Origin of the sequence: Ramlibacter lithotrophicus (assembly GCF_012184415.1) — a bacterium.
In the GTDB taxonomy this organism is placed as follows: Bacteria; Pseudomonadota; Gammaproteobacteria; order Burkholderiales; family Burkholderiaceae_C; genus Ramlibacter; species Ramlibacter lithotrophicus.
Genome location: NZ_VTOX01000002.1, coordinates 331,069 through 440,434, shown reverse-complemented (window position 1 = coordinate 440,434; position 109,366 = coordinate 331,069). Strand labels below are relative to the sequence as shown.

Sequence of the window (109,366 nt, the reverse complement as noted above, 5' to 3'; positions counted from 1 at the left end):
CAGCGCTGCTCGTGCGCCTTGTCCCTGAGCTTGGCTTCCTGGCGCAGGTACTTGTCCAGCCAGGGAGTGCGCACCGCGCGCGCCGGCAGGCCGGCCACGCTGGTGAACTCGACGATGTCCTGCGGCGTCGCGCCGGCCAGGATGCGCTTGAATTCCGGGTGGGCGTCGCATTCCTTCGTCACCGCGAAGGCCGTGCCGAGCTGCACCGCGGCGGCGCCGAGCGCCTGCAGGCGCTGGATGTCCTGCAGGCAGGAAATGCCGCCGGCCGGAATCAGCGGGACGCGGCCCTCGAGGCCGGCCGAGCGCAGGAACGCGGTCGCTTCCGGCAGCACCACGTCGAAGTCGAACCGGCGATCGCCCAGGTCGGCGATCTTCGAGGCGCCCAGGTGGCCGCCGGCCAGCCGGGGGTGCTCGATCACGATGGCGTCCGGCAGCCGGCCCTTCTTCTCCCACTTGCGCACCAGCAGTTGCACGCCGCGGGCGTCGGACAGGATGGGGATCAGCGCCGCCTTGGGGTAATCGCGGGCGAGCTCGGGCAGGTCCAGCGGCAGCCCGGCGCCCACCACCACGGCGTCGATGCCGCAGGCCAGCGAATGGCGCACGTAGTGTTCGTACTCCATCACGGCCTTCATGACGTTGATCGCGAGCAGGCCGCGCCCGCCGGCCAGCTTGCGGGCCCGCGCGATCTCGCGCCCGAGCGCCTCCAGGTTGGCGGCGTCCACCCGCGCCTTGGCGTCGGGCTGGCGGGCCACGTCGGCCGTCCGTGCCATCAGGTCCGGGTGGTGCCGGCGCAGGTCGACCGACGAAATCGTGCCTACCCCGCCCAGTCCCGCCACCGTGCCGGCGAGGCCGCCGGCCGAAACGCCCACCCCCATGCCGCCTTGCACGATGGGCAGCAGGCTCCTGCCCCCGACCTGCCACGGCCGAAGCCCCGAGGTCGCCGCGATCGCCTGCAGTTCCGCGGCTGCCACCGCTCCGATGCAGGGATTGGCCCCGGGGTCATCGGTCAACTCTTTTTCCACTCGTGCTCCAGATATTCGAAGATGGACCAGCTCCACCGGTGGAGGCTATCGGAGCCCGCAGGCGGTTTTCTTGCTATGCGTCAAAGACAGGGATTTCTGGTTCCCGCTACACAGGCAGGTTCCCCATCGGGCGGCCGGTGGACAGGGCTATGCCGCGCAGGGGCATTGGCGCTGCCATTCGCCCCTGCGACCGCCGGCGGCTGGCCTATTGCACCAGCGGCGAGTCGGCGGCGGCGAGTTCCACGCCGAGGACCGTGGCCCGGCCGGCGAGCAACTGCATGTATTGGTGCAGCGCGCGGGCGCGCGACTGCTGCGACAGTTCCACGGCGATGCGGTCGCGGACCTCGTCGAACGAGGCCTGCCGGCCCTGCCGCCGTCCCAGCACCTCGACGATGTGAAAGCCGTATCGGCTGTGCACCAGCCTGGGGCGCAGCCCGATCCCGCGCAAGGGGTTCTTCTGGTGGAAGAACTCGTTCGCGAGCTCGTCCGCGCACTCGTGCGGTCCGAACCAGCCGAGGTCGCCGCCCTGCGCGCCGGTCGGGCAGTTCGACAGTTCGCGCGCCAGTTCGGCAAAGCGGCTGGCGGGCACGTCCTTGCCGCTCAAGTCCAGCAGGGCCTGCTCGGCGCGGACCACCAGCTTGTGCACGTCCACGGCCGGCGTGACGGCAAAGAGGATGTGCCTGGCGTGAACCTGCGCACCCTGGACGTACCGGGACTGGTGCGAGTCGTAGTAACGCCGGCACTCCTCGTCGGTGGGCGGCGGCACCGGCACCAGCCGTTCGAGCATGGCCTGGATCACCTGCTGGTCGCCGGCGGACAGGACGGGCGCTTCGTCGTCGCCGTGCGGTGGCAGCAGCCCCTGGCGTGCCGCCTCTTGGCGCAGCAGTTCGCTCCAGGCGCGCTCGCGCAAGGCGTCTTCGGCCAGGCGCTCGCCCTCGGCCAGCAGGTTGATGCCGTTGACCGAAGCCGGGGCGGCCGGCGCCGCGTGGCCGCCGCAGCCGCAACCGCCGCTGCCGCATCCGTCGTGACCCGCGCTCATGCCGTCTTCCCGGGTTCGAGCACCAGTTCCGGCAGCGCCGGGGCTTCCGGCGCGCGAGACGGTGCCGCGGCGGCGGCGGGGGCGCGCTTGAGCAGCCGGCGTGTGCGCACCACCTGGTACGGACGCACGAAGTAGGCGAGGGTGCCGAAGCCGCTCCAGACGTGGACCAGCCGCGTGAACGGAAACACCAGGAACAGCGTCATGCCGAGGAACATGTGCGCCTTGAACACCCAGCCGGCGTCGGCCAGCAGGTCGGCGGCGCCGCCGCGGAAGGTGACGATGCGCTGGGCCCATTCGGCCAGCTTCATCATCATGCTGCCATCCATGTGCTGCGCGGACAGCGGGATCGTCAGCAGGCCCAGGGCGAACTGCACCCACAGCAGCCCGAGCAGCATGATGTCGCTGGCCCGCGAGGTGGCGCGGATCCGCGGGTCGGTCAGCCGCCGGTTCAGCAGGATCGTCACGCCGATGAAACCGAGCACGCCGAACAGGCCGCCGGAGACCATCGCCATCAGCTGCTTGTTGCCGGCGGAAATGAAGGGCTCGTACAGGAAGTGCGGCGTCAGCAGGCCGGCGCCGTGCCCCGCGAGCAGGAACAGGATGCCGACGTGGAACAGGTTGCTGCCCCAGCGCAGCTGGCCATGGCGCAGCAACTGCGACGAGTCGCTCTTCCAGGTGTACTGGTCGCGGTCGAAGCGGACCAGGCTGCCCAGCAGGAAGATCGTCAGGCAGATGTACGGGTAGACCCCGAACAGGAACTGATTGAGGTAGGTCATGCGCGTGCTCCCTGCGCCGGCGTGTTCTTGCGGACGATGTGGATGGGTTGCGGCTGGCCCGGCGCGGCCTGGCCCTTGCTGTCGCAGCCGCCGAAGGCCTCGGGCTCGGCCCAGCTCTCGTCGATCGGCGCGTCGTCGACGACCGGCACCGCCTCCGCCTTCTGGCCCGCGAGCTCCAGCACCGCGGCCAGCACGCTGGCATAGCGGCTGTCGCGCTTGCGCAGCGCGCTGAAGATCGAGTTGAGGATGTGCGCCATCTCGCCGAGGAACTCGCGCGCGACGGCCGGTGGCTGCGTGGACGCGAACTCGAGCACCACGCACAGGTGGTCCGGCAACTCGTGCGGACCCAGGAACAGGCCGGCCTTCTCGTAGGTCTGCGTGAGGTCGATCATGGCCGGCCCGCGATCGCGCGAGTCGCCGTGCACGTGTTCGAACAGGTGCAGCGACGTCGCCCGGCCGCGGTCGAACAGTTCGACATAGCGCGATTCCAGGTCGATGGGGTCGATGCGCTGCATCTCGGCGGCGAAGGCGCGCAGCTCGGCCCGGCGCGCTTTCGGCAGCGCGGCCTCGGCATCGATCGCGTCGGACAGTTGCGGCAGCACTTCGCGCAGCCGCGCGTCGGGATAGCCCAGCAGCAAGGCCAGGGCGCGCAAGGTGTGGCGGTTCTTCTTCATGGCGGCCTCTACACGACGGACTTGATCGGAATGGTGCGGGGCTTCTTGCCGCCGAACAGGCTGGTCTCCGACTGCCCCTCGGAGCAGCCGTTGCCGAACGAGAAGCCGCAGCCGCCCTTCATGTCGAAGGTGTTCTCGGCGTACTCGCGGTGCGTGCTCGGGATGACGAACCGGTCTTCGTAGTTGGCGATCGCCATCACCTGGTACATCTCCTCGACCTGCGCCTGCGTAAGACCGACCTGGTCGAGCACGGCCGCGTTCTCCACGCCGTCCACGTGCTTGCCGCGCTGGAAGGCGCGCATGGCCAGCATCCGCTCGAGCGACCGGACCACCGGCCCGGTCTCGCCGGCGGTGAGCAGGTTGGCCAGGTACTGCACCGGGATGCGCATCTGCTGCACGTCCGGGATCTCGCCGTTGGCGCCGAGGTGGCCGGCATGCGCCGCCGACGCGATCGGCGACAGCGGCGGCACGTACCACACCATCGGCAGCGTGCGGTACTCCGGGTGCAGCGGCAGGGCGACCTTCCAGTCGATCGCCATCTTGTATACGGGGCTGGTGCGCGCGGCTTCCATCCAGGCGTCCGGGATGCCGTCGATGCGTGCCTGCTCGATGACCTTCGGATCGTTCGGGTCGAGGAAGATGTCGAGCTGGGCCTGGTAGAGGTCCTTCTCGTTCTCGACGCTCGCCGCCTGCTCGATGCGGTCGGCGTCATACAGCACGACGCCGAGGTAGCGGATGCGGCCGACGCAGGTTTCGGAGCAGACGGTCGGCTGGCCGGCCTCGATGCGCGGGTAGCAGAAGATGCATTTCTCGGCCTTGCCCGACTGCCAGTTGTAGTAGATCTTCTTGTAGGGGCAGCCCGAGACGCACATGCGCCAGCCGCGGCACTTGTCCTGGTCGATCAGGACGATGCCGTCCTCCTCGCGCTTGTAGATCGAGCCGGACGGGCACGATGCGACGCAGGCCGGATTCAGGCAGTGCTCGCACAACCGCGGCAGGTACATCATGAAGGTGTTCTCGAACTGGCCCACCATCTCCTTTTGCACCTTGTCGAAATCCGCCAGGTTGGCGTCCTTGCCGCGCTTGGCGAATTCGCCGCCCAGGATCTCCTCCCAGTTGGGACCCCACTCGATCTTCTCCATGCGCTGGCCGGTGATCAGGCTGCGGGGACGTGCCGTGGGCGCCGCCTTCATCTCCGGCGCCGTCTGCAGGTGCTCGTAGTCGTACGTGAACGGCTCGTAGTAGTCGTCGATCTGCGGCAGGTTGGGGTTGCTGAAGATCTTCATCAGCAGCTGCCACTTGTTGCCCTGGCGCGGCTGGATCGAACCGTCGGCGTTGCGCACCCAGCCGCCGTTCCACTTGCCCTGGTTTTCCCACTCCTTGGGGTAGCCGATGCCCGGCTTGCTCTCGACGTTGTTGAACCAGGCGTATTCCATGCCGGGGCGGCTGGTCCAGACGTTCTTGCAGGTGACCGAGCAGGTATGGCAGCCGATGCACTTGTCCAGGTTGAGGACCATGCCGATCTGTGCGCGGACTTTCATGCGTGTTCTCCCGTCGTGGCAGGGGCGGCGACCTCGTCGAGCCAGTCCACCTTGTTCATCTTGCGCACCACCACGAATTCGTCGCGGTTGGTGCCGATCGTCCCGTAGTAGTTGAAGCCGTAGCTGAACTGCGCGTAGCCGCCGATCATGTGCGTGGGCTTGAGCACGATCCGGGTGACCGAGTTGTGGATGCCGCCGCGCTGGCCGGTGATCTCGGAGCCGGGGGTGTTGATGATCTTCTCCTGGGCGTGGTACATCAGCACCATGCCCGGGTTGACCCGCTGGCTGACCACCGCGCGGGCGGCGATCGCGCCGTTGACGTTGAACAGCTCGACCCAGTCGTTGTCGGCGATGCCGGCCCGCTTGGCGTCCTCCTCCGACAGCCAGATCACCGGGCCGCCCCGGTTGAGGGTGAGCATCAGCAGGTTGTCGCTGTAGGTCGAGTGGATGCCCCACTTCTGGTGCGGCGTGATGAAGTTCAGCAGGATCTCGGTGTTGCCGTTGCCCTTGATCTTCTCGATCGAGCCCGTGGTCTTCAGGTCCACCGGCGGCCGGTAGCTGGAGAACTGCTCGCCGAACGCCGCCATCCACGGGTGGTCCAGGAAGAACTGCTGGCGTCCCGTCAAGGTGCGCCATGGGATCAACTCGTGCACGTTGGTGTAGCCGGCGTTGTACGAGACCTTCTCGCTTTCCAGCCCGCTCCAGGTCGGCGACGAGATGATCTTGCGCGGCTGCGCCTGCACGTCGCGGAAGCGGATCTTCTCGTCCTCGCGGTGCAGCGCGAGGTGCGCGTGGTCGATGCCCGTCTGCTTGCCCAGCGCCTCCCAGGCCTTCACGGCCACATGCCCGTTGGTCTCGGGGGCCAGCTGCAGGATCACCTCGCAGGCGTCGATGTCGGTGTCTATGGACGGCCGGCCCTTGGTCGGGCCCCTGTCCTTGACGGTGCCGTTCAACTGGCCCAGCTGCTCGACCTCGGTCTGCGTGTTCCAGGCGATGCCCTTGCCGCCGTTGCCTGCCTTGTCCATCAGCGGGCCGAGCGCCGTGAAGCGCTTGTACACGTTGGGGTAGTCGCGCTCGACCACCGCGATGTTCGGCGCCGTCTTGCCGGGAATCAAGTCGCAGTCGCCGCGCTTCCAGTCGGCGACGCCGAAGGGCTGCGCCAGCTCGGCCGGCGTGTCGTGCATCAGCGGCGAGAGCACCACTTCCTTCTCCACGCCGAGGTGCCCGGGGCACAGCTCGCTGAACTTCTTCGCGAAGCCCTTGTAGATCTCCCAGTCGCTCCTGGCCTGCCAGGCCGGGTCCACCGCCGTCGAGAGCGGGTGGATGAAGGGATGCATGTCGCTGGTGTTGAGGTCGTTCTTCTCGTACCAGGTCGCGGTGGGCAGCACGATGTCCGAGTAGAGGCAGGTGGTGCTCATGCGGAAGTCGAGCGTGACCACCAGGTCCAATTTGCCTTCCGGCGCCTTGTCGTGCCACACCACTTCCTGCGGCTTCGCTTCGTCGGCGCCGAGGTCCTTGCCTTGCACGCCGTGGCTGGTGCCCAGCAGGTGCTTGAGGAAGTACTCGTGGCCCTTGCCCGAAGAGCCCAGGATGTTGGAGCGCCACACGAACAGGTTGCGCGGCCAGTTCGCCGGATGATCCGGGTCTTCGCACGACATCTTCAAGGTGCCGTCCTTCAGCGCCTTGACGACATAGTCCTTGCCTTCCATGCCGGCCGCCTGCGCGTCGCGCACCACCTGCATCGGATTGGTCTGCAGTTGCGGCGCGGAGGGCAGCCAGCCCATGCGCTCGGCGCGCACGTTGTAGTCGATCATGCTGCCGGCGAAAGCCTTCCTGTCGGCCAGCGGCGACAGCACTTCCTCGACGCCCAGCTTTTCGTAGCGCCACTGGTCGGTGTGGGCGTAGAAGAAGCTGGTGGAATTCATCTGCCTGGGCGGGCGGATCCAGTCGAGCGCGAAGGCCAGCGCCGTCCAGCCGGTCTGCGGCCGCAGCTTCTCCTGGCCGACGTAATGCGCCCAGCCGCCTCCGCTCTGGCCGATGCAGCCGCACATCATCAGCATGTTGATGACGCCGCGGTAGTTCATGTCGCTGTGGTACCAGTGGTTCATCGCCGCGCCGATGATCACCATCGACTTGCCGCGCGTCTTGTCCGCGTTGTCGGCGAACTGGCGGGCGACGGTGACGATCTGTTCGCGCGGCACGCCGGTGATCTTCTCCTGCCAGGCGGGCGTGTAGGGGGTGTCGTCGTCGTAGCCCTTCGCGCCGAGTTCCCCCTCCAGGCCGCGGGCCACGCCGTAGTTCGCCACCTGCAGGTCGAACACCGTGGCGACCTGCGCGCGGCGCTCCTCGCCGGCCTTGCCCAGCGAGATCGTCTGCACCGGCACCGTGCGCACCAGGACGTCGCCGCCCTGCGCGTTGTTGGCGAAGTGGGGCGTCTTCGCGCCGCCGAAGTAGGGGAACGCGACCCGAGCCGTCTCGGTGCTGGCCGCGCCGCCTTCGAGCACCGACAGCTTCAGCTTCACCTGTTCGCCATGGCGGGCTTCCTTGTCCTCCAGGTTCCACTGGCCCTGGTCCGGGCGGCCGTCCGGGCCCCAGCGGAAGCCGATGGCGCCCTTGGGCAGGACGACCTTGCCGGCGTCGTCGAACGCCACCGTCTTCCACTCCGGGTTGTTCGACTGGCCGAGCTTGCCGTTGAAGTCGGAAGCGCGCACGTAGCGGTCCGGCACCATCACGGTTTCGCCGGAAGGCAGCCGGTGCTCCTTGAGCATCACCAGCATCGGCAGGTCGGTGTAGCGGCGCGCGTAGTCGTCGAAATACGCCGACCGCTTCTCGAAATAGAACTCCTTGAGGATCACGTGGCCCATGGCCATCGCGACGGCGGCGTCGGTGCCCTGCTTGGGATGCATCCACAGGTCCGACAGCTTGGCGACCTCGGAGTAGTCGGGCGTGATCGCCACCGTCTTGGCGCCCTTGTAGCGCACCTCGGTGAAGAAGTGGGCGTCCGGCGTGCGCGTCTGCGGCACGTTGGAACCCCAGGCGATGATGAAGCTGGAGTTGTACCAGTCGGCCGACTCAGGGACGTCCGTCTGCTCGCCCCAGATCTGCGGGCTGGCCGGGGGCAGGTCGCAGTACCAGTCGTAGAAGCTCATGCACACGCCGCCGAGCAGGCTCAGGTAGCGGCTGCCCGCGGCATAGCTCACCATCGACATCGCCGGGATCGGGGAGAAGCCGATCACGCGGTCGGCGCCATGCTGGCGAATGGTGTGGATGTTCGCCGCAGCGATGATCTCGTTGACCTCGTCCCAGCTGGAACGGGCGAAGCCGCCCATGCCGCGCACCTGCTGCCAGCTCTTGCGCCTGGCGTCGTCGCCGACGATGGTGGCCCAGGCCAGCACCGGCGCCATGGTGCGCCGCGCCTCGCGCCAGGCCTTGAGCAGCCGGCCGCGCACCATCGGGTACTTGACCCGGTTGGCGCTGTACAGGTACCAGCTGTAGCTGGCGCCGCGGGCGCAGCCGCGCGGCTCGTGGTTGGGCATGTCCCAGCGGGTGCGCGGATAGTCGGTCTGCTGGGTCTCCCAGGTGACGATGCCGCCCTTGACGTAGATCTTCCAGGAACAGGACCCGGTGCAGTTCACGCCGTGCGTGCTGCGCACGATCTTGTCGTGGGCCCAGCGGTCGCGGTAGGCGTCCTCCCAGGTGCGGTCTTCGCCGGTGGTCTGGCCGTGGTTGCCGGAGAACGGCTCGCGGGCCTGCGAGAAATACGTGAGGCGGTCGAGGAAGTGGCTCATGATTCGTTGTGTCCTTCTGATGCGGCCATGCCGGGCAGGGCCCGGCATGAATACGGTGTCAGCACGGCATCGGCGCGTTGCGGCGGGCGTAGTACCACCAGGTGATGGCGATGCACAGGAGATAGAAGGTGATGAACACGTACAGCGCGGCTTCAGGCCCGCCGGTCAGCGTGATCGAGGTCCCGTAGCTCTTGGGAATGAAGAAGCCGCCGTACGCCGCCATCGCGGCCGTGAAGCCCAGCGTCGCCGCGCCTTCGGTGTTGCCTTCCTTGACGGCCGCGGCCCTGGCGTCCGCCGTGGGCTGCGTGACGCGCGCCAGCGCTTCGTTCAGGAAGATCACGGGAATCATCCGGAAGGTCGAGCCGTTTCCGATGCCGGTCGTGAAGAACAGCACCAGGAACATCAGGAAGAAGCCGGTGAAGCTGCCGCCCGACGGCCCGCTGGGCAGGAAGTAGAGGACGCCGACCACGGCGCCGGCCATCACGACGAAGTTCCAGAATGTCACCCGCGCGCCGCCCAGCTTGTCCGAGAGCCAGCCGCCGAACGGGCGGATCAGCGCACCGACCAGGGGGCCCAGCCAGGCATAGGCCAGCGGATTGACGCTCGGGAACTGGTTCTTGATCAGGAGCGGGAAGCCGGCCGCGTAACCGATGAACGAGCCGAAAGTGCCGAGATACAGGACGCACATCAGCCAGTTGTGCTTGCGCCGGAAGATGGTGGCCTGGGTCGCGAACGAGGCCTTCACGTCGGCGATGTCGTTCATCCCGAACCAGGCCGCCAGCGAGGCGAGCACGATCCACGGCACCCAGATGAAGGCGGCGTTCTGGGTCCACACCTGCACGGTCTGGCCGTTCTTGATGATGGTCTGCGCGTCGCCGCCGAAGATGCCGAACACGCCGGCCGTGACAACCAGGGGGCTCAGGAACTGCACCACGGAGACGCCCAGATTCCCCAGGCCCGCGTTGACGCCCAGCGCCGAGCCCTTGCGCTCCTTCGGGAAGAAGAAGCTGATGTTGGCCATGCTGGAGCTGAAGTTGCCGCCGCCCAGGCCGCACAGGAGTGCCAGCATCAGCATCGTCGGGTAGCTGGTCGTGTTGTCCTGCACCGCCAGCCCGATGCCGACCGCGGGGATCAGCAGGCTGGCCGTGGAGATCGCCGTCCAGCGGCGGCCGCCGACGACCGGCACGATGAACGAATAGAAGATGCGCAAGGTGGCGCCCGAGAGCGCCGGCGCCGCGGCCAGCCAGAACAGCTGGTTGGTGGAGTACCTGAAGCCCAGCGCCGGCAGTCCCACGGCGACCACGCTCCACACCTGCCACACGGCGAATGCCAGGAACAGCGCGGGCACGCTGATCCACAGGTTGATCTTGGCGACGGCCTCGCCCTCGCGCTCCCAGAACGCCTTGTCCTCCGGCGTCCAGATCGACAGCACGCGGCCGCGCCGGGCCGGTAAGGTGGTGGTGCTCATGATCAGGCCTTCTGCAGGTTGGGGGTGAGGGCGGCCTGCGCGTCGGGCGACAGCGACGGCAGGTGCAGTTGCGGGAACGACGGGCCCTCGGGGGCGTGCGAGCCCATGACTTCGGTGCGGCGCACCTCGGTGAAGTACATCCAGATCAGGGAGACCCAGACCACGCCGTACATCAGCATGAAGGCGCTTGAGCGCAGGCCGGTGAGGTCCATCAGCGCGCCGAACATGATCGGCAGGACGAAGCCGCCCAGTCCGCCGGCCAGGCCGACGATGCCGGAGATGGTTCCGATGTTGTGCGGGTAGTCGTCGCTGATGTACTTGAACACGCTCGCCTTGCCGAAGGCCCACGCGATGCCCAGGATGAACATCAGCGCCGTGAAGGCGTACACGTTCAGGCCGAGGCTGAAGCTCCTGGGGCCGTTGACGGTGATGAAGGTCACGTCGAACTGCGGGTAGGACAGCATGAACAGGCAGATCCAGCTGACCCACATCACCCACCAGGTCATGGTGTGGGCGCCGTACCTGTCGGACAGCCAGCCACCGATCGCGCGCAGCACGCCGCCGGGCAGCGAGAAGCAGGCGGCCAGCAGGGCGGCGACGCGGATGTCGAGCCCGAATTCGCCGACGTAGTACTGCACCATCCACAGCGACAGGGCGACATAGCCGCCGAACACGATGCTGTAGTACTGGCAGTAGCGCAGCACCTTGGGGTCCTTCAGCGCCTTCAGCTGGTCGACGAACTTCACGTTGCTGGGCACCAGGTGGCCGGGGTCGCTGTAGCTGAAGAACCAGAACAGGACCAGCGTACCGAGCATCACGGCGGCGTAGACCTGCGGCACCAGGGTCCAGCCGAAGGCGACGAGCAGCGCCGGCGCCAGGAACTTGTTGACCGCGGCGCCGGAGTTGCCTGCGCCGTAGACGCCCATCGCCATCCCCTGGCGCTGCTTCGGGAACCAGCGCGCCACGTAAGGCGTGCCGACCGAGAACGAGCCGCCCGCCAGGCCGACGAACAGGCCGATGACGAGGAAGTGCCAGTAGGCGGTGGCGTACGCCATCAGCCAGATCGCCGGTACCGTGGCGGCCATCAGCACGGCCATCACGATGCGGCCGCCGAAGCGGTCGGTCCAGATGCCGAGCGGCACGCGGATGAGCGAGCCGGTGAGCACCGGCATGGCGGTGAGCAGGCCGAATTCGGTCGCGTTGAGGTTCAGCGCCTTCTTGATCGGGATGCCGATGACGCCGAACATCATCCAGACCATGAAGCAGACCGTGAACGCCAGGGTGCTCACGGCCAGGACCGACCACGACTGGCGGGTCACCACGACATGCGGATGATGGGTCTTCTGGTGCATAGAGGTTCGCTCCACTGGGGCTTTCTTGCCTGGAGCGAACTATGGTCGCGGGGGCCCGCGAGGAACATCCTCCGGTGGTGCAGCGGCGGCTGGCCGGAAGGAGGAGGGCGGGGCGGCCCGCCATCGTTCTTTCGAACTATGGCGGGGCGCTGGCGCGGTCGGGCGGCTGCCGGTTCAGGGACGCGGCTCGCCCGCGTTCCTGACGAGGCCGGCGGCGAACACCGCCGCCTGCACGCGCGACGTGAGGTCCAGCTTGCGCAGGATGTGCTGCACGTGGATCTTCACCGTGGTCTCGGCGATCTGCAGCGTCCGCGCGATTTCCTTGTTGCTCGCGCCGAGGGCGATCTGCTCGAGCACCTGCTGCTCCCGGGTGGACAGTTGCGCCAGCGGATCGCGAGCGGGAGCGGCGGCCGCCGGCACCGCCGAGGAGGTCTGGAACGCCGAGACCAGCTTGCCGGTCAACTCCTGGCTGACCACGGCTTCGCCGCGCATGGCACGATGGATCGCCTGGGCGAGCAGGTCGCCCTCGATCGTCTTGAGCAGGTAGCCGTGCGCGCCGCCGCGCAGCGCGGCCTGCAGGTCCTGCTCGTCCTCGCTCACCGTCAGCAGGATGATGCGCGCCCGGGGCGCGGCTTCCTTCAAGCCCGGCAGCGCCTGGATGCCGGTGGCGCCGGGCAGGTGGTTGTCCAGCAGGATCACGTCCGGCTGCAGCGCCGCCGCCTGGCGCACGGCCTCGCCCGCGTCAGACGCCTCGCCGGCGACGGCGAGGCTGCGGTCGCCCGCGAGCAGCGCCACCAGCCCGCGCCGGAACAAGGTGTGGTCGTCCACCACCAGCAGGCGCACCGGCGCCGTCGCGGATCCGTTCATGCCAAGGCTCCCAGCGCCGGCGCGGCCGGCTCGAGCGCGGCGGCGGCCGGCAGGTCCAGCGTCACGGCGCAGCCGCGGCCCGGGCTCGAGTCGACCCGCACCACGGCGGCTATGCGCTGCGCGCGTTCCTGCATGATGCGCAGGCCCACATGGGTCTCGTCCGCGTGGCCAACGGCGGCGTCGAAGCCGAGACCGTCGTCGCGCACCTCGAAGCGCCAGTGCGGCGTGCGCGACACCCGCAACACCACCTCGCGCGCCCCCGCGTGCTTGCGCACGTTCGACAGCGCCTCCTGGATGATGTGCAGCACCTGCACCTGCACGTCGGGCGCCAGCGGCACGCCGTGGCCCTCGATCTCCAGGCGCACCTTCATGCCGGTCTGGTGCTCGAACTTGGACAAGGTCGTGCGCAGGGCCGGCTCGATGTCTTCCTCGTTGGTGCGGGTGCGGAAGTGCACCAGCAGTTCGCGCACGTCGGCATAGCTCTCGCGCACGCCGGCCTCGAGCTCGCCGATGATGCCGTTCATGGCGGCGGCGTCTTCGCGGCGCATCGCGTCGCGCAGCAGCTGCACCTGGATCTTGAGGAAGGCAAGCGACTGCGCGATCGAATCGTGCAGCTCCTGCGCCAGCAGGGCGCGCTCCTGCGCGACCGCCGTCTCGCGCTCCAGTGCCGCCGCGCGCAGGCTCTCCATGGCGCTGGCCAGGTGGGTGGCCAGCGTGTCGAGCAGGTCGCGGTCCTCGTCGTCGAGGGCCACCGGCTCACGGAAGAACAGGTCGACCTCGCCGAGGACGCGGTCGTGCAGCTTGACCGGCACGGAGATCAGCGTGCGGAAGCCGGCGCGCTGGCAGTTTCCCATGGAGACCGCCGGGTCCGGAACGATCGGTATGGTGCGGATCGAGGCCTCGGCCCGGCGCTGCCCGCACAGGCACATGCCGGTGTCCAGGCAGGCTTCGGACTGCAGCAGCGCCGCCGGCAGGCCGTCCGCGGCGAGCAGGAGGTAGCGCTGGTTGCCCTCGTCGGACCAGCGCACCGCGGCGGCGTCCGCCTTCGCGATGCGGCGGACCTGGACGGCGAAGCCGCGGGCCAGCGCGTCGAGGCTGGGCGCCTTCGCCAGGAACGCGCTGGCCTCGTACAGGTCCGCCAGCCGCTGGCGCTTGACCTCCAGCCGCGCGGTCTTCTCGCGCACCTTGTCTTCCAGGCTGCCGTAGAGGGACTGCAGCGTCTGCGCCATCTCGTTGAAGCCGGCCGAGAGCTGCCCGAACTCGTCCAGCGTGTCGACCTCGACCCGCGTGGAAAGGTCGCCGCGCTGCACCGATGTCAGCCCGCGCTTGAGGCGCGCGAGCGGGTTGAGCACGAACAGGTAACCGGCATACAGCATGGCCACCACCCCGGCGATCGCCAGGCCCATCATCGCCAGCTGCACGCCTTGCAGCAGGGTGGTCGAGCGCGACATCTGCGCTTCGATGGCCGCGACAAAGCCGTCGATCAGCGCGACGAAACGGCCCGCGTCGCGGGCCGCGTCCTGCGCCGTGGGACGGTCGGCCGTCCACTGGGCCCGCAGCTGCCGCCAGGTCTCGGCGATCTGCCGGAAGCGCTGGCGCGAATCCTCCGACCAGGGCACGAACAGCGGCCGCGACGGGTCGCCCGAACGCAGCAGCGCGACGCTGGCGTCGAAACTGCGGATCAGGGCCAGCGTCTCGCCGCTGGGGCCGCTGGTGGAAGCGGCCAGGGCCAGCCGGTAGGTCTGCATCCTCATCCGGCCGGCCTCGTTGACGGCGGCGGCGCCGCCTTCGAGGTTCCACGTCACCCACAGCGTGGTGCCGATGGACGTGAGCGCCAGCACCAGGAACGTGAGTCCGCTGACGTAGAGCTTGGCGGTGAGCGTCCAGCTTTTCATCGGGCCACGCTCGCGTGCGGCGGCGGCGCCTTACTTGACGAGCAGCACCGGGATGTCGGCGTCGGCGACCACCTTCTGGGCCACGCTGCCCATGAGCGCCCGGCTGATCAGCCCGTGCCCGTGGGTGCCCATCACGATCATGTGCGCCTTTTCGCGCCTGGCGGCCTTGAGGATCTCGTCGGACGGCGCGCCGACGACCCACCTGGTGCGATACGGCGCCGGGTGCCGCTTGAGGAAGCGGGTGATCGGATCCAGCACCTTCGCCGATTCGTCCTTGTAATAGTCGTTGACGGTGCTGGCCCCCACCATGGTCTTCACCCGAGGCGGGACGGGCGGCTGCACGTGCAGCACGACCACCTCGTCCCCGGGGCCGGCGAGGTTCTCGTGGGTGGCGAGGAACGCCAGGGCTTTCTTCGTGAACTTGCTGCCGTCGGCGGCAAAGAGGATTTTCATGTCGGAAACTCTTTCCGGTTGTCGCTGGGAGCCGCGCCTTCAGCGCAGGACGAGGACGGGCACCGTGCTCTGCGTGAGCACGTGCTGGGTTTCGCTGCCCAGCAGGATGCGCTTGATCCCCTTGCGGCCGTGCGAGGCCATCACGATCAGGTCGCAGCGGTGCTTCTTCGCCGCCGCGAGGATGGATTCGGCCACCAGGTCCGAGCGGGCGACGACGGCCTTGGCCTTGATGCCGGCGGACTGCGCCGCGCCGGCGACGGCGTCGACCACGTCCTGGCCCTTGTCGGTCCACTGCTTTTCGATCCGCGCGACTTCCTGCGGCGACACGCTGATGCCGCCCTCGAAGTAGCTCACCGGATAACGCGGCACCACGTACAGCGCGACCAGTTCGGCGCCGATGGCGCCGGCCAGGTCGATGGCGCTTTTCACGGCCTTCTTCGACAGGGGCGACCCGTCGGTCGCCACGAGGAGTTTTCGGTACATTCTTGTGCTCCCGCGGCCGAGATATTGAGCGCCGCGCCTTGAGCTTAGAGCCCATCGGCCCTTGGCCCTTGATCAATGTCAACGGGGTCGCCCCAGCCGGGCCCTAGCCTTGCCGCATGCAACCTGACGTCCTTGCTCCCGACACCGGCCGCGTGCAGGCTGCGCCGGCCGGTGGCTGGCACGCCGTCGACGACCCGCTGGAATGGGCCGCGTTCAGCCGGCCGCTGCGCGACCACGAAGGCTGGCAGGAGTCGTACCTCGCGATCCAGGGGATGCACTGTGCGTCGTGCGCGCTCACCGTGGAACAGGCGCTGGCGCAAGTCCCCGGCGTGCAGGCGGTGCAGGTCAACGGCGCCAGTGCCACTGCCCGCGTGACCTGGTCGCCGGAGACGAGCCGGCCTTCGCAATGGCTCGCCGCGCTGCAGCGCGCCGGTTACGGCGCGGTGCCCGCCGGCGATCTGCTCGATGCCGCCGCCCGCACCAGGGAGCAGCGCCTGCTGCTCTGGCGCTGGCTGGTGGCGGGCTTCTGCATGATGCAGGTGATGATGTACGCATGGCCCGCCTATGTCGCCGCGCCGGGCGAGATCACCCCGGACATCGCGTCGCTGCTGCGCTGGGCGTCGTGGGTGCTCACGCTGCCGGTGGTGCTTTTTTCCTGCTGGCCGTTCCTGGCCGCCGCGCTGCGCGACCTGCGCCGCCGGACAGTGGGCATGGACGTGCCGGTGGCGGCGGGGATCGCGATCGCCTTCGGCGCCAGCACCGCCGCCACCTTCGATCCGTCCGGCATCCTGGGCAGCGAGGTCTGGTTCGACTCGGTGACCATGTTCGTCTTCTTCCTGCTGTCGGGCCGGCTCCTGGAGCAGCGGCTGCGCGACCGGACGGCCGGTTCGCTCGAGGCCCTGATGCGGCGACTGCCGCAGGCGATCGAGCGGCAGCGCCCGGACGGCGGCTTCGAGCGCGTCGCCGCACGCCGCCTCGCGGCGCGTGATGTGATCAGGGTGCTGCCGGGCGAGGTGTTCCCGGCCGACGGCGTCGTGCTGGAGGGCCGGACCCGGGTCGATGAGTCGCTGCTGACGGGTGAATCCCGGCCGCTGGCGCGTGCGGCGGGCGAGCCGGTGATCGCCGGCAGCCAGAACCTGAGCGGCGTGGTGCTGGTGCGGGTGGAGCGCACCGGCGGCGAGACCCGCTACGCCGGCATCGTCGCGTTGATGGAGCAGGCCGCGGTCGAAAAGCCGCGGCTGGCGCGCATCGCGGACCGCATCGCGAGCCCCTTCCTGCTGGCCGTGCTGGCCGCGGCCGCGGGTTCGGCGGCGTGGTGGTGGGCGGTGGATCCGGCGCAGGCGCTCGGCGTGGCGGTGGCCGTGCTGATCGTCACCTGCCCCTGCGCCCTGTCCCTGGCCACGCCGGCGGCGACGCTGGCCGCGGCTGGCGCCCTCGCCCGGCAAGGCATCCTGGTGCGGCGCCTGCAGGGGCTGGAGTCCTGCGCCGGCATCGACACCGTGGTGTTCGACAAGACCGGGACCTTGACGCTCGACCGCATGGGAGTCTGCGCCACGCGCACGCGCCCCGGCGTGGACGCCGGCGAGGCGGTGGCGCTGGCGGCTTCGCTGGCGCGCCACTCGCTGCACCCGGCATCGCGGGCGATCGTGGCGGCGGCCGGCAGCGAGACCTGGCCGGCGAGCGAGGTGGCGGAACAGGCGGGTCGCGGCGTGGAGGGCCGGCTGACCGTGCCGGGCGCGCCGGCCCGGCAACTGCGGCTCGGGTCCGCCGCCTTCTGCGGCGCACCGGCCGGGGCGGCGCCAGCCGGACAATCGATGGTCCACCTCGCCGACGACGCTGGGTGGCTGGCCCGTTTCGAACTCGACGAGACGATCCGCACCGATGCGGCGGCCGCCGTCGCGGTGCTGAGGCGCGAGGGCCTGCAGGTGCAGTTGCTCTCGGGCGACGCCGCCCCCGCCGTGCAGCGGCTGGCGCGGCGCGCCGGCATCGCGGAGGCGCACGGCGACTGCTCGCCCGAGGACAAGCTCGACCGGGTGCGCCGGGCGCAGGCGGCGGGCCGGCGCGTGGCAATGGTCGGCGATGGTGTGAACGACGGCCCGGTGCTGGCCCGTGCGGACGTCTCGATCGCCATGGGCGACGCCGTGCCGCTGGCACAGGCGAGATCGGATTTCATCGTGCTCGGCGGGCAGTTGCTGGCCGTCGGCACGCTGGTGGCCCAGGCCCGGCGGACGCAGCGCATCGTCCGCCAGAACCTCGCCTGGGCCGCCGGCTACAACGCCGTGTGCGTGCCGCTCGCGGTCGTCGGCTGGATGCCGCCATGGCTGGCCGGCCTGGGCATGGCGGCGAGTTCGCTGCTGGTGGTGGCGAACGCCGCGCGGCTGGCGCGGATCTCAGGCCCGGCCGGGGAGGGCGAGGCAACCGCCGCGCCCGTGCCGCTCGCGGGCCAGTCCGCCTGAATCCGGGCGGCGCCATATATCAACGTCAGCGAATGAATCCGCCATCCCCCAGCTACCCATTCCCGGGAGTACTCCCATAGCCCTCGCCGGGTATGGACGCCCATCCCGAATCAATTTATATTAGTCATCATGGATATTCTCTTCATCCTCATCCCGCTGTCGGTCGCGCTCGCGCTGCTGATTCTGGGGGCGCTCGGCTGGGCCGTCTGGCGCGGCCAGTTCGAGTCGGTGGATGCCGAGGGAGAGCGCATCCTGCGCTCCGATTGATCAACCGAAAGTTTGATCTCGATCAACCTTTTCCGGCGAGTTTGATCTGCGTCAACAGTTCCTCGCCGCAGCGCAGCAACACTCCGGCGGTCACGAAAAACGGGTAGAGCACCATGGATAAACAGGGAGCCGGGACGGCGCTGTACAACGACACCGTTGTGCGCCAGTTCTCGCTGGCGGCAGTGGTCTGGGGGGTCGTGGGGATGCTGGTGGGGGTGTTCATCGCCGCCCAGCTCGCCTGGCCCGAATTGAATTTCGGCATCCCCTGGCTGAGTTACGGCCGGCTGCGGCCGCTGCACACCAACGCGGTGATCTTCGCCTTCGGGGGCTGCGCGCTCTTCGCCACCAGCTACTACGTGGTGCAGCGCACCTGCCATGTGCGCCTGTTCGGCGACAAGCTCGCCGCCTTCACCTTCTGGGGCTGGCAGGCCGTGATCGTCGCCGCGGCGATCAGCCTGCCCCTCGGTTACACGTCAAGCAAGGAGTATGCCGAGCTCGAGTGGCCGATCGACATCCTGATCACGCTGGTCTGGGTCTCCTATGCGATCGTCTTCTTCGGCACCATCGGCATCCGCAAGGTGCGCCACATCTACGTGGCGAACTGGTTCTACGGCGCCTTCATCCTGGCGGTCGCGATCCTGCACCTGGTCAACAGCGCCGCGATCCCCGCCGGCTGGATGAAGTCCTACTCGGCCTACGCCGGCGTGCAGGACGCGATGATCCAGTGGTGGTACGGCCATAACGCGGTTGGCTTCTTCCTCACCGCCGGCTTCCTGGGAATGATGTACTACTTCATCCCGAAGCAGGCCGAGCGGCCCGTCTACAGCTACCGCCTGTCGATCGTCCACTTCTGGGCCCTGATCTTCACCTACATGTGGGCCGGCCCGCACCACCTGCACTACACGGCGCTGCCGGACTGGACCCAGTCGGTCGGCATGGTGTTCTCGCTGATCCTGCTGGCCCCGAGCTGGGGCGGGATGATCAACGGGATGATGACGCTGTCGGGCGCGTGGCACAAATTGCGCGACGACCCGGTGCTGCGTTTCCTGATCGTGTCGCTGTCGTTCTACGGCATGAGCACGTTCGAGGGCCCGATGATGTCGATCAAGACCGTCAACGCGCTCTCGCACTACACCGACTGGACCGTCGGCCACGTGCACTCCGGGGCGCTGGGCTGGGTCGGCCTGATCACCATGGGCTCGCTGTACTACCTGGTGCCGCGCCTGTACGGCCAGAAGAAGATGTATTCGGTGCCGGCCATCGAGCTGCACTTCTGGATCGCCACCATCGGCATCGTGCTGTACATCGCCGCGATGTGGATCGCCGGCGTGATGCAGGGCCTGATGTGGCGCGCCGTCAACGCCGACGGCACGCTGACCTACACCTTCGTCGAATCGGTCAAGGCGACCTATCCCTTCTACGTGATCCGCGCCCTGGGCGGCCTGCTGTACCTCGCCGGCATGTGCGTGATGGCCTGGAACACCTGGATGACGGTGGCGCGCGGCCGGTCGGTGCGCGTCCCGGTGGCCGTCCCCGCCGCCGCCTGACGGAGCACACGACACCATGAGCAATACCAACCAATCCACCGGTTTCACCCACGAGAAGGTCGAGACCAGCAACTTCCTGATGATCGTGCTGATCCTGCTGGTCGTCGCCATCGGCGGCCTGGTCGAGATCGTGCCGCTGTTCTTCCAGAAGTCCACCACCGAGCCGATCGCCGGCCTCAAGCCCTACACCGCGCTGCAGCTGGCCGGCCGCGACGTCTACCAGCGCGAAGGCTGCTACAACTGCCACTCGCAGATGATCCGGCCGTTCCGCGCCGAGACCATGCGCTACGGGCACTACTCGGTCGCCGGCGAGTTCGTCTACGACCGCCCGTTCCAGTGGGGCAGCAAGCGCACCGGCCCCGACCTGCACCGTGTCGGCGGCAAGTACAGCGACGAGTGGCACCGCATCCACCTCGTGAATCCGCGCGACGTGGTGCCCGAGTCCAACATGCCGGCCTATCCGTGGCTGGAGAAGAACACCGTGGACGCAGCCGCCATGCCCAGGCACATGAAGGCCCTGCGCACCGTCGGCGTGCCGTACACCGATGCCGAGATCGCCGGCGCCGCCGAGGCGGTGAAGGGCAAGACCGAAATGGAAGCGCTCATCGCCTACCTGCAGGGCATGGGCCGCACGCTGAAATAGGAAACAGGGAGCACCAATGGACATCACCTTCCTGCGCATAGCCTCCACGCTGGCCAGCCTGGTCGCCTTCCTGGCCATCGTCTGGTGGGCGTACGACCGCCGCAACCGCGAGCACTTCCAGGAAGCGGGCCAGATCCCGTTCGACCACGACCAGTAAGCCGGGGACCCCATGAGCGATTTCAATACCGAATTCTGGTCGGTGTACGTGGCCGGACTCACCGTGGTGAGCATCGTCGCGTGCCTGCTGCTGCTGTGGATCACGGCCCGCGGCAAGACGCCTTCAGCCACCGCCGACAACACGACCGGCCACGTCTGGGACGACGACCTGCGCGAGATGAACAACCCGATGCCGCGCTGGTGGATGTGGCTGTTCGTCATCACCATCGTGTTCTCGCTGCTGTACCTGGTGGCCTACCCGGGCCTGGGCAGTTACCAGGGCGAGCTGCGCTGGACCACGCGCGGCGAGTACGACGCCGAGGTGCAGCAGGCCAACAAGGAGCTGGCGCCGCTGTATGCGCAGTTCACCGCCAGGAAGACCGAGGACCTCGCCGGCGACGCGAACGCGATGGCGATCGGCGAGCGGCTGTTCATGAACAACTGCGCGCAGTGCCACGGCTCGGATGCGCGCGGCAGCAAGAGCTTCCCGAACCTCGCGGATGCCGACTGGCTTTACGGCGGCAGCCCCGACAAGATCAGGGAGACGATCACGCAGGGGCGCAAGGGCCTGATGCCGCCGATGGCGGCGGCCGTGGGCACGCCCGAGGACGTGAGGAACGTCGCGCACTACGTGCTGAGCCTGTCGAACGGCCCGCACGACTCGGTCCGCGCGCAGCTGGGCAAGACGAAGTTCACCGCGTGCGCCGCCTGCCACGGCATGGACGGCAAGGGCAACCAGGCGATGGGCGCGCCCAACCTCACCGACGACGTATGGCTGCACGGCTGGGGCGAGCAGGCGATCGTCAACATGATCACCGCCGGCAAGGCCAACGAAATGCCGGCGCAGGCCGGCAAGCTGACCGACGCGCAGATCCACGTGCTCGCTACCTACGTCTGGAGCCTCGGCAACAAGCCGGCGCCGGCGAAGCCTTGAGGGGGGCCGGTGCAGCAGCAGGCCACGCGCAAGGTGATCCCGATCGCCTCGGTCCCGGTTGACGCGGGCGGCGGCGGCTCCCTCTACGAAGCGCAGAAGAAGATCTATCCGCGCGAGGCCAAGGGCCTCTTCGCGCGCTGGCGCTGGGCGTTCGTCTGGCTCACGCAGATCATCTTCTACGGGCTGCCCTGGCTCGAATGGGGCCAGCGCCAGGCGGTCCTGTTCGACCTCGGCGCGCGCCGCTTCTACATCTTCGGGTACGTGCTGTACCCGCAGGACTTCATCTACCTCACCGCGCTGCTGGTGATCAGCGCGCTGTCGCTGTTCCTGTTCACCGCCGTGGCGGGGCGGCTGTGGTGCGGCTTCTCGTGCCCGCAGACCGTCTACACGGAGATCTTCCTGTGGATCGAGCGCCAGGTCGAGGGCAGCCGGGTCGCCCGGATGCGGCTGGACGCCGGTCCCATGTCGCCGGCCAAGCTCGCCCGCAAGGGTGTCAAGCACTTCATCTGGATCGCCGTCGCGTTCTGGACCGGCTTTACCTTCGTCGGCTATTTCTCGTCGATCCGCCAGCTCGGCGCAGACCTCATGGGCCTGCAACTGAGCTCGTGGGAGGTGTTCTGGGTGTTCTTCTACGGCTTCGCCACCTACGGCAATGCCGGCTTCCTGCGCGAGCAGGTGTGCAAGTACATGTGCCCGTACGCGCGCTTCCAGAGCGCGATGTTCGACCCCGACACGCTGATCGTGAGCTACGACGCCGGCCGCGGCGAGCCGCGCGGCTCGCGCTCGCGCAAGGCCGACCCGGCGGCGCTCTCGCTCGGCTCCTGCGTCGACTGCAGCCTGTGCGTGCAGGTGTGCCCGACCGGCATCGACATCCGCAACGGGCTGCAGTACGAGTGCATCGGCTGCGCGGCCTGCGTCGACGTGTGCGACACGGTGATGGAGAAGATGAACTACCCCAAGGGGCTGATCCGCTTCACCACGCAGAACGCGCTCGCCAAGGGCTGGGACAAGCCGCAGATGTGGCGCCGCGTCCTGCGGCCGCGGGTGCTGGTCTACGGCGCGGTGCTGGCCGCGCTGGCCCTGGTGCTGGTGGCGAGCCTCGTGGCGCGCACGCCGCTGAAGGTCGACGTGGTGCGCGACCGCGCGGCGCTGTCGCGCATCGTCCCCGGCGGCAAGCTGGAGAACGTGTATCGCCTGCAGGTCATGAACGCGACGGAGGAGTCCCAGACCTATCGCATCGCCGCCGAAGGCCTGCCGGGGCTGGTCGTGGCCTCGGAAGCGCAGGTGCAGGTCGGCGCGGCGGAAGCCCGCTGGGTGGCCGTGCGGCTGCAGATTCCCTACGGGTCCGCGCCCCCAGGCTCGCACCCGATCCACTTCAACATCGGCACGGCCGCGGGCGACGCTCACGTGAGCGAGAAGTCCGTGTTCCTCGTGCCTCGCTAAGGATTCCCGCCATGAGCATTCCCACCGATCGCAGCGCCCCCTGGTGGTCGCACGGCTACGTGTGGCTGGTGATCGCCGGGCCGGCCGCGGTGATCGTCGCCGGCTTCGTCACTGTGTGGCTGGCCGTGCGCACGCCCGATCCGGTCGTCGACGCCGACTATTACCGCCGCGGTATCGAGATCAACAAGACGCTGGCCCGCGAGAAGGCGCTGCTGCCGGCGCTGCAGGGCCGCAACCACGCGGCGACGCCACCGGCCGATCCGCAGTAAAGTCCGCCCTTTCCAACCGAGGAGGCGAACGATGACCAACCTCAACGTGATGCGGGTGGTCTGGCCCGCTTTTTTGGCCGCGTGCCTGCTGGAACTGGTGGTGTTCGCGGTGGTGGATCCGGCCGCGCTCGCCTCGTCCGACCGGCCGCTGGGACTTTCGGCGCAGGGCGTCTACACGCTGGCGTTCTTCGCGTTCTGGGCGATCAGCGCCGCTGCGTGCGCGCTCACCATGCTGCTGTTGAAGACAGCCGCCGAAGTGAACGGATGTCCGTTCAAGCCGCAGGAGCGGCCGCAGGGCTGTCCCCATCCCGCCGGCAAAGCGTGAGAGGCTGTGAACGAATTCCTCACGCCCGCGCGAGCCTTGTTCGTGACCCGAATCTCGTTGCCTGTGTGAGGCGCCCCGTCGCGGGCGCGATCAATTCATTCACAGCCTCTGAGCGGGCGCGCTCAGGTTTTCGCCGCTTCCCCGGCATCGGCCCGCGGCGACCGGATCACCAGCACCGGCACCGGCGCCATGCGCACGATCTGCTCCGCGCCGCTGCCCATCAGGATCCGGCCGACGCCGCGCCGGCCGTGGGTGCCGACGACGATCAGATCGGCGTTCCAGCGGCGCGCCTCGTCGGCCACCACCTCCGGCAACCGTTCGCCGAGATTGTCGTACAGCACTTCCTCGGCTTCGACGCCCGCCTCGCGCGCGGTGGCGACGCCGCTCGCCAGGATGCCGGCACCGGTCTCGCGCATGATCTTCTGCAGGTCGCCGGCATAGCCGCCGAACTGGTCGTACCCCGTGAGGTAGGCCATTTCCTCCACGACGTGGACCAGCCGCACGCGGCCGCCGCTTTCCCGGGCGAGTCCCAGCGCCGTGGCGAGCGCCTGGTTCGAGGTCTGGCTTCCGTCGACGGGAACGATGATGCGCTGGTACATGGCTGGCCTCCTTGCCCTTCGCATTATCGGCGCGCTGCGAGCCAGCGCGCGGCCAGCGGGAGGAGGCCGCCGGCGACCGCGGAGCCCAGCGCGAGCAGCCGCGCCCAACGGCTGCGCCGCAGCAGCCGGCCGGCGACCAGGGCGACGCCGGCCAGTGCCAGCTGCGTGCGCAACTGGGCAAGCAGTGCCGCCGAGCGATCGCGCTGGAGGGCGATCTCGCGCACCAGCGCCGCGCGGCGCCGCACGATGGCCTGCAGGCGGGTGTTCATGGCTGTTCGCCGAGCCGTTGCGCGTCCTGGTCGAGTTCGGCGAGGGTCGCGGCGAGGAACGCCGGCTTGTCGCGCAGCGCCGCCGCCAGCCGCCAGCCGGTGAGGACGGCGGCCAGCGCGAAGAAGCCGGTGACGCCGACCGCCGCGGCCAGCCGGGCCTCGTCCCAGAAGTAGATGATCACGGTCGCGCCGGCGCCGAACAGGGCCAGCGTGAGCAGCAGCGCGGTGACCATCGCCCGTGCCAGCAGCAGGCCCAGGCGCAGGACTTCCTCCTCGAGTTCCAGCGAGGCCAGTTCGAGGCGCTGGCGCAGCAGCAGCACCGAGCCGGCTGCCAAGCGCGCGAAAGTGCGCCCCAGCGCCACCGGCTACCTGCGGCCGATCAGGAGGCCCACCAGTACGCCGATGCCGGCGCCGACGGCGATCGATTCCCATGGGTGGTCGCGGACGTACCCGTCGGTGGCGCGGCCGGCGCGGCGCGCGCCGTCGATCATCTGGTCCTCGAACGTGTCGAGTTCCTGGCGCGCCGCTTTCAGGCTCGCCTCCAGGCGTTCGCGTGCCTCGGCATAGCCTTCGCCTGCCTGGTTCGCGGCCGCCCGCAGCAGTTGCTCGGCGTCGCTCACGACAGCGCGGAAGTCGTCCGCCAGTCGGTTGGTTCCTTCCTTGAGGGGATGCATCGCCTGGTCCATGCTGTCGCTCCGAAGTCCGTATCCAGTCTAGGTCCCGCCCCCCCGGATTCGTTGACCGCGATCAAACGCTCCGGCGCGCCCCGCCGGTCGAGCGTCGCGGGGCGGAGCGCGGCCTTTGGCCACGGTTGGGCGGGCGCGTTGACGTGCATCAACGGTGCCGGCCCGCGGGTGCAATAACGTGCACGTTCGCACCGTCCCACCTCCATGATCCCTTCGTTCACCGACCGCGCCGCCGCGGGCAAGGCCCTTGCGCAACGGCTGCAGGTCTATGCCGGGCGTGGTGACGTCGTCGTGATGGCCCTCGTGCGCGGCGGCGTTCCGGTCGCCGCCGAAGTGGCAAGGGCGCTGCGCGCGCCGCTGGAGCTGCTGATCGTGCGCAAGCTGCCGATGCCCGGGCGACCGGAGGTGGCGCTGGGCGCGATCGCCGGCGGCGGCGCGATGTACGTGGATCCGCAACTGGCCGCCGAGTGCGGCGTCACGCCGGCGCAGCTGGAAACCATCGTCGCCGCCGAAAGCGTGGAACTGATCCGGCGGCACGCGATGTACTCGGCGCGGCCGACGATGGCGCCCGAAGGGCGCACGGTGATCGTGGTCGACGACTGCCTCGTGACGGGCGCGTCGATGTGCGCGGCACTGAAGACGCTGCGCAGCGCCAAGCCCGCCTGGGTGGTGGCCGCGGTGCCGGTCGGGCCGTGCGACGGCGGGGACCGCATCGGCACGGTGGCCGACGAATTCGTCTGCGTGCTCGATGCGCCCGGGTTCCACGACGCGCGCCAGTTCTACGCCGACTTCAGCCCGGTGTCGGACGACACGGTGCGCGACCTCCTGGCGCGCGGCGCGGGCGATCGGCCGCAGCCACCGGCTTGACACCGGTCAACGTTGCGGCGGGGCCGCTGCCTATATTCAATTCGAAGGAGCCACGGCGGGTGGGCGCTGCCCGCCGTGCCGCACGAATGGGACGAGCATCTCTTTCCCGCGTCATCGCCGGCCTGGCCGGCGCCGCGTCCGTCGCGCTGCTGGCCGGCTGCGGTTCGCTGCTGCCGCGGGGTACCACCGACACGCCGGCCGGTTTCGCCACGTTCGAGGAAGCGGAGGCGGCCGCCAGGCGCGTGGAGGGCCTGAAGACGCGGACCGAAGACCTCAAGGCGCTCGGCTTCGACGTGACGGGTGGGAGCAACGTGACGCTGATCCCGTATCCGGACATCGTGGCGCGGCTCGCGCCTCATCCCGGGGTGGCGGTGGACCAGCTCGACCCCGGCATCCGCGAGTGCATCCACGCCCAGTCCGCCTGCCGCGGCTACCTGTTCCACTTCGAGCGGCTGGACCGCAAGCGCCAGGGCAGCTTCTGGCTCGACTTCCTGAACCTGCGCCGCCACACCTTCATCCGGGGGTGGTGGTTCGACGCGCTGTTCGTCGTGAGCGACGGGATGGTGCTCTTCCGCAATTTCGGCGGGCAGGCGAGCACCGACCGGGTGGAAAAGCAGGTCAACCCGCTCGGCCCCTTCCAGCCCGCGGGCGAGTCGGCCGGCTGGCAGCTCATTCATTAGCGTCCTCCGGACCCGCCGCTGCGCGGCCGCCTCCATTGTCCCTTGCCGGTCTGCGGTAAATTGGGGGCCTTGTCGCGCCTGTCATACTGAGCCGTGCCCCTTTCTTCCATCAGCAGTCTTGATGTCGCCGCCCTGGCCGGCGACCCCGGTGATGCCGCGGGCCTCCTGGCCGGCGTGCTGGACTCCGCCATGGATGCCATCATCACCACCGATGAGCAGCAGAACATCGTCCTCTTCAATCGCGCCGCCGAGAAGATCTTCGGCTGGCCGCGCCAGGAAATCCTGCGCCAGCCGCTGGAGAAACTGATTCCGCAGCGCTTTCGCGCGACGCACGCGAGCCAGGTGCGCCGCTTCGGCCAGGCCGGCGTGACCTCGCGCCGGATGGGCGCGCTGAACGTGGTCTACGGGGTGCGGGCCAGCGGGGAGGAGTTCCCGATGGACGCGTCCATCTCCCAGCTCGAGACCCCCCGCGGCAAGCTCTACACGGTGATCCTGCGCGACATCACCGAGCGGCTGCGGGCCGAGGAGGAGCAGTCCCGGCTGGCCGCCCGCCTGGCCGGGCTGCTGGACTCCGCCATGGACGCGATCATCACGGTGGACGAAACGCAGCACATCGTCCTCTACAACCGCGCCGCGGAGAAGATCTTCGGCTGGCCCAGCCAGCAGGCGCTCGGGCGCAGCGTGGAGTTCCTGATGCCCGAACGCTTCCGGGCCACCCACGCCGAACACGTCCGGCGCTTCGGCAGCACCGGGACCACGTCGCGGCGCATGGGCGACGGCACGATCCTGTACGGGCTGCGCGCGAGCGGCGAGGAGTTCCCGATGGAGGCCTCGATCTCCCAGCTGGACACCGGCGAAGGCAAGCTGTACACGGTGATCCTGCGCGACATCTCCGAGCGCGTGCAGGCGCAGGAGGAGCTCAGCCAGTTCGCCGCCGAGGCCCATGCGATCCGGGAAGGCGAGAAGAGCCGGGTCGCGCGCGAGCTGCACGACGAGCTGGCCCAGTCGCTCACGGCGCTGAAGATGGACACGATCTGGCTGCGCGACCGCGCGGGCGCGCAGCCGGCGGAGACGACCGCCAAACTGGAGCAGATGGTCTCCATGCTCGACACCACGGTCGCGGCGACCCGGCGCATCGCGGCGGACCTGCGGCCGCTGCTGCTGGACGACCTCGGGCTGCACCCGGCCATCGAGTGGCTGGCCAACAACTTCACCCAGCGCACGGGGGTGCCGTGCGAGGTGAACGTCGACGAGGACATCGAGCTGCGGGAGCCGTATGCGACGGCGGTGTTCCGCATCGTGCAGGAGTCGCTGGCCAACGCGGCCAAGCATGCCGCCGCCACCGAGGTGAGCGTGCTGGTGGCGCGCACGCCGAGGGCGGTGGTGCTTGAAGTGTCCGACAATGGCCGCGGCTTCGACACCGGCGCGCCGCGCAAGCCCTTGTCGCTGGGCCTGATGGGCCTGCGCGAGCGGGCGCACCTGCTCAAGGGCACCGCCAACATCGAAAGCGAGCCGGGGCGCGGCACGCGCATCGAGGTCCGGATCCCCGTGGAGCAAGAGGAGACAGTGCAGTGATCAGGATCGTGATTGCCGACGACCACGCCATCGTCCGCGAAGGGCTCAAGCGGATCGTGTCCGAGGTGAAGGACATGCAGGTGCTCGGCGAGGCGGCCGACGGCACGCAGGTGATGCAGCGGGTGCGCGAGCTGGAGTTCGACGTGCTGGTGCTGGATCTGTCGATGCCGGGGCGCAGCGGCATGGAGCTGATCAAGCTGGTGCGGGCCGAGAAGCCGAAGCTGCGGATCCTGGTCCTCAGCATGCACCAGGAACTGCAGTACGCCGTGCGCGCCATCAAATCGGGCGCGAGCGGCTATCTCACCAAGGAAAGCGCGCCTTCGCAGCTGGAGCAGGCGATCCGCAAGATCGCCGGCGGCGGCGCCTACGTGTCGGCCGAGGTGGCGGAGCAGCTCGCGCTCGGCGCGATGCCGGGCAGCGAGGTTGACCCGCACTCGTCGCTGTCCGACCGCGAGTTCGAGGTGTTCCGCTTGCTGGCGGCCGGGGTGTCGGTGACCGACATCGCCGCGCGGCTCAAGCTGTCCGTGAAGACCGTGAGCACCCACAAGGCCAACCTGATGCAGAAGATGGGCCTGAACAACGCGACGGAGCTGATCCGGTACGCGATCAAGCACGGGCTGGCGGACTCGATCGAGCCTTGACCCGGGCTTGACCCGGGTCAATCCGGGCGCGCCGGCCCCGGCCTACCGTTCCTGCACCGCCAACCAAGCCAAGGAGTGGTGCCGTGAAGGAATCCCTGACCCAACTGCTGGTGCACCTGGACGCCTCGCCGCATGCCAGCCGGCGCCTGGAAGTCGCGCGTTCGATCGCGCAGACGCATGGGGCGGCCGTCACCGCCCTCTATGCGGTCACGCCCGCGCTGCTGGTCGTGCCGTTCGCGCCCGAAGCCGGTCCTAGCGTCGCGAACACCCTCGGCCAGATCGACGCCGAGCGCCGCGACCAGGCCCGCGCGGCTTTCGATCGCAGCCCTGCCGTGCCCGGCGTGCACGCCGCCTGGGCCGAAGTGGAGGACTACCCGATCGTGCCGGCCGTGGTGCGGCAGGCGCTCTACGCCGACCTGCTGGTGCTGGGGCAGTACGACCCCGAGGACAGCGAGGCGGCCGGGATCCCGTTCGACTTCCCCGAGCAGGTGATGGCCGGCAGCGGCAAGCCGGCGCTGGTCCTGCCGTTCGCCGGCCTGCCGGCGGCGGTCGGGCAGAACGTCGTCATTGCCTGGAAAGCCACCCGCGAAGCCGCGCGTGCCGTCAGCGCCGCCGTACCGCTGCTGCAGCGCGCGCGCCGGGTCCACGTGGTGGCCTGGGGCGAGGACGATGAGCAGGTAAGCGGCGCCCGCCTCGACCTGGACGGCTACCTCAAGTTGCGCGGCGTCGAGCCGGTGTGGCATCGCGAAGGCGGCGTGGAGCCGGCCGACCTGGGCGACCTGCTGCTGTCGCGCGCGTTCGACCTGGAGGCCGACCTGCTCGTGATGGGTTGCTACGGGCACAGCCGCGCGCGCGAGTGGGTGCTGGGCGGGACCTCGCGGACGGTGCTGCGCTCGATGACGCTGCCGGTGCTGATGGCGCACTGAGCGGGACGCGGCGGGCGCGGTGCTGCCCGCCTGCCCCGCCGATTGACGGGAGTCAACGGGGTGATCCCCAATTGGCGCTATGCTTGACGGCCCGCACCGCCGGATGCACCGATGAAACCCGCCTGGACCCTGATCGCCAATGGCACGCGCGCGCGCCTGCTGCAACAGGACGCGGGCGCCCCCATGGTGATCCTCGAGAGCTTCATCCATCCGGTGCGGCCGGCCGACGGCTTCGCCCCCGGTCCCAGCCTGTTCGGCGACCTGGAGGCCGACTGGGTCCGCGGCCACCAGCACACCGAGTTCGCGCGCGAACTGGCCCACCTGCTCGAACAGGAGGCGCAGCTGGAACACTACCGCAGCCTCACGGTCTTCGCGTGCTGCCCCTTCCTGGGCGAACTGCTGGAGGAGTTCGGCAAGGCCACGCGGGCCCGGCTGGCAGCGGCGCACGACGCGGACCTCACCGGCTTCACCCTGAGCGAGATCGAAGAGCGCATCGCGCAGGAACTCGCGGCGAATCACTGACGCGCGGGCGTCGGCGCGTGCGGTGCAAGGCCGTGCGCAGCGGCCAGGCCCAGCAGCGGCTGCAGGTCGGCCAGCAGTCGATCCGGCGCCGCCTGCGCGATCGGCTGGCCCATGTTGTAGCCATAGGTGACCGCCCAGACGGGGACGCCCGCGGCGCGCGCCGCGGCCACGTCGATGCTGGAGTCGCCGACGAGCAGGCACTGGCGCGGCGGCGCGCCGAAGGCGGCCATGCAGGCCCGCAGGCCCCCCGGATCGGGCTTCTTCGCCGGCGCGGTGTCGCCGTTCAGCACGGCATCGAGCAGCGGGGTGAGGCCGTGCTGCTGCAGGACGAGGTTCGTGAAAGCCTGCTCCTTGTTCGTGACCACCGCCAGCCGCACGCCGCACCGGCGCAGTTCCCACAGCACCTCCCGCACGCGCGGATAGAGGCGGCTGCGCGTGCCGCAGCGCCGCCCGTAGTGGCGCGCGAATTCCGCGGCCAGCGTTTCGAAGCTGTCGCTGGCCCGCACCAGTTCCGCCGGCCTGGCCGCCGCGAACGCGATCGCCTGCGCCAGGAGTGTGCGCGTGCCATGGCCGATCCAGTCCCGCACCTGCCGTTCCTCGACCAGCGGCAGCCCGAACTGCTGCAGCGTGTCGTTGACGGCGTCCTGGATCTCGCCGGCCGTGGCGACCAGCGTGCCGTCCAGGTCGAACATCACGAGCCGCAGCGGGGGCACGGCGGCGCTGCTCACTTCGCCGGCACCAGCTCGCCGACGGCGCCGGCGACGGCGCGCGCGTGCGGCGCCACGACCGCGCGCACCGCCTGCGCGATGGCGTCGCTGGTGATGCCGAAGTGCCGATACAGGTCCGTGGCCGGAGCCGACTCGCCGAAGGTGGCGATGCCGATCACTGTGCCGTCGCGACCCACGTACTTGTGCCAGAAGTCCGGCTGCGCGGCCTCCACCGCGACGGCCGGCAGGTGGCGCGCCAGCACCTCGTCGCGGTACGCCCGGGGTTGGCGGTCGAAACGGGCAGTGCACGGCATCGAGACGACGCGCACCGCGATGCCCTCCGCGCCGAGCTGGGCCTGGGCCTGCAGCGCCAGCGACACCTCCGAGCCCGTGGCCAGGATCACGGCCTGCGCACCGGAGGCGTCCGAAAGCACATAGCCGCCGCGACGGATGCGTGCGGCGAGGGCGGCGTCGCGGGCCGCGGGCGGCAGGTTCTGCCGCGACAGGCACAGCGCGGACGGGCCATCCGGGCGCTCGATCGCGCAGCTCCAGGCCACCGCCGTTTCCAGGCCGTCGCACGGCCGCCAGACGTCGAGGTTGGGGACGAGGCGCAGGGACGGGACGTGCTCCACGCTCTGGTGCGTGGGGCCGTCCTCGCCCAGGCCGATCGAATCGTGGGTGAGCACGTGCACGACGCGCAGCTTCATCAGCGCCGCCATGCGGATCGCGTTGCGGCTGTAGTCGCTGAACGTCAGGAAGGTGCCGCCGTACGGCAGATGCCCGCCGTGCAGCGCCATGCCGTTCATCATCGCCGCCATCGCGAACTCGCGCACGCCGTAGGAGAGGTGATTGCCCCAGCGGTCGCGGCCGGCGCGCGTGCAGCCCTCGAAGTTGGTGAGGTTGGAAGCCGTGAGGTCGGCCGAACCGCCGAAGAATTCCGGTACCAGCGGCGCCAGCGCGTCGAGCGCCAGCTGGCTGGCCTTGCGCGTGGCGACCGCTTCGGCACGCCCGGCGGCCTGGGCCAGCAGAACCGGCAACTGCTCGCGATAGCGGGCCGTGAGCTCGCCGCGCATGCGGCGTTCGAATTCGGCGGCGTCTTCGGGAAACAGCGCGCGATAGGCTTCGAAGCGCTCGCGCCACTCGCGCTCGGCAGCAGCGCCGCGCTCACGCGCATCCCAGGCCTGCGCCACGTCGGCCGGCACCTCGAACGGGGCCGCGGTCCAGCCCAGGGCCCGCCGGGTCATCGCCACTTCGTCGGCGCCGAGCGCCGCACCGTGCACGTCGTGGCTGCCAGCCTTGTTGGGCGAGCCCCTGCCGATCGTCGTCTTGCAGCAGATCAGCGTCGGACGCTCGCCGCGCGCAGCCAGTTCACGCGCTGCGCGCAACGCCGCTTCGAGCTGCAGCGTGTCGTGGCCGTCGACGCCGCGGATCACGTTCCAGCCGTAGGCCTCGAAGCGCCTGGGCGTGTCGTCGGCGAACCACTCCTGCACGTGGCCGTCGATCGAGATGCCGTTGTCGTCGTACAGCGCCACCAGCTTGGACAGGCCCAGCGTGCCGGCCAGCGAACAGGCCTCGTGGCTGAGGCCCTCCATGAGGCAGCCGTCGCCGAGGAACACGTAGGTGAAGTGGTCGACGATGTCGTGGCGCCGGCCCTGGTGTTCGCGGTTGAACTGCTGCGCCAGCAGCTTCTCGGCGAGCGCCATGCCAACCGCATTGGCCAGGCCCTGGCCCAGTGGGCCGGTGGTGGTTTCCACACCGGGCGTGACACCGACCTCGGGGTGGCCCGGCGTGCGGCTGTGCAGGCGGCGGAAGTTCTTCAGGTCGTCGGTCGTGAGGTCGTAGCCGGTGAGGTGCAGCAGCGCATAGAGCAGCATGGACGCATGGCCGTTGGACAGGACGAAGCGGTCGCGGTCCGGCCAGTGCGGATTGGCCGGGTTGTGCTTCAGGTGGCGATGCCACAGCACCTGGGCCATGTCGGCCATGCCCATCGGGGCGCCGGGGTGGCCGGAACTGGCGCGTTCCACCGCATCGACGGCGAGCATGCGCAGGGCGTCGGCCATGCGGCGGGCGAGTTGGGGCGAAACGGCGTTCTGCATCGGTGCGCTCCTCAGGCCTTGCCGAGCGCCCGCTGCCGGCGCTCCATCATCCGCCACACGAAGGGCGTGAAGATCAGCTGCATGGCCAGTTCCATCTTGCCGCCTGGGACCACGATGGTGTTGGCGCGCGACATGAACGAGTCGTGGATCATGTTCAGCAGGTACTGGAAGTCGATGCCCTTGGGCCTGGCGAAGCGGATCACGACGAAGCTCTCGTCGGGCGCCGGGATCTCGCGGGCGATGAACGGATTCGAGGTGTCCACGCACGGCACCCGCTGGAAATTGACGTGGGTGTGCGTGAACTGCGGGCAGATGTAGTGCACATAGTCCGGCATGCGGCGCAGGATGGTGTCGGTCACCGCTTCGGTGGAGTAGCCGCGCTTGGACTTGTCGCGCCACAGCTTCTGGATCCATTCCAGATTGATCACCGGCACCACGCCGATCAGCAGGTCGGGGTACTTGGCGATGTTGACGTCGTCGGTGACGACGGCACCGTGCAGTCCCTCGTAGAACAGCAGGTCGGTGGCCGGCGGGACCTCCTCCCACGGTGTGAACGTGCCGGGCGGCTGCTTGTACGGCGCGGCCTCCTCGTCGTCGTGCAGGTAGCGGCGGCGCTGGCCGCTGCCGGTCTCGCCATAGCTGCGGAACAACTGCTCGAGCTCGGGGAACAGGTTGTTCTCGGGCCCGAAGTGGCTGAAGTTGCGGTCACCGGCCTGCTCCGCTTCGGCCTGGCGCATCTTCATCTCCTCGCGGTTGTAGCGGTGGAAGCTGTCGCCCTCGATGACGGCGGCGTTGACGCCTTCGCGGCGGAAGATGTTCTCGAAGGTGCGGGTGACCGACGTGGTGCCGGCGCCGGACGAGCCGGTGATGGCGATGATGGGATGGCGTTCTGACATGAGGCCCTCTCGATGTGAATCCCTAGGCGGCGCGGAACAGGCTGCGCTCGGCGAACAGCGGTGCCTCCAGCCCCTGGCCCTGCGGCTCGGCGTGGTAGCGTTCTATGCGCTCGACCTCGTGGCGCGACCCGAACACCAGCCCGATGCGCTGGTGCAGCAGCATCGGCTCGACCTCCAGCACGCGCTCGTGCCCGGTGCTGGCGCGCCCGCCGGCCTGTTCCATGACGAAGGCGACCGGATTGGCCTCGTACAGCAACCGCAGGCGCCCGGCCTTTGCCGGGTCCTTCATGTCGCGCGGATACAGGAAGACGCCGCCGCGCATCAGGATGCGGTGCGCCTCGGCCACCAGGGAGGCGATCCAGCGCATGTTGAAGTCCTTGTCGCGGGGCCCGTCGCGCCCGGCCAGGCATTCGTCGACGTAGCGCTTGACCGGCGGCTCCCAGAAGCGGCTGTTGGACGCGTTGATCGCGAACTCGCGGGTGTCGGCCGGCACCTGCAGGTGCGGGTGGGTGAGCATGAATTCGCCCAGTTGCGGATCGAGCGTGAAGCCGACGACGCCGTTGCCGACGGTGAGCACCAGCATGGTCGCCGGTCCATAGATTGCATAGCCGGCCGCCACCTGCTTCGTGCCGGGCTGCAGGAAGTCGGCTTCGGCGAGGTCGCGGCCGGCCGCGTCGTCGGGCGCCCGCAGCACCGAGAAGATGCTGCCCACGGCGACGTTGACGTCGATGTTGCTCGATCCGTCCAGCGGATCGAACAGCAGCAGGTACTTGCCGCGCGGATAGCGCTGCGGAATGGGGTAGGGCGCCTCCATCTCCTCGGACGCCATGCCGGCCAGCTGCCCGCCCCACTCGTTCAGGCGCACGAACACCTCGTTGCTCAGCACGTCCAGGCGCATCTGCCGCTCGCCCTGCACGTTGATGGCGGCGCTCGCGCCGTCGGGCTGGTGGCCCAGCATGCCGCCCAGCTCGCCCCAGGCGACCGCCTGCGCGATGGCCTTGCAGGCCAGGGCGACGTCCAGAACCAGCGCGTTGAAATCGCCGCTCGCGCCCGGAAACCGCCGGCGCTGGTCGATCAGGTACTGCGTGAGGGTGGGGCGTTGCGAGAGGATCATGGCGGTGCTTCCGGAAGGCGCGGGTTCAGTCCAGGGTGGCGGCGGCCTGCTCGCGCAGGCGCGCGATCACGCCGCGGTAGCCGCCGTCGGGATCGGGCGCGCCGAACACGGCGCTGCCGGCGACGAAGGTGTCGGCCCCGGCGCGGGCGATGCGGGCGATGTTGTCGGCCTTGACGCCGCCGTCGACCTCCAGCCGGATCGGGCGGCCGCCGCGCGCGGCATGGGCATCGATGCGCTGCCGGGCCTCGCGCAGTTTCGGCAGCGTGGCCTCGATGAACTGCTGGCCGCCGAAGCCGGGGTTGACGCTCATGATCAGGATCATGTCCAGCTTGTCCATCACGTGCGTGGCCCAGTCCAGCGGCGTCGCCGGGTTGAACACCAGCCCGGCCTGGCAGCCCTGCTCCCTGATCAGGGCCAGCGTGCGGTCGACATGCCGGGAGGCTTCCGGGTGGAAGGTGATGATCGAAGCGCCGGCCTTGGCGAACAGCGGCACCAGGGCGTCGACCGGCTCGACCATCAGGTGGACGTCGATCGGCAGCGTGGTGTGTCGCCGCACCGCCTCGCAGACCATGGGGCCAATGGTGAGGTTCGGCACGTAATGGTTGTCCATCACGTCGAAGTGCACGAGGTCGGCGGTGGCGGCCTCGATCGCGCGCACTTCCTCGCCGAGCCGCGCGAAGTCGGCCGACAGCAGCGACGGCGCGATGCGGATGTCGCGGGCCCTCACGCCGCGGCTCCTGCGCGCTGGGCGGCGCGCCATTCCCGCAAGGCGCCGATCCCGACGCCGCCCAGGTCCAGCAGCACCCGCAGCGCTCCGCTGAAGTCGTGGTGGCCGGTGAAGCGCGTCGGCGTGACGATGGTCGCCAGCCCGGCGCCGGTCGCCGCCCGCAGGCCGTTGGCCGAGTCCTCGAACGCGAGGCAGGCAGCGGCCGGCAGGTTCATCGCGGCGAGCGCCTGCAGGTAGACCTGCGGGTGCGGCTTCTTGACCGGCGCGGTCGACGCATCGGCGATCACCGAGAAGTTCAGGCGCCAGTCGGCACCCATGGCTCGCCGCAGCAGCGCCGCGATGTTCACCGGCGACGTGGTGGTGGCGATGGCGACGCTGATGCCTTGCGCCCGGGCCTGGCCGATCAGCTCCAGCACGCCGGGACGCAGCGACACGGCGCCGCTGTTGACCATGGCTTCGTAGGCGGCGGTCTTCAGGTCGTGCAGGCGCTGCACTGTGTCGGCGACGCCGCTGCCGCTCACGTCGAGGACCCCGCCGCGAATCGTCTTCCAGTAATGCAGGATCCGCTCCCTGCCGCCGGAGACGTCGAGCAGGCGCGTGTACAGCGGCTCGTCCCAGTGCCAGTCGAAGCCGGCCTGCGCGAACGCATGGTTGAACGCGGCGCGGTGGGCCCGCTCGGTGTCGGCGAGCGTGCCGTCGACGTCGAAGATCAGGGCTTGCAGCGGGATGGGCTTCACGGTCGCTTCCTCAGGTGGTGGTCTGGAAGACGCGGCTGGCCAGGATGTCCTGGGCCTCGATCGTGGTGAGTTCCGCCGCCGTGAGTTCGCGGTCGCGCTCGCCGAACAGGCGGCTCGCCTGCCGCAGGCGCGCCCGGTCCAGCGCGTTGCGCACGCTGCGGGCGTTGGCGAAGTGCGGCTGCGCGACGCGCAGCGCCAGGTAACGCTCGAGTGCCTGCACGGCGCCGTCGCCCAGCCGGTAGTCCTGGGCCGACAGCATCTTCGAGGCGATCTCCAGCAGTTCCCGCGGCGCGTAGTCCGGGAAGTCGAGGTGGTGCGCGATCCGCGAGCTCATGCCGGGGTTGCTCTGGAAGAAGGTGTCCATGCGGTCCTTGTAGCCGGCGAGGATCACGACGATGTCGTCGCGCTGGTTCTCCATCACCTGGAGCAGGATCTCGATGGCTTCCTGCCCGTAGTCGCGCTCGTTCTCGGGCCGGTACAGGTAATACGCCTCGTCGATGAACAGCACGCCGCCCATCGCCTTCTTCAGCACTTCCTTGGTCTTCGGCGCCGTATGGCCGATGTACTGGCCGACCAGGTCGTCGCGGGTGACGGCGACCAGGTGGCCTTTGCGCACGTAACCCAGGCGGTGCAGGATCTGCGCCATGCGCATGGCCACCGTGGTCTTGCCGGTGCCCGGATTGCCGGTGAAGGACATATGCAGGCTGGGCGTGCGCGCCGTGAGTTCCAGGTTCAGCCGCAGCTTGTCGATCACCAGCAGCGCGGCGATGTCGCGGATGCGGGACTTGACCGGCGCGAGGCCGACCAGATCCCGGTCCAGTTCTTCCAGCACGGACTCGACCTGCGATTGCGCCAGCACTTCGCCGACGGAGCGCGCGAGGCGCGGCGGCGTCGTGTCGGCTGGCACGGCCGCGGCCGACGCGGCCGGCCGGAACATCGGCACAGGCTGGTTCATGGATGGTCCCGGCTCAGGAGCGCTCGGCTTCCGGCTTGCCGGCAGCGTCGGCGCGCGTCGTGTAGCGCATCGTGCGGCCGCCGACCTCCTGCCGCTCCAGCGCAAGGCCCGGCTCGGGGTCGGGGCGGTTCACGATGAAACTCATGGCGATCGACTCGATGCCCCGGGTGGAGTCGAAGGCCATCAGGCGGATGTAGTGGCGCGGGAAGGCCTTGCGACATTCGTTCACTTCCGCGAGCACGCCGGCGGCGTCCTTCAGGTCGAACATCGGCATGCCGAACATCTCCCAGTAGGTGTTGCGCGGATGCGGGTCGTCGGTGTACTCGACGCTCCAGGCATGGCCCCGGTCCAGCCCGTACTGGATCTGCAGCGAGATCTCGGCGTCGGTCAGGTCGGGCAGGAAACTGAACTGGCCTTGCGTCAGCCGGCCTGTGGGGTTGGTCATCATGGTCTTGCTCCTGATCAGAGGTGCCCGGGCAACCGCTGTCGCTTGTTGGTCCGGCACCTGGTTTTTGGCTTAGGCGACCGCCGGCGTCACCGCATAGTCGCTGCTGTCGGTGGACTGGTAGTTGAAGGTGACGTCGCCCCAGGTGTCGAGCGCCGCCTTCAACGGACCGCACCACTGGGCAGCCTTGCGCAGCACCTCGGGTCCTTCCAGCAGCAGGTCCACGCCTTCGTTGCGCGCCTTGACCATGGCCTCCAGCGCGACGCGATTCGCCACCGCGCCGGCCTGGATGCCTTGCGGGTGGCCGATGGTGCCGCCGCCGAACTGCAGGATGCAGTCGTCGCCGAACAGGTCCAGCAGCTGGTGCATCTGGCCGGCGTGGATGCCGCCAGAGGCGACCGGCATCACCTTCTTGGTGTCGGCCCAGTCCATGTCGAAGTACAGGCCGCGCGGCAGGTCGGTCTTGGTGTAGCTGTCGCGGCAGACGTTGTAATAGCCTTGCACGGTGAGCGGATCGCCCTCCAGCTTGCCGACCGCCGTGCCGGCGTGCAGGTGGTCGCAGCCGGCCAGGCGCAGCCACTTGGCAATCACGCGGAAGCTCACGCCGTGGTTCTTCTGCCGGGTATAGGTGCCGTGGCCGGCGCGGTGCATGTGCATCACCATGTCGTTGCGGCGGCACCATTCGGCCATCGACTGGATCGCGGTCCAGCCGATCACCAGGTCCACCATGACCACCACCGACCCGAGCTCCCTGGCGAACCCGGCGCGCTCGTACATCGCTTCCATCGTGCCGGCCGTGACGTTCAGGTACGAACCCTTCACTTCGCCGGTGACGGCCTGCGCCTTGTTGACGGCGTCCATCACGTACAGGAAGCGGTCGCGCCAGTGCATGAATGGCTGCGAGTTGATGTTCTCGTCGTCCTTCATGAAATCGAGGCCGCCCTTGAGGCCCTCGTAGATCACCCGGCCGTAGTTGCGGCCCGACAGGCCCAGCTTCGGCTTGGTGGTGGCGCCGAGCAGCGGGCGGCCGAACTTGTCCAGGCGCTCGCGTTCGACCACCAGGCCGGTCGGCGGCCCCTTGAAGGTCTTCACATAAGCCACCGGGATGCGGATGTCCTCCAGGCGCGCGGCCTTCAGCGGCTTGAACGAGAACACGTTGCCGATCAGGCTCGCCGTCATGTTGGCGATGGAGCCCTCCTCGAACAGGATCAGGTCGTAGGCGACCCACGCGAAATACTGGCCCGGCGCGTTGGGCACCGGTTCGCAGCGGTACGCCTTCGCGCGATAACTGTCGCAGGCAGTCAGACGATCGGTCCACACGACAGTCCACGTGGCGGTGGACGATTCGCCCGCCACCGCAGCCGCTGCTTCCTCGGGCTCCACGCCTTCCTGCGGCGTGATCCGGAACAGGCACAGGACGTCGGTGTCCTTCGGCTGGTAGTCGGGCACCCAGTAGCCCATCTGCCGGTATTTGAGGACGCCCGCGCTGTAGCGCTTCTTCGCGTCGGTGATCTGCGTGTCGCCCATCGTTGCTCCTGGTTGGCTGCTCGAATGGGCGGACTATAAGTATTCGCTTAAATAAGGTACATTCAAACTTTCTTCACTCGTGATTCAGGTTCCGTGAATGAAGAACGCCACCTTCCGCCAGCTGCGCGTGTTCAGCGAGGTCGCGCGCCACCTCAGCTTCAGCAAGGCCGCGCAGGCGCTGCATCTGACGCCGCCGGCGGTGACGATGCAGGTCAAGGAGCTGGAGGCCGACGTCGGGCTGCCGTTGTTCGACCGCAGCGGGCGCGCGGTTTCGCTCACGACGCCGGGCGAGTACATGCTGGTCTACGCGCGCCGCATGCTCGCCACGCTGAAGGATGCGGAGGATGCGGCCGCGCGGCTCAAGCACGTCGAGGCCGGCACCCTGACCATCGGGATGGTCAGCACGGCGAAATACTTCCTGCCGCGGCTGCTGGCCGAATTCCGGCGCGAGCACGAGGGGGTGGAGATCCGGCTGGCCGAAGGCAACCGCGAGAAGCTGGTGAAGATGCTGCAGGGCAACGAAGTGGACGTCGCCGTGATGGGGCGCCCGCCGCGGGAACTGGCCACGCGCGCGGAGCCGTTCGCGGCGCATCCGCACGTGTTCGTCGCGCCCGTCGACCATCCGCTGGTGAAGGAGGGCGGCACGCCGACGGTGGAGTCGCTGCGGCCCTGGGGCTTCATCGTGCGCGAGCAGGGCTCGGGCACGCGCGCGGCGCTCGAGAAGTTCCTGGAGGAGGCTCGCCTGGAGCCGCGCATCGACATGGAGATGGGCAGCAACGAGACCATCAAGCAGGCCGTCATGGCCGGCATGGGCATCAGCTTCCTGTCGCTGCACACGCTGCAGCTCGAACTCGACAACCGGCTGCTGGCGCTGCTGCACGTGGAGGGCTCGCCCGTGGTGCGGGCGTGGAACGTGGTGCACACGCTGTCGAAGGTGCTGTCGCCGGCGGCCGAGGCGTTCCGCTACTTCGTGCTGGAGCGCGGCGAGGCCTACCTCGCCGAGCATTTCTCGGCGCACCTGCCGCTGGCGGCGCCGGAACCGTCCCCGCCGCGGCGGCGCCGCGCCGTCAAGGCTTGATGTAGGCGAACTTCTCGCGCTGCTGCAGCTGGCCGATGCGCGCGACGCCCGACGGGGTGAACTCGGCGTCCATGATGAACTGGTCTTTCTTGAGGTTGCGGTTGCGCAGCGTGATCTCGCAGACCTCGAACCGGACCCCCCGCGACTTGAGGGCGCTCACCAGCGACGCGTAGTCGATGTTGGGATTCTTCCTGTCCTTGGCGCCTTCCATCAGGAAGTCGACGCCGTCGGCGTGCGTGACGACGACGATCTTCGTGTCCGGCGCGACGTCGAGGTGGTTGCGGATGTTGCGCAGTCCCTTGGTGGCCTGGGCTTCCGCGTTGTCGATGTGATAGACCACCTTGTCCTGGGCGAGGGCGCTGCCCCACACCAGGAAGCTGGCCGTCAAGGCGATGAAGAAGGCGGCGATGCGGTTCACTGTTGTCTCCCTGTGCTCTCGATCCGAAAAAAAGGCAGGCGGCGCGCGCGCGGCACGGCCAGCCTGCCACAGATCATTACATCACCAATGACCGATATTCAGGTTCAGGGTTTTTCTGCATCCGCGGCCCGCCGCGGCGGCGGCACGGCGGTCAGTACATCACGTGGAAGTGCTCGCCGCGAAAGCCGAGGACAACGCTGTCCGGCTTGATCTGCTCGAGCACCACGCCCGCGCCGAGGTCGGCCCCTTCGCGCACGACCTGGCCATTCACGATCACCCTGCGCCGCGCCGGATTGGGTGAATGCACGCCGCCGTTGATGACGAGCTTCGGCGCGTCCGCCGGCAGTCCCTTCACGGGCGGCGATTGCACCGTCGGCAGCGCCGGCACCGGCGCGCGCGCGGCGGGCGGCGGCGCGGCGAAAGCCGGCCGGCCCGGCTGCGGCATTGCGTCCGGCCGCACCGGCTGCGGCACCGCGGCGTTGTAGCCCGGCGCGCCCATCGCCGCGCCAGGAAACGGCTGCACCGGCGTCGTGCCTGCCGGCGGGGCCGCCACGGCGGGAGCGACCGGTGACACGCCGGGCGTGGGAAGCATGCCTTGCGGCGCCGCGACGGCGGGCCCACCGGGCAGGCCGTGAGCGGGAGCACTCGCAACGCCCGCCGCAGGGACGGCGGGTGCGGGAAACCCAGGCGCCGCGGCAGGTGCGGTGCCCGGCGCCAGCGTCTGGGCCTGTGTCCCGACGCCCAGCGCGGCCAGGAGCGTCGCGGCCACCAGCGACACCGGCGCGGGGTGGCGCCGGTTTGCCGGTCGAGGTTCGAAATGCTGCATGGTGCGATCCTCTGTCTGCCGCCCGCCGGCCATCGGGCCGGGCGGACAGCAGGATCGTACCGGCTCCGGACCGGCTGAGCCTGGGATCACCTGGGGCCGAAGCGGCGCGCGCCCATCGGACCGAAGGAGCGGTCGGCGATGGCGCGCTGCTCTGGCGTCAGGGCGGCGAACAACTCCTGCCGCGCCGCGTTCTGCGCCTTCCACGACGATTCGCGCAGCGACGACATCGCCTGGTGGTGGGCCGCCATGTCGGGCGGGGTCGCGCCCGGCTGGGCGTTCTGCCACTGGGCGTGGAACTGGTCGCGCTGGGCCTGCATCGCGGTGGCCTGTTCCGTCACCACCTTCTCGTAGGCCTTCCACGCGCCTTCCTGCGCCGGCGTGATCTTCAGCTGGGTCCGAAGCGCGGCGAGCTGTCCGGCGACCGCGGCGGTGGCGTCGAAGCCGGGGCCGGCTCCCCGGCCGCCCGGCCCCATGCCGTACCCGGGGCCCATGCCGTACCCGGGGCCCATGCCGCGGCCCATGCCCATGCCCATGCCATAGCCGGGTCCCATGCCGTGTCCCGGGCCCATGCCATAGCCCGGGCCCATGCCATAGCCCGGGCCCATGCCATAGCCCGGGCCCATGCCGAAGCCGGGGTGGGCGGAGACGACGCCGGCGATGCCGAGGGCGGCGGCCGCGGCGACGGCGGCAATGATCCTGGTGCTGCGTTTCATGATGACTCCTGTCTGGTTGCCATTGCGCTGGCCTGGCCGGCCATGGCAGGGCCTCCTGCCATGACTGCATTGAAGCGGCTGGATGTAAGCGGCGAATGTCATGGAACGGCCTTTTTGTCGCGCAGTGCGACGTCTCCGCCGGTTGACATGCTGTGTTACGTGGCGCTGGCGGCCCGCCGCGCGAACCGGCTGTAATACGGGGTATGGACCGGCCGGACCACATCCTCATCGTCGACGACGACGCCGAGATCCGCACGCTGCTCGGACGCTATCTCGAAAAGAACGGCCTGCGCACGACGGCGGTGGCGGACGGGCGCGCCATGTGGCAGGCGCTGGACCGCGCCCGGTTCGACCTGATCGTCCTGGACCTCATGCTGCCCGGCGACGACGGGCTCACCTTGTGCCGCACGCTGCGCACGCGCTCGGACATTCCGGTGATCATGCTGACGGCGCGCGGCGAGGAGACCGACCGGATCGTCGGCCTGGAGATGGGCGCCGACGACTACCTGCCCAAGCCGTTCAGCGCGCGCGAGCTGCTGGCGCGCATCAAGGTGATCCTGCGGCGCGCGCGCAGCCTGCCGCCGAACCTGAGGCCGGAGGAGGAGCGCGACATCCGCTTCGGCGGCTGGACGCTGGACACGGTGCAGCGGCAGCTCGTCTCGCCCGAAGGCGTCGTGAGCCCCATCGGCGGGGCCGAGTACCGGCTGCTGCGGATCTTCCTGGGTCATCCGAACCGGGTGCTCACGCGCGACCAGCTGATGGAGATGACGCAGGGGCGCGAGGCCGACGCGCTGGACCGCAGCATCGACGTGCAGGTCAGCCGGCTGCGCCGGCGCCTGGGCGACGGCTCCCGTGACGCCGCCATGATCAAGACGGTGCGCGGCGAAGGCTACGTGCTGTCCGTCCCGGTGGGCGGGGAGGGCGGGTGAAGGCGGCGCGCTGGTTGCCGCAGTCGCTGTTCGGGCGGCTGATGCTGGTGCTTGGCAGCGGCCTGCTGCTGGCGCAGCTGCTCAGCGCGGCGATCAACCTCGCCGAGCGCGACCGGCTGCTGCTGGCGGCCGGCGGCATGCGGCAGGCGCAGCGCATCGCCGACGTCGTGAAGCTGCTGGATCCGCTGGGAAGCGCCGAGCGCGAGCGGATCGTCGCCGTGCTGAACGTGCCGCCGCTCGTCGTCGTCCTGGCCGATGCGCCGGCGCCATCGCGGGCGGCCGACGACGCCACGCCTCGCGCCGCGTCGTTCGCCGCAATGCTGCTTGCCTCGCTCGGGGAGCCGCGCGAGATCCGGGTCGAGCCGGCGGCCGGCTTCGAGCGGCCCTGGCCGCCAGGCGCCGGCCACCGCCACATGATGGGCGCGGGCCCAGGGGGGCTGCCGAGGGGCATGGGGCCGCCCGGGCCCATCCTGCGCGCGCAGGTGCAGTTGCGCGATGGCCGCTGGGCCCGCTTCGAGAGCGAACTGCCGTCCTCGTCCTCGACGCTGCCGTGGCGCCTGGCGCTGACGCTGGCCGTGCTCTTGGTGGCGGTGCTCGTGCTCTCCTACGTGGCGGTGCGCTGGGTCACCCGGCCGCTGCACGTGCTGGCCGGTGCGGCGGAGGCGCTGGGCCGCGACATCCACCGGCCGCCGCTGGCGGAGGAAGGTCCGCTCGAGATCCGGCAGGCAGCGCGCGCCTTCAACACGATGCAGGGGCGGCTGGTGCGCTTCATCGAGGACCGCACCCGCATCTTCGCCGCGATGTCGCACGACCTGAAGACGCCGATCACCCGCATGCGGCTGCGCGCCGACCTGCTTGACGACGACGAACTGCGCCACCGCTTCGAGTCCGACCTCAAGGAGATGGAGGCCATGGTCACGCACACGCTGGAGTTCATGCGCGGCATGGGCGGCCAGGAGGCGCGGCAGGACGTGGACGTGATGGCGCTGCTGGAGAGCCTGCAGTCGGACAACGAGGCGATGGGGCGCAGCGTCACCGTGCAAGGGCAGGCGGCCGCGCCGTACCCGGCGCGGGTGTCGCTGTTGAAGCGCTGCCTGGGCAACCTGATCGACAACGCCGTCCTGTACGGCGAGCGCGCCACCGTGCAGGTCGAGGACTCGTCGCCGAGCCTGACGCTGCGCGTCCTCGACGAAGGCCCGGGCATCCCGCCCTCCGAACTGGAAAAGGTGTTCGAACCCTTCTATCGCCTCGAGCAGTCACGCAGCCGCGAAACCGGCGGCACCGGCCTCGGGCTGGCGATCGCGCGCAACATCGCGCACATGCACGGTGGCGACATCGTGCTGCGCAACCGGCCGGTCAAGGGCCTGGAGGCGGTGCTGACGCTGCCGCGGCCCTCCTGATCAGACCGCGGCCAGGGCCTGCTCCAGCTTGCCGCGGACCTCGCCAGCCAGCGCCGGGACGTCGGGGTGCTGCACCAGGCCCATGACGGCGCGCGGGTCCATCACTTCGACGTGCACCGTGCCGGCGGCGTCCTGCCGGACCACCACGTTGCACGGCAGCAGGGCGCCGATCTGGGGCTCCGCGGCGATGGCACGGTTCGCGTACTGCGGATTGCAGGCGCCGAGGATGCGGTACGGCGGCATCTCCACGCCGATCTTCTTCTTCATCGTGGCGCGCACGTCGATGTCGGTCAGCACCCCGAATCCGACCTTGGCCAGTTCGTCGGTGACCTTCTGCACGGCCTCGTCGAAAGACAGGCCCACCGTCTTGCCGAAGACATAGTTGCTCATGCGATGCTCCTTGCGTCGAATGCTTCAGAATTCCAGGTCGTCGCGGATCGCGGCGATCCCGGCCTTGGCGCACACGTCGTCGGCGTCGCCTCCCGGCGCCCCCGAGACGCCGATGGCCGCCACCAGCGAGCCGCCGCCTTCGATCGGCCAGCCGCCGCCGACCGCCACCACGCCCGGCAGGTCGCGGATTCCGGACGCCGGCTGCCCCGCCTGCGTCGCACGCACGAACTCGGTCGTGTTCAGCTTGAAGCTGAGGGCGGTGTAGGCCTTCCCGATCGCGGTCTGCGGCGTGTGCGGGCCGGCATGGCGGTCGCGCAGCATCACCAGCGGATGGCCGGCACGATCGGTGACGGCGACAGCGACCTGGTGGCCGTTCTTCTGGCACGCGGCGAGGGCGGCGCTGGCCGCCTTCAGCGCCGCCTCGGGCGTGATCGAGCGCACCTGGTACGTGGCCTGCTGCGCGCTGGCGGCGGCGACCGCCAGGGCGGCTCCCGCCAGGATGGCGAGACGTCGGAAGTGGTTTGTCATGTTCAACCCTGCGTCTCCGCCAGCCCCGGATTGGGCACGGCCCCGGTGAGCTTGGGCATGTTGACCTTGCGCGCCTTGACGGTGCCGCCTTGCGCCTTGAGCCACTGCTCCACCAGTTCCCACACCGGCTTGTTGCCTGCCTTGGCGGCTTCCTCGGCCACCGGCGCCCAGCCGGCCACCTTGTACTGCCTGCCCGGCTCGATCGGCTTGCCGTTCAGTCGCATGTCGGCGATGCGCTTGCCCATCGCACCCAGCGGATTGCAGCTGTATTCGAGCCCGCCCACACGGACCATATCGCCGCCCTGCTGGTAGTACGGGTCGGGATTGAACAGGTTGTCGGCGACGTCTTCCAGCACGGTCTTGATCATCTCGCCGCTCATCTGGCTCACGGTGGCGTACGAGTACGTGGTGGCCGTCATGTCCATCAGCCATTCGCGCGTGATCGGCTGTCCCGGCAGCAGCGAGGTGCCCCAGCGGAAGCCGGGCGAGAACGCGATCTCCGCGCCCTGCACGTCCATCAGCGCATCGAGCAGCAGCTGGTCCCCGCTGCCGTTGAAGTTGCCGCGCCGGTACAGCGTGCCTTCGGTGACCGCCAGTTTCTCGGCGAGCTTGCCTTCGTACGGCGCGCGGATCTTCGTGATCAGCGCGTCCATCTCCTTGTCGGCCGGCAGCATGTTCGCGAACACCGGCAGCAGGCGGTAGCGGTAGTCGGCGACCTTGCCGTTCTTCACGTCGAAGTCCATCACGGCGAGGAACTTGCCGTTGGAGCCGGCGTTGGTGACCAGCGTCTTGCCGCCCTTGTTGGCGACGATGCTCGCGACCGGCATGCCGTCGTGGGTGTGGCCGCCCATGATCGCGTCGATGCCGCTGACCCGGCTGGCCATCTTCAGGTCGACGTCCATGCCGTTGTGGCTGAGGACGACGACCACCTGCGCTCCCTTCGCGCGGACCTCGTCGACCATCTTCTGCATGTTCTGGTCCTGGATGCCGAACTCCCAGTCGGCGACCATGTAGCGGGGGTTCGCGATGGGGGTGTACGGGAACGCCTGGCCGATGATCGCGCACGAGACGCCGTTGATGTTGCGGAGCACGTACGGCTTGAACACCGGGTCGCCGAAGTCGGTGGTCTTCACGTTCTGGGCGATGAAGTCGACCTTGCCGGCGAAGTCCTTGTCGATGATCTCCTTGACCCGCTTCATCCCCAGCGTGAACTCCCAGTGGCCGGTCATCACGTCCACGCCCAGCAGCTTGCAGGCGTCGACCATGTCCTGGCCGTTGGTCCACAGCGACGTGGCCGAGCCCTGCCAGGTGTCGCCGCCGTCCAGCAGCAGCGCGCCGGGTCGGCTCGCCTTCATCCGCTTGACCAGCGTGGACAGGTGCGCGAAGCCGCCGACCTTGCCGTAGCGCTGCGCCGCCTGCTCGAAATCGAGGTAGGTGAGGGCGTGCGCGCTGGCCGAGCCGGCCGGCACCTTGGCCACCTTCAGCAGGTGCTCGCCCACCAGGTGCGGCAGGTTGCCGTGCATGCTGCCGACGCCGAGGTTGACGCTTGGCTCGCGGAAATGAATGGGCTTGAGCTGCGCGTGGCAGTCGGTCATGTGCAGGAACGACACGTTGCCGAACCGCGGCAGGTCGTACAAGGCCTCGGCGGCCGTCGCCGCGTCGGCATCGGCCCATCGGCCCAGGCCCATGCCGGCGACGCTGCCCGCGCCCAGCACCTGGAGGAATTCGCGCTTGCTCAGGTTCATGATAAGCAATGACTGATGTATGGGAGCCAAAAAAGCCCGGCGGCGCCGGGCTCGTCGCAAGGCGCGGCGCGCCTTACTTGTTGACCGGGGACTGCGGATCCAGCAGCAGCGCCACGATGTTCTTGATCTGCTGCTCGTTCAGGATGCCGGCATGGCCGGCCCGCGGCATGTTGGAACAGGCGTTGTAGGCCTTGGCGTTCCAGATCTTGCCCCAGGTGTATTCCACGATCGGCTTCGCCGCGGGGCTGTTCGGGTCGCTGACGCCGCGCATCTTGCCGTAGTTGTAGAGGCTGGGGCCGATCGTGCCGTAGGAGATCTCCTCCTTGGTGATCTGGTGGCAGTTGTAGCAGTTGCCGCCGTTGTCGGCCGCGTTGGTCGTCTTGTCGGTCCAGGTCATGCCCCGGCCGCTCTGCGCCAGTTTCTCGCCGGCCTTCCAGTCGCCGAGGAACTTGCCGTCGCTCGGCCACTTCACCGTCTTCAGGTTGGCGGCCTCGATGGCCTTGGCGCGCTTTTCATCCAGCGGCTTGCCCGCGACATGGGCCGCGCTGCATTCCTGGTTGGTCTCGTCCTGCTGCAGGCGGTCGACCTTGGCGATGCCCTGGTCGCGGAACGATGCCTTCACCAGGTCGGCGGTGATGCGGTCCAGCTCGGGCGCAGGCGGCAGGGAGGCAGTGCGGCTCGCGCCGCCTCCGGCGCAGCCGGCGACGGCCCAGGCGACGAGCGCGACGACGGAGATCTTGATTGCGGTCTTCTTCATGAATGCTCCTGGATCAGCGCTTGATGGCGGGGGCGATGGACTTGGCACCGTGGGCATTCACGCCCAGGTACGTCGACAGCGCCGACAACGCATCGCTGCCGAACAGCGGATACGGGAAGCGCTGCTGCCGGTAGCAGTCGTTCAGCCGCTGCTGCATGCCCCACATCTGGCCGTTGGAGACGCGGTAGGCCGGCCACGCCGCGAAACCGATGCCGTCGCCCGGGTTCTTGGTGAGGTTCGGCAGGTCCTGCAGGCGGATGCGCTTGCCTTCCTCGCCGTGGCACGACGCGCACGAGAAGTCGTGCGTGCCGCCCTGCATGAAGAACATCCGCTTGCCGACCTCGTATGCCATCCGCTCCTGCGGATGCGACTGCGGGAGGTTGAACTTCAAACCCCGCGACTCGGCGGCGATCCAGGTGGCCAGCGCGGTGAGGTTGGCCTGCTCGCCCTTGCCGAACGGCGTCGTGGCGATCTGCTTGCCGTCCAGCCCCTGCAGCGTCTCCATACATGAGACGAGGCGGGACTCGAGGTCCTGCACCCGCTTCGTGTCCGGGAAATAGCGCGGCAGCTCGACGAACGCGCCCTTGACCACGCCCGGGCCCTTGCCCAGGTCGCAGGCTTCCAGCGACGCGTTCTTCGGGCCGCGCTTCTTCTTCCACAGGTCCTCGCCCTTGGCCTCGAAGAGTTCGGCCGGATTGCCGTCCGCCAGCATCGCGCGGTACTCCTCGATGGACTGGGTGGCGGATTTCTGCGCCAGCGCGCCGGTGGCTGCCAGGCAGCCCAGCGCCAGCAATGCGGTCATCTTCCTCACTGTCGTCTCCCTGTTGTTGTGAACTGCGCCGGTCCGCTCAGGACACGGTCGCTTCGTCGGTGCGGGTGTCGCCCTTGTTGTCCTTCCACGTGATCGCGATCTTGTCGCCGGCTTTCGCGCCCTTCACGGTGAACTGCAGGAACGGGTTCTTGGCGACGGCGGGGCCCCACTCGGCGGTCATGACCGGCTTGCCGTTGTGGCTGGCCGTCACTTCGGTGATGTGCCAGGCCGGGATCACCTTGCCCGCGCTGTCCTTGCGCTGGCCGGTTTCCATTTCGTGGCTCATGAGGACGCGGACGGTGGCGTTGCCACCAGCCGACTGGGCGCGGATGCGCATCGGGTCTGCCATTTGAATCTCCCTGGAATCTGAAAAGAAAAAGCGGATGGAGGCGGGCGCGTCAGCCGCCGCAGCCGCCGAGCGTGACCTTCACTTCCTTCTTGGCGAAGAGGGCCTTGCCGTCGTTCATGATCGCGACGGCATACACGTCCGAGGACTGGCCCATCTTGGCGCGGGTGGCGAAGTTGGCGTCGATCGCGGGCGTGACGTCGAACTTCGCGACGAGCGCGCTGGGGTTCTTCTCGACCAGCAGCAGCATCTGCTTGACGCCGGCCAGCGTCGTCGCCACGCCCAGCGGCACCACGGCGCCGTTCTCCGCGATGTCGGGCGCGGTGAGCGTCACGTCCTTGCTTTCGACCGGCGCCGCGCCTCCGAAGGCCTTCACGGCGTCGGCGACGCTCTTGGCGTCGAAGGCCGCCTTGTTGAACGCGAACGCGTACTGGGGAAACAGGCCCGTGGTGGCCAGCAGGCCGGCCACGGTGGCACTGCGCTTGAGGATCTCTCTGCGAGTCTGCATTTCTGACGCTCCCTGAAATAGTCTGTAAGCAACGACTGATATTAACGGCATTGCGCGAGCCGGCGCCCGCGCCTGGAATCGGGAATATCCCGGGGTGATATCCCTCTGGGCTATATCACTTCCGGGTTATCCCTGTTACTGCGCGGCGCCGGCGGCGAGCCAGCCCGCGATGCGCTTGACGTCCTCGTCGGCGAGGGTCTGTGGCGGCATCGGGATCGCGCCCCACACGCCGGCGCCGCCCGCGCGGATCTTGCCCGCGAGGTAATCGGCCTTGCCTTCGTGCTTCTTCGCGATCTCCGCCCAGCTCGGTCCCACCACCCGCTTGTCGGGCGCGTGGCACGCGGTGCAGTTGTTCTTCTGCGTGATCGCGGTGACGGCGGCGGCGTCGTGCGAAGCCGCGCCGGCGGCCTTGGTGGCAGCGGACGCAGTGGCCACGACTGCGCCGGCCGCGCCGGCCGGAACGCCCGCCGCGGCGGCCGCGGGCGGCTTGCCCGCCGGCGCGGCCGTGTTGACGCCGCGCTGCGGCCCCACCAGCCGGTTCTGCTCGGCCAGGTTGCCGTGCGCGTTGCGCGCGAACGGCGGCAGCAGCGAGGCGACCTTCGGTTCGGTGGCGCAGTCCTTCATGCAGGCGGTTGCCGTCACGTCGGGCTTGCCGGCCCTGGCGGCGAGTTCCTTGCCGGGCCACATCGCATGGTCCAGCGTCATGCCGTTGCGGTTGGGCAGGCGCTGCTGCACCTCGCGCACGTTCCTGTCGGACAGCGTGAAGTCGGCCGGCACGATGTCGGCCAGGTTCAGCAGGTAGGCCGTCACCGCGTACACCTCCTCGGTGCTGAGCGACTTCGGCTGGTTCCAGGGCATCGCGCGGTTGATGTAGTCCCACAGCGTGGACAGCGACGACAGCTTCATGAACGTCGTGCGGCCGGGGTAGTCGGTGCGGCGCAGCATGGCGACGCGGCCGGTCTTGACGTCCTGCGCGCTGGTGCCGCCCACGATCGGGTTGAAGACCGAGTTCGACTCGCCGAAGACGCCGTGGCACGAGGCGCATTTGGCCTCCCACACGTCCTGGCCCTTGGCGACGCTGCCGGAGCCGGGGGGCAGTCCCTTGAAATCGGGCCGCACGTCGATGTCCCAGGCCGCGACTTCCTTCGGCGTCGCGTTGCGGCCGATGCCGGGGAAGGCATCCTGCGCGAACGCCGCCACGGACAGCCCGGTCAGGGCCAGGGCGGCGACGAGCTTACGAGAGCTGGACATTCTTCACCTCGCCGCTTTCCTCGACCAGCCACGACTGGATCGCGTTGTTGTGGTAGATCGAACGCGTGCCGCGCACCGCGCGCAACTGGCGGTACGTCGGCTGCACGTAGCCGGTGTCGTCGGTCGCGCGGCTCTGGATGATGGCCGGCTTGCCGTCCCACACCCAGTCGATGTTGAAGCGCGTGAGGCACTTGCTGAGCACGGGCGTCTCCAGCCGCGCGGTGCGCCAGCTGCGGCCGCCGTCGACCGAGACGTCGACCTTCTTCACCTTGCCGCGACCCGACCACGCGAGGCCGGTGATGTTGTAGAAGCCCTTGTCGAGCAGCTGCTGGCCACCCGACGGCGTGGTGACCACGCTCTTGCACTCCTGGATGCTCGTGTACTGGCGGTGCTGGCCGTCCGGCATCAGGTCGACGTAGTGCACCGTCTCGTCCTTCGCGCCGTACGGCTGGTCCCCCACTTCGACGCGCCGCAGGTATTTCACCCAGCTCACGCCCTGCACGCCGGGCACCACCAGGCGCAGCGGATAGCCTTGCTCGGGGCGCAGCATCTCGCCGTTCTGGCCGTACGCGACCAGTACCTCTCCCGAGCGGATCATGCTCATGGGAATGGTGCGGGTCATCGACGAGCCGTCGCCGCCTTCGGCCAGCACGAACCTGCCGTTCTTCAGGTCGGCGCCGGCCAGCTCCAGCAGCGTGATCAGCGGCACGCCGGTGAACTCGCTGCACGACAGCATGCCGTGTGTGTACTGGCAGGTCGGCACGGCGACGTTGCCCCATTCCATGCCGGTGTTGGCGCCGCACTCGATGAAGTGGAACCGCGACACCGCCGGCAGCCGCATCAGCTCGTCCATGGTGAAGACCTTGGCGTTCTTCACCATGCCGTTGACCATGAAGCGGTGCTTGCTGGGATCGATGTCCCACCAGCCCTGGTGATGGCGCTCGAAATGCAGGCCGCTGGGCGTGACGATGCCGAACAGCGACTGCAGCGGCGCGAACGACACCGAGGCCTGCGTCGTCTGGGTGAGACCCGGGCTCTGCCGCCGCTGCACGTTGCGCTCGTATTTCGAGGGCTTGCCGTAGCCGTCGGTGGCCACCGCCTGGCCCAGGCCGCGGGTGTGCTCGGGCAGGTTCAGGATGTTCGGGTCGCCGTCGTTCGGCGCCGCGGCCTGGGCGGCCGCGGGCAGCGCCGCGCCCGCGGCGGCCGCGGCGAAGGCCCCGCGCAGGAAGTCGCGCCGGCCGTTCCTGGCCTCCGCGAAGACCCGCGCGACGCCGTCGCGGGCTATGAAGTTTTCAGGTGCTTTGCGCAACCGGCCGGAGTTCATGGGGTGTGACAGCGTTGGGGGAGGGGCTGGAAATCGTTATATGCGAATGCGCGAATGTATCAGGGAAGGCGCCGAGGACCATTGGGGTTTTCTCCGATCCCGAGCGCGGCAGTCAGGCGAGGCTGCGGCGCGCCGCCGCCAGGCGCTGGTCGAGGTAGGCGCCGTAGAAGTCGGGCGCCATGCCCACCAGGCGGGCCGCGACCTCGCGCCCGTCCCTGCCGAAGAACAGCAGCGTGGGGGCTACCTGCACCCGCCAGCGGCGCAGCAGTTCCTCGTGGGTGCTCGCGGCGCCCGCGAAGTCGACCAGCCCGGCGCGGCTGCCGAGGTCGAGCTGCACCGCCTGCAGGCCCTGCTCGCGGCGCAGCGGTTCCAGGTAGTTGTCACGCACCAGCTTGCACCACGCGCAACCGTCGGTGCTCGCCAGCACGAGCAGCGGCTGGCCGTTGCGCAGCGCGAGCGCGAGGGCACTTGCGAGCGAGCCGGGCGCAGGCAGCGCGGCAGCGCGGACGGACGCCGCGCCGAAGCCGCCGGCCGCCAGCGACACGATCAGCGTGCGCCGGCGCCGGCCGTCCATGGCGAGGCCCGCGTGCCGCGCCATCAGTTGGCCTCCCGCTCCATCAGCAGGTAGGTGTTGTAGGCGTTCATGCGATTGGCCACGCGAAACAGCGGCAGCCGCTCGAACCGGCTCCAGTCGGCCGCCTGGTACGCGTTCTCCCAGGGTTCCAGGTTGCGCGCGGCCTCGCCCATCACCTTTCGCAGGTGGGTCAGGTAGTCGCGCGTCAGCTCCATGTCCTCGCGGGCCCTGGTCGACACGGCGCCGTGGCCGGGCACGATCACCCTGGCGTCGAAGGCCAGCAGCGAGTCGAGCGCCTTGATCCACTGGCGGCTGTCGGCCTGGCCGACGAAGGGGATGCGGTTGCGGAACACCAGGTCGCCCGCGAACAGGACCTTCTGCTCGGGCAGGTAGACGATCAGGTCCTCCGGCGTGTGCGAAGGGCCCACGGCCTTGATGAGGAAGCGGACGCCGCCGAGCGACAGTTCCGTGTCCCCCGTGAGCCACTCGTCGGCCGGAACGAGCTGCGTCTTCTCGTCGATCCAGGGCGCCAGCTCGGTGCGCGACGCCTGCAGCCGCAGGCGCGCCGTGTCCGAGTTGAGGTACTCGCGCGCACGCTGGTGCGCGACGATCTTCGCGCCGGCCGCCTTGAACGCCTGCAGCCCGTAGATGTGGTCGGCGTGGTAGTGCGTGAGGATCACGTGCGTGACCGGCTGCGCGGTGTGGCGGCGGATCTCCGCCAGCAGACGCTGGGCCAGCGCGGGCGAACCCAGCGCGTCGATCACCACCACGCCGGCCGGCGTGACGACGAAGCCCGCGTTGGAGATGAAGTTCTGGTTGGCAGGCGAGCCGAGGGCCGACAGCCCTTCGACGTACCAGGCGCCGGGCACGAGCTGGCGCGCCTGGAGCGCCGGTTCCTGGACCGGCGGCGACGGCGACTGGGCCTGGACCGGCCACGCGGCGGCCAGCGCCAGCACCATGCCGATGAGGATGCGGGCGAGGACGCCGGCCGGATTCATCACTGTGATCACCTCTCCCTGCTGGAGGCTTGCGCACGGGTTTGAGCGAAATCAAGTTTCCGCCGGGCGCGCCACCGTAGCATAAATATAAGCGATTTCTTAACTACGGATGCATCATGAGTTTCCCGGCCCTGCTCGAGCGCTTTGGAGAACCTGCCGTGCTGGCGGCGGGCGGGGCCGCGATCGGCCTGGCGTTCGGCCTGTTCGCGCAGCGGTCGCAGTTCTGCCTGCGCGCCGCCGTGATCGAGTTCTGGCGCCGCGAGCCCGGGCAGAAGCTGGCGGTCTGGCTGCTCGCCTTTTCGGCCGCCGTGGTCGGCGTGCAGGTGCTGGTGCTGTCCGGGGCCATGGACGTGAGCGGCGCACGGCAACTGGCCGCGCGCGGCAGCATTTCCGGGGCGCTGGTCGGCGGGCTCCTGTTCGGGGCCGGCATGGTCCTCACGCGCGGCTGCGCCAGCCGGCTGCTGGTCCTGGCCGCCCAGGGCAACCTGCGGGCCGTGATGTCGGGACTGATCTTCGCAGTGGCCGCGCAGGCGTCGCTGGCTGGCGTGCTGGCGCCGCTGCGCCTGGGCATCAGCGAATGGTGGACCGTGGACGGCGGCGCCGGCCGCGACCTGCTGGCCGTGACCGGTCTCGGCCCGTGGGGCGGGCTGGCACTGGGGGGTATCTGGCTCGCCGCAGCCATCTGGTATGCCCTGCGCAGCGGCTGGGGCTTGTGGAAGTGGGTCGGCGGCCTCGGCACGGGGTTGATGGTCGCGGCCGGCTGGTGGTTCACCGCCGCGGTATCCGCGAACTCCTTCGCCATCGTCCCGGTGCAGGGCCTGACCTTCAGCGGCCCGTCGGCGGAATGGCTGATGCGGGTCTTGAGCACGGGTGCGGCCCCGGCCGGCTTCGACTTCGGCCTGCTGCCCGGCGTGGTGGCCGGCTCCTTCCTCGGGGCCTGGCTGGGCGGCAGCCTCAAGCTCGAAGGCTTCACCGGCGGGGCCAGCATGCCGCGCTACATCGCGGGCGCGGTGCTGATGGGATTCGGTGCGATGCTGGCCGGCGGTTGCGCGGTCGGCGCCGGCGTCACCGGCGGCGCCGTGTTCGCGCTCACCTCGTGGCTGACCCTGGTCGGCATGTGGACCGGCGCCGGGCTGACCGACCGCTGGCTGGACCGCCCGCGCAGCGTGCCGGCGGCGGGGCCCGCGGACGCCGCGATGGCGGCTCCGTAGCTACCGCGCGACTTCCGACTCGATCGCGATCTGCGTGCACACGGCCCGGCACAGCGTCACGACGCGGTCGTTGATGATGCGGTAGTAGATCTGCACGCCGTCGCGGCGCTTGCCGAGCACGCCCGCCTGGTACAGCGTGTTGAGGTGCTGCGACATGTTGGGCTGGGTGGTGTCGATTTCCGCCAGCAGTTCGCTGACGTTCTTCTCGCCGTTGCACAGGCAGCTGATGATCTTCAGCCGCATCGGCGCCGACATGACCCGGAACACCTCCGCGGCGAGTTCGAACACCTCGTCCGATTCCAGCGCTGCTGGGATCTCTTCCTTGGGAGAGCGTTTGGCCATGGTCATTCCACAAATATCGCCAGATGCCAATATAAGCGAAATCGGCCGCGTTGCCGAGCGGCCGAACCCTGCCGGCGGCGCGCCGTGCGCGACGGGTTGAGCTTTCTCAAGGATGCGACGCCGCAGCCGGCCGGTCGAGCCGCCACACCTGGTAGTTCAGCGCCGCGCGGGCGCCGGCGATCATCGCGGCGACGGCGACCAGGCTGGTGGCGCTGAGGGTGGAGATGCCGGAGATACCCTGGCCGATGGAGCATCCCAGCGCCGTCACGCCGCCCACGCCCATCAGCACGGCGCCGGCCAGGTGGTGGCCGAGGTCGCCCGGGCCCCCGAAGCCTTCCCAGCGGAAACGGCCGGTGGCGAGCGCCACCAGCGCCGACCCGGCGACGGCGCCGAACACCGAGACGATGCCCACCGTCAGCAGCTTGTTGCTGTCGCTGTAGAACATCACCCAGTCGAGGGTGTAGGCGATCGGGGAGACGAAGCTGAACGCTTCGGCGCGTCCCGAGTTGGTGGCCAGGAAGGTCTCTTCCAGCGTCTGCGGATGCTCGGCGACATGACCCAGGGCGCCGCTGATCCACCACATCGCCAGCACGGCGCCGCCCACCCCCACGCCGGCCAGCAGGTTGTTGGCCTGGCGGAATTCGCGGCTGCGCAGGGCCCACGCGACCAGCGCCCCGCCGGCGGCGAGCCCCATGACCAGCCCGGCTACGCGGGGTTCGATGCCCAGCGCCTGGGCGGCCCACGCCGGCAGCCGCGCGCCGCCCTCGAAGTCGACCCCGACCCGGTCCACGGTGGCGACCCGCCACACGGCCGTCATCCCCTTGAGCGTGGCGAACGCGGCGAAGCCCAGCACCAGCACCACCACCAGCGCCTTGAGGCTGCCGCCGCCGACCCGAACCAGGGCCTTGCTGGGACAGCCGGATGCGAGGACCATGCCGAAGCCGAAGATCGCGCCGCCCATCAGCGCGGACAGCCAGCTCCAGCGATCCGATGCATACAAGGTGGACCCGGGGTCGACCACGCCGGCCCAGGCGAGGAGGCCGAACCCGATCGTCGCCACCCCGGCGGCCAGCCCCCATTGGCGCATGCGGGTCCAGTCGCCCATGGTGGCGACGTCGCTGACCGCACCCATGGTGCAGAAGCCGGTGCGCTGCACGACGGCGCCGAACACCATCGCCACCAGGAACGCGCCCCACAGCACCTGTTGCGTGAGCATCGCGAGTTCGCCGGTGGTCATGCGCCGATTCTAGGAGCTCGTCCCGGCGGGACCGGTGCTGGTGGGCTTTGCTCCCCGGCTCGGAATCGTCCTAGTTCGAGCCGGAACTCAGGAGGCCGCGCACTCAGCCGAGTCCGAGCAACAATTCAGCCGGCGCTGATGGCCGCGGCGGGGGCCAGCTGTCACAGTCACCGCATGACAGCAAATCCGGCTCCGGTGAAGGTCAGGGTCTTCCTGGCCGACGACTCGGCCCTGATCCGCGACCGGGTGGCCGCCATGCTGGCGGCCCGCGCGATCGACATCGTCGGCCAGGCCGAAACGCCCCAGGGTTCCATTGACGGCATCCTGGCCGCCCATCCCGACGTCGTCGTGCTGGACGTGCAGCTCGAAGGCGGGACCGGCCTGCAGGTGCTGCGCGCCGTGCGCCAGGTCGACCCGGGCATCGCCTTCGTCGTGTTCAGCAACAACGCCGGCCCCGCGTACCGCAAGCGCTACCTCGGCGAAGGCGCGCAGCGCTTCCTGGACAAGACCACCGAATTCGACCAGCTCGTGAGCGCGGTTGAGCACGCTTCGCATCACGCCCACTAGAAGTCCGGAAGCCCAAGCCACCGCCGGAGGAACCATGTCCGCCACCGCCTTCCACAGCACAGCCCCGCGTTGCATCGCGATCGAGCCCGGCACCGCGGCGCCGGCCGCCGCCGTGAAGACCCAGTGTTCCACGTGCCACCTGCGCGAGCTGTGCCTGCCCAGCGGCATGAACGAGCTCGACCTCGGCCGGCTCGACAGCCTGAAGTTCACGCGGCGCAAGGTGAAGGCCGGCCAGACGCTGTACCGCGAAGGTGACAAGTTCACCTGCATCCATGCCGTGCGCTCCGGCACGCTCAAGTCCAGCCTGATGCTCTCCGACGGCCGCGAGCAGGTGAGCGGTTTCCACATCGCCGGCGAACTGGTGGGCCTGGACGGCGTCGCGCAGGGGCAGCACGCCAGCGCCACCATGGCGCTGGAGGACACCGAGCTGTGCGCGATCCCCTATGCCGGACTGTCGGACGCCACCGCGGGCCACAGCGGCATGCAGCACGTCATCAGCCGCCTCATGAGCCGCGAGATCCTGCGCGAGCACAGCCTGATGATGCTGCTGGGAAGCATGAACGCCGAGGAGCGCCTCGCGGCGTTCCTGCTGAACCTGTCGCACCGCTACGCGGCTCGCGGCTATTCGGAGCGGGAGTTCCACCTGCGCATGAGCCGCGCCGAGATCGGCAGTTACCTCGGGATGAAGCTCGAGACGGTGAGCCGCACCTTCTCCGCCTTCCAGCAGCAGGGGCTGATGGAAGTCGACAAGCGACACATCCGCATCGCCGACCTGGCGGGCCTGAAGCGCCGGTTCGAGGTCCGCGTGCACTGAGAGCCAGCGCGGTGGCGCCATGAAGTACAAGGACTATTACGCGGCCCTTGGCGTGCCCCGCGACGCGGATGCCGAGACGATCAGGAAGGCGTATCGCAAGCTCGCGCGGGAGCACCATCCCGACGTCTCAGCCGCCCCCGGTGCCGAAGCCCGCTTCAAGGAGATCGCCGAGGCCTGGCAGACGCTGAAGGACCCGGACAAGCGCGCGGCCTACGACGAGCTCGGGCGCCGTCCGGCCGGGGAGGACTTCGCGCCGCCGCCCCAATGGGCGCGCGAGTTCGGCGGCGGCTCGTTCGAGGACCTCGACCTGGCCGACCTGCTGGCCGCCTTCGGCCGCGGCCATGGCGGTGGGGCGCACCGCGCCCGCAGGCCGGCGCACGGCCGCGACTACGAGAGCACGGTGCGCATCGGCCTGGAAGACGCGCACCGCGGCGCGAAGCTGAACCTGCAGCTTGCCGGCGACGACGGCGGCGCCCGCACGCTCGAAGTCACCATTCCGCCGGGCGTGAGCGAGGGGCAGAAGCTGCGGCTGCGCGGGCGCGGCGGCAAGGGCCGCGACGGCGGCGCCGACGGCGACATCTACCTGCACATCACGCTCGCGCCGCATCCGGTCTTCCGGCCCGACGGCCACGACCTGCACCTGGACCTGGCGCTGGCGCCGTGGGAAGCCGCGCTCGGCGCCGACGTGCAGGTGCCGACGCTGGACGGCCCGCTCGTCCTCACGGTGCCGCCGGGCACGCGGGCCGGGCGCAAGCTCAGGCTGCGCGGGCGCGGGCTGGCCAACGGGCGCGGCGGCCGCGGCGACCTGTACGCCGTCGTCCACATCGACGTGCCGGGCGCGCTCACCGAGCGCGAGCGCGAACTGTTCAAGGAATTGGCCGCGGCCTCGCGCTTCGATCCGCGCGCCGTCGCCGGCCGGGGAGCTGGATCATGACTGCGCCGCTCGTGGAAGTCGCCTGGCTGGACGCGCGCGAGACGGTCACCCGCGGCGAGCTGTCCCGGGCCTGCGGCCTGACGGAGGCCGAGGTGGCCGAACTGGTGGACTACGGAGCCCTGCACGCGCTGCCCGCCGCCGGCGCGGAGCCGGTCTTCAGCGCCGAATGCCTTCCGGCGCTGCGCCGCGCGACGCGGCTGCGCCGCGATCTCGACCTCGACCTGTTCACCGTGGCCCTGCTGCTGCAATACCTCGATCGCATCGAAGTCCTCGAGCGGCAGGTGCGGTCGCTGCGCGCTCAGGTGTCGTTCCACGCGCCGGCGGCGCAGCGCGAAGGGCCTCAGCCCTGGCACGAGCCGCACGGTTGACCCCTGCGCGGCCGATGCCTGCCGCGGGCCGCCGCGCCGGCCGAAAATTGTCCTAGGGGAAACCGGGCCGCGCGTGCTAACGTGGGCCGATCCAAGGAGGATCCCGTGCCCGCATTTGCCGTCAAACACGTTGTCGAGGATCACGGGCTGCTTGCCCGGATCATGAAAGACGTCCGGAGAACGCCGTATTCCTACGCCTCCAGCGAGCCCGAGGCCACCGAGGCGGCCCTCGGCAGCGACGTCTACGTCATCGAGGTGCGCGGCGAGCCGAGGATGCCGCGCTCGTTCTGGCTGGGCTACAAGTACCGCGCCTACGAGAAGTACCCGCGGGCCGGCGGCGGCCTGTGGCGCGACCACTTCAAGTTCAAGAACGCGGCCCGGCCGATGGAGCGGGCCGAAGGCGCCTATTTCGACGCGCCGGTCCAGATCGTCGACGCGCAGGCCAACGCCTGGCTGCGCGACAAGGCGTCCTCCATCGCCCAGATCCCCGAGCACGTCGTCAGCACGCTCGACGCGCTGATCGCCGATCCGACGCACGGGGCCAAGCCCTTCGCCTGATCCGGGCGCGGCGCTTCATCCGCCAGCTTCGCCGTCCACCGGCCGCTGCACTTCGAGCACCCGGCCCGTGCCGAGGGCGCGCGTTCCGGCCAGCACACTGAAGGCCGCGCCCGCAGGGAGGCGCGCGAGCGCCAGTGCGGGCCGCAGCAGCTGAACCTGGAGCACCGCCGGCTGGGGCGCCGCGAGCCAGTCCGCCAGCGGCCGCGCCAGGCGCGCCGTGAAGCCCTCGCTGCCCACCACCAGCGTGCACAGGCCGGCGTCCACGGCGCCGGCAGGCGCCGGTCCGACACGCGCCAGTTCGACCAGCAGATGGCCCTCGAACGGCGCGGCGGGATCGAACGGCGGCCGTGGCGGGTGCGCCGCGCGCCAGCGCCGGATCGCGAACGCGACGATGTTGCCCACCGCCGGCAGCCACAGCACCAGCAGCAGCGTGCCGATGTCGCGCGCGAGCGACGGGTCGTCGGCCCATGCGCGCATGCCGGCGCCGACGATCGCCAGCGCCAGCAGCACGGCGACGATGACCTGGCGGCGATGCGGGGTGGCTTTCATGGCCGGGCGATTGTGGCATCCGTTGACCGGCGGCAGCGCAGGGCCGCGCGCCGCGTGCAGAATTCCGGCGTGAGCCCGCCGGGCCCAGCCCGCGAAGGAAAGGTCAACCATGCTCGTCGGCGTCCCCAGGGAAATCAAGGTCCACGAATACCGCACCGGCCTCACGCCGGCCAGCGTGCGCGAGCTCACCGGGCGGGGCCACCCGGTGCTGGTGGAGACCGGCCTCGGCGCGGCCATCGGCCTGTCCGACGAGCAGTACGAGGCGGCGGGCGCCGGCATCGTGCCGTCGGCGAGCGAGGTCTGGGGCCGGGCGGAACTGATCGTGAAAGTAAAGGAGCCGCAGGCGGCGGAGCGGGCGCTGCTGCGGGAAGGGCAGGTGCTCTTCACGTACCTGCACCTCGCCGCCGATCCGCCGCAGGCCGAGGATCTGGTGCGATCGCGCGCCGTGTGCATCGCCTACGAGACCGTCACCGGCCCCGGCGGCGGCCTGCCCCTGCTCGCGCCGATGAGCGAAGTGGCCGGGCGGCTGGCCGTGCAGGCCGGCGCGGCGCACCTCGAGTTGCCGGCCGGCGGCATGGGCGTGCTGCTCTCGGGCGTGCCCGGCGTGCCGCCCGCGCACGTGGTGATCATCGGGGCCGGCGTGGTCGGCACCAACGCGTTGCAGGTGGCGGCCGGCGCCGGCGCGCGCGTCACCGTCATCGACCGCAACATCGAGCGCCTGCGGCAGCTGGACCTGGTGTTCGGCAACCGCATCGCGACCCGCTGCTCCACGGGCCACGCGATCGAGGAAAGCCTGGCCGATGCCGACCTCGTCATCGGCGCGGTGCTGGTGGCCGGGGCCGCGGCGCCGAAGCTGGTGACGCGGGCCATGCTGGCCGGCATGAAGCGCGGCGCCGTGCTGGTGGACGTGGCGATCGACCAGGGCGGCTGCTTCGAGACTTCGCGCCCGACCACGCACGCCGATCCGACCTACGTCGTCGACGGCATCGTCCATTACTGCGTCGCCAACATGCCGGGCGCGGTGGCACGCACTTCCGCGCATGCCCTCAACAACGCCACGCTGCCGTTCGTGCTGGCGCTGGCCGACAAGGGCTGGCGGCGGGCCCTCGCCGACGACGAGCACCTGCGCCGCGGCCTCAACGTCTGCCGCGGCGAAGTGACGCACGAAGCGGTGGCCGACGCGCTGGGGCGGGCCTGGCGCGACCCGGGCGAGTGCCTCGCCTGAAGCAGCGGGCTCAGACGCGGGCGATCTCGAGCAGCGCCGGCGCGAGCAGCGGCGCCACGGCGATCGCATTCGTCGGATGGGCGACGGTATCGCAACTGACGACGCGCGCGGCGCCGGCGTCCAGCATCGCCTGCTGCGCCTCGCGCCCGAAGAGCGCGTGCACGACGATGCACACCGGCTGGCTGAAGCCCGCTTCACGCAGCACCTGCAGCGCCGCGACCAGCGTCTGGCCGCTCGAGCCGATGTCGTCGAGCAGCACCGGGGTGCGTCCCGGCCACGAGGTGCCGCCGGTCATCTTCACCGCGACGTCGCGGTCGCCGTGGCGCTGCTTGGCCATCACGGTCCATGGCGCGCCGCACAGGCGGGCGACCTCGGCCACCCATTGCCCGCTTTCCTCGTCCGGCCCGACCAGCAGCGGCGCCGCCACTTCACGGCGCAGCCACTGTGCGATGGCCGGCGCCGCCGCGACCGCGCGCGTCGGGATCGGGTAGATGTCGCCCAGGCTGTGCCAGCGGTGCAGGTGCGGATCGACGGTGACGAGGAACTCCAGCGCGCCCGACAGCAGCCGCGCGTAACTGCGCGAGGTCACCGCCTCGCCGGCGTGGAAACGGTGGTCCTGCCGCATGTACGCGAGGTAAGGGGCCACCAGCCCGACCCGGGCGGCGCCGAGTTCGCGCGCGGCGTCGGCGGCAAAGAGCAGGGGCAAGGTCTTGCCGTCGGGATGGTCGAGGCTGCCGGCGAACACGACGCAGCGGCCTTGCACGTCGGCGTCCAGCCGCACCAGGCATTCGCCGTCGGGAAAACGGTGCAGGGCGAGGTCGCTCCGGTCGCACCGCAGCTGCGTCGCGAGTTGCGCGGGCAGGGCGCCGGCATCGGGTAGCCCGACCACGAGGAACGGCGGCCGCGCTTCAGGCGTCTTCGGTGACATGCACGGTGTCGGCTTGCGAGATGGCGTATTCGACAGCATACGCGAGCTCGCCCGGTGAATCGGCGTGCAGCGTGAAGAGCGGCTGGCCGCGTTCGACGAACTCGCCGGTCTGCACGTGCAGGTCGACGCCGGCGCTGGGCGACTGCGGCGCGCCGGCGAGCTTGGCGATGCGCGCCAGCCGGCGGTTGTCGATGGCGACGACGCAGCCGCTGCGCGGCGCGGGCATCGCCCGGCGGTGCGGCGCCACCGGCGGTTGGCGCATGCCGCCCTGGGCCTCGCAGATCTCCTGGAACTTGGCCCAGGCCCGGCCGTCGCCGAGCACTTCCATCGCGAGCCGCTCGCCGCCGCCTGCCGGCGCCGCGCCGCCGAGTTCCAGCAACGGCCCGGCCAGGTACGCCGAGCGCAGCGCCAGGTCGGCCGGCGCGCCCGGGTGGCGCTGCAGCACGGCCAGCACGTCGCGCGCCTCCAGGGCCGGTCCGATGCCGCGGCCGACGGGGGCCAGGCCGTCGGTCGTCACCACGCGCACCTGCAGACCCAACGCGGCGCCGACCTGCTCCAGCTGCCGCCCGAGCTCATGGGCGGCCTGGGCGCTGCGCACCTTGGCGGTCGGGCCGACCGGCATGTCGATGACAACGTGGGTGGCGCCCGCGGCCGCCTTCTTCGACAGCACCGACGCCACGAGCTGGCCCTGGCTGTCGAGGTCCAGCGGACGCTCGACGCGGATCAGGACGTCGTCCGCCGGGCTCAGGCGCACGGCGCCGCCCCACACGATGCAGCCACCGGTGCGCTCCACGACGTGCTTGATCTGCGGCACGTCGAGGGCGACCGGCGCCAGCGTCTCCATCGTGTCCGCGGTGCCGGCCGGCGAGGTGATCGCGCGCGACGACGTCTTGGGCATGCGCAGCCCGCACGCGGCGACGACCGGCACGATCAGCATGGTCGTGCGGTTGCCCGGCAGGCCGCCCACCGAGTGCTTGTCCAGCACCATGCCGGGACCCCAGGCCATGCGTTCGCCGACGTCGACCATCGCCCGCGTGAGCGAGACGGTCTCCTCGAGGTCGAGGTGGTCGCCGGCGCAGGCCGTGACGAAGGCGGCGAGCTGCAGGTCCGAATAGCGCCCGGCCGCGACGTCGCGGATGATCGCGGCGAAGGCCGATGGCGTGAGGCGCCGGCCGTAGACCTTGGCCCGCACGTGGCCCAGCGATTCGAGCGGCGGCGGGTGGCGCAAGGTGGCCACGTCGCCGTCGTTCGCGTGCAGCAGCCGCCAGGCCGCCTCCGACAGGCCGGCCTCGTCGGGCGAGACGAAGCCGCCGCTCACCACGTTCAGGGTCGCGACGATGGTGCGGCCGTTGAGGGCGACCTCGACGCGCGACTGCGCCTCGAAGCCCTCGGAATGGCACACGTGGCAGTCGCGGTGCATGTACACCACGGCTTCCTGGTAGGTGTCGACGCCCAGCCGGCGCAGCCGGATGCGGCTGCCGCCGTTGCCGCCCGCCACGCTGCCCACGATCAGCCGGCGACGTCGAGCCGGTCGACGACGCTCGTGACGCCGCGCGTGCCGAACGCCGCGCCGATGGCCGCATCGTGGTCCGCCAGCGAATCCACGGTGCCGCTGAGCGTGACGGTGCCGCCGTCGACCTCGACGTCGATGTGGCGCGCCTCGCGCTCGGCATGACGCGTCAGCGCGTCGGTGATCTCGCGGGCGATGTCGAGGCCGCGCACGTGCGGCTTGAGCGTGACCAGGTTGGTGACACCGCGCACGCCGGTGAGCGGGCGCATGCACTGCTCGGCGCTCGCGAGCTGGTACGGCCAGTCCACCTCGCCGGTCAGCGTCACCCAGCCGTCGTCGACCTCGACCTGCACGCGGTCGTCGGGCACCAGCGAGTTCCAGCGCAGCGCCGCCACGGCGGCCCGCGCGATGTCGGTGTCGCCGCGGCGGTGCTCCGGCACCAGGCGCACGTCGAGTTCCATCGCGACGCCGCGCACGCCGGCGACGCGGCGCACGGCGCGCTCGGCCGCGTGTTTCTGCGCCAGCGTGTCGAGATGGCCGGTGAGCGTCACCAGGCCGTTCCTGGCGCTCACGCCGATGGCGGCGGGGTTGATGGCGGGATCCCAGGCGAGTTCGGCCAGCACGTCGGCCTTCAGTTGTGCATCCGTTTTCATCTCGGCATCCTTCGTGTCACGAGTGTCTGCCCGCGCGGAGCGCGGGGCCTTCTTCAATCTAGGCCGTGGCCCTTCGTGCGCCTTGACCAGACGCAACCGCCGCAGCGCGCCTCCCCCCTTGATCTGGATCACGGCGGCAGGGGGGGTGCCGCCTAGAGTGAATGAGCCGCACCGCGACCATCCGAGCCCGCCATGAAACCCGACTGGATCCTCATCGCCAACGCCACCCGCGCCCGCCTGCTCGAGCAGGAGACGAAGGACAAGGTCAAGGAGCTCAAGAGCTTCGAGCATCCGCAAAGCCGCAGCCGGGCCAGCGAACTTGGCACCGACCGCCCCGGCTACCAGCGAACGGACCGCAGCTTCGGCGCGGCCAGTTTCCAGCCGCGCACCGACCCCAGGCACAAGGAGCACGTGCTGTTCGCGCGCGAGCTGGCGCAATACCTCGAGCGCGAGGCGCAGCTCGGAACCTGCGGCTCCATCTCGCTGCTGGTGTCGAGCCCGTTCCTGGGCGAACTCAAGGCCGAGCTGGGTGAGGCGACCAGGCGGCTGCTCGGGGTGACGCGCAACGTCGACCTCACGATGGTCGGCAAGGCCGAGCTTGCGCGGCGCGTCGCGCAGGAGATGGCCCAGTAAGTCCTCCAGGCCTGGGCACCCGGTCGGGGCCCCTCAGTGTCCGCGCGACTGACGTGGCAGTGTGCCCACCAGCACCGCGAGCAGGTGCCGTGCCAGCAGCTCGTTGACGCCTTCGCGGTTGAGGTGGTCGCTGTCGAAGTAGAACCGCGGCTCGGACAGGGCCGTCGACCAGTCGTGCAGCGGCACGTCGGCGGCACGCAGCACGCGGCCGAGCGCAACGTCGAACTGCACCTCCTGCGGCAACTGGCTGCGGTACTGTGCCGGCGTGGGCAGTTTCACCACCACCACGCGCATGCCGGCCTGCCGGGCCAGCGCGAGCACCCGCGACAGCTCGGCCAGGTAGCGGTCCATCGCGGCGTCCGGGGTGCCGTCCGGGTACAGATACGCCATCCGCTTCTTCACGGCGCTCGCCGAGGGCCGCCACGTGCGCTCGAACTGCGCCTCGCCTTCCCAGTGGTCGTCCCGGAACCGGTCGCGGTTGTTGATCTTGGAAAAGCCGGTCGTGTAGTCGGCCAGCGCGCGCGGCGAGACGCCGTCGTCGCGCACGTACTGCCATAGTCCCGCCGCCACCGCCGGCCGGTACGGCGTTCGGGCCAGCAGCTTCGCGTCGGCGAAGCGATCCTCGTTCCAGGCGGGCGAGTAGAAGGCGAATGCATCGGCGACGATCAGGAGGTTGGCGGCACGCCGCTCGCGCAGGAATTGCTCGAACACGAACCGGTTGTACAGCGGCCCCGTGCCCGGCGCCGCCAGGTTCAGCAGCTGCAGGCCGGTCCGGCGGTGCACGGCGGCCTCGGTGTCGCCGAAGGCAAGCGGCATCGCATGCGAGGTGCCGAGCACCAGCCAGTCCACGGCCTGCTCACGCGTGGCCGCGATCCTGAACAAGGGATTGGCGTGCCCCGTGCGTTGCACCAGTTGTTCGGCGGCGGCGAAGAGCAAGGCGTACAGCAGCAGCCCCAGGCCGGCGAACGTCGCCGCGCGTCGCGCCAGCGTCCGCATGCTCCGTTCCGGTGCGATGCTGTCCATCATCAGAACTGCATGTAGATGAACTCGCGCGACTGCCAGCGGCCGAGCACGAGCACAGCGAAGATCCCTGCGTAGCTCGCCGCCCACCGCCACGCCGTGCGGGCGGCGGCCAGGCGCAGGAAGATCGAGCGCCGCTCGTCGAGCAGTTCGATCGCCAGCAGGGCGCCGATCAGCGCGAAGCCGAGCAGGTGGTCCGGCGTGAACGGGTAATGCGCGAGCAGGCCCGGAATGGCGGCCAGGTTGCTGGCGATCCTGCACAGGATGGTCCAGGCGTCGGCAAGCGTTTTCGCCCGGAAGAAGATCCACGTGACGGCGATCAGGTGGAACGTGAGCAGCACCCGCACGACGAGCCACGGCCGGCTGGCCGCGACGCGCGGCAGCTTTGCGCCCAGCCGTCGCCAGAAGGGGCGAGTGGCGAGCCCCGCCCACTGGTAGCCGCCGTTCAGAACCCCCCACGCGAGGAAGGTCCAGCCAACGCCGTAGCCGAGGCCGGCGTGCCACAGGCCGCTGGCGATGAACACCAGCATCAGGTTCAGGTACTGTCGCGTGCGGCCGGCGCGGCTGCCGCCGAGCGGGATGTACAGGTAGTCGCGGAACCAGCGGCCCAGGGAGATGTGCCAGCGCTCGCTCCAGAACTCCGAGGTGCTGCGCGACAGGTAGGGTCGGCGGAAGTTCTGCATCAGCTGCATGCCGAACAGCAGCGACACGCCGATCGCGATGTCGGTGTAGCCGGAAAAGTCGCAGTAGATCTGGAACGCGAAGAAATACACGCTGATCAGCAGGTCGACCGGCGAGGCGTAGGCGGCGATGTTGAACGTGCGGTCGACGAATGGCGCAAGGTTGTCGGCGATCAGCACCTTCTTGACCAGGCCCCAGACGATCAGTTGCGAGCCGAGCACCAGCTGCTCGGGCGTCGCGCGCAGCCCGTGACGCAGCTGCGGGAGGAAGGTCGTGGCGCGCTCGATCGGGCCAGCGAGGATCTTGGGGAACCACGCGACGTACAAGGCCAGGTGGCCCGCGTGCGGCTGCGACGGCAGCCGCCGCGCGAAGACGTCGATCAGGTACGCGGCGCCGGAGAACACGTAGAACGAAAAGCCGGCCGGAGCCGCCGTGCCCAGCCGCGGCAGCGCCGGTCCGGCACCGGTATCGTCCTGCAGCAGCCGCTCGAGCTCGCCGGCGGCGAAGTCGTGGAACTTGAAGGCGGCCAGCGCCCCGATCAGCGTCACGAGGCCGGCCGCGAGCAGGCTGCGCCGCGCCAGCGGGGACGGCGTGCGCGCGATCAGCGAGCCGCAGGCCGAGACGAGGAGGGTGACGCCGGCCAGGAACGCGAGGTTGGCCGGCCGCGCGAAGCCGTAGAAGAAGCAGCTGGCCGCCAGCAACCAGCCCCAGCGCGCCGACGCCGGCAGCGCCGCGAACACCGCCAGCGCCACGGGCAGGAACAGGAAGAACTCGAGCGAGTTGAACAGCATGCCGCGCCCCCGGGCGCCGCGCTCAGTACGTGGCGCCGCCGGCGCGCAGGTCCTCGGGCACCTGGTCGATCGGGATCGCCGCGTTCAGCACCAGGTAGTTCGCCAACGCTTCCCGCTGCTGCGCGTTGAGCTTGATCTGCACGTGGCTCGGCTTGTTCATGGAGCCGAGCCAGGCCTGCTTCGTGCGGTCCTGCGTCACGACCACCGTGACGATGTGGCAGCTCTGGCAGTACTCCAGCGTCATGTCGCGCCCGTCCAGCGGCAGCGCCTTGTCCCAGGCGGCCTTGCTCGGATTCGCCGGCACCTTGGCCGGCGGCAGCGGCAGGTTGAACGACATGTAGTCGGCCAGCGTCGCCAGCTCCCTGTCGGACAGCCGCTGCACGGCGGGGAACTGCGGGCCGCGGCGCTTGAGTTCGGCGACCCATTCGTCACGGGTGTGCCTGACGCCTACCATGGCCCGGACGTCCTCGGCCTTGCGGCCGGCCAGCACGTTCGCGAGCAGCGTGCGGCCGCCCTGCGGGATGAAGTCGAAGATGTCCTCGGCGGCGTGGGCCGCGGACAGCGCGCCCAATCCCGCGATCAGCGCGGCGATTACGCGCCTGGAAATCGCCGGCCTTGTCATGATGGGCCTCCCTGTGCTTCGTTTCCTAGAACCGCAGGTCCGGCGGCACTTCGTCGACCTTCATCGGCATGTTGAGCTCGGAATAGCGCGCGAACTCCTCGCGCTCGCGCGGCGTCATCTTCATCTGCCGGTGGAACGGCGACATGAACATGTTGCGCCAGTGCTGTGCGCTGCGCTCCTGCGTGAGATGGCTCGAGAACAGCGAATGGCAGGACTGGCACTCTTCCCACGCCAGGTCGCGCCCGTCGCGCGGCAGTTGCTGCGCGCTGTCCAGCGGGCCGTCCACCGGCAGATTGACGGCGAGGTAGGCGGCGAGCGTCGCGCGCTCGCGCTCGGTCAGGCGCTTGCCTTGCGCGTCGGCGAACTCGCGCCACTGGGCCTCGGTGCGTTTGCTCTGCACGACGGGACGCAATTGCGCGGGCGTGCTGCCGATCGTCTCCAGCAGCAGCGCCCGCCCTCCCTTGGGCATGAAGTTGAAGTCCTCGCCCGCCGCCGCCAGTGCGGCCGGCGTGACGAGCGAGGCGCCCAGCGCGAGCGCGGCCGCCATCGACCGCGCCGCGTTCATGACCCCCCCGCGCCGGGCACGTGATCGCGAAACGAGAACACCGGCACGCTGACGTGCGAGCTGGCCTGCCCTTCCGCGAAGCCCTGGCCGCGCATCAGGTCCAGCACCAGCACCGTGTTGTCGTCGTAGAACTGCTCGCCGCAGGCGCCGCAGCGCAGCGCGGGGATGTCCTCCACGACCACCAGGCGGTCGTCGTGCCAGAAGGCGGATTTCACCGCCGCCGGCTGCACGTCCTCGCCGCCGCAGTTCGTGCAGGTCATGAAGGACCGCGCCATGTGTGCCTCCTTCAGCCGACCAGCTTCAGCGCGGCCTTGACCACGTTCTCGGCACTCGGCCGCATCCACAGGAACATCTCGGGCGAGGCCGGCGGCGGCGCGTCGGGGAAGGCGACGCGCTTGAAGCGCGCGCCGGCCACGTTTTCCGCCACCCGCGCGATCACCTCGGCGCCGGGGCACAGCGTGTAGTAGCTCTGGTCCACCGTCAGCAGGTACTTGGTCTTCTGGACCGACTTCACCAGCGTCTCGGTGTCCATGGGCTTGAGGCAGCGCAGGTCGATCGCCTCGACCTTCATGCCCTGCGCCTGCAGCTTGCCCGTGGCTTCCATCACGTCGGGCATGCTCGCGCCGGAGCCGACGATGGTGATGTCGCTGCCGGTGGTGCGGATCGCCGCCTTGTCCAGGGGGACCGTGTACTGGTTGTCGGGCACTTCCTCCATCAGCTCGCGCAGCCCGGCCGGATACAGGTACGCCACGGGGTTCGGGTCGCGGATGGCCGAGACCATCATGCCCTTGGCGTCGTACGGCGTCGAAGGCACCACCGTCTTCACGCCGGCGATGTGGGCGTAGTAGGTGTCGATCTCGTAGTCCGAATGCTGGCCGGCGAAGCCCGGCGTCTGCCCGGTCATCTCGAGAATGAACACCACCGGCATCGCGGCCTTGCCGCCGCTCATCGAACGCAGCTTGCCGGCATGGTTCTGGATCACCTGGAAGCACATGGCGTTGCCCTGGTAGGGGATGTAGGTCACGGCCCTGGATCCGGCCAGTCCCGCGCCCAGCGTCGCGGACGCCATCCAGTTCTCGTCGATGCCCGTGTTGACCACGCGGTTGCGGCCGAACTCGCGCTCCAGGTTGATCACCGGCTTGCCGGGGGTCGAGGCGACCGGGGGCGTCAGCTCGAAGATCCACACCATGCTCTTGTCCTGCCGCATCTCGCCTTGCACTGCCTCCAGGACGGAATACATCCAGCTCTTGCGTGCCATGGTTTTCTCCTTGAGCGATCAGCCGAACTGGCGGGCCGGAACCACGCCTTCGACGAACACGTTGCGCAGGCCGTCTTCGGGCTTGCAGTTAGGCTGTTGCGCGGCCCACGCGAAGGCTTCGATCGCCTCCTGTTTCGCCGCCGCCTCGATCTGGTCGGCGCGGGCGCGCGTCAGCACGCCCCAGTTGATCAGGACGTCGCGGGCGATCACCACCGGATCGCGCTGCATCCACGCGCGCACTTCGCGCTCCGGGCGGAACGAGGAGATCGCCAGCGGGTCGTAGCCGAACGCACCGAGCTCGCCCGGCTTCACGCCCGGGGCGCCCCAGTGGTTGTAGTAGCGATAGGTCTTGGCCTCGATCAGCGTCGGGCCTTCGCCGGCCCGCGCGCGGTCCACGGCGATCTTCGCGACGTTGTAGACCTGGAACACGTCCTGGCCGTCGACCACCACGCCCGGAATGCGATAGGTCCGGGCCGCATCGGCGATGTCCTTCATCGGGCACGAATACGAGTAGTGCGCGTACTGGTGGTAGAGGTTGTTCTCCAGCACGTAGATGAAGGGCAGCTTCAGGAGCGCCGCGTTGTTCAGCGTCGCGTGGAAGTGCGGCGTCGCGTAAGTGCCGTCGCCGCCGAAGTTGACCACCACCTGCTTGCTGCCGCGCGCCTTGATGGCGAAGGCCGAGCCGGTGGCGATCACCGGGCCGGGACCGATCATGCCGTCGGCACCGATGAAGCCGATCGAGGCATCGGACAGGTGCATCTCGCCGGCATAGCCGTTGTTGATGCCGGTGGCCTTGAACTCCTCCTCCGCCGCCATCTTCTTCATGTCCATGCCCTTGGCGATCGCGTGGCCGGTCGGACGGTGCGTGCTGTAGACCAGGTCGGCCTCGAGGACGCCGCCCTTGTTGTTCAGCGCGGCGCAGACGCCGGCCGCGACGGCTTCCTGGCCCGCGTAGAAGTGGTTGTACCCGCGATAGTTCGGGTCGCTGGCCATCTTGTCGGCCATGGTGCGCTCGTGCCAGCGGATGCGCACGATGGTGGTGAACATGTCGACGAGCTTGTCGTTCGGCAGGTCCTTCGACCAGTAACCGCTTTCGCCGGCGGCGAACGCGGACTGGCCGGTCATCAGCGAGACCGCCGCGCCCGCGCTCGCGACGGACTTCATGAATGCGCGCCGGCCCAGGGCGCCGATCGGATCCGTGACGGGTGCCAGCGACGGTGCATCCGCGCGTACGAGGCTGTCGGGTGAGGACATATGCGGTCTCCCTTGCTGTGAGTGGACAGAGCAAACGTAGGCCGCCGCCGAGCTTTGGCTTTGCGCTACGTCAATCCCGGCCGGCCGCGACTGGTGCAGGGCCTTGTGACCGGGCCACGCAGTTGCATGCGGATGCGCTGCGCGGATGAGCGCCATGCCGCTGCCCGGCGCAACTTGCACATTGACCTGCATCATTGCCGGCGCGCTGCCCCGGCCTAGATTGATCGATGTCACCGTGCGCCGGGTGGACCGCCGACTGCGGCAGGGCGACGCGATGGGGCCGCGATCCAAGGCGGCCCGCCGACCGTGACGTGGTGCGCCGCGGTCGTCGCCCGATGTGCAGGCGGTTCCCGCCCGGGTGGCAGCCCGGTGCGCGGTGACAACCCCAGCGGCAGTCTTCCCGGCGTCAGCCGCGCGGATCGGCGCGGCGCCCGCGCGGTCCCGGCTTGCGCCAGCGAGACGGCGGCCGCCGCGGCTGGCCGGTGGCGTAGGCCTGGCGGTCCAGGGCCATCTGCGCGAGGCGCGCCGTCACTAGCTGGTTCACCGTTCCCTCGGCCAGGCGGCCGGCGGCATCGCGCTCGCCGGCGGCGTGCCCGGTGAGCAGCTGCACCGCCTCATCGACATGGCCCACCGGCCAGACATGGAACAGGCCCTGCGCCGCGGCGTCCACGACGTCCTCGCGCAGCATCAGGTGTCTGATGTTGGCGCGCGGGATCAGCACGCCCTGCTCGCCGGTGAGGCCGCGCGCGCGGCAGACGTCGAAGAAGCCTTCGATCTTCTCGTTGACGCCGCCGATCGCCTGGACGGCGCCGGCCTGGTCGATCGAGCCGGTCACGGCCAGCGACTGCCGCACCGGCAGGCCGGCCAGTGCCGAGAGCAGCGCGCACAGCTCGGCCAGCGAAGCGCTGTCGCCTTCCACCGGCCCGTACGACTGCTCGAACACCAGGCTCGCCGACATCGAGTACGGCAGGTCCTGCGCATAGCGCGAGCGCAGGTAGGCGGCCAGGATCAGCACGCCCTTCGAGTGGATCGGCTGGCCCAGAGCGGACTCGCGCTCGATGTCGACCAGGTCGCCGTCGCCCTGGCGCGCGGTGGCAGTGATGCGCACCGGGTGCCCGAAGCGGAATTCGCCGAGTTCGTGCACCGCGAGCCCGTTGACCTGGCCGGCCTGCGCGCCGCTGGTCGCGACCACCAGGGTGTCGCTGAGCACCGCATCGTGCAGGTTGTCGCGCAGCCGGTCGGCGCGGCGGATGCGCGCCGCGAGTGCCTGGGTGACGTCCTCGCGCAGGACCAGCGCGCGACCGGCCCGCGCGGCGACCAGGTCCGCTTCGTGCAGCAGTTCCTCGAGCTGCCGCGTCGCGGTGGAGAGCTTTCCGGCGTCGCCCGCCTGCCGCGCCGCGTGCTCGATCAGCCGCGTCACGGCATCGCGCTGCAGCGGGCGCAACTTCGCGCCGCGCGCGAGGGAGCCGACCAGCGCCGCATAGCGGGCGGTCTGCTGCGCGTCGCGCGGCACCTCGTCCTCGAAGTCGGCGGCCACCTTGAAGAGGTCGTCGAACTCGGGGTCCAGCGCCTGCAGCAGGTAATAGTGGCGGCGCTCGCCGAACAGGATGATCTTCAGCGCCAGCGGAACCGGTTCCGGCTCCAGCGCCACGGTGCTGACCCAGCCCAGCACCTGCGGCAGCGATTCGATCACCGCCTCCCCGCTGCGCAGCGCGCGCTTCAGGCCGTCCCACGCATAGGGCTGGGCGAGCACCTCCAGCGCGTCCAGCAGCAGGTAGCCACCGTTCGCGCGCTGCAGGCTTCCCGCCTTGATCATCGTGAAGTTGGTCAGCAGCGTGCCCATGTGCGGCAGGTGGTCGATCCGGCCGACCAGGTTGGCGTAGGTCGGGTTGTCGCACTCGAGCACCGGGACATGGTCGCCCGGCTGGTGCCCGACGAACAGGTTGACCTGGTAGCGGATCAGGGACAGGCTGCCGGTGAAGCCGCTCGGCTCCTCGTCCTCGCTGCGCTGCTCGCGCAGCTGCTGGCCCGCCTCCAGGATGTCCTTGAGCACTTCGTCGAGGAAGGAAAGCACCGTCGGATGGGCGGCGAACTGCTCCTTCAGCTCCTCGATCAGGTGCCCGGCCGCGAAGCCCATGGTGTCGCGCGTCGCCTCGCGGATCCGGCTCTGCATCTCCCTTCGCATGCGGGGCAGCTCGTGCATCAGGTCGAGCAGCGGCGTGCGCATTTCCTCCACGGTGCGCGAAAGGCGATCGCGCTCTTCCTGGGTCAACGCTTCGAGCTGCTCCTCCGTCATGGGCTCGCCGTCCTTCGTCGGCGCGAAGGCGAATCCCTGCGGCGTGCGCAGCACGGCTACCCCCTGCTGCCCGGCACGTTGCACCAGCGCCTGCAGCGCATCGTTCTCGCGCTGCTTGTAATCCTTCTCGATCGCCTCGATGCGCGAGCGGTACTCCTGGCTCTCGAACGCGACCTGGATCGCCTTGCCGACCTCCTCGGCGAAGCCCTGCATCTGCGCCCGCAGCCGCCCGCCTTCGCCGGCCGGCAGGCTCAGCGCACGCGGCTTGTTCGGGTCCGCGAAGTTGTAGAGATAGCACCAGTCGACCGGCCCCGGCCGCTGCCGCGCGTGCAGCTCCACCAGCTGCCGCACGACCTCGTGGCGCCCGCTGCCAGGGCGCCCCAGCACGAAGAGGTTGTAGCCGGGCCCGGCGATGTCCAGCGCCATCGCCACGGCTTCGATCGCGCGTGCCTGCCCGAACGGCTGGTCGGGCTCGGGCAGCGACTCGGTGGTCTCGAACGCGAACCGGGCCGGGTCGCAGCGCGTGCACAACTGGCTCGCCGGCAGGCCCGGGGGTTGCGCATTCGCGGCCCCGAGCAGCAGGGGTGCCTCGCTGCGCCTCACGGGAGCGTCGTCCGTTCGTGGCTGGTGGCTGCCGCGACGGCGGCGGCGACCGCCTGCATCTGCTGGGCCACGGCCTGCAGCACGTCGTCGAGCGTGACGATGCCGATCAGCACGTTCCTCGGCCCGGTGACCGGGATGCGGCGGATCTTCGAGCGCCGCATCATGGCGAGCAGGTCGAGGATGGTGTCGTCCTCGCGTGCCGTGACGACCTTGCCGGTCATCGCGTCGGCGACGCGCAGGCCGTGCGGGTCCCGGTCGGCCGCCACCACGCCCATCGCGATGTCGCGATCCGTGAGCACGCCGACGACGATGCTTTCCTCGGGCGACACCTCCTGCACGACGACCAGGCAGCCGACACTGCGCTCGCGCATGAGCCGCGCCGCCTCGCCGAGGGCCATGCTGGGATAGGTGATGGTGACGATCCGGCTGCAGATGTCGGCCGCGGTGAGCGTGAACCTCATCGCGCCCCCCCGGTTTCGCCCGCGGCCGGCGGCCGGGTGAATTCCTGCATGCGCCTCATCGTTTCCTCGAGTTGACGGCGCATCCCGTCGAACGCATCGCGCAGCGCGACATACACGTCCGGATCCTCGACGCGCGTCACGGCCAGTTCGCGGCCGGGCAGCGTCAGGTCCACGCGTACCGCGAACCGGCGGCCCTGGTTGCGATGCCGGTGCGGCAGGTCGATGACCACGTGGCAGGCCATGATCTCGGGGCAGAACTGCTCGAGCTTGGCGATCTTCTCCCGGGCCGCGGCCTCGAGCGCCTCGGACGGTTCCATGCCGACGAACCGGATGTCAGGAGCTTGCTTCATCGCGTTTTCCAGTGCGCAGCTTTCCGCTGCCGTGCATCAACAATGGCAGACCGCACGGCCCGCGCCTTGAGGTAAGGCAAAGGAGGCAGGGCGCCTCAATGCCGCGCGCGCGGCCCCGGCATTGAGCCAGCGCAAGGCGGCCGCCGTGCCGCGCCCCAGAATGAAACCAGGCGCCGCCCGCGGGCAGCCTGCTCGAGCGTGCGGTGCGAACCCATCGGGAGGCAGCATGCGATTCGCCGACCGGATCGACGCCGCGCAGCAACTGGCGCGCGCCCTGCAGGGCTGGCGCGGCCGCCATCCGCTGGTCCTGGCCATTCCGCGCGGCGCGCTGCCGATGGGGCGCGTGCTGGCCGAGCGGCTGCAGGGCGAGCTCGACGTGGTGCTGGTGCGCAAGTTGCGCTCGCCGTTCTCGCCGGAATACGCGATCGGCGCCATCGACGAGCTCGGCTGGGCGTACATCGCGCCATACGCGCACGCGGCCGGCGCCGACGACGCCTACATCGAGCGCGAAAAGCGCGAGCAGTTGCAGGTGCTGCGCGAGCGTCGCGCCCGCTACACGCCGCAGCGCGCGGCCGTGGACCCGGCGGGGCGGGTGGTGATCGTTGTCGACGACGGCCTGGCGACCGGCGCCACGATGCTGGCGGCGTTGCATGCCGTGCGCGCGCACCGGCCCGAGCTGCTGGTCTGCGCGGTGCCGGTGGCGTCGCAGGACGCGATCGAGCTGGTGCGGCCCCATGCCGACCAGGTCGTGTGCCTGTTCACGCCGCCGGACTTCCAGGCCGTGGGCCAGTTCTACCGCACCTTCGGACAGGTCGACGACGAGGAGGCGATCGCGCTGCTGCGAGCGGCGGGCCAGGACGCGCCGCCGCCGCCATGAGGGCCGATGCCGCCGGCGTGCGGTTGTTCCTGTGCGGCGACGTGATGACCGGCCGCGGGATCGACCAGTTGCTGCCGCATCCAGCGCCGCCGCGCCTGTTCGAGGCATACGTGCAGTCCGCCGCCGACTATGTGCGGCTGGCCGAGGCGCGCTGCGGCCCCCTCGGGCGAGGGCTCGACGCCGGGTACCCGTGGGGCGACGCGCTGGCCGTGCTGGAGCAGATGCGGCCGGCGTTGCGCATCGTCAACCTCGAGACGGCCGTGACGGTGAGCGAGGAAGCGCAGCCCGGCAAGGGCATCCACTACCGGATGCACCCGGCCAACGCCGGATGCCTGTCGCGCGCCGGGATCGACTGCTGCGTGCTCGCCAACAACCACGTGCTGGACTGGGGCGTCGTCGGACTGCTCGAGACGCTTCGCACGCTGCAGGCGGCGCACCTGCGCTTCGCCGGGGCTGGCCGCAACGCGGGCGAGGCCGCGGCGCCGGCGCGGCTCGCGCTGCCCGGCGGCGGCCGGGTGCTGGTGTTCGGCGTGGCGGCGGCCAGCAGCGGCGTGCCGCCGTCGTGGGCCGCGACGGCCCGGCGGCCGGGCGTCAACTACCTGGAGACGGTGTCGCCCGCGAGCGCCGCGTGGCTGGCCGGCGCCATCGCGCCGCAGCGCCAGCCCGGCGACCTGGTGGTGCTGTCGATCCACTGGGGCGCCAACTGGAGCCCGGCGGTTCCGCCGGCGCATCGGGATTTCGCCCGCGAACTGATCCGCTCGGGTGTCGTCGACGTGGTGCACGGCCACTCGTCGCACCATGTGCTGCCCGGCGAGTTCATGGACGGCAGGCTGGTGCTGTACGGCTGCGGCGACTTCATCAACGACTACGAAGGCATAGGCGGCCACGAGGCGTTCCGGCCGGACCTGGCGCTGATGTACTTTCCACGGCTCGACCGCGACACCGGCAAGGTCGAACAACTGCTCCTGGTGCCGATGCGACAGCGCCGCCTGCGGCTGGAGCGCGCCGGCGACGCGGACGTGGCGGCGCTGGCCGACATGTTGCAGGCACACCCGTTCGGCGGCCGCGTCGGGCTGCGGCCGGACGGCGTGCTCGAGCTCGCTGGCTGACGGGGGCTGGACCATGGACGGCGCGCCGCTCACCGGCCCCGGGCAGCGATCGCTGCCGCAGCCGCGCGCCTCGCTGGAAGCGAAGGTCGCGGCGCTGCGACAGCCCTCGGCCTGGCCGGTTCCGCCCGCCAGCGTCGAGGCGATCGAAACCCACATGTCCTGGGTGTTCCTCACGCCGCAGCAGGCGTTCAAGCTCAAGAAGCCGGTCCGCTCGGACGGGCTGGACTTCGGCACGCTGGAGCGGCGGCGCTTCTTTTGCGAGGAGGAAGTGCGGCTCAACCGCCGGCTCGCTCCATCGGTCTACCTCGACGTCCTGCCGCTACGCGCGGACGCGAACGGCGCACTGGGCTTGTGGCCCGAGGGGGAGGTGGTCGACTGGCTGGTCGTGATGCACCGGCTGCCGGCCGGCCGCATGCTGGACCGCCTGCTCGCCACCGGCGCGGCGCAGGCCGGGGACATGCGGCGCCTGGCGGCGCTGCTGTCCGGGTTCTACGCGAACCTGCCGCCGGTGCTGCACGATCCCGAGGTCTATTGCGAACGGCTGGCGCGCGAGATCGCCCATCACGAAGCGCGGCTGTGCGATCCGCAGCTGGCGTTCCCGTCGGGCGCCGTGCGGCCGGTCTGCGCCGATCTGCGGCTGTTCCTGCAGCACCGGCGGGACCGGCCGGCGGCGCGCGTGCGCGCCGGCCGCGTCGTCGAGGGCCACGGCGACCTGCGTCCGGAGCACGTCTGGCTGGGCGAGCCGCCGGCGATCATCGACTGCCTGGAATTCTCGACGGAGCTGCGCACCGTCGACAGCGCCGACGAACTCGCCTTCGTCGCCCTGGAGTGCGAACGCGCGGGAGCGGCCGACCTCGGGCACGTGCTGCTGCAGGAGTTCGCCGCGCTGAGCGGAGACGCCGTGCCACGGGAACTGACCGCGTTCTACCGGGGCCTGCGCGGCTGCGTGCGCGCCAGCATCGCGCTGTGGCACCTGAAGGAGCCGCGCTACCGTGGCTCGCCCGTGTGGCGCGAGCGGGCCGGCCAGTACCTGCAACTGGCCGCGTCGCACGCCCATGCCTGCGTTCAGCCCTCGAGCAGTTCCACCAGCGAATCGCCGCCATGAAGGCGGCGGATCGCCTCGGCGAAGAGCCGGGTGGCCGGCAGCAACGCCAGCTTCCCGGCGGCCGGCGCGGCACCGAGCCGGAACGGCGGCACGGTGTCGGTGACGGCCAGGCCGTCCAGCGCGTCGCCGCCCAGCACCTGCGGCGCCTGGCCCACGAACAGGCCGTGCGACGCGGCTGCATACACGGCGGTCGCCCCGAGTTCGCGGCAGGCCCTGGCCGTGCGCGCGATCGTGGTGCCGCTGCCGATCAGGTCGTCGATGATGATGGCGCAGCGGCCCGCCACCGGCCCGACCATCATGTCGCCGCTCACGACGTCCTCGCTGCGGTGCTTCTCGGCGAAGGCGGCGGCCACCGGCCGTCCCAGGGCGCGCTCCAGTCGCTCCCGGAACCGCTCGGCGCGCTTGATGCCGCCCGCGTCCGGCGACACCACCACCACCGGCCGCTCGCCGACCAGGGGCGCGAAGTGCGCGACGAACAGGCCGTTGGCCTGCAGGTGATCGGTGCGGCAGCGGAAGGCGTTCTGGAACGCCGCCAGATTGTGGACGTCCAGCGTGACCACGCGGTCGACGCCGACGGCCTCGAACATCGCGGCGACATAGCGCGTGCTGACCGGATCGCGCGGCTTGGACTTCTGGTCCTTGCGCGCGTAGGCGAGGTACGGGACCATCGCCGTCACCGAGGCCGCGCCGGCGTCCCTGAGCGCGCCGATGAACAGCAGCAGGCGCAGCAGCTTGTCGTTGACGCTCTGCTGGCCATCGGCGTACAGCGACTGGACCACGAAGGCGTCGCGGCCGCGCACGCTCACCAGCGGCCGGCTCTTGTGTTCGCCGTCCTCGAACTCGCGCTCCTCGTGCGGGCTCAGGGCCAGCTCCAGGTGGCGGGCGACGGCGGCGCCAAAATCACGTGAGGCATACAGCGCGAACAGCGCCAGGCGGGAGTGCTCCATGACGATCCTTTCCTCGGTCTCCCGGCGCGGGTCCGCCGCGCCATGAGCCGCTCGGCGGCTCCGGAGGCTCATGGCACCGCAGCCCGCAGGGCGGAGGTTACCCAATGAGCCACCACGACGTCTTCAACGGCGATGCCGACGGCATCTGCGCCCTGCACCAGCTGCGCCTGGCGGCGCCGCGCGACTCGCAGCTCGTCACCGGCACCAAGCGCGACATCGAACTGCTGGCCCGCGTCGCGGCGCAGCCGGGCGACAGTGTCACTGTGCTCGATGTTTCCCTGGACCGCAATCGCGCCGGCTTGCTGCGCCTCCTGGCACAGGGCGTGGCCGTCGAGTACTTCGACCACCACTTCGCCGGCGTGATTCCCCGGCACGCCGGCCTGACCGCGCACATCGACCCGGCACCCGGCGAGTGCACCAGCACCATCGTCGACCGTCATTTGCGGGGACGGCACCGCCTGTGGGCCATCGTCGCCGCCTTCGGCGACCACCTGGAGCCGGCCGCGGCCCGGTTGGCGCAGGAGGCCGGGCTCGCGCAGCGGCAGGCCGACCTGCTGCGAGAACTGGGACAGGCGATCAATTACAACGCCTACGGCGAAACCGAAGCCGACCTGCTGCTGCGGCCCGCCGACCTCTACCGTGCGCTGCAGCCCTTCGCCGATCCGTTCGATTTCGTCGCCGGGCACGACGCGCCGCGGCGGCTGGGGCAGGCGCGCCGGGACGACCTCGCGCTGGCGCATGGCACGCCGCCTGTCTGGCACGGTGACGCCGGTTCGGTCACCGTGCTGCCCGACGCCGCGTGGGCGCGGCGGGTGCAGGGCGAATTCGCCAACGAACTGGCGGCGCGGGCGCCCGAGCGCGCCCATGCGCTGCTGTGCCAGACCAAGGGGGGCTGGCGCGTCAGCGTGCGCGCGCCGCTGGCGCGGCCGCGCGGGGCCGACGAGCTGTGCCGGCGGTTCCCCGGTGGCGGCGGCCGCGCCGAGGCCGCGGGCGTCGACCTGCTGCCGCGCGAGGGCCTCGGGGAATTCATCGACGCGTTCGCGCGGGCTTTCCCGGCCGCACCCTGAAGCGCGCAGCCGCCGAGCAGCTCCAGGCGGTGCCGCCGGCCCATTGCGCCACGTCAACGCGGAGCCGGCGGCCTTGACCTAGGTTTGCCGGTGGACGAGGGCGCGGCCGCCGCGATGCGGCCGAACGCGGCGCGTCCTGGGAGGCTTGCAATGGCAGCGAAACAGCTCCTCTTCGGGCAGGATGCCCGCGACCGCATCCGCCATGGCATCGACGCGCTGGCCGACGCCGTGAAGGTGACGCTGGGGCCGCGCGGCCGCACTGTCGTGCTCGACCGCGAGTACGGGCCGCCGCAGATCGTCAACTCGGGCGTGGTGGTCGCCAGGGCGATCGAGCTGGAGGACCGCTTCGAGAACATGGGAGCGCAATTGCTGCGCGAAGTCGCCGCGCGCACCAGCGAGATGGCGGGCGACGGCACCACCACGGCCACGGTGCTGGCCCACGGCATGATCCGCGAAGGTCTGAAATACCTGGCGGCCGGCATGAACCCGATGGACGTCAAGCGCGGCATCGACGCGGCCGTCGAGGCCGTCGTCGGCGAGCTCAGGCAATTGGCGCAGCCGTGCGGGACCTCGCAGGCGATCGCCCATGTGGCGGCGATCTCGGCCAACAACGACCGCTCGATCGGTGACCTGGTGGCGCGCGCCATGGACAAGGTCGGGCGCGACGGCGCGGTTTCCATCGAGGACGGCTCCGGCATGGCCAGCGAGCTCGACGTCGTCGAAGGCATGCAGTTCGATCGCGGCTATCTCTCGGCCTATTTCATCAACAATGCCGAGCGCCAGTCGACGGTGCTCGAGGACGTCGGCATCGTCCTGTACGACCAGAAGCTGAGCGGGCTGCAGGAACTGGTGCCGCTGCTGGAGGCGGCCGCCAAGGCCGGCCGGCCGCTGCTGGTCATTGCCGAGGAGGTCGAGGCCGATGCGCTCGCCACGCTGGTGGTCAACACCATCCGCGGCGTGCTCAGGACCTGCGCCGTCCGGGCGCCCGGCTTCGGCGACCGGCGCAAGGCCATGCTGCAGGACATGGCCATCCTCACCGGCGGCCAGGTGATCGCCGCGGAAACCGGCCTGGCGCTGGAGAAGGCGCGGCTGGAGCACCTCGGGCGGGCGCGCCGCATCGAGGTGGACAAGGACCGCACCACCATCATCGGCGGCGCGGGCGATCCGCAGCGCATCAGGGAGCGCATCGCCGCCCTCAAGCGCGAACGCGAAGAGCTCACCAGCGAGTACGACCGCAAGCAGCTCGACGAGCGCATGGCCAAGCTGGCCGGCGGCGTCGCCGTGATCAAGGTCGGGGCCGCCACCGAAACGGAACTGAAGGAGCGCAAGCTGCGCGTCGAGGACGCCCTGCATGCAACCCGGGCCGCCGTCGAGGAAGGCGTCGTGCCCGGCGGCGGCGTCGCCCTGCTGCGCGCGCGGCGCGTGCTGCGCGAGCTGAGACTGCCGTCACTGGACCAGGACTCCGGCGTACGCATCGTGGCGCGCGCGCTCGAGGAGCCGCTGCGCCGGATCGTCGCGAACGCGGGCGAGGAGTCCTCCATCGTGCTGGCGCGCGTCGACGGGTCGGACCAGCGCAGCTTCGGCTACAACGCCGCCAGCGGCGAGTACGGCGACATGCTCGAGATGGGCGTGATCGACCCGGCCAAGGTGACGCGGCTGGCGCTGCAGAACGCGGGCTCGATCGCGAGCCTGGTCCTGACCGTGGACTGCCTGATCGCCAATGCGCCCAAGCCGGCCGCGCCCGCGGCCGGCGCCGGCGAGGCCGGGCCGCCCGGGATGTATTGACCGGACGACGAAGCCGCCACGGTCCGTGCGGCGTGGAAACGTCCCGCAGTGCAACCGGCCCGGCGCGCCCTGCCCTCCACGCCGCATGAACCTGCAAGCAAGGAGTTTGGGACATGAGTACGGATCCGCGCCTCGCCGTCGTCACGGGCGGCACCGGCGGGCTTGGCACCGCCATCTGCCGCCGCCTGGCCACGGACGGCCTGCGCGTCGTGGCGCTGCACACCCCGGGCAACACCCAGGTCGCGGCGTGGCAGGCCGGGCAGGCGGCGGCGGGCTGCCTGGTCGATGCCTTCCCCGCCGACGTCGCGAGCTTCGACAGCTGCGCCGGCGCCGTCGCCGCGATCCGCGAGCGCCATGGGCCGGTGTCGGTGCTGGTCAACAACGCCGGCATCACGCGCGACGCGAGCTTTCGCAAGATGACGGTGGACGACTGGAATGCGGTGCTGCGCACGAACCTCGATTCGATGTTCAACATGTCCAGGCAGGTGGTGGAGGACATGGTGGCGCTGGGCTGGGGCCGCATCGTCAACATCTCGTCGGTCAACGGCCAGCGCGGGGCCTTCGGGCAGGCCAATTACGCGGCCGCCAAGGCCGGCGTCGTCGGCTTCACCCGCACCCTGGCGCTGGAGCTCGCGCGCAGGAACGTCACCGTCAACACCGTCTCGCCCGGGTACCTGCGCACGAGGATGGTGGAGAAGGTCTCGCCGCAGGTGCTGCAGGACCACGTGCTGCCGGAGATCCCGCTCGGGCGGCTGGGCGAGCCCGACGAAGTGGCCCAGCTGGTGGCCTACCTGTGCTCCGACGCGGCCGCCTTCGTCACCGGTGCCAACCTCGCCATCAACGGCGGCCAGCACATGGCGTGAGCGCGGTCAGAGCGACTCGCAGCGCAGCGACTGTTCGTCGGGGCTGAGCGGCTCGGCCACCGCCTCCAGCCGCTCCAGCACCGCCACGCCGGCCTCGGACGCATCGCCGCGACGGGCCAGCAGGCGCTCGCGCAGCACGCCCGGCGGCGCCTGGCAATCGAGGATCGCGAACGGCACCCGCAGTTCCTCGGCCAGCGCCCGTGCCGCCGCGCGCTCGTCCCGGCGCAGGAAGGCGGCATCGAGGATCACCGGCCAGCCGGCCGCCAGCAGGGCGCGGGCCCGCGCTTCCAGCTGCGCGTACGTGCGCCGGGTGGCGTCGGCGGTGTACAAATGGAGGCCGTGCGCCCGCGAGTCTTCGAGCATCGCCAGGCCCGCGAGGCGCTTGCGTTCGACGTCCGAGCGGATGCGGATCGCGCCGGTGCGTTCCAGCAGCCGCTGCGACTGGAAGGTCTTGCCCGAGCCGGGCAGGCCGTGGGTGATGGTGAGGGCCGGCGCCGGCGGCCTGGTCCAGGAGAGCGCGGCGTCCACGTAGCGGCGAGCGGCATCCGCGCGATCCGGTCCGCGCAGCTGCTCCACCTGGGCCCGCACCAGGGCGCGGTACACGGCGGCGAAGCGCAGCGCCTCCACCCCCTGGTGGTCGCCGGTGCGGGCGAGCCAGCCATCGAGCAGCCGGAAGGCGAAGTCGCGCCGCCCGCGCGCGGCGAGGTCCATGACGGCGAACGCGAGGTCGTCGATGACGTCGATCCAGCGCAGCGCCGGGTCGAACTCGATGCCGTCGAAGGCGGCGACTTTGCCGTCCAGGCTCACGACGTTGTCCAGATGCAGGTCGCCGTGGCCTTCGCGCACGCGGCCCGCCCGGAGACGCTCGCGCCAGAGCGCGTCCAGCGTGTCCGCCTGGGCGCCGAGCCAGGGACGCAGCCGCCCCAGTTCGGCCGCCGTCGCGACGGCGCCCGTGCCTTCGAGCGCCGCGAACGCCACCCGGCGCCGACCTTCGGGGCTGCCATGGCCGCTGTCCGGCGTGGCCGGGGGCGCCTGTTCATGAAAGTCGCCGAGCAGCGCCGCGAGCGCGTCGACTTGCGCTGGCCCCAGCGTCCCGGCGGCGAGCTGTTCCGAGAACAAGGCGCCGACGGCGAAGCGGCGCATGCGCACCGCGTATTCGATGGCCTCGCCCGCGCCGTCGATGCGAGGCGCCAGCGCGGTGCCGGTGATGCGGCTCACGCCAAGGTACAGCGACGGAGCGAGCCGCTGGTTCAGCCGCACTTCCTCCGCGCAGCAGTGCCGCCGCGCGGCCAGGCTGCCGTAGTCGACGAACGGCAGCCGCACCGGCTTCTTGATCTTCCAGGCCTCGTCGCCGGCCAACAGGACCCAGGAAATGTGGGTCTCGATCACCTGCGCGGCGAGGCTGGCCGCGAGCGCCGCGACCAGCGATGCGCCTGGATGGGAAGCGGATGGCGTCATGCGCCAAGCGTAGTCCAGGGCAGGACCCGCGCCAACCACGACCGCGTTCAGTGCAGGTCGGGTGGACGGCGGCAGCTGCGCCAGCCGGCGGCGGGGCGGCGGCCGCGCGTGGCGGCCAGCAGGCTGCGCGACCGCTGCCAGCGCTGATGACAGGTGACGCCGGCGCGTGGGCGCAGCCGCAGGCCGGGGCGCAGCGGCAGCATGTTCAGCCCCGGCGCCTGCTGACGTGCACGGCCGGTGCCGCCAGCGTGCGGCCCACCAGCGCGCGGGCAAACAGGTAATCGTTGCGGGCGCGTTCGCTCAAGGTGTCGAGGTCCACCCGGCCCCGGTCGTCGCAGGGAAAGGCGTAGCCGCCGCCTTGCCCCGCAAGGGGCTCGAAGGTCAGTTCGTAGCCGTGGCGCATGGCATCGTCGCTCATGTCTGGTCCCCCGTACCGCTGTTGGCCTCATCTTGGACGCTGCGGCCGCGCGAGCCTTGCGTTTTCTCAACGCAGGCTCATCCACCCCGACAACAATGCAGGTATCCCGCCCGATGGCCGGGGGCGGGGTCGCAATGGCCGGCCGGGAAGGAAGCTCCTCATGTACCAACGTATCCTCGTTCCGCTGGACGGCAGCCCGACCTCCGAGCGCGGCCTGCGCGAGGCGATCAGGCTGGCCAGCGGCCAGCAGGCCACGCTGTTCTTCCTGCACGTCGTCGACGATTTCCGGATGCTGGTCGAGATGACCTCCGTGCGCAGCTACGACGAGATGCTCAAGGGACTGCGCCACTACGGCCTCGAGATCCTGGCCAAGGCGCGGCATGCCGCCGAAGAGGCGGGCGTGCATCGCGAGTCGCTGCTGCGCGAGGTGACCAACGAACGGGTCGCGCAGGTCATCGTCGACCAGGCGAAGCAGCACAACTGCGACCTGATCGTGATGGGCACGCACGGGCGCCGCGGCTTCAACCGCATCGCGATGGGCAGCGAAGCCGAACAGGTCGCCCGCACCAGCGCCGTGCCGGTGCTGCTGGTGCGCCAGGAGGAGTGACGCCGGTCAGGGCCGGCGCGGCTTCACCCGCCGGCCGTCGGCGACGGCTGCGGGCGGGTAGACGATGACGGCCTGGCCGGCCTGCAAGCCGGAGCGCACCCAGGCCTGGCTGCCGTTGCGCCCCCCCACGTCGACCCGGCGCAGGCGCGCCCGGCGGCCGTCGACGGTGTAGACGGCAAACCCCTCGCCGTCGGGGAACAGGGCGCCGACGGGCACCGTCAGCGCCTCGTCCTCGCTGTGCGTGATCACGCGCACGACCACCCGGAAGCCGTCGCCCATCGCCTGCCAGTCGGCCGGCGGGGCCGTCACGTCGATCAGCGTGTTGACCCGTTGTTCCTCGATGCCCAGCGCCGAGACCTTGGTGAATGCGGCGGGCTCGGTGCGACGCACGACGCCTTCCACCGGCGGGCCGCCCCAGCGCTCGATGACCGCCCGGCGGCCGGGCTGGGCCTGCACCGCGTCGGTGGTGAGCAGCTCGCTCACGACCTCCATCCGCTGCGGATCGCCGACGTCGAGCAGGGCGGCGCCGGCCGGCAGCGTCGCCTCGCTCGGCTGGGTCACCCGCAGCACGACCCCGGCCACCGGGCTGCGCACGGAGAGGGCGCCGCGGGTGGTCAGCGTGGTGGCCGCCGGCTGCAACGCGGCGGCCGCCTGGGCGCGCTCCTGCACCGCGACTTCCTGCCCGGCCTGCGCGCTCTCCAGTTCGCGCCGTGCGCCGGCAAGCGCCAGCCGCACCGAATCGAGCCTGGATGCCGACAGGAAACCGTCGGCGGCCAGCCGCTCGGTGCGCTCCTGCTCCAGCCGCGCCTCCTGCAGCGCGATGCGCGCGCGCCCGACGCGCGCCGCCGCGCCCTGGACCCCCGCGGCGGCGGCCTGCAGCCGCGCCTGGGCCTCGCGCCGGCTGCGTTCGTCGACCATCGGCGACATCACCGGGCGCAGCACGGCGACGACGTCGCCCGCCTTGACGCGGTCGCCCTCGCGCAGCGCGATCCGCTCCACCCGCGCCGCCACCGGCGCGGACACCGTATAGCGGTCCTTCACGCGCGTGCGTCCGTCCTCCTCGATCGCCTGCTCGAACCGGCCCTGCCGGGCGGCGGCGGTTTCCACCTCGACGGCGCGCGGCCAGAACGCCCAGGCGAGCGCCGCCAGCGCCGCCGCGGCGATCGCCACCCAGGCCCATGTGGTGCGGTTCAGTGTCATCGGGCTACTCCCTGGTCTTGAGCGCGGCCACCATGTCGAGGCGGTCGATCCGCCGCCGCACCACCATGGCGCTGGCGGCGCCGGCTGCCACGACGCACAGGGCCGCGAGCGCGTAGGTGCGCGGGCGGATGACGACCGGGAAGAAGAACTGGTCGGAGCGCATCAGCTCCACCAGGCCGTGCGTCAGCGCCCAGCCGAGGACCATGCCGAGCGGGATCGCCACCGCGATGCCCAGCGCCAGCTCGCCCAGCAGCAGCACCGACACTTCGGCGCGGGTGAAGCCGAGCACGCGCAAGCTCGCCAGCTCCCAGGCGCGCTCTGCCAGCGCGATGCGCGCGTTGTTGTAGACCACGCCGACGGCAATCACCGCCGCGAACGCCGTGAGGATGCTGCTGATGATCAGGATGTTGCGCGCGGTGACTTCCTCCATGTTGCGCAGCATGGTGGCCTTGCTGAAGGCGCCCGCCACGCGCGGCATCGCCTGGGTCGCCTGCAGCACCGTGTGGGCTGCCGCGCCAGGCGCGCGCAAGGTGAACTCGGTCGCCACGTCGCCTTCGCGCAGGAGCCGGTTCAGCGAACGGCGGTCCATGTACGCGTTCAGTCCCATCATGTCGCGCACCGTGCGCTCCACCACCACCTCGCGCACCAGCCGCCGGCCCTCGCGCACTTCCACGGTGACGAGGTCGCCGACCCGCAGGCGCAACTTGTCGGCCAGCCGATCGCTCATGAGGAGTCCGTCGCGCGGAATCGGCACGGGACGCCGGTCGACGTCGACCACGCGCTGCAGCTCGGGCGGCGCGGCATGGCCCAGGATGAAGCCGGATTCGCTGTACTGCCCGTGCACGAAGCGGACCGAGACCCGGCGCCCGGCCTCCACCTGCAGCACCCCGGGCAGCCGCGCGAGCAGCCGCGCCGCGCCGGCGTCCACCGGCTCGACGGCCCACAGCGCAATGTCGCTGCGCATGCCGACGTTGAAGTTCGCGTCGACGATCACCTCGATGGCGTCGCGGAAGAACGTGCCGATGATGACGATCGCCACCGAAGCCGCGATCCCGCCGACGGTGACCGCCGCGCGCAGGGGACGCCGCTCGACGTTGCGCAGGATCATGCGCACGGCCGGGCCGGTGCGCAGGCGCGGCAGCCGCTCCAGCAGCGAGCGGCGGTAGTGCCCCGGCGCCGGCGGACGCATCGCCTCGGCCGGCTGCAGGCGCACGGTGGCGGCGATGGCAGTCAACGTGCCCAGCACGCCGGTGACGGCAACCACGCCCAGTGCCATGGCGACCAGCGACGGCGCGAGCCGGTGCTCGAACACCGGGAAGCGGAACACGTCGTCGTACAGGCCCATCAGCCCGTGCGCCATCCAGTCGCCCAGCGCCAGCCCCAGCAGGTAGCCGCCGCCGACCATGGGCGCCATCAGCTTCAGGTAGTGCCACGCAATGGTGCGGTTCGGGTAGCCCAGCGCCTTCAGGGCGGCCACCTGCTCGCGCTGCGTCGCGACCAGCCGCGCCGCCACGACGTGCAGCAGGAAGGCCGCCACCGCGAGGAAGATCGCCGGCAGCACGGTGCCGATCACCTGCTGCTCGCGGATCTCGTTGTCCAGCATCGCGTGCGAGACCTGCTCGGCGCGGCCGTGCGCCGGCAGCCCGCCGAAGGCGGCCAGCAGCCGCGTGGCTTCCTCGCTCGTCGCCTGCACCGAGGCGCGCGGCGCCAGCTTCAGCGCGACCCGGTTCCATGCGCCGCGCATGTCCATGGCGGCCGCCAGTTCCTCCTGATCGACCCAGAACACGCCGAACGCGCGCAGGTCCGGCATGCCCCACAGCCCGGCGAAGATGTATTCCGGCGACAGGGCGCGACCGGTGATGCGCAATTGACGCTGCTTGCCGTTGACCAGCGCCGTGACGGCGGCGTCGTTGGCGAGGCCGTGCGCCTGCGCGAAGCCCTCGGACACCACCGCTTCGAGCTCGCCGCCGGGACGGCTGCCCGCCGCCGGAAGGCGCCCGGAGCGCAGGGCGACCCGGTTCAGGCTGCGGCCATGGCGCAGGTCCATGCCGATCAGCTGGCCGATCACCGGGTCGGGGCTGCGTGGCATGGTGATGCGCGCACCGGCCTCCACCGTCGTCTGCACCACCAGGACGCCGTCGATCTCCGCCAGGCGCCGCGCCAGCGCGTCCGGCGCGCGCTTGACGACGGCGAAGACGTCGGCGAACTGGCCGCGCTCGTAGAAGCCGTCGCGGGCCAGCGCGAGCGAGTCCACGGCCGACAGGCAGCCGACGAAGCCGCCGATGCCGCTGGCGACCACGAGGGCGATCGTGATGGCCTGGCTCCACAGCAGCCGCAGGTCGCGCCACACTTTGCGATCGAGCGCTTTCATGGCGTCACCAGGAGAGTTCGGCCGGCGTGAGGCGCCGTGGCGGCACCTCGATGCTGGCGATGGCGCCGTCGGCGAGGCGCACCACGCGATCGGCCATGCCGGCGATCGCAGCGTTGTGGGTGATGACGATCGCCGTGGTGCCCAGTTCGCTGTTGATCCTCGCGATCACCTCCAGCACCAGCTTGCCGGTGACATAGTCCAGTGCGCCGGTCGGCTCGTCGCACAGCAGCAGCTGCGGCCGCTTGACGATGGCGCGCGCGATGGCGACCCGCTGCTGCTCGCCGCCGGAGAGCTGCGCCGGGAAATGGTCGCGGCGCGGCGCCAGCGCCACCAGCGCCAGGGCCTGGTCGACCGGCATCGGGTCGCTCGCGATGTCGGTCACCAGGGCCACGTTCTCGCGCACCGTCAGGCTCGGGATGAGGTTGTAGAACTGGAACACGAAGCCGACGTGCTCGCGCCGGTAGCGGGTGAGGTCGTCGTCGGAGGCGTCGGTGAGGCGATGGTCGAGAAAGCGTACCTCGCCGCTGGTCGGACGATCGAGCCCGCCCAGGATGTTGAGCAGCGTGGACTTGCCGCTGCCCGAGGCGCCCAGCAGCACGATGAACTCGCCGCTGGCCACGTCCAGGTCGACGTGACGCAGCGCTCGTACGGCAGTGTCGCCAGCGCCGTACGTCTTGCACAGGTCGCGCATGCCCAGCACCGGGACGGTGGCTTGCTGTCCCGGCGCCGGCACGCCCGCCCCCTATTGCACCGTGACCTTGCGCGCGGCGGCGGTGGCCTTCTTGGGCAGTTGCAGCGTCAGCACGCCGTCGGCGTACTTCGCTTCGGCCTTGCCTTCGTCCACGTCGTCGGCCAGGCTGAAGGTGCGCGACACCGTGCCGGCATAGCGCTCGCTGCGCAGCACCTTGCCGGCCTTGTCCTTGCTTTCGCTCTCGCGCTTGACCTCGGCATCGATCTGCACGACGTTGCCGTCGATGCGCACGTTGATGTCTTCCTTCTTCACGCCGGGAATGTCGGCCTTGACTTCATAGGCGTTGTCGCGCTCGGTGACGTCGACACGCATCTTGAGCGCCGGCAGCTCCTGCTCCCAGGCGGTGGGCGAGAAGAAGCGGCGCATGGTGGATTCGAGGTTGTCGCCGAAGGCGGGGTCGAACAGGCGGAGATTCGTCATGATTGGCTCCTGGTGCGGATGAATGAACCGGCCGCCCGTCGGCAGGGCGGCCGCCGTCGCCGGCTTCAGCCGGCTACCTGGAGGTGGTCGACGACGTGGGACACCCCCTTGGTCGAGAAGGCGACGCCGACAGCGGCATCGTGTTCCGCCATCGAATGCACCTTCCCGCTCAGGGTGACCACACCGCCTTCCACCTTGATGTCGATGTGCCGTGCTTCGCGCACCGCCTGCCGCGTCAGCGCCGCCGTGATCTGGGCCCCGATGTCCTTGCCGTCGACGCGCGGCTTGATGGTGATGCGGTTGAACAGCCCGCGCACGCCCGGCAGCGGCCGGATCGACTGCTCGGCGCTGGCGAACTGGTAACCCCAGTCGACCTCGCCGGTCAGCGTCACCCAGCCGTTCTCGACCTGGACCTGCACCTTGCCGGCGGGCACCAGCGAGTTCAGGCCCAGCGCGGCGGTGGCGGCCAGCGCGATTTCGGAGTCGCTGCGCTGCGCGCTGCTGGGCAGCTTCACCTCGAGATCGAGCGCGATGCCGCGCACGCCGGAGACGCGGCGCACGGCCCGCTCCACCGCGTGCTTTTCCGCGAAGCTGTCGAGGTGGCCGGTGAGGGTCACCACGCCCTCCCTGACGATGACGCCGACGTTGGCGGCGTTGACGGCCGGATCCCACGCGAGTTCGTCGGTGACATCCGTCCTCAGTTGTGCGTCTGTTTTCACGTGGATCTCCCTCGCGGCGAGTGCCCGAGGGCCGCGCCGCGATTCAAATCTAGGTCGCGGGGCAACAACATCTTTGACGTGGCGCAAGCGCAGGCGGGCGGGCCCACCGTGCGGTGCCGCCGCCTGGCAGGCGCGGATCCGCGCCGCGCGGGCGCGGGGTCACGCGCTCAGGGAACCAGCACGGCCGCGCCGTTGACCTGGCCGCCGCGCACCGCGGCCAGCGCCGCGTTGGCGTCGTCCAGCGCGAAGACCTGCACGTGGGTGCGCAGGTCCAGCTCGGCGACCAGCCGGAAGAACGCGTCGCCGTCCGCGCGGGTGAGGTTGGCCACCGACTTCAGCACGCGCTCGCCCCACAGCAGTCGGTAGTCGAAGGCCGGGATCGCGCTCATGTGGATGCCGGCGCAGACCACGGTGCCGCCCTTGCGCGTGGCCGCCAGCGCCGCCGGCACCAGCGCGCCCACCGGGGCGAAGATCAGCGCCGCGTCGAGCGGCCGCGGCGGCAACTCGCCCGAGCTGCCGGCCCACGCGGCGCCCAGCGAGCGGGCGAATGCCTGGCCCGCACCGTCGCCCTCGCGGGTGAAGGCATGCACCTCCTGGCCGCGCGCGACCGCCACCTGGCAGATGACGTGGGCTGCGGCGCCGAATCCATACAGGCCCAGGCGGTGCGGCGTGGCGCCGCCGGCCAGCCGCCAGGCGCGAAAGCCGATCAGTCCGGCGCACAGCAATGGCGCCACGTGCGCGTCGTCGTAGCGGTCGGGCAGGGCGAAACAGAAGCGTTCGTCGGCCTGGGTGTACTCGGCAAACCCGCCGTCGCGGTCGTAGCCGGTGAAGACCGGCTCGTCGCACAGGTTCTCGCGGTCCATGACGCAGAAGGCGCAGTGGCCGCAGGTCTGCGCCAGCCATGGAATGCCGATGCGCTGGCCGATGGCGAACTGCTTGGCCTGCGGCCCGCGCGCGACGACGCGGCCCACCACCTCGTGGCCGGGAATGACGCCGGCGCGGTGCGGCGGCAGCTCGCCGTCGACGATGTGCAGGTCGGTGCGGCACACGCCGCAGGCGAGCACGCGCACCAGGACCTCGTGGCCGTGCGGCTGCGGCAAGGGGCGGCGGGTGGCGAGCAACGTCGGGCTGTCGGGCGCGACCGCCATCGCGCGCATGAAGGCCGGGAGCATGGGGCGATGGTACGGCGCCGGGGCGCGCGACGAGCCGCATTCTTGCGGGGATTGACGTCGCGCAAACATGAGTCGGGCGCGGCGTCCACTATCACCGTGGAGGCCTTTTCGCGGCCGCACCACCATGAGCGACGCACGCTCTCCCGCCAACCACGGCCCCGAACCGCTGGACCAGCCGCTCAAGCATGGGCTGGCCCGGCTGGCGAACGGCATCTCGCCGGCCTCGGTGGCGATGGCCTATGCCGACTGGCTGGCGCACCTGGCGGTGTCGCCGGCCAGGCACGCGGAGCTGGCCGGCAGCGCCTGGCGCAAGGCGCTGACCTGGAGCCATTACGCGACGCACAACTGGCGCGGCGAGTGCGCGCGCTGCATCGAGCCATTGCCGCAGGACAAGCGTTTCACGCCGCATGAGTGGCAGGAGTTGCCGTTCGCCGCCGCGCTGTCGCAGGCCTTCCTGCTGCACGATCGCTGGTGGAACGAAGCGGCCACCGGCGTGCGCGGCGTGTCGCGGCATCACGAGGAGCTGGTCGCGTTCACGCTGCGGCAGTTCGTCGACATGTGGTCGCCGTCGAACTTCGTCGCCACCAACCCGCAGGTGCTCAAGGAAACGGTGGCCACGGGCGGAGCCAACCTGGCCAACGGCTGGCGCAACTGGTCGCGCGATGCGCTGGCGGTGCTGGCCGGCGGGCCGCCGCGCGGCGTCGAGGTGTTCCGGCCGGGCGCAGCCGTGGCGGTGACGCCGGGCAAGGTGGTGTTCCGCAACCACCTGATCGAGCTGCTGCAGTACGAACCGGCCACCGGCGAGGTGCAGGCCGAGCCGGTGCTGATCGTGCCGTCGTGGATCATGAAGTACTACATCCTCGACCTCACGCCTGCCGATTCGCTGGTGCGCTACCTGGTGGCGCGGGGCCACACCGTGTTCATGGTGTCGTGGCGCAACCCCGGCAGCGAGGACCGCGGCCTCGGCATGGAGGACTACCTGCAGCTCGGTCCGCTGGCCGCGTTGCAGGCGGTGCGCGAACTGTGCCCCGGCGCGCGCATCCATGCCGCCGGCTACTGCCTCGGCGGCACGCTGCTCGCGATCGCGGCCGCCGTGCTCGGCCGCCGCGAGGACGCTGCGTTGCAGACCGTCACCCTGCTCGCCGCGCAGGTCGACTTCCACGAGCCGGGTGAACTGGGCCTGTTCATCGACGAGAGCCAGGTGGCGTTCCTCGAGGACCTGATGGCCGAGCGCGGCTATCTCGACGGCCGCCAGATGGCCGGCGCCTTCCAGCTGATCAACTCGAAGGACCTGGTGTGGTCCAAGCTGGTGCACGAGTACCTGATGGGTGCGCAGACGCCGGTCACGGCCCTGGGTGCCTGGAACGCCGATGCCACCCGGCTGCCCGCGCGCATGCACAGCGAGTACCTGCGCCGGCTGTACCTGCGCAACGAGCTGGCCGAGGACCGCTATCCGGCGGCCGGACACTGGGTGCAGCTGAGCGACATGGCCGCACCGCTGTTCGTGGTCGGCACCGAGCGTGACCACGTGTCGCCGTGGCGGTCCGTCTACAAGATCCATGGCCTCGCGCACGTGCCGGTGAGCTTCCTGCTGACCTCCGGCGGCCACAACGTCGGCATCGTCAACGCTCCGTCGGGGCCGCGGGCCCATCCCCAGGCAAGCTACCGGTTCGAAACGCACGAGCGCGGACAGGCCCCGGCCGACCCGGACGCGTGGCTCGCAAGGGCGCCGTCGTTTGCCGGTTCCTGGTGGCCGTGCTGGCACGAATGGCTGGTGCGGCATTCGACCGGCAAGGTCGCCGCACGCACGGTGACGGGGATCGTGGAGAACGGACACCCGACTCCGGCGCCGGGCACGTACGTCTACCAGGACTGAGTCAGTGGGGCAGGGCGTGCTGCGCGATGGCGGCGCGGGTGTCGTCGAGCTGCCTGACGGCGGGCACCACTTCGATCGCCGCGACCGCCGGCACGCGGCGGCGCGGTGACCTGGGCCTCACGGCCTGCTCTTGCCGGCGTGGTTGGCGAAGCGTCGGGCCTCGATCGCGCGGCCGTGCTCGTGGACGTCCTGGCAGGCCGTGCAGAAGCGCGTCGCCGGCATCGCCACCAGGCGCCGCAGGTCGATCGGCTCGCCGCAGTCCAGGCACTCGCCATAGCTCTGGTCGGCCAGCCGGCGGCGCGCCGCCAGCACCAGTTCCAGCTCCTCGAGCGCGTGGTCGGCCTTGGCCTCGTCCACCACCGACTGCGTTTCCTCGACGGCCATGTCCTTGAAGTCGAGCACTTCGCGCTCCTGCGCGCCTGGGCCTTGCACCGCGACCTCGCCGATGGGCCGCAGGATGGCGCGCAACTCCGACTCGCGCTGGGCCAGCAGCTGCGCGAAGCGCGGGGCCAGGGTGCGGCTGTAGGTGTCCATCGGAGCCTCGGGGTCCTCGGATTGTGTCGGCGAGGCCCTCGGTTGTCCTTGATCTGGAACAATGGCCACCCCGCGGCGCAGCACTAACCTGAACTGCGCCCGGCGCGGGCTACGCCCTCGGGCCGGCGCGTCGAAAGGGAGTGTCATGAGCGTCCGCAACCTCGAGGCGCTGTTCGCGCCCGCGTCCGTGGCGGTGGTCGGGGTGCCGGAACGACCCGGCCAGGTCGGCAACGTCGTGTTGCGCAACCTGCAGCAGGCCGGCTTCCAGGGACCGCTGTGGATCGTGGACCGGCACGCGAGCGTGGTCGGCGGCCTGCAGGCGTTCCCCGACGTCGATTCGCTGCCGCAGGCGCCCGACCTCGCCGTCGTCTGCACGCCGGCGGCGGCCGTCCCGTCGATCATCGAAGCGCTCGCGCGCAAGGGCACGCGAGCGGCAGCCGTCATCACGGCGGGCCTGCGGCACACGCCGGCCGAACAGGCGATGCTGGCCGCGGCCAGGCCCGCGCTGCTGCGCATCCTCGGTCCCAACTGCCTGGGCGTGCTGGTGCCCGGCGCCGGCCTGAATGCCAGTTTCGCGCCGGGCAATGCGCAGCCCGGCAGCCTCGCCTTCGTCACGCAGTCGGGGGCGCTCGCCACCGCGATGCTGGACTGGGCCAACGGCCACGGCATCGGGTTCTCGCATTTCGTCTCGCTCGGCGACTGCGCCGACGTCGATTTCGGCGACGTCCTCGACTACCTCGCCAGCGACCCCGGCACTCGCGCCATCCTGATGTACATGGAGGCCGTGACGCAGGCGCGCAAGTTCATGTCCGCCGCGCGGGCGGCGGCTCGCAACAAGCCGGTGATCGTCGTCAAGGCCGGCCGCGCGCCCGAGGGCGCCAGGGCCGCGGCCTCGCACACCGGCGCGCTCGCCGGCTCGGACGCGGTGTTCGACGCGGCGGTGCGCCGTGCCGGCATGCTGCGGGTGGACACGCTGGAAGACCTTTTCGACGCCGCCCAGACGCTGGCCCACGTGAAGGCGTGGCGCGGCGAGCGGTTGGCAATCCTCACCAACGGCGGCGGCGCCGGCGTGCTGGCCGTGGACGCGCTGATGGCCGGGCGCGGCCGCCTGGCCGAACTCGGGCCCGCGACGCTGCGTGCGCTCGACGAGTGCCTGCCGGACAGCTGGCCGCGTGCCAATCCGGTGGACATCATCGGCGACGCGCCGGTGGCGCGTTACGCCGACGCCTTGCGGGTGTTGCTGGCGGCGCCGGAGGTCGACGGCGTGCTGTTCATGCATGCGCCGACGGCCATCGTGCCGGCCGCCGAGATCGCGGCCGCCTGCCTGCCGCTGGTGCGCGCGGCGGCCAAGCCGGTGCTCGCGTGCTGGCTCGGCGGCCAGGTGGTCGCCGGCGCGCGCCAGGCGTTCAGCGGGGCGGGCATCGCCACCTACGGCACGCCCGAGCGCGCGGTGGCCGCCTGGCTGCAGCGCGCGAGCTATGCGCGCAACCAGGAGGCGCTGCTGCAGTTGCCGGCGGCGATGCTGGGCGAGTTCCGGCCCGACGCAGCGGCCGCCGATGCCGTGCTGCAGGAGGCGCTGCGCGAGGGCCGCGAGTGGCTGGACAGCGCCCAGACGGCCCGGCTGCTGCAGGCGTACGGAATCCCCGCGGTGGCGAGCGTCAAGGTGCGCGACGCCGAGGAGGCCGTGCTGGCCGCGGCCAGCATCGGCTTTCCGGTGGCGCTCAAGGTGGTCTCGCCGGAGATCGTTCACAAGTCCGACGTCGGTGGCGTCGCGCTGGGGCTGGCGAGCGCGGACGAAGTGCGGGCCGCCGCCGTGAAGATGCGCCAGCGCATCGCCCATGCCCAGCCGCAGGCCCACGTGCTGGGCTTCACCGTGCAGGCGATGGCGCAGCGCCGGCGGGCGCAGGAACTGATCGTCGGTATCGCCAGCGATGCCGTGTTCGGCCCGGTGGTGCTGTTCGGCGAAGGCGGCACGGCCGTCGAGCTGCGCAAGGACCGCGCCGTGGGCCTGCCGCCCCTGAACGAGCGCCTGGCCCGTGACCTGGTGGACCAGACCCATGTCGGCGCGCTGCTGGCGGGCTGGCGCGGCCAGCCGCCGGTGGACCAGCGGGCGCTGCTCGGCACGATCCTGAAGGTGTCGCAGATGGCGTGCGACCTGCCGGCGCTGCAGGAACTGGACATCAATCCACTGCTGGCCGATGCGCAAGGCGTGCTGGCGCTGGATGCGCGCGTGCGCGTGCGCCGCCCCGCCCCAGGCGAGCCGAGCCGGCTGGCCGTGCGGCCGTATCCGGGCCAACTGGAGGAGCGCGTGACCCTGGGCGACAGCGTGCTGCTGCTGCGCCCGATCCGGCCCGAGGACGGCGAGCGGCTCACGGCCTTCTATGCCGGCGCTTCCCCGGCCGACATGCGGCTGCGCTTCTTCCTGTCGCGGCGCGAGGTGCCGCACTCCGAGCTGGCGCGCTATTGCCAGATCGACTACGAGCGCGAGATGACCTTCGTCGCGATCGATCCGCAGGCGGCGGCCGGCGACGGCATGGCCGGCGAGGTGCGGGCCGTGTGCGACCCCGACAACCTGCAGGCGGAGTTCGCGATCCAGGTCGCCGGCCCGTGGCAGCGCCGCGGGCTGGGCCGCGCGCTCATGGACAAGCTGCTGCGCTACCTGCGCGAGCGCGGCACGGGGGAGGTGGTGGGGGAGTGCCTGGCCGAGAACGCCGGCATGGCGGCGCTGGCGCGCAAGCTGGGCTTCCGGGTGACGCTCCAGCCAGAAGGCGTGATGGCGATGCGGCTTACGCTGCCGGCTGCTGGTTGACGATGCGGCGCAGGGCGGCGGTGTCGAGGATGCGGACGTGACGCTGGCGCACCTCCACGATGTTGTCCTCGGCGAACTTCGAGAAGGTGCGGCTGACGGTCTCGAGCTTCAGCCCGAGGTAGCTGCCGATCTCCTCGCGCGTCATGCGCAGCACCAGTTCCGAGCGCGAGAAGCCGCGCGCGTGCAGCCGCTGCACCAGGTTCAGCAGGAAGGCGGCCAGCCGCTCCTCGGCCCGCATGCTCCCGAGCAGCAGCATGACGCCGTGCTCGCGCACGATCTCGCGGCTCATGATCCGGTGCACGTGGTGCTGCAGCGCGTTGACCTCGCGCGAGAGCTCGCCGATGCGATCGAACGGCATCACGCAGACCTCGGCGTCCTCCAGCGCGACCGCGTCGCAGGTGTGGTGGTCGTTGACGATGCCGTCCAGGCCGATGATCTCGCCGGCCATCTGGAAGCCAGTCACCTGGTCGCGGCCGTCTTCGGCCGTGACGCAGGTCTTGAAGAATCCCGTGCGGATCGCGAACAGCGACTGGAACACCTCGCCGTTGCGAAAGAGGGTGGTGCCGCGCTTGACCTTGCGCCGCACGGCCACCACCTCGTCGATGCGGGCCAGTTCGTGGGGGCTGAGGCCGACCGGCATGCACAGCTCGCGCAGGTTGCAGTTCGAACACGCCACCTTCATGCTGTGCCCGTCGAACAGCGGTGGTTCGCTCGACGGTATCAGGTTCGCCTCGTGGGCGTGCAGGGGGGTTTCGTTCATGGCCGGGTCAGTTCTGATCTAAGTCAAATTGTCCGGATGGGCATCCGGACCGGGTTGATTAATATCAATCATCCAGGGTGAACCCGCCCGCAAAGTATGAGCCATACTTCCATGTTCGCATCCACGATGACACCTCTCTCGCCCGAGCTGCTGCGGCGCTACGACGTTCCCGGCCCCCGTTACACCTCGTATCCGACAGCGGACCGCTTCGTGGAGGCGTTCACGGACACCGACTACGGCCAGGCGCTGGAGCAGCGCAAGGCCGGTCCGGCGGCGCTGGCGATGCCCTTGTCGCTGTACGTCCATATCCCCTTCTGCGAGTCGCTCTGCTATTACTGCGGCTGCAACAAGATCATCACCAAGCACCACGAGCGGGCGGCCGGCTACCTGAAGTACCTGGCCCGCGAGGTGGACCTGCACACCGAGCGCCTGGGAATCGGCCAGTCCGTCAGCCAGTTGCACCTGGGCGGCGGGACCCCCACTTTCCTGTCCGACGAGGAGCTCGGCGAACTGATGAGCATGCTGCGGCGCAATTTTACGTTCGCGCCGGGCGGGGAATATTCGATCGAGGTCGATCCGCGCACGATCGACGGCCAGCGGCTGCAGGCCCTGTGGGGCCTGGGCTTCAACCGCCTGTCCTTCGGGGTCCAGGATTTCGACGCCGACGTGCAGAAGGCGGTGCACCGCATCCAGCCGGCCGAGCAGGTGTTCAAGCTGGTCGAGCAGTCCCGCGCCATCGGCTTCGAGTCGATCAACGTCGACCTGATCTACGGCCTGCCGCGGCAGACGCCCGAGTCGTTCGCCCGCACGCTGGAACAGATCAAGGACCTGCGGCCCGACCGCATCGCCGTCTACGCCTATGCCCACCTGCCCGAGCGCTTCAAGCCGCAGCGCCGGATCCTGGGCTCCGAACTGCCGCCGGTGCCGGACAAGGTGACCATGCTGTCGCAGTCGCTCAACACGCTGCAGGAAGCCGGCTACGTCTACATCGGCATGGACCACTTCGCGCTGCCCGACGACTCGCTGGCCGTGGCCAAGCGCCAGGGCCGCCTGCACCGCAACTTCCAGGGCTACAGCACGTACTCGGATTGCGACCTGATCGGCCTGGGCGTGTCGTCCATCGGCAAGGTGGGCGCCACCTACAGCCAGAACGCCAAGACGATGGAGGAGTACTGCGACCTGATCGACCATGGCCGGCTGCCGATCGTGCGCGGCTTGGCGCTCAGCCGCGACGACCTGGTGCGCCGCGCCGTGATCATGGCCATCATGTGCCAGGGCCAGGTGACGTTCGAATCGATCGAACTGGCCTGGCTGCTGGACTTCCGCGAATATTTCGCGACGGAGCTCGAGACCCTCAAGGCGCAGCAGGAGCAGGGGCTGGTCGTCGTCGACGACACCGGCATCCAGGTGACGGCCATGGGCTGGTACTTCGTGCGCGCCGTCGCCATGGTGTTCGACAAGTACCTGCAGGCCGACCGCAACCGCGCCCGCTTCTCCCGCATCATCTGAGGACCCGCCGCCGGTCCCTGTCGCCATGTCGTTCGCGCTCGCCTTCTCGGCGCTCCTGATGGGGCTGGCCGGAGGACCGCACTGCATCGCCATGTGCGGCGCGGCCTGCGCCGGCCTGACCCGGGCCGGGCGCGGCACGCCCGCCCGTTCGATGTGGGCCTTCCATGCCGGCCGCCTGGCCGGCTATAGCGCCGCCGGCGCCGCCGCGGCGCTCACCGTGCAGAGCCTGGGCTGGCTCACCTCCAACATGGCGGCCCTGCGTCCGGTCTGGACGCTGTTCCACCTGGCCGTGCTGGCCTGGGGGCTGATGCTGGTCGCGCTGGCGCGCCAGCCGATGTGGGTCAGCAACGCCGGCCGCAGCGTGTGGACCCGGGTGCGCCCGATGGCCACCGCGCGCGGCGGCGTGTTCGCCACCGGCACGCTGTGGGCGCTGATGCCGTGCGGCCTGCTTTATTCCGCCCTGCTGGTCGCGTCGCTCAGCGGCGGGCCGCTGGAAGGTGCGGCCGCGATGGCGCTGTTTGCCCTGGGCAGCGGGCTGTCGCTCGCGCTCGCGCCGGCGTTGCTCGCCCGGCTGGCGCAGTGGGGCAACCGGTTCCGCCAGGACTGGGGTACCCGTGCGGCCGGCGCGCTGCTGGTCGCGGTGGCCGGCTGGGCGCTGTGGATGGACATGTCGCACCGCATCGCGATGTGGTGCGCGACCTGATTCAATCGAGCGTCACGCTCTCCAGGTAATACGGCAGGCGGCACTCCCAGCCCAGTTCGCGCTCGATGCGCTGGCGCAGCGCGTCGCCGGCCTGCGGTTCCCCGTGCGTGATGAAGGTCTGCCGCGGCGGCTTCGCGAACCCGCCCAGCCAGCCCAGGATCTCGTCGGCATCGGCATGCGCCGACAAGGTGTGGATCATGGCCACCTCGGCGCGCACCGGCACGTCCTCGCCGTGGATGCGCACGGTGGGCGCGCCGCTGGCCAGGGTGGCGCCGCGGGTGCCGCCGGCCTGGAAGCCGGTCAGCAGGATGGTGTTGCGGTGGTCCGGGGCGAACGCCTTGAGGTGATGTACCACCCGGCCGCCGGTTGCCATCCCGCTGGCGGCGATGATGATCATCGGCCCGTGCCTGGCGTTCAGCTGGCGCGACTCGTCGGGCGTGGTCACCACGTGGACGTGGCTGGCCATCGCGTCGCATTCCTCGACCGTCAGGCGCAATTCCTCCACGTGCCGGTGGTAGATCTCGGTGGCGCTGGCTGCCATCGGGCTGTTCAGGTACACCGGCAGCGGCGGGATCGCGCGGCGCTGGCGCAGCACGTGCAGCAGGTGCAGCAGGGCCTGCGTGCGCCCCACGGCGAAGGCCGGAATCAGCACCATCCCGCCGCGCGAGGCGGTGCGGTTGATGACCTCGGCGAGCTGTTCCAGCGGATCGCGGGCCTCGTGCCGGCGGTCGCCATAGGTCGATTCGATGACCAGGTAGTCGGCGCCGGGCAGGCGCGCCGGCGGCCGCAGGATGGTGTCGTGCGGCCGCCCGAGGTCGCCCGAGAACAGGATCGAGCGCCCGCCGTCTTCCACCTGCGCGAACGCCGACCCGGGCAGGTGACCCGAGCGCGAGAAGCGCACCCGCAGGTCTTCGGTAGCCGACCAGGTTTCGCCGAAATCGCGCGGTCGGAACAGCTTGAAGCAGCGCAGCGCGTCATCGCGGGTGTAGAGCGGCAGCGCCGGCTTGTGCTTGGACAAACCGTGCTGGTTGAGGTACTCGGCCTCTTCCTCGAGCAGGTGGCCCGAATCGGTGAGCAGGATGCGGCACAGGTCGAAGGTCGCCGGCGTGCAATACACCGGTCCCTTGAACCCCTGCCGCGCCAGCAGCGGCACGTAACCGCTGTGGTCGAGGTGGGCGTGGGTCAGGACCACGGCGTCGATGGCGGCCGCCCGCACCGGCAAGGGACTCCAGTTGCGCAGCCGCAGCGGCTTGTAGCCCTGGAACAGGCCGCAGTCGACCAGCACCGTGCTGTGGCCGGTCCGCAGCAGGTACTTCGAACCGGTCACCGTTTCGGTCGCGCCGAGGAACTGCAGGTCCATGGTTGCAGTCTAGGAACGCCCGGTGCGGCCGGGTTGACGTGAGTCAACCCCGGCCTGAGGCGCACGGCGCGGCGGCGCGACCTATGATTCACGTGGTCCTACAGCAGCTCCTTGCGGCTGCTGACGGGCCGGCCGGGGCGTGGCCTGGACACTGACCGGCAAAGCAAGGAACAAGGCCGATGAAACAGGACCGGCGGCGCACCACGTTTTCTGGGCGGCTCGTGATGCTGGGGTTCGGCAGCATCGGTCAGGCGATGCTGCCGGTGCTGCCCCGCGAACTCGGCGTCGAGCCGTCCCGCGTCCGCATCGTCAAGCCGACGCCCGACGAGACCGGGATCGCCGCGCAGCATGGCGTCGAGGTCATCACCACGGCGCTCAGCGAGGGCAACCACGAGGCCGTGCTCGAGCCCTTGCTGGGGGAGGGCGACTTCCTGCTGAACCTGTCGGTGGACGTGTCCAGCCTGGCGCTGATCCGCTTCTGCCGCAAGCGCGGCGCGTTCTACCTGGACACCTGCAACGAACCCTGGCCCGGCCGTTACGACGACCCGCGCCTCACGCCGTCGCAGCGCTCGAACTACTCGCTGCGCGAGGAGGCGCTGGCGTACCGCCTGGACAAGCGGTCGGGGCCGACGGCCGTCCTTACGCAGGGCGCGAACCCCGGCCTGGTGTCGGCCTTCACCAAGCGCGCGCTGCTGGACATGGCGCAGCAGACCGGCCTGAAGGTCGAGCGGCCCACCTGCTACGAGGAATGGGCGGCGCTGGCGCGGCAGCTGCAGGTGAAGGTGATCCACATCGCCGAGCGCGACACGCAGACCTCGGACCGGCGCAAGGCGCCTGGCGAGTTCGTGAACACCTGGTCGGTGGCGGGCTTCGCCGACGAGGGACTGCAGCCGGCGGAGCTTGGCTGGGGCAGCCACGAGCGGCATTGGCCCGAAGACGCCGGACGCCACGGCTTCGGGTGCGATGCAGCGGTCTACCTGAACCGGCCCGGCATCGCCACCCGCGTGCGCAGCTGGACGCCGCTGGAAGGGCCGTACCACGGCTTCCTGGTGACGCACGCCGAATCGATCTCGATCGCCGACCACCTGACGCTGCGCGAGAACGGGCAGGTCGTGTACCGGCCCACCGTGCATTACGCATACCACCCGTGCGACGACGCGGTGCTGTCGCTGCATGAGATGGCGGGCAGGAACTGGCAGTTGCAGCACCGCCACCGCATCATCCGCGACGAGATCAGCGGCGGCATCGACGAACTGGGCGTGCTGCTGATGGGCAACCCGAAAGGCGTTTACTGGTACGGCTCGCGCCTGTCCGTTGAACAGGCGCGCGCGCTGGTGCCGCACAACAACGCCACCAGCCTGCAGGTGGTGGCGGGCATCCTGGGCGGCATGGTGTGGGCGCTGCGCAATCCGGATGCCGGGCTGGTGGAGCCGGACGACCTCGACCACGAAACGGTGCTGGAAGCCGCGCTGCCGTTTCTGGGCGACGTCGTGGGGCAGTGGGGCGACTGGACGCCGCTGCAGGGACGCAGCGAGCTGTTCCCGGAGGCCACGGATCCCGCCGATCCCTGGCAATTCATCAACTTCCGCGTGACCTGACCGCCACCGGTGGCGCACCCATGCTCCTCACGAAAGAACTCGGCGTCGTCGAGAACTCCTACTACGAAGCGAGCGTGACGCGCCGGGCGCCCGAGGGCGCCCTGGCCGAGCGCACCCGGGCCGACGTCTGCGTGGTGGGCGGCGGCTATGCCGGCCTGTCGGCCGCGCTGGAGCTCGCCGACCGCGGCTACGACGTGGTGCTGCTGGAAGCGCAGCGCGTCGGCTGGGGCGCCTCCGGACGCAACGGCGGCCAGGTGATCGTCGGCTTCGGCAGCGACGGCGAATGCGCGATCGAGAAGCAGTTCTCGCGCGAGGACGCGCGCCGCGCGTGGGACGTGTCGGTGGAAGGCCTGCACCTGGTGCGCGAGCGCATCCGGCGCTTCGGCATCGAGTGCGAATACCGGTCCGGCTACCTCAGCCTGGCCGTCAAGCCGCGCAAGGCCCAGGCGCTGCGCCGCTGGATGGAGCACGTCGACAGCGCCTACGGCCATCCGCTGCGCTGGATCGGCCCGGGCGAGATCGGCCAGTGGGTGGCCAGCGATCGCTTCCACGGCGCCGCGTACGACGAGGCGTCGGGCCATCTGCACCCGCTGAAGTACTGCCTGGGCCTGGCGGAGGCTGCGCGCGCGTGCGGCGTGCGCATACACGAGAACTCGCCGGTGTTCGTGGTGGAACGCGGCGCCAGGCCGCTGGTCAAGACGGCGCAGGGCGAGTGCGAATGCCGCTTCGTCGTGCTGGGCGGCAACGTGTACCTGGGCGAATACGGGGACGCCATCGCGCCGGAGGTGGCCGCGCGCATCATGCCGGTGGGCACCTACATGATCGCGACCGAGCCGCTCGCGCGCGAGCGCGCTGATGCGCTGATGCGCGGCCGGCCCGCCGCGTCGGACACCAATTTCGTCCTGGACTACTTTCGCATCAGCGCCGACGACCGGCTGCTGTTCGGCGGCGGCGACAGCTACAGCGCGTCGGCGCCGCGCGACATCGTGGCGCGCATCCGCTCCAGCATGCTCAAGGTGTTCCCGCAGCTCGCCGGCGTCGAGATCCCCTACGCCTGGGGCGGCTTCGTCGACATCAGCATGAACAAGGCGCCGGATTTCGGCCGGCTGGGCGACAACGTCTATTACCTGCAGGGCTTTTCCGGCCACGGCCTGGCGCTGGCCGGCATGGCGGGCAAGCTGGTGGCGCTGGCGATCGCCGGCCAGGCGGAGCGCTTCGACCTCTTCTCGCGGATCAGGCACCACGCCTTCCCCGGCGGGGCGCTGATGCGCACGCCGGCGCTGGTGCTCGGGATGATGTATTACCGGCTGCGGGACGCGCTGTAGGGTCTGGCCCGCCGCCAGGCGACATGAACCACGGGAATGGGGGTGCCCACCATTTCGGCGACGCAGGGGTGACAATCGCCCCTGGACCCAGGCCGCGCCCCCGCTGCCACCCGGCCGGCCGAAATGGGCGTACCAGGATCGCGAGACGCTGACGGGAGCGAGGCTTCCGAGACGACAGACGAAGGTCCAGGGCCGGGCCGAGGACCTTCCAAGCAAGACAAGCGATGAAACGTGTTGATGATTTCCGCCTGAAACTGGGCGACAGGGACTATGTGCCGATCATGATCGGCGGCATGGGTGTCGATATTTCGACCTCGGAGCTGGCGCTGGAGGCGGCGCGCCTGGGCGGCATCGGCCACATTTCCGATGCGATGGTCCACGACGTGTCGGACCGCAAGTTCGACACCACCTTCGTCAAGGACAAGACCCGGACCTACAAGTTCAACATCAACAACCTGAACAAGGCCGTCGTCCAGTTCGACATGGACCGGCTGGCGGAAGCGACGATCAACCACGTGCGCTCGACCATGGAGGCGAAGAGAGGTGACGGCCTCGTCTTCGTCAACTGCATGGAAAAGCTGACCATGAATGCGCCGCGCGAAACCCTGCGCACGCGCCTGTCGGCGGCACTGGACGGCGGCATCGACGGCATCACCCTGTCGGCGGGCTTGCACCTGGGTTCCTTCGGGCTGATCGCCGACCATCCGCGCTTTCGCGATGCCAAGCTGGGCATCATCGTGTCGTCCGCGCGTGCGCTGCAGTTGTTCCTGCGCAAGAACGCCAGGCTGGACCGGTTGCCTGACTATGTCATCGTCGAAGGACCGCTGGCCGGCGGCCACCTCGGCTTCGGCATGGATTGGGCCGAATACGACCTGCACACCATCATGGACGAGGTCCACGCCTTCCTGCGCGCCGAGCAGCTTGCCATTCCGGTCGTTGCCGCGGGCGGGATCTTCACCGGGACGGATGCCGTGGGCTTCCTGGAACAGGGCGCAGGCGGCGTGCAGGTGGCGACGCGCTTCACCATCACGCACGAATGTGGCTTGCCCGTCGACGTGAAGCAGGAATACCTGAAGGCCACCGAGGACGACATCATCGTCAACGGCATCTCGCCGACCGGCTACCCGATGCGCATGCTGAGGAACACGCCGGCGATCGGTTCGGGCATCCGTCCGGGCTGCGAATCCTATGGCTACCTGCTCGACGCCAACGGCAACTGCGCCTACATCGATGCCTACAACCGCGAAGTGCTGGCCCATCCCGACCAGAAGACCGTCGTGGTGATGGACAAGACGTGCCTGTGCACCCACATGCGCAACTTCAATTGCTGGACCTGCGGCCATTACACCTACCGCCTCAAGGACACCACCCACAGGAAGGCCGACGGCACCTACCAGCTGCTCAGCGCCGAGCATGTGTTCAAGGACTATCAGTTCAGCGTAGGCAACCAGATCGCCTTGCCGCCGCGGGAGGAGCAGGCCTGAGCGCGGCTTGCGGCGTAGGACATCCCTGCCTCGCATGCGAGGTGCTCCGGCGAGGACTGATGCCCCTTCCGGCCAGGATTGAAGCCGCTCAGGGTGGCGCGGGGCGTGATGGGCGAGGTGCCGTTGTCGACGATGGCTGGCCCGTGCGGGCCTGTAATCGCTCGATGACCTTGAGCGTCTCCGTGACGTGGCCCTCGGGGCTCATGCTGTCGTGCGTGAACACGATGCGGCCGGACCCGTCGATCACGTACGACACTCGCGCCGCCATGCTGCGCGAGAAGGTGCTGGCCGCGTCGTAGGCCTGGATCACCTTGGACCGCGCATCGGCCGCGACGGCGAACTGGTTGCGGCAGGCCTCCACCGAGAAGCGCTTGAGCGTCTCGATCGTGTCATTCGAGATGCCGATCACGGTGGCGCCCAGTGCACGGAAGCGTGGCGTCGCCTCGGCGAAGGCGTTGGCCTCGATGGTGCAGCCTGTCGTGAATGCCTTCGGATAGAAGTAAAGCACCACCGGGCCCTTCGCCAGGGCCTCCGACAGCTTGAACGTGAACGGACTGCCGCCGAGGGCCGCTTCGGCGGCGAAGTCCGGCGCCTGGTCGCCCACCTTCAGCACCGCGAAGGCAGGCTGCGCGGCGAAACCAGCAAGCAGCAGGGTCATCGGCGCGAATTGCATGAGTCTCATCACTTCACCCCTGGCAGTTGCAAGCAGCGCCATTCTCACTCCTGGAGGCCGGGAAGGGCTGCGTTGATGGATCCCAATGCGCCGAGCCCGGCATTTGCCGGTCCCGCACTCGCATCATGGCGACGAAATGCAGCGCTTCGCGCTGCGCGTCCGTCAGCTTCCGGAAAGAGGTGACAGGCTCTGCGCCGGGCGGCGCAGGGTCGGGTCGAACGGGTTGACGCGCGGCCCGATGGCGGCTGCCTCGCGGCGCAGCAGGTCGACGACGGCGGGCAGCCGGTCCTCGCTCAGGCGCGAGGCGATGGTGCCTACGCTCAAGGCCGCGATCGCTCGTCCGGTGTGGTCGAGGATCGGCACGGCCACGCCGGCCATTCCTTCGAGCAGGCCCGTGTTGCGGCCGGCGTAGCCAAGCTGGCGCACTCGCTCGATCTCCGTGCGCAGGTAGACCTCGTCGAAAACGCCGTACTCGCGCACCCGCGGCAGGTTGAAACGGATGACCTCTTCGCGCTCGGATTCCGGCAGCATGGCGAGGATCGCCATGCCGCCCTGGCCGACGCCAAGCGCGATGCGACCCCCGATGTCGCCGGTGAAGGAGCGGATCGGAAATGGACCTTCCGTCCGGTCGAGGCAGACCGCGTCGAAACCGCTGCGCACCAGCAGGAAGATGGTGTCACCCAGGCTGGCACAGAGTCGCAGCAGTGCCGGTCGGCACAGCGCGCGCAGGCCCATGGAATCGCCGGCGCGGGCTGCCAGCGTGAAGAAGTCCATCGCCAATCGGTACCGCTTGGTCTGGGCATCCTGCACCACGACCTTCTCGGCGGCCAGCGTCTGCAGCAGCCGGTGGGTGGTGGCCTGCGTCTGGCCGGTCGCCTTCGCCAGGTGCGTGACGCGCCCGCCTTCCAGCTGGGCATCCGCCAATGCGCGTACCAGGGCGATCGCGCGGCTGACGCTGCTGGCCGCACCGCTCTCGAGTTCAGCCGGCGTCCGTTTCCTTGCAACTGCTGGAATCATCTATCAATTCCTGATTAATAAATTCCGGACAACGGAACATATCAGAAATAAATCTTGAGCAGTGGAATTCCCTGTTGACCGGCGGTTTTTCGCGCCGGTAGCATGGGCACCGGTCAACAGTTCACTTCATTCGGTTGCCTGTGGAGCTGCAATGTCATTCCTGAAGCTGACGGACGTCGCCAAGTTCTACGGCGGCGCGGCCGCGGTGATCGATATGAATCTCTCCGTCGACAAGGGGGAGTTCGTCTCGCTGCTGGGGCCGTCCGGCTGCGGCAAGACCACCACGCTGCAGATGATCGCGGGCTTTGCAGCCGTGACCACGGGGCGGATCGAGCTGGCGGGGCGCGACATCACGCACGCCAAGCCGAACACCCGGGGGCTCGGGATCGTGTTTCAGAGCTACGCGCTGTTTCCGCACATGACCGTGCGCGACAACGTCAGCTTCGGACTGGAGATGCTGCGCATCGCAAAGGCAGAGCGCGCCGAGCGCGTGGCCGCGGCGCTGGCCCTGGTGCACCTCGAGCCCTATGCGGCCCGGTATCCCAGGGAGCTGTCCGGCGGCCAGCGCCAGCGCGTCGCACTGGCGCGCGCGCTGGTGATCGAGCCCCCCGTGCTGCTGCTCGACGAACCGCTGTCGAACCTGGACGCGAAGTTGCGCGAGGAAATGCAGTTCGAGCTGCGACAGATCCAGCGCAAGGTCGGGACGACGACCATCATGGTGACGCACGACCAGACGGAGGCCATGTCGATCAGCGACCGCGTGGTCGTCATGGAGGCGGGCCGGGTCACGCAGATCGATCGCCCGCACCGCTTGTACGAGCATCCGCAGACACGCTTCATTTCCAGCTTCGTCGGCAAGGCCAACCTCCTGGACGGCGTAGTCGACCGCGCCGGCGCCTCGGTGAAGATCGGGCCGCTGTCGCTGCCGCTCGAAGGACACGGACTGCCCGAGGGCCGGCCAGTGGCCCTCAGCCTGCGGCCTGAAAAGATCCGCTTCGCCCCGGCCGGAACGGGCTTGCTGGAGGGCAACGTGGACGAGCGGTTCTTCCTCGGCAGCCAGTGGCTGTATCGGGTGAGCACCAGCATCGGCGAACTGGTCGTGGTCTGCCCCAACGACGGGGAACGCCCGGTCGAGGAAGGCTCGAGCGTTGGCCTGGACTGGACCGCCTCGCAGGTTCGCGTGCTGGCCGTCGCGGAATCGACCCCCACCGAAACCGATCGCGCGAGCGGACAGTTCGCCGCCGCGTCGGCAGCCTGAGGGTTCCGGGATGAACGCCGTCGCCGCCGCAGCGCCCGCCAGTTCGTCACGCCGGCGCCTGGACGATCCCTGGCTGCTGTCGGCTCCGGCATTGGCCTTGTTCGCATGCCTGCTGCTGGTGCCGCTGGCGCTCACCGTGGTGCTTTCCTTCCAGGTGTTCGACCACAAGACCGGCGTGCAAGCCGCACTCACGCTGTC

112 protein-coding genes (2 of these 112 running past the window's edge) are annotated in these 109,366 nt (G+C 70.2%); 42 read left to right on the top strand and 70 right to left on the bottom strand.

What is annotated here, in order from left to right:
• The 12 genes from RAMLITH_RS08170 to RAMLITH_RS08115 form a co-directional block, all read right to left on the bottom strand.
• Positions 1 to 971: the 5' portion of an NAD(P)H-dependent flavin oxidoreductase gene (locus tag RAMLITH_RS08170; protein ID WP_337786137.1), read on the bottom strand. Its footprint begins 295 nt before the window's first position; only the first 971 of its 1,266 coding nucleotides appear in the window; its start codon is at positions 969 to 971; the stop codon falls past the left edge of the window.
• 256 nt (positions 972 to 1,227) lie between these two features.
• Positions 1,228 to 2,061, bottom strand: coding sequence for a peptidylprolyl isomerase (locus RAMLITH_RS08165; protein WP_168106870.1), 834 nt, complete (start codon positions 2,059 to 2,061; stop codon positions 1,228 to 1,230).
• Positions 2,058 to 2,837, bottom strand: a complete 780-nt coding sequence (narI, locus tag RAMLITH_RS08160; protein WP_168106869.1) for a respiratory nitrate reductase subunit gamma — start codon at positions 2,835 to 2,837, stop codon at positions 2,058 to 2,060. The genes RAMLITH_RS08165 and narI overlap by 4 nt, the downstream gene beginning before the upstream one ends.
• Positions 2,834 to 3,511, bottom strand: a complete 678-nt coding sequence (gene narJ, locus RAMLITH_RS08155) for a nitrate reductase molybdenum cofactor assembly chaperone (protein WP_168106868.1) — start codon at positions 3,509 to 3,511, stop codon at positions 2,834 to 2,836. The genes narI and narJ overlap by 4 nt, the downstream gene beginning before the upstream one ends.
• Positions 3,512 to 3,519: 8 nt before the next feature.
• The gene (narH, locus tag RAMLITH_RS08150; protein WP_168106867.1) at positions 3,520 to 5,052 is read right to left on the bottom strand and encodes a nitrate reductase subunit beta; all 1,533 of its coding nucleotides are present in this window, start codon (positions 5,050 to 5,052) and stop codon (positions 3,520 to 3,522) included.
• On the bottom strand, positions 5,049 to 8,840 hold the full coding sequence (locus RAMLITH_RS08145; RefSeq protein ID WP_168106866.1) for a nitrate reductase subunit alpha: 3,792 nt from the start codon (positions 8,838 to 8,840) through the stop codon (positions 5,049 to 5,051). The genes narH and RAMLITH_RS08145 overlap by 4 nt, the downstream gene beginning before the upstream one ends.
• A gap of 58 nt (positions 8,841 to 8,898) precedes the next feature.
• Complete coding sequence (locus RAMLITH_RS08140) at positions 8,899 to 10,308, bottom strand: NarK family nitrate/nitrite MFS transporter (RefSeq protein WP_168106865.1); 1,410 nt, start codon at positions 10,306 to 10,308, stop codon at positions 8,899 to 8,901.
• 2 nt (positions 10,309 to 10,310) lie between these two features.
• Positions 10,311 to 11,660, bottom strand: a complete 1,350-nt coding sequence (locus RAMLITH_RS08135; protein ID WP_168106864.1) for an MFS transporter — start codon at positions 11,658 to 11,660, stop codon at positions 10,311 to 10,313.
• A gap of 174 nt (positions 11,661 to 11,834) precedes the next feature.
• Positions 11,835 to 12,527: a response regulator gene (locus RAMLITH_RS08130; protein WP_168106863.1), complete on the bottom strand. Its 693-nt coding sequence runs from the start codon at positions 12,525 to 12,527 to the stop codon at positions 11,835 to 11,837.
• Positions 12,524 to 14,422, bottom strand: coding sequence for a type IV pili methyl-accepting chemotaxis transducer N-terminal domain-containing protein (locus RAMLITH_RS08125; protein ID WP_168106862.1), 1,899 nt, complete (start codon positions 14,420 to 14,422; stop codon positions 12,524 to 12,526). Before RAMLITH_RS08125 ends, RAMLITH_RS08130 begins: the two co-directional genes overlap by 4 nt.
• 30 nt (positions 14,423 to 14,452) lie before the next feature.
• A complete protein-coding gene (locus tag RAMLITH_RS08120) occupies positions 14,453 to 14,875 on the bottom strand; it encodes a universal stress protein (protein WP_168106861.1) in 423 nt (140 codons plus the stop codon).
• A 39-nt stretch (positions 14,876 to 14,914) separates the two neighbouring features.
• A complete protein-coding gene (locus RAMLITH_RS08115; RefSeq protein WP_168106860.1) occupies positions 14,915 to 15,358 on the bottom strand; it encodes a universal stress protein in 444 nt (147 codons plus the stop codon).
• Positions 15,359 to 15,474: 116 nt separating this feature from the next.
• Here RAMLITH_RS08115 and RAMLITH_RS08110 point away from each other — a divergent pair, with 116 nt between their 5' ends.
• The 9 genes from RAMLITH_RS08110 (at position 15,475) to RAMLITH_RS08070 (ending at position 23,398) form a co-directional block, all read left to right on the top strand.
• Positions 15,475 to 17,814, top strand: coding sequence for a heavy metal translocating P-type ATPase (locus RAMLITH_RS08110; protein WP_168106859.1), 2,340 nt, complete (start codon positions 15,475 to 15,477; stop codon positions 17,812 to 17,814).
• A 129-nt stretch (positions 17,815 to 17,943) separates the two neighbouring features.
• A complete protein-coding gene (gene ccoS / locus RAMLITH_RS08105; protein ID WP_168106858.1) occupies positions 17,944 to 18,081 on the top strand; it encodes a cbb3-type cytochrome oxidase assembly protein CcoS in 138 nt (45 codons plus the stop codon).
• Positions 18,082 to 18,194: 113 nt separating this feature from the next.
• Positions 18,195 to 19,628 (top strand): cytochrome-c oxidase, cbb3-type subunit I, encoded by a 1,434-nt coding sequence (ccoN, locus tag RAMLITH_RS08100; RefSeq protein ID WP_168106857.1) that lies wholly within the window; start codon positions 18,195 to 18,197, stop codon positions 19,626 to 19,628.
• Between the two features lie 16 nt (positions 19,629 to 19,644).
• Entirely contained in the window at positions 19,645 to 20,271 is a 627-nt protein-coding gene (gene ccoO, locus RAMLITH_RS08095) for a cytochrome-c oxidase, cbb3-type subunit II (RefSeq protein WP_168106856.1), read from the top strand.
• A gap of 16 nt (positions 20,272 to 20,287) precedes the next feature.
• Positions 20,288 to 20,428 (top strand): cbb3-type cytochrome oxidase subunit 3, encoded by a 141-nt coding sequence (locus RAMLITH_RS08090; RefSeq protein WP_168106855.1) that lies wholly within the window; start codon positions 20,288 to 20,290, stop codon positions 20,426 to 20,428.
• Positions 20,429 to 20,440: 12 nt separating this feature from the next.
• On the top strand, positions 20,441 to 21,361 hold the full coding sequence (gene ccoP / locus RAMLITH_RS08085) for a cytochrome-c oxidase, cbb3-type subunit III (RefSeq protein WP_168106854.1): 921 nt from the start codon (positions 20,441 to 20,443) through the stop codon (positions 21,359 to 21,361).
• Between the two features lie 9 nt (positions 21,362 to 21,370).
• On the top strand, positions 21,371 to 22,804 hold the full coding sequence (gene ccoG, locus RAMLITH_RS08080; protein WP_168106853.1) for a cytochrome c oxidase accessory protein CcoG: 1,434 nt from the start codon (positions 21,371 to 21,373) through the stop codon (positions 22,802 to 22,804).
• A gap of 11 nt (positions 22,805 to 22,815) precedes the next feature.
• Complete coding sequence (locus RAMLITH_RS08075) at positions 22,816 to 23,073, top strand: FixH family protein (protein WP_168106852.1); 258 nt, start codon at positions 22,816 to 22,818, stop codon at positions 23,071 to 23,073.
• A 31-nt stretch (positions 23,074 to 23,104) separates the two neighbouring features.
• A complete protein-coding gene (locus tag RAMLITH_RS08070) occupies positions 23,105 to 23,398 on the top strand; it encodes a hypothetical protein (protein WP_168106851.1) in 294 nt (97 codons plus the stop codon).
• Positions 23,399 to 23,520: 122 nt separating this feature from the next.
• On the opposite strand, the gene RAMLITH_RS08065 is transcribed toward RAMLITH_RS08070, so the two are convergent.
• Genes RAMLITH_RS08065 through RAMLITH_RS08050 form a run of 4 tightly spaced genes read right to left on the bottom strand, consistent with a single transcriptional unit; the run spans position 23,521 to position 24,952 of the window.
• Complete coding sequence (locus RAMLITH_RS08065; protein WP_168106850.1) at positions 23,521 to 23,997, bottom strand: universal stress protein; 477 nt, start codon at positions 23,995 to 23,997, stop codon at positions 23,521 to 23,523.
• A 23-nt stretch (positions 23,998 to 24,020) separates the two neighbouring features.
• Positions 24,021 to 24,266, bottom strand: coding sequence for a hypothetical protein (locus RAMLITH_RS08060; protein ID WP_168106849.1), 246 nt, complete (start codon positions 24,264 to 24,266; stop codon positions 24,021 to 24,023).
• On the bottom strand, positions 24,263 to 24,628 hold the full coding sequence (locus tag RAMLITH_RS08055) for a phage holin family protein (RefSeq protein WP_337786123.1): 366 nt from the start codon (positions 24,626 to 24,628) through the stop codon (positions 24,263 to 24,265). Before RAMLITH_RS08055 ends, RAMLITH_RS08060 begins: the two co-directional genes overlap by 4 nt.
• Before the next feature lie 3 nt (positions 24,629 to 24,631).
• A complete protein-coding gene (locus RAMLITH_RS08050; protein WP_168106847.1) occupies positions 24,632 to 24,952 on the bottom strand; it encodes an ElaB/YgaM/YqjD family protein in 321 nt (106 codons plus the stop codon).
• 204 nt (positions 24,953 to 25,156) lie between these two features.
• Between RAMLITH_RS08050 and RAMLITH_RS08045 the strand changes: the two genes are divergently transcribed.
• From RAMLITH_RS08045 to RAMLITH_RS08020, 6 genes are all read left to right on the top strand, one after another.
• A complete protein-coding gene (locus RAMLITH_RS08045) occupies positions 25,157 to 25,819 on the top strand; it encodes a phosphoribosyltransferase (RefSeq protein WP_168106846.1) in 663 nt (220 codons plus the stop codon).
• Between the two features lie 86 nt (positions 25,820 to 25,905).
• Positions 25,906 to 26,499 carry a hypothetical protein gene (locus tag RAMLITH_RS08040; protein ID WP_168106845.1) on the top strand — a complete coding sequence of 198 codons (594 nt, stop codon included), beginning with the start codon at positions 25,906 to 25,908 and terminating at the stop codon, positions 26,497 to 26,499.
• A 93-nt stretch (positions 26,500 to 26,592) separates the two neighbouring features.
• Positions 26,593 to 28,074, top strand: coding sequence for a PAS domain-containing sensor histidine kinase (locus RAMLITH_RS08035; RefSeq protein ID WP_337786122.1), 1,482 nt, complete (start codon positions 26,593 to 26,595; stop codon positions 28,072 to 28,074).
• On the top strand, positions 28,071 to 28,715 hold the full coding sequence (locus RAMLITH_RS08030; protein WP_168106844.1) for a response regulator: 645 nt from the start codon (positions 28,071 to 28,073) through the stop codon (positions 28,713 to 28,715). Before RAMLITH_RS08035 ends, RAMLITH_RS08030 begins: the two co-directional genes overlap by 4 nt.
• Positions 28,716 to 28,798: 83 nt before the next feature.
• On the top strand, positions 28,799 to 29,641 hold the full coding sequence (locus RAMLITH_RS08025; RefSeq protein ID WP_181017762.1) for a universal stress protein: 843 nt from the start codon (positions 28,799 to 28,801) through the stop codon (positions 29,639 to 29,641).
• 111 nt (positions 29,642 to 29,752) lie between these two features.
• Positions 29,753 to 30,163, top strand: coding sequence for a host attachment protein (locus tag RAMLITH_RS08020; protein WP_168106843.1), 411 nt, complete (start codon positions 29,753 to 29,755; stop codon positions 30,161 to 30,163).
• Here the strand turns inward: RAMLITH_RS08020 and gph are convergent.
• The 9 genes from gph to RAMLITH_RS07975 form a co-directional block, all read right to left on the bottom strand.
• The gene (gph, locus tag RAMLITH_RS08015) at positions 30,157 to 30,891 is read right to left on the bottom strand and encodes a phosphoglycolate phosphatase (protein WP_337786121.1); all 735 of its coding nucleotides are present in this window, start codon (positions 30,889 to 30,891) and stop codon (positions 30,157 to 30,159) included. The genes RAMLITH_RS08020 and gph overlap by 7 nt on opposite strands.
• Positions 30,888 to 32,966, bottom strand: a complete 2,079-nt coding sequence (tkt, locus tag RAMLITH_RS08010; protein ID WP_168106842.1) for a transketolase — start codon at positions 32,964 to 32,966, stop codon at positions 30,888 to 30,890. Before tkt ends, gph begins: the two co-directional genes overlap by 4 nt.
• Before the next feature lie 11 nt (positions 32,967 to 32,977).
• Positions 32,978 to 33,862 (bottom strand): phosphoribulokinase, encoded by an 885-nt coding sequence (locus RAMLITH_RS08005; RefSeq protein WP_168106841.1) that lies wholly within the window; start codon positions 33,860 to 33,862, stop codon positions 32,978 to 32,980.
• A gap of 22 nt (positions 33,863 to 33,884) precedes the next feature.
• Positions 33,885 to 34,976 (bottom strand): class 1 fructose-bisphosphatase, encoded by a 1,092-nt coding sequence (locus RAMLITH_RS08000; RefSeq protein ID WP_168106840.1) that lies wholly within the window; start codon positions 34,974 to 34,976, stop codon positions 33,885 to 33,887.
• A gap of 25 nt (positions 34,977 to 35,001) precedes the next feature.
• Positions 35,002 to 35,703, bottom strand: a complete 702-nt coding sequence (gene rpe / locus RAMLITH_RS07995) for a ribulose-phosphate 3-epimerase (RefSeq protein WP_420376894.1) — start codon at positions 35,701 to 35,703, stop codon at positions 35,002 to 35,004.
• Positions 35,700 to 36,440 (bottom strand): HAD-IA family hydrolase, encoded by a 741-nt coding sequence (locus RAMLITH_RS07990; protein WP_337786120.1) that lies wholly within the window; start codon positions 36,438 to 36,440, stop codon positions 35,700 to 35,702. The genes rpe and RAMLITH_RS07990 overlap by 4 nt, the downstream gene beginning before the upstream one ends.
• 10 nt (positions 36,441 to 36,450) lie before the next feature.
• Positions 36,451 to 37,395, bottom strand: coding sequence for a CbbX protein (gene cbbX, locus RAMLITH_RS07985; RefSeq protein ID WP_238344076.1), 945 nt, complete (start codon positions 37,393 to 37,395; stop codon positions 36,451 to 36,453).
• Positions 37,396 to 37,408: 13 nt separating this feature from the next.
• Positions 37,409 to 37,843, bottom strand: coding sequence for a ribulose bisphosphate carboxylase small subunit (locus RAMLITH_RS07980; RefSeq protein ID WP_168106838.1), 435 nt, complete (start codon positions 37,841 to 37,843; stop codon positions 37,409 to 37,411).
• A gap of 69 nt (positions 37,844 to 37,912) precedes the next feature.
• Positions 37,913 to 39,367, bottom strand: a complete 1,455-nt coding sequence (locus RAMLITH_RS07975) for a ribulose-bisphosphate carboxylase large subunit (RefSeq protein ID WP_168106837.1) — start codon at positions 39,365 to 39,367, stop codon at positions 37,913 to 37,915.
• Between the two features lie 97 nt (positions 39,368 to 39,464).
• Between RAMLITH_RS07975 and RAMLITH_RS07970 the strand changes: the two genes are divergently transcribed.
• Entirely contained in the window at positions 39,465 to 40,445 is a 981-nt protein-coding gene (locus RAMLITH_RS07970; RefSeq protein ID WP_168106836.1) for a LysR family transcriptional regulator, read from the top strand.
• On the opposite strand, the gene RAMLITH_RS07965 is transcribed toward RAMLITH_RS07970, so the two are convergent.
• The 3 genes from RAMLITH_RS07965 to RAMLITH_RS07955 form a co-directional block, all read right to left on the bottom strand.
• Positions 40,435 to 40,854, bottom strand: coding sequence for a DsrE family protein (locus RAMLITH_RS07965; protein ID WP_420376899.1), 420 nt, complete (start codon positions 40,852 to 40,854; stop codon positions 40,435 to 40,437). The genes RAMLITH_RS07970 and RAMLITH_RS07965 overlap by 11 nt on opposite strands.
• 160 nt (positions 40,855 to 41,014) lie before the next feature.
• The gene (locus RAMLITH_RS07960) at positions 41,015 to 41,689 is read right to left on the bottom strand and encodes a general secretion pathway protein GspB (protein WP_168106834.1); all 675 of its coding nucleotides are present in this window, start codon (positions 41,687 to 41,689) and stop codon (positions 41,015 to 41,017) included.
• 86 nt (positions 41,690 to 41,775) lie between these two features.
• On the bottom strand, positions 41,776 to 42,402 hold the full coding sequence (locus RAMLITH_RS07955) for a Spy/CpxP family protein refolding chaperone (protein ID WP_168106833.1): 627 nt from the start codon (positions 42,400 to 42,402) through the stop codon (positions 41,776 to 41,778).
• A gap of 203 nt (positions 42,403 to 42,605) precedes the next feature.
• Between RAMLITH_RS07955 and RAMLITH_RS07950 the strand changes: the two genes are divergently transcribed.
• Both RAMLITH_RS07950 and RAMLITH_RS07945 read left to right on the top strand, forming a co-directional pair.
• Complete coding sequence (locus tag RAMLITH_RS07950) at positions 42,606 to 43,331, top strand: response regulator (protein ID WP_168106832.1); 726 nt, start codon at positions 42,606 to 42,608, stop codon at positions 43,329 to 43,331.
• A complete protein-coding gene (locus tag RAMLITH_RS07945; RefSeq protein WP_337786119.1) occupies positions 43,328 to 44,731 on the top strand; it encodes an ATP-binding protein in 1,404 nt (467 codons plus the stop codon). The genes RAMLITH_RS07950 and RAMLITH_RS07945 overlap by 4 nt, the downstream gene beginning before the upstream one ends.
• Here RAMLITH_RS07945 and RAMLITH_RS07940 read toward each other — a convergent pair whose 3' ends face one another.
• The 11 genes from RAMLITH_RS07940 to RAMLITH_RS07890 form a co-directional block, all read right to left on the bottom strand.
• Positions 44,732 to 45,121 carry a DUF302 domain-containing protein gene (locus RAMLITH_RS07940; RefSeq protein ID WP_168106831.1) on the bottom strand — a complete coding sequence of 130 codons (390 nt, stop codon included), beginning with the start codon at positions 45,119 to 45,121 and terminating at the stop codon, positions 44,732 to 44,734. It lies immediately after the preceding gene.
• A gap of 24 nt (positions 45,122 to 45,145) precedes the next feature.
• Entirely contained in the window at positions 45,146 to 45,649 is a 504-nt protein-coding gene (locus RAMLITH_RS07935) for a GlcG/HbpS family heme-binding protein (RefSeq protein ID WP_168106830.1), read from the bottom strand.
• Positions 45,650 to 45,651: 2 nt separating this feature from the next.
• Entirely contained in the window at positions 45,652 to 47,394 is a 1,743-nt protein-coding gene (gene soxB / locus RAMLITH_RS07930; protein ID WP_168106829.1) for a thiosulfohydrolase SoxB, read from the bottom strand.
• A gap of 73 nt (positions 47,395 to 47,467) precedes the next feature.
• Positions 47,468 to 48,151, bottom strand: a complete 684-nt coding sequence (gene soxX, locus RAMLITH_RS07925) for a sulfur oxidation c-type cytochrome SoxX (RefSeq protein ID WP_168106828.1) — start codon at positions 48,149 to 48,151, stop codon at positions 47,468 to 47,470.
• A gap of 13 nt (positions 48,152 to 48,164) precedes the next feature.
• Positions 48,165 to 48,953, bottom strand: coding sequence for a sulfur oxidation c-type cytochrome SoxA (soxA, locus tag RAMLITH_RS07920; protein WP_168106827.1), 789 nt, complete (start codon positions 48,951 to 48,953; stop codon positions 48,165 to 48,167).
• A 46-nt stretch (positions 48,954 to 48,999) separates the two neighbouring features.
• Positions 49,000 to 49,311 carry a thiosulfate oxidation carrier complex protein SoxZ gene (gene soxZ, locus RAMLITH_RS07915; protein WP_181017761.1) on the bottom strand — a complete coding sequence of 104 codons (312 nt, stop codon included), beginning with the start codon at positions 49,309 to 49,311 and terminating at the stop codon, positions 49,000 to 49,002.
• Between the two features lie 49 nt (positions 49,312 to 49,360).
• Positions 49,361 to 49,816: a thiosulfate oxidation carrier protein SoxY gene (soxY, locus tag RAMLITH_RS07910; RefSeq protein ID WP_168106826.1), complete on the bottom strand. Its 456-nt coding sequence runs from the start codon at positions 49,814 to 49,816 to the stop codon at positions 49,361 to 49,363.
• A gap of 135 nt (positions 49,817 to 49,951) precedes the next feature.
• Positions 49,952 to 51,067, bottom strand: a complete 1,116-nt coding sequence (locus RAMLITH_RS07905; RefSeq protein ID WP_168106825.1) for a c-type cytochrome — start codon at positions 51,065 to 51,067, stop codon at positions 49,952 to 49,954.
• Positions 51,051 to 52,391 carry a sulfite dehydrogenase gene (gene soxC, locus RAMLITH_RS07900; RefSeq protein ID WP_168106824.1) on the bottom strand — a complete coding sequence of 447 codons (1,341 nt, stop codon included), beginning with the start codon at positions 52,389 to 52,391 and terminating at the stop codon, positions 51,051 to 51,053. Before soxC ends, RAMLITH_RS07905 begins: the two co-directional genes overlap by 17 nt.
• 112 nt (positions 52,392 to 52,503) lie before the next feature.
• Positions 52,504 to 52,989, bottom strand: coding sequence for a thioredoxin fold domain-containing protein (locus tag RAMLITH_RS07895; RefSeq protein ID WP_168106823.1), 486 nt, complete (start codon positions 52,987 to 52,989; stop codon positions 52,504 to 52,506).
• A complete protein-coding gene (locus RAMLITH_RS07890) occupies positions 52,989 to 53,966 on the bottom strand; it encodes an MBL fold metallo-hydrolase (RefSeq protein ID WP_420376898.1) in 978 nt (325 codons plus the stop codon). The genes RAMLITH_RS07895 and RAMLITH_RS07890 overlap by 1 nt, the downstream gene beginning before the upstream one ends.
• Before the next feature lie 113 nt (positions 53,967 to 54,079).
• Between RAMLITH_RS07890 and RAMLITH_RS07885 the strand changes: the two genes are divergently transcribed.
• A complete protein-coding gene (locus RAMLITH_RS07885; RefSeq protein WP_168106822.1) occupies positions 54,080 to 55,174 on the top strand; it encodes a YeeE/YedE family protein in 1,095 nt (364 codons plus the stop codon).
• Here RAMLITH_RS07885 and RAMLITH_RS07880 read toward each other — a convergent pair whose 3' ends face one another.
• Together RAMLITH_RS07880 and RAMLITH_RS07875 are read right to left on the bottom strand one after the other, a co-directional pair.
• Complete coding sequence (locus RAMLITH_RS07880; RefSeq protein WP_168106821.1) at positions 55,175 to 55,516, bottom strand: ArsR/SmtB family transcription factor; 342 nt, start codon at positions 55,514 to 55,516, stop codon at positions 55,175 to 55,177.
• Positions 55,517 to 55,622: 106 nt separating this feature from the next.
• Entirely contained in the window at positions 55,623 to 56,753 is a 1,131-nt protein-coding gene (locus RAMLITH_RS07875; protein WP_168106820.1) for a YeeE/YedE family protein, read from the bottom strand.
• Positions 56,754 to 56,927: 174 nt separating this feature from the next.
• On the opposite strand from RAMLITH_RS07875, the gene RAMLITH_RS07870 reads away from it, so the two are divergent.
• From RAMLITH_RS07870 to RAMLITH_RS07850, 5 genes are all read left to right on the top strand, one after another.
• Positions 56,928 to 57,320 (top strand): response regulator, encoded by a 393-nt coding sequence (locus RAMLITH_RS07870; RefSeq protein ID WP_168106819.1) that lies wholly within the window; start codon positions 56,928 to 56,930, stop codon positions 57,318 to 57,320.
• A gap of 34 nt (positions 57,321 to 57,354) precedes the next feature.
• Complete coding sequence (gene fnr, locus RAMLITH_RS07865) at positions 57,355 to 58,134, top strand: fumarate/nitrate reduction transcriptional regulator Fnr (RefSeq protein ID WP_168106818.1); 780 nt, start codon at positions 57,355 to 57,357, stop codon at positions 58,132 to 58,134.
• A gap of 19 nt (positions 58,135 to 58,153) precedes the next feature.
• The gene (locus RAMLITH_RS07860; protein WP_168106817.1) at positions 58,154 to 59,068 is read left to right on the top strand and encodes a DnaJ C-terminal domain-containing protein; all 915 of its coding nucleotides are present in this window, start codon (positions 58,154 to 58,156) and stop codon (positions 59,066 to 59,068) included.
• The gene (locus RAMLITH_RS07855; RefSeq protein ID WP_168106816.1) at positions 59,065 to 59,436 is read left to right on the top strand and encodes a chaperone modulator CbpM; all 372 of its coding nucleotides are present in this window, start codon (positions 59,065 to 59,067) and stop codon (positions 59,434 to 59,436) included. Before RAMLITH_RS07860 ends, RAMLITH_RS07855 begins: the two co-directional genes overlap by 4 nt.
• A gap of 105 nt (positions 59,437 to 59,541) precedes the next feature.
• The gene (locus tag RAMLITH_RS07850; RefSeq protein ID WP_168106815.1) at positions 59,542 to 59,994 is read left to right on the top strand and encodes a hypothetical protein; all 453 of its coding nucleotides are present in this window, start codon (positions 59,542 to 59,544) and stop codon (positions 59,992 to 59,994) included.
• 15 nt (positions 59,995 to 60,009) lie between these two features.
• Here the strand turns inward: RAMLITH_RS07850 and RAMLITH_RS07845 are convergent, their stop codons facing one another.
• The gene (locus RAMLITH_RS07845; RefSeq protein ID WP_168106814.1) at positions 60,010 to 60,543 is read right to left on the bottom strand and encodes a hypothetical protein; all 534 of its coding nucleotides are present in this window, start codon (positions 60,541 to 60,543) and stop codon (positions 60,010 to 60,012) included.
• A gap of 109 nt (positions 60,544 to 60,652) precedes the next feature.
• Here RAMLITH_RS07845 and ald point away from each other — a divergent pair, with 109 nt between their 5' ends.
• Positions 60,653 to 61,768, top strand: a complete 1,116-nt coding sequence (gene ald, locus RAMLITH_RS07840; RefSeq protein WP_168106813.1) for an alanine dehydrogenase — start codon at positions 60,653 to 60,655, stop codon at positions 61,766 to 61,768.
• Between the two features lie 10 nt (positions 61,769 to 61,778).
• Here ald and RAMLITH_RS07835 read toward each other — a convergent pair whose 3' ends face one another.
• From RAMLITH_RS07835 to RAMLITH_RS07825, 3 genes are read right to left on the bottom strand one after another with little or no spacing between them, the layout of a single operon-like run.
• Positions 61,779 to 62,696: a ribose-phosphate pyrophosphokinase gene (locus tag RAMLITH_RS07835; RefSeq protein WP_168106812.1), complete on the bottom strand. Its 918-nt coding sequence runs from the start codon at positions 62,694 to 62,696 to the stop codon at positions 61,779 to 61,781.
• Complete coding sequence (locus RAMLITH_RS07830) at positions 62,677 to 64,194, bottom strand: thymidine phosphorylase family protein (RefSeq protein ID WP_475493625.1); 1,518 nt, start codon at positions 64,192 to 64,194, stop codon at positions 62,677 to 62,679. The genes RAMLITH_RS07835 and RAMLITH_RS07830 overlap by 20 nt, the downstream gene beginning before the upstream one ends.
• A gap of 11 nt (positions 64,195 to 64,205) precedes the next feature.
• Complete coding sequence (locus RAMLITH_RS07825; RefSeq protein WP_168106811.1) at positions 64,206 to 64,859, bottom strand: BON domain-containing protein; 654 nt, start codon at positions 64,857 to 64,859, stop codon at positions 64,206 to 64,208.
• A 192-nt stretch (positions 64,860 to 65,051) separates the two neighbouring features.
• On the opposite strand from RAMLITH_RS07825, the gene RAMLITH_RS07820 reads away from it, so the two are divergent.
• Positions 65,052 to 65,492: a host attachment protein gene (locus RAMLITH_RS07820; protein WP_168106810.1), complete on the top strand. Its 441-nt coding sequence runs from the start codon at positions 65,052 to 65,054 to the stop codon at positions 65,490 to 65,492.
• Between the two features lie 33 nt (positions 65,493 to 65,525).
• On the opposite strand, the gene RAMLITH_RS07815 is transcribed toward RAMLITH_RS07820, so the two are convergent.
• The 10 genes from RAMLITH_RS07815 to RAMLITH_RS07770 form a co-directional block, all read right to left on the bottom strand.
• Positions 65,526 to 66,515 carry a hypothetical protein gene (locus RAMLITH_RS07815; protein WP_202883250.1) on the bottom strand — a complete coding sequence of 330 codons (990 nt, stop codon included), beginning with the start codon at positions 66,513 to 66,515 and terminating at the stop codon, positions 65,526 to 65,528.
• A gap of 2 nt (positions 66,516 to 66,517) precedes the next feature.
• Complete coding sequence (locus tag RAMLITH_RS07810) at positions 66,518 to 67,984, bottom strand: MBOAT family O-acyltransferase (protein ID WP_168106809.1); 1,467 nt, start codon at positions 67,982 to 67,984, stop codon at positions 66,518 to 66,520.
• 22 nt (positions 67,985 to 68,006) lie between these two features.
• The gene (locus RAMLITH_RS07805) at positions 68,007 to 68,606 is read right to left on the bottom strand and encodes a hypothetical protein (protein ID WP_168106808.1); all 600 of its coding nucleotides are present in this window, start codon (positions 68,604 to 68,606) and stop codon (positions 68,007 to 68,009) included.
• Positions 68,607 to 68,631: 25 nt separating this feature from the next.
• Positions 68,632 to 69,171 (bottom strand): hypothetical protein, encoded by a 540-nt coding sequence (locus RAMLITH_RS07800; protein ID WP_168106807.1) that lies wholly within the window; start codon positions 69,169 to 69,171, stop codon positions 68,632 to 68,634.
• Complete coding sequence (locus RAMLITH_RS07795; protein WP_168106806.1) at positions 69,168 to 69,446, bottom strand: YgiT-type zinc finger protein; 279 nt, start codon at positions 69,444 to 69,446, stop codon at positions 69,168 to 69,170. The genes RAMLITH_RS07800 and RAMLITH_RS07795 overlap by 4 nt, the downstream gene beginning before the upstream one ends.
• Before the next feature lie 11 nt (positions 69,447 to 69,457).
• Positions 69,458 to 70,429, bottom strand: a complete 972-nt coding sequence (locus RAMLITH_RS07790) for an alpha-ketoacid dehydrogenase subunit beta (protein WP_168106805.1) — start codon at positions 70,427 to 70,429, stop codon at positions 69,458 to 69,460.
• An 18-nt stretch (positions 70,430 to 70,447) separates the two neighbouring features.
• Positions 70,448 to 71,683 carry a thiamine pyrophosphate-dependent dehydrogenase E1 component subunit alpha gene (locus tag RAMLITH_RS07785; RefSeq protein WP_202883249.1) on the bottom strand — a complete coding sequence of 412 codons (1,236 nt, stop codon included), beginning with the start codon at positions 71,681 to 71,683 and terminating at the stop codon, positions 70,448 to 70,450.
• A gap of 406 nt (positions 71,684 to 72,089) precedes the next feature.
• A complete protein-coding gene (locus RAMLITH_RS07780) occupies positions 72,090 to 74,582 on the bottom strand; it encodes an AAA family ATPase (RefSeq protein ID WP_202883248.1) in 2,493 nt (830 codons plus the stop codon).
• Positions 74,579 to 75,043 (bottom strand): CBS domain-containing protein, encoded by a 465-nt coding sequence (locus RAMLITH_RS07775; RefSeq protein ID WP_168106804.1) that lies wholly within the window; start codon positions 75,041 to 75,043, stop codon positions 74,579 to 74,581. The genes RAMLITH_RS07780 and RAMLITH_RS07775 overlap by 4 nt, the downstream gene beginning before the upstream one ends.
• Positions 75,040 to 75,393: an HPF/RaiA family ribosome-associated protein gene (locus tag RAMLITH_RS07770; RefSeq protein ID WP_168106803.1), complete on the bottom strand. Its 354-nt coding sequence runs from the start codon at positions 75,391 to 75,393 to the stop codon at positions 75,040 to 75,042. The genes RAMLITH_RS07775 and RAMLITH_RS07770 overlap by 4 nt, the downstream gene beginning before the upstream one ends.
• A gap of 226 nt (positions 75,394 to 75,619) precedes the next feature.
• Here RAMLITH_RS07770 and RAMLITH_RS07765 point away from each other — a divergent pair, with 226 nt between their 5' ends.
• The 3 genes from RAMLITH_RS07765 to RAMLITH_RS07755 are packed head-to-tail and all read left to right on the top strand — an operon-like array spanning position 75,620 to position 78,484.
• Positions 75,620 to 76,270: a phosphoribosyltransferase gene (locus tag RAMLITH_RS07765; protein ID WP_168106802.1), complete on the top strand. Its 651-nt coding sequence runs from the start codon at positions 75,620 to 75,622 to the stop codon at positions 76,268 to 76,270.
• On the top strand, positions 76,267 to 77,379 hold the full coding sequence (locus RAMLITH_RS07760; protein ID WP_168106801.1) for a CapA family protein: 1,113 nt from the start codon (positions 76,267 to 76,269) through the stop codon (positions 77,377 to 77,379). Before RAMLITH_RS07765 ends, RAMLITH_RS07760 begins: the two co-directional genes overlap by 4 nt.
• 13 nt (positions 77,380 to 77,392) lie before the next feature.
• The gene (locus tag RAMLITH_RS07755; protein WP_168106800.1) at positions 77,393 to 78,484 is read left to right on the top strand and encodes a hypothetical protein; all 1,092 of its coding nucleotides are present in this window, start codon (positions 77,393 to 77,395) and stop codon (positions 78,482 to 78,484) included.
• Here RAMLITH_RS07755 and RAMLITH_RS07750 read toward each other — a convergent pair.
• On the bottom strand, positions 78,445 to 79,431 hold the full coding sequence (locus RAMLITH_RS07750; RefSeq protein WP_168106799.1) for a ribose-phosphate diphosphokinase: 987 nt from the start codon (positions 79,429 to 79,431) through the stop codon (positions 78,445 to 78,447). The genes RAMLITH_RS07755 and RAMLITH_RS07750 overlap by 40 nt on opposite strands.
• A 104-nt stretch (positions 79,432 to 79,535) precedes the next feature.
• Between RAMLITH_RS07750 and RAMLITH_RS07745 the strand changes: the two genes are divergently transcribed.
• The 3 genes from RAMLITH_RS07745 (at position 79,536) to phbB (ending at position 83,146) form a co-directional block, all read left to right on the top strand.
• On the top strand, positions 79,536 to 80,498 hold the full coding sequence (locus RAMLITH_RS07745) for an acetyltransferase (RefSeq protein ID WP_168106798.1): 963 nt from the start codon (positions 79,536 to 79,538) through the stop codon (positions 80,496 to 80,498).
• A 150-nt stretch (positions 80,499 to 80,648) separates the two neighbouring features.
• The gene (gene groL / locus RAMLITH_RS07740; protein ID WP_168106797.1) at positions 80,649 to 82,283 is read left to right on the top strand and encodes a chaperonin GroEL; all 1,635 of its coding nucleotides are present in this window, start codon (positions 80,649 to 80,651) and stop codon (positions 82,281 to 82,283) included.
• A gap of 113 nt (positions 82,284 to 82,396) precedes the next feature.
• Positions 82,397 to 83,146, top strand: a complete 750-nt coding sequence (gene phbB / locus RAMLITH_RS07735) for an acetoacetyl-CoA reductase (RefSeq protein ID WP_168106796.1) — start codon at positions 82,397 to 82,399, stop codon at positions 83,144 to 83,146.
• Between the two features lie 6 nt (positions 83,147 to 83,152).
• Here phbB and RAMLITH_RS07730 read toward each other — a convergent pair whose 3' ends face one another.
• The 3 genes from RAMLITH_RS07730 to RAMLITH_RS07720 are packed head-to-tail and all read right to left on the bottom strand — an operon-like array spanning position 83,153 to position 85,022.
• Positions 83,153 to 84,604, bottom strand: coding sequence for a bifunctional aminoglycoside phosphotransferase/ATP-binding protein (locus RAMLITH_RS07730; protein ID WP_168106795.1), 1,452 nt, complete (start codon positions 84,602 to 84,604; stop codon positions 83,153 to 83,155).
• 47 nt (positions 84,605 to 84,651) lie between these two features.
• Positions 84,652 to 84,807, bottom strand: a complete 156-nt coding sequence (locus RAMLITH_RS07725) for a hypothetical protein (protein WP_168106794.1) — start codon at positions 84,805 to 84,807, stop codon at positions 84,652 to 84,654.
• A 2-nt stretch (positions 84,808 to 84,809) separates the two neighbouring features.
• Positions 84,810 to 85,022, bottom strand: coding sequence for a hypothetical protein (locus RAMLITH_RS07720; RefSeq protein ID WP_168106793.1), 213 nt, complete (start codon positions 85,020 to 85,022; stop codon positions 84,810 to 84,812).
• A 160-nt stretch (positions 85,023 to 85,182) separates the two neighbouring features.
• Here RAMLITH_RS07720 and RAMLITH_RS07715 point away from each other — a divergent pair, with 160 nt between their 5' ends.
• Positions 85,183 to 85,629 carry a universal stress protein gene (locus RAMLITH_RS07715; protein ID WP_168106792.1) on the top strand — a complete coding sequence of 149 codons (447 nt, stop codon included), beginning with the start codon at positions 85,183 to 85,185 and terminating at the stop codon, positions 85,627 to 85,629.
• A gap of 6 nt (positions 85,630 to 85,635) precedes the next feature.
• Here the strand turns inward: RAMLITH_RS07715 and RAMLITH_RS07710 are convergent, their stop codons facing one another.
• From RAMLITH_RS07710 to RAMLITH_RS07685, 6 genes are all read right to left on the bottom strand, one after another.
• Positions 85,636 to 86,829 carry an efflux RND transporter periplasmic adaptor subunit gene (locus RAMLITH_RS07710; RefSeq protein ID WP_168106791.1) on the bottom strand — a complete coding sequence of 398 codons (1,194 nt, stop codon included), beginning with the start codon at positions 86,827 to 86,829 and terminating at the stop codon, positions 85,636 to 85,638.
• Positions 86,830 to 86,833: 4 nt separating this feature from the next.
• A complete protein-coding gene (locus RAMLITH_RS07705; protein ID WP_168106790.1) occupies positions 86,834 to 89,200 on the bottom strand; it encodes an ABC transporter permease in 2,367 nt (788 codons plus the stop codon).
• 4 nt (positions 89,201 to 89,204) lie between these two features.
• Entirely contained in the window at positions 89,205 to 89,891 is a 687-nt protein-coding gene (locus RAMLITH_RS07700) for an ABC transporter ATP-binding protein (RefSeq protein ID WP_168107204.1), read from the bottom strand.
• A 51-nt stretch (positions 89,892 to 89,942) separates the two neighbouring features.
• A complete protein-coding gene (locus RAMLITH_RS07695) occupies positions 89,943 to 90,371 on the bottom strand; it encodes an Hsp20/alpha crystallin family protein (RefSeq protein WP_168106789.1) in 429 nt (142 codons plus the stop codon).
• A 65-nt stretch (positions 90,372 to 90,436) separates the two neighbouring features.
• Positions 90,437 to 91,090, bottom strand: a complete 654-nt coding sequence (locus tag RAMLITH_RS07690) for a BON domain-containing protein (RefSeq protein ID WP_168106788.1) — start codon at positions 91,088 to 91,090, stop codon at positions 90,437 to 90,439.
• Positions 91,091 to 91,257: 167 nt separating this feature from the next.
• On the bottom strand, positions 91,258 to 92,247 hold the full coding sequence (locus tag RAMLITH_RS07685) for a zinc-dependent alcohol dehydrogenase family protein (protein WP_238344107.1): 990 nt from the start codon (positions 92,245 to 92,247) through the stop codon (positions 91,258 to 91,260).
• A gap of 139 nt (positions 92,248 to 92,386) precedes the next feature.
• Between RAMLITH_RS07685 and RAMLITH_RS07680 the strand changes: the two genes are divergently transcribed.
• Positions 92,387 to 94,138, top strand: coding sequence for a PHA/PHB synthase family protein (locus RAMLITH_RS07680; RefSeq protein WP_168106786.1), 1,752 nt, complete (start codon positions 92,387 to 92,389; stop codon positions 94,136 to 94,138).
• A gap of 117 nt (positions 94,139 to 94,255) precedes the next feature.
• Here the strand turns inward: RAMLITH_RS07680 and RAMLITH_RS07675 are convergent, their stop codons facing one another.
• Complete coding sequence (locus RAMLITH_RS07675; RefSeq protein ID WP_168106785.1) at positions 94,256 to 94,672, bottom strand: TraR/DksA family transcriptional regulator; 417 nt, start codon at positions 94,670 to 94,672, stop codon at positions 94,256 to 94,258.
• Between the two features lie 145 nt (positions 94,673 to 94,817).
• Between RAMLITH_RS07675 and RAMLITH_RS07670 the strand changes: the two genes are divergently transcribed.
• On the top strand, positions 94,818 to 97,481 hold the full coding sequence (locus RAMLITH_RS07670) for a bifunctional acetate--CoA ligase family protein/GNAT family N-acetyltransferase (protein ID WP_168106784.1): 2,664 nt from the start codon (positions 94,818 to 94,820) through the stop codon (positions 97,479 to 97,481).
• Here RAMLITH_RS07670 and fnr (RAMLITH_RS07665) read toward each other — a convergent pair.
• Positions 97,459 to 98,163: a fumarate/nitrate reduction transcriptional regulator Fnr gene (gene fnr / locus RAMLITH_RS07665; RefSeq protein WP_168107203.1), complete on the bottom strand. Its 705-nt coding sequence runs from the start codon at positions 98,161 to 98,163 to the stop codon at positions 97,459 to 97,461. The genes RAMLITH_RS07670 and fnr (RAMLITH_RS07665) overlap by 23 nt on opposite strands.
• 204 nt (positions 98,164 to 98,367) lie before the next feature.
• On the opposite strand from fnr (RAMLITH_RS07665), the gene hemN reads away from it, so the two are divergent.
• Positions 98,368 to 99,750: an oxygen-independent coproporphyrinogen III oxidase gene (gene hemN / locus RAMLITH_RS07660; protein ID WP_168107202.1), complete on the top strand. Its 1,383-nt coding sequence runs from the start codon at positions 98,368 to 98,370 to the stop codon at positions 99,748 to 99,750.
• Between the two features lie 25 nt (positions 99,751 to 99,775).
• Positions 99,776 to 100,453, top strand: a complete 678-nt coding sequence (locus tag RAMLITH_RS07655; RefSeq protein ID WP_168106783.1) for a sulfite exporter TauE/SafE family protein — start codon at positions 99,776 to 99,778, stop codon at positions 100,451 to 100,453.
• Position 100,454: 1 nt separating this feature from the next.
• Here the strand turns inward: RAMLITH_RS07655 and RAMLITH_RS07650 are convergent, their stop codons facing one another.
• Positions 100,455 to 101,813, bottom strand: coding sequence for an MBL fold metallo-hydrolase RNA specificity domain-containing protein (locus tag RAMLITH_RS07650; RefSeq protein ID WP_168106782.1), 1,359 nt, complete (start codon positions 101,811 to 101,813; stop codon positions 100,455 to 100,457).
• A 179-nt stretch (positions 101,814 to 101,992) separates the two neighbouring features.
• Here RAMLITH_RS07650 and RAMLITH_RS07645 point away from each other — a divergent pair, with 179 nt between their 5' ends.
• The 3 genes from RAMLITH_RS07645 (at position 101,993) to RAMLITH_RS07635 (ending at position 106,220) form a co-directional block, all read left to right on the top strand.
• Positions 101,993 to 103,411, top strand: coding sequence for a homospermidine synthase (locus tag RAMLITH_RS07645; RefSeq protein ID WP_168106781.1), 1,419 nt, complete (start codon positions 101,993 to 101,995; stop codon positions 103,409 to 103,411).
• Positions 103,412 to 103,431: 20 nt separating this feature from the next.
• Positions 103,432 to 104,736, top strand: a complete 1,305-nt coding sequence (locus RAMLITH_RS07640) for an NAD(P)/FAD-dependent oxidoreductase (RefSeq protein ID WP_168106780.1) — start codon at positions 103,432 to 103,434, stop codon at positions 104,734 to 104,736.
• A gap of 224 nt (positions 104,737 to 104,960) precedes the next feature.
• The gene (locus RAMLITH_RS07635; RefSeq protein ID WP_168106779.1) at positions 104,961 to 106,220 is read left to right on the top strand and encodes a nitronate monooxygenase; all 1,260 of its coding nucleotides are present in this window, start codon (positions 104,961 to 104,963) and stop codon (positions 106,218 to 106,220) included.
• 88 nt (positions 106,221 to 106,308) lie between these two features.
• Here the strand turns inward: RAMLITH_RS07635 and RAMLITH_RS07630 are convergent, their stop codons facing one another.
• Positions 106,309 to 106,902, bottom strand: coding sequence for a peroxiredoxin (locus RAMLITH_RS07630; protein WP_181017760.1), 594 nt, complete (start codon positions 106,900 to 106,902; stop codon positions 106,309 to 106,311).
• 153 nt (positions 106,903 to 107,055) lie between these two features.
• Complete coding sequence (locus tag RAMLITH_RS07625; protein ID WP_168106778.1) at positions 107,056 to 107,910, bottom strand: IclR family transcriptional regulator; 855 nt, start codon at positions 107,908 to 107,910, stop codon at positions 107,056 to 107,058.
• Between the two features lie 151 nt (positions 107,911 to 108,061).
• Between RAMLITH_RS07625 and RAMLITH_RS07620 the strand changes: the two genes are divergently transcribed.
• Complete coding sequence (locus tag RAMLITH_RS07620) at positions 108,062 to 109,168, top strand: ABC transporter ATP-binding protein (protein WP_168106777.1); 1,107 nt, start codon at positions 108,062 to 108,064, stop codon at positions 109,166 to 109,168.
• 10 nt (positions 109,169 to 109,178) lie between these two features.
• Positions 109,179 to 109,366: the start of an ABC transporter permease gene (locus RAMLITH_RS07615; protein ID WP_168106776.1), read on the top strand. Its footprint extends 700 nt past the window's final position; only the first 188 of its 888 coding nucleotides appear in the window; its start codon is at positions 109,179 to 109,181; its stop codon lies off the right edge, out of view.

Bases quoted from the DNA above. Each gene is read 5' to 3' on its own strand.
- RAMLITH_RS08165 (WP_168106870.1), bottom strand. From the start codon at position 2,061: ATGAGCGCGGGTCACGACGGATGCGGCAGCGGCGGTTGCGGCTGCGGC.
- narI (WP_168106869.1), bottom strand. From the start codon at position 2,837: ATGACCTACCTCAATCAGTTCCTGTTCGGGGTCTACCCGTACATCTGC.
- narJ (WP_168106868.1), bottom strand. From the start codon at position 3,511: ATGAAGAAGAACCGCCACACCTTGCGCGCCCTGGCCTTGCTGCTGGGC.
- narH (WP_168106867.1), bottom strand. From the start codon at position 5,052: ATGAAAGTCCGCGCACAGATCGGCATGGTCCTCAACCTGGACAAGTGC.
- RAMLITH_RS08145 (WP_168106866.1), bottom strand. From the start codon at position 8,840: ATGAGCCACTTCCTCGACCGCCTCACGTATTTCTCGCAGGCCCGCGAG.
- RAMLITH_RS08140 (WP_168106865.1), bottom strand. From the start codon at position 10,308: ATGAGCACCACCACCTTACCGGCCCGGCGCGGCCGCGTGCTGTCGATC.
- RAMLITH_RS08135 (WP_168106864.1), bottom strand. From the start codon at position 11,660: ATGCACCAGAAGACCCATCATCCGCATGTCGTGGTGACCCGCCAGTCG.
- RAMLITH_RS08130 (WP_168106863.1), bottom strand. From the start codon at position 12,527: ATGAACGGATCCGCGACGGCGCCGGTGCGCCTGCTGGTGGTGGACGAC.
- RAMLITH_RS08125 (WP_168106862.1), bottom strand. From the start codon at position 14,422: ATGAAAAGCTGGACGCTCACCGCCAAGCTCTACGTCAGCGGACTCACG.
- RAMLITH_RS08120 (WP_168106861.1), bottom strand. From the start codon at position 14,875: ATGAAAATCCTCTTTGCCGCCGACGGCAGCAAGTTCACGAAGAAAGCC.
- RAMLITH_RS08115 (WP_168106860.1), bottom strand. From the start codon at position 15,358: ATGTACCGAAAACTCCTCGTGGCGACCGACGGGTCGCCCCTGTCGAAG.
- RAMLITH_RS08110 (WP_168106859.1), top strand. From the start codon at position 15,475: ATGCAACCTGACGTCCTTGCTCCCGACACCGGCCGCGTGCAGGCTGCG.
- ccoS (WP_168106858.1), top strand. From the start codon at position 17,944: ATGGATATTCTCTTCATCCTCATCCCGCTGTCGGTCGCGCTCGCGCTG.
- ccoN (WP_168106857.1), top strand. From the start codon at position 18,195: ATGGATAAACAGGGAGCCGGGACGGCGCTGTACAACGACACCGTTGTG.
- ccoO (WP_168106856.1), top strand. From the start codon at position 19,645: ATGAGCAATACCAACCAATCCACCGGTTTCACCCACGAGAAGGTCGAG.
- RAMLITH_RS08090 (WP_168106855.1), top strand. From the start codon at position 20,288: ATGGACATCACCTTCCTGCGCATAGCCTCCACGCTGGCCAGCCTGGTC.
- ccoP (WP_168106854.1), top strand. From the start codon at position 20,441: ATGAGCGATTTCAATACCGAATTCTGGTCGGTGTACGTGGCCGGACTC.
- RAMLITH_RS08075 (WP_168106852.1), top strand. From the start codon at position 22,816: ATGAGCATTCCCACCGATCGCAGCGCCCCCTGGTGGTCGCACGGCTAC.
- RAMLITH_RS08070 (WP_168106851.1), top strand. From the start codon at position 23,105: ATGACCAACCTCAACGTGATGCGGGTGGTCTGGCCCGCTTTTTTGGCC.
- RAMLITH_RS08065 (WP_168106850.1), bottom strand. From the start codon at position 23,997: ATGTACCAGCGCATCATCGTTCCCGTCGACGGAAGCCAGACCTCGAAC.
- RAMLITH_RS08060 (WP_168106849.1), bottom strand. From the start codon at position 24,266: ATGAACACCCGCCTGCAGGCCATCGTGCGGCGCCGCGCGGCGCTGGTG.
- RAMLITH_RS08050 (WP_168106847.1), bottom strand. From the start codon at position 24,952: ATGGACCAGGCGATGCATCCCCTCAAGGAAGGAACCAACCGACTGGCG.
- RAMLITH_RS08045 (WP_168106846.1), top strand. From the start codon at position 25,157: ATGATCCCTTCGTTCACCGACCGCGCCGCCGCGGGCAAGGCCCTTGCG.
- RAMLITH_RS08040 (WP_168106845.1), top strand. From the start codon at position 25,906: ATGGGACGAGCATCTCTTTCCCGCGTCATCGCCGGCCTGGCCGGCGCC.
- RAMLITH_RS08020 (WP_168106843.1), top strand. From the start codon at position 29,753: ATGAAACCCGCCTGGACCCTGATCGCCAATGGCACGCGCGCGCGCCTG.
- tkt (WP_168106842.1), bottom strand. From the start codon at position 32,966: ATGCAGAACGCCGTTTCGCCCCAACTCGCCCGCCGCATGGCCGACGCC.
- RAMLITH_RS08005 (WP_168106841.1), bottom strand. From the start codon at position 33,862: ATGTCAGAACGCCATCCCATCATCGCCATCACCGGCTCGTCCGGCGCC.
- RAMLITH_RS08000 (WP_168106840.1), bottom strand. From the start codon at position 34,976: ATGATCCTCTCGCAACGCCCCACCCTCACGCAGTACCTGATCGACCAG.
- cbbX (WP_238344076.1), bottom strand. From the start codon at position 37,395: ATGAACCAGCCTGTGCCGATGTTCCGGCCGGCCGCGTCGGCCGCGGCC.
- RAMLITH_RS07980 (WP_168106838.1), bottom strand. From the start codon at position 37,843: ATGATGACCAACCCCACAGGCCGGCTGACGCAAGGCCAGTTCAGTTTC.
- RAMLITH_RS07975 (WP_168106837.1), bottom strand. From the start codon at position 39,367: ATGGGCGACACGCAGATCACCGACGCGAAGAAGCGCTACAGCGCGGGC.
- RAMLITH_RS07970 (WP_168106836.1), top strand. From the start codon at position 39,465: ATGAAGAACGCCACCTTCCGCCAGCTGCGCGTGTTCAGCGAGGTCGCG.
- RAMLITH_RS07960 (WP_168106834.1), bottom strand. From the start codon at position 41,689: ATGCAGCATTTCGAACCTCGACCGGCAAACCGGCGCCACCCCGCGCCG.
- RAMLITH_RS07955 (WP_168106833.1), bottom strand. From the start codon at position 42,402: ATGAAACGCAGCACCAGGATCATTGCCGCCGTCGCCGCGGCCGCCGCC.
- RAMLITH_RS07950 (WP_168106832.1), top strand. From the start codon at position 42,606: ATGGACCGGCCGGACCACATCCTCATCGTCGACGACGACGCCGAGATC.
- RAMLITH_RS07940 (WP_168106831.1), bottom strand. From the start codon at position 45,121: ATGAGCAACTATGTCTTCGGCAAGACGGTGGGCCTGTCTTTCGACGAG.
- RAMLITH_RS07935 (WP_168106830.1), bottom strand. From the start codon at position 45,649: ATGACAAACCACTTCCGACGTCTCGCCATCCTGGCGGGAGCCGCCCTG.
- soxB (WP_168106829.1), bottom strand. From the start codon at position 47,394: ATGAACCTGAGCAAGCGCGAATTCCTCCAGGTGCTGGGCGCGGGCAGC.
- soxX (WP_168106828.1), bottom strand. From the start codon at position 48,151: ATGAAGAAGACCGCAATCAAGATCTCCGTCGTCGCGCTCGTCGCCTGG.
- soxA (WP_168106827.1), bottom strand. From the start codon at position 48,953: ATGACCGCATTGCTGGCGCTGGGCTGCCTGGCAGCCACCGGCGCGCTG.
- soxZ (WP_181017761.1), bottom strand. From the start codon at position 49,311: ATGGCAGACCCGATGCGCATCCGCGCCCAGTCGGCTGGTGGCAACGCC.
- soxY (WP_168106826.1), bottom strand. From the start codon at position 49,816: ATGCAGACTCGCAGAGAGATCCTCAAGCGCAGTGCCACCGTGGCCGGC.
- RAMLITH_RS07905 (WP_168106825.1), bottom strand. From the start codon at position 51,067: ATGTCCAGCTCTCGTAAGCTCGTCGCCGCCCTGGCCCTGACCGGGCTG.
- soxC (WP_168106824.1), bottom strand. From the start codon at position 52,391: ATGAACTCCGGCCGGTTGCGCAAAGCACCTGAAAACTTCATAGCCCGC.
- RAMLITH_RS07895 (WP_168106823.1), bottom strand. From the start codon at position 52,989: ATGGCGCGGCACGCGGGCCTCGCCATGGACGGCCGGCGCCGGCGCACG.
- RAMLITH_RS07885 (WP_168106822.1), top strand. From the start codon at position 54,080: ATGAGTTTCCCGGCCCTGCTCGAGCGCTTTGGAGAACCTGCCGTGCTG.
- RAMLITH_RS07880 (WP_168106821.1), bottom strand. From the start codon at position 55,516: ATGGCCAAACGCTCTCCCAAGGAAGAGATCCCAGCAGCGCTGGAATCG.
- RAMLITH_RS07875 (WP_168106820.1), bottom strand. From the start codon at position 56,753: ATGACCACCGGCGAACTCGCGATGCTCACGCAACAGGTGCTGTGGGGC.
- RAMLITH_RS07870 (WP_168106819.1), top strand. From the start codon at position 56,928: ATGACAGCAAATCCGGCTCCGGTGAAGGTCAGGGTCTTCCTGGCCGAC.
- fnr (WP_168106818.1), top strand. From the start codon at position 57,355: ATGTCCGCCACCGCCTTCCACAGCACAGCCCCGCGTTGCATCGCGATC.
- RAMLITH_RS07860 (WP_168106817.1), top strand. From the start codon at position 58,154: ATGAAGTACAAGGACTATTACGCGGCCCTTGGCGTGCCCCGCGACGCG.
- RAMLITH_RS07855 (WP_168106816.1), top strand. From the start codon at position 59,065: ATGACTGCGCCGCTCGTGGAAGTCGCCTGGCTGGACGCGCGCGAGACG.
- RAMLITH_RS07845 (WP_168106814.1), bottom strand. From the start codon at position 60,543: ATGAAAGCCACCCCGCATCGCCGCCAGGTCATCGTCGCCGTGCTGCTG.
- ald (WP_168106813.1), top strand. From the start codon at position 60,653: ATGCTCGTCGGCGTCCCCAGGGAAATCAAGGTCCACGAATACCGCACC.
- RAMLITH_RS07835 (WP_168106812.1), bottom strand. From the start codon at position 62,696: ATGTCACCGAAGACGCCTGAAGCGCGGCCGCCGTTCCTCGTGGTCGGG.
- RAMLITH_RS07825 (WP_168106811.1), bottom strand. From the start codon at position 64,859: ATGAAAACGGATGCACAACTGAAGGCCGACGTGCTGGCCGAACTCGCC.
- RAMLITH_RS07820 (WP_168106810.1), top strand. From the start codon at position 65,052: ATGAAACCCGACTGGATCCTCATCGCCAACGCCACCCGCGCCCGCCTG.
- RAMLITH_RS07815 (WP_202883250.1), bottom strand. From the start codon at position 66,515: ATGGACAGCATCGCACCGGAACGGAGCATGCGGACGCTGGCGCGACGC.
- RAMLITH_RS07810 (WP_168106809.1), bottom strand. From the start codon at position 67,984: ATGCTGTTCAACTCGCTCGAGTTCTTCCTGTTCCTGCCCGTGGCGCTG.
- RAMLITH_RS07805 (WP_168106808.1), bottom strand. From the start codon at position 68,606: ATGACAAGGCCGGCGATTTCCAGGCGCGTAATCGCCGCGCTGATCGCG.
- RAMLITH_RS07800 (WP_168106807.1), bottom strand. From the start codon at position 69,171: ATGAACGCGGCGCGGTCGATGGCGGCCGCGCTCGCGCTGGGCGCCTCG.
- RAMLITH_RS07795 (WP_168106806.1), bottom strand. From the start codon at position 69,446: ATGGCGCGGTCCTTCATGACCTGCACGAACTGCGGCGGCGAGGACGTG.
- RAMLITH_RS07790 (WP_168106805.1), bottom strand. From the start codon at position 70,429: ATGGCACGCAAGAGCTGGATGTATTCCGTCCTGGAGGCAGTGCAAGGC.
- RAMLITH_RS07785 (WP_202883249.1), bottom strand. From the start codon at position 71,683: ATGTCCTCACCCGACAGCCTCGTACGCGCGGATGCACCGTCGCTGGCA.
- RAMLITH_RS07775 (WP_168106804.1), bottom strand. From the start codon at position 75,043: ATGAGGTTCACGCTCACCGCGGCCGACATCTGCAGCCGGATCGTCACC.
- RAMLITH_RS07770 (WP_168106803.1), bottom strand. From the start codon at position 75,393: ATGAAGCAAGCTCCTGACATCCGGTTCGTCGGCATGGAACCGTCCGAG.
- RAMLITH_RS07765 (WP_168106802.1), top strand. From the start codon at position 75,620: ATGCGATTCGCCGACCGGATCGACGCCGCGCAGCAACTGGCGCGCGCC.
- RAMLITH_RS07760 (WP_168106801.1), top strand. From the start codon at position 76,267: ATGAGGGCCGATGCCGCCGGCGTGCGGTTGTTCCTGTGCGGCGACGTG.
- RAMLITH_RS07755 (WP_168106800.1), top strand. From the start codon at position 77,393: ATGGACGGCGCGCCGCTCACCGGCCCCGGGCAGCGATCGCTGCCGCAG.
- RAMLITH_RS07750 (WP_168106799.1), bottom strand. From the start codon at position 79,431: ATGGAGCACTCCCGCCTGGCGCTGTTCGCGCTGTATGCCTCACGTGAT.
- RAMLITH_RS07745 (WP_168106798.1), top strand. From the start codon at position 79,536: ATGAGCCACCACGACGTCTTCAACGGCGATGCCGACGGCATCTGCGCC.
- groL (WP_168106797.1), top strand. From the start codon at position 80,649: ATGGCAGCGAAACAGCTCCTCTTCGGGCAGGATGCCCGCGACCGCATC.
- phbB (WP_168106796.1), top strand. From the start codon at position 82,397: ATGAGTACGGATCCGCGCCTCGCCGTCGTCACGGGCGGCACCGGCGGG.
- RAMLITH_RS07730 (WP_168106795.1), bottom strand. From the start codon at position 84,604: ATGACGCCATCCGCTTCCCATCCAGGCGCATCGCTGGTCGCGGCGCTC.
- RAMLITH_RS07725 (WP_168106794.1), bottom strand. From the start codon at position 84,807: ATGCTGCCGCTGCGCCCCGGCCTGCGGCTGCGCCCACGCGCCGGCGTC.
- RAMLITH_RS07720 (WP_168106793.1), bottom strand. From the start codon at position 85,022: ATGAGCGACGATGCCATGCGCCACGGCTACGAACTGACCTTCGAGCCC.
- RAMLITH_RS07715 (WP_168106792.1), top strand. From the start codon at position 85,183: ATGTACCAACGTATCCTCGTTCCGCTGGACGGCAGCCCGACCTCCGAG.
- RAMLITH_RS07710 (WP_168106791.1), bottom strand. From the start codon at position 86,829: ATGACACTGAACCGCACCACATGGGCCTGGGTGGCGATCGCCGCGGCG.
- RAMLITH_RS07705 (WP_168106790.1), bottom strand. From the start codon at position 89,200: ATGAAAGCGCTCGATCGCAAAGTGTGGCGCGACCTGCGGCTGCTGTGG.
- RAMLITH_RS07700 (WP_168107204.1), bottom strand. From the start codon at position 89,891: ATGCGCGACCTGTGCAAGACGTACGGCGCTGGCGACACTGCCGTACGA.
- RAMLITH_RS07695 (WP_168106789.1), bottom strand. From the start codon at position 90,371: ATGACGAATCTCCGCCTGTTCGACCCCGCCTTCGGCGACAACCTCGAA.
- RAMLITH_RS07685 (WP_238344107.1), bottom strand. From the start codon at position 92,247: ATGCGCGCGATGGCGGTCGCGCCCGACAGCCCGACGTTGCTCGCCACC.
- RAMLITH_RS07680 (WP_168106786.1), top strand. From the start codon at position 92,387: ATGAGCGACGCACGCTCTCCCGCCAACCACGGCCCCGAACCGCTGGAC.
- RAMLITH_RS07675 (WP_168106785.1), bottom strand. From the start codon at position 94,672: ATGGACACCTACAGCCGCACCCTGGCCCCGCGCTTCGCGCAGCTGCTG.
- RAMLITH_RS07670 (WP_168106784.1), top strand. From the start codon at position 94,818: ATGAGCGTCCGCAACCTCGAGGCGCTGTTCGCGCCCGCGTCCGTGGCG.
- fnr (WP_168107203.1), bottom strand. From the start codon at position 98,163: ATGAAGGTGGCGTGTTCGAACTGCAACCTGCGCGAGCTGTGCATGCCG.
- hemN (WP_168107202.1), top strand. From the start codon at position 98,368: ATGACACCTCTCTCGCCCGAGCTGCTGCGGCGCTACGACGTTCCCGGC.
- RAMLITH_RS07655 (WP_168106783.1), top strand. From the start codon at position 99,776: ATGTCGTTCGCGCTCGCCTTCTCGGCGCTCCTGATGGGGCTGGCCGGA.
- RAMLITH_RS07650 (WP_168106782.1), bottom strand. From the start codon at position 101,813: ATGGACCTGCAGTTCCTCGGCGCGACCGAAACGGTGACCGGTTCGAAG.
- RAMLITH_RS07645 (WP_168106781.1), top strand. From the start codon at position 101,993: ATGAAACAGGACCGGCGGCGCACCACGTTTTCTGGGCGGCTCGTGATG.
- RAMLITH_RS07640 (WP_168106780.1), top strand. From the start codon at position 103,432: ATGCTCCTCACGAAAGAACTCGGCGTCGTCGAGAACTCCTACTACGAA.
- RAMLITH_RS07635 (WP_168106779.1), top strand. From the start codon at position 104,961: ATGAAACGTGTTGATGATTTCCGCCTGAAACTGGGCGACAGGGACTAT.
- RAMLITH_RS07630 (WP_181017760.1), bottom strand. From the start codon at position 106,902: ATGAGACTCATGCAATTCGCGCCGATGACCCTGCTGCTTGCTGGTTTC.
- RAMLITH_RS07625 (WP_168106778.1), bottom strand. From the start codon at position 107,910: ATGATTCCAGCAGTTGCAAGGAAACGGACGCCGGCTGAACTCGAGAGC.
- RAMLITH_RS07620 (WP_168106777.1), top strand. From the start codon at position 108,062: ATGTCATTCCTGAAGCTGACGGACGTCGCCAAGTTCTACGGCGGCGCG.